Genomic DNA, 111,982 nt, shown 5'->3' on the forward strand with positions numbered 1-111,982 from the left:
GCGCTGGAACCACGAGTCGCCCTCGCTGCTGCCGCCGGAGCGCGCCGAGGAGCTGGAGTCGCACGGCGACACGCTGCGGGCCTCGGCCGACCACATCGCCTCGCTCACCGAGGCCCAGGCCCTGGCGCTGCACCGCAAGCTCTCCGGGACGGGGCTGGGCTCGGTCAGCGACAACGTCGTCCTGTGAGTGCCCTGCGGCGCGGGCCGGTTGAGAACGCGTTATCGTCGGCCCGGACGATCGGAGGGAGGATCGCGCGATGACACCCGGCCCGTCCGGCACACCCGGCGCATCCGGCCGGGGCCGCCTTCTCGCGGTGAGCGATCTGCATGTGGGGGTGGCGGACAACCGTCCCCTCATCGAGTCGCTGCGCCCCTCCTCCGAGGAGGACTGGCTGATCGTCGCCGGGGACGTGGCGGAGGTCGCCCGCGATGTGGAGTGGGGCCTGCGACTGCTCGCGGACCGGTTCGCCCGGGTGATCTGGACGCCGGGGAACCACGAGCTGTGGACACCCCGGCAGGACCCCCACCAACTGCGCGGCACCGCGCGCTACACACACCTGGTTCAGCTGTGCCGCGAGATCGGGGTGGCGACTCCCGAGGACCCGTATCCGGTGTGGCGGGGTCCTGGCGGGCCGGTGGCCATCGCCCCGGTGTTCGTGCTGTACGACTACACCTTCCGGGTGGCCGGCACGGCGACGAAGGAGGAGTCGCTGGCCCGCGCCTACGAGGCGGGGGTCGTGTGCACGGACGAGTATCTGCTGCACCCCGACCCGTACCCCACCATCGACGCCTGGTGCGGGGCGCGGGTGGCCGAGACGCGGCGGCGGCTCGACGAGCATGACCCGCAGGTCCCGCTGGTGCTGGTGAGCCACTGGCCGCTGGTGCGGGAGCCGACCTCGGTGATGTGGTATCCGGAGTTCGCGCAGTGGTGCGGTACGGAGCTGACGGCCGACTGGCACACGCGGTACAACGTGGCGGCCTCGGTCTACGGCCATCTGCACATCCCCCGCACCACCCACTACGACGGCGTCCGCTTCGAGGAGGTCTCGATCGGATACCCGCGGGAGTGGCGAAGGCGGGGCCATCCGCGCGGCCTGCTGCGGCAGATCCTCCCCGAGCCGCCGCAGGAAGCCGAGTCCGCGAAGGCGTAGCGGTGCCGCGCCGCGGGCGGGCCCCCGGGCCTCAGCGCTTCGGCCCGCGCAGTTTTCCGGACAGCCGGTGGGCGGCCAGCAGCACCCCGGCCGGGAGAGCCAGCGCCGACGCGACGGCGTACGCCAGCGCCCCGCCCGACGGCTCCGGCCCGAGGGTGCCGCCCAGCGCGAGCGTCAGGCCGGTGACCGAGACCAGCGCGGGCGCGGTGTACCAGAGCGCGAAGACGAACGCGCTCGGGTCGCCGAAGGGCGTCGAGAGGCCGAGGAACAGCAGCTCGGTGCGCACCGGACCGCGCACCGCCGCGAGGATCGCGGCGGCGGCGAACGTCAGGGCGCACAGCGGCATCAGCGCCAGCGCGCGCGTCCCGCCGTTCAGCGCGAACGGTATGGCCGCGAGCAGCGCGAGCAGCGCCCCCGCCAGCGCCGGTACGAGCGCGTGGTGCAGCATCAGCGTCGCGAAGCGGAAGGGCGACCAGGAGGAGCGCCGCAGGTCGTCGGCCTCCAGCCGGGCCGGTTCCGCCAGCTTGCCGACGGCTAGGTAGCCGAGCAGCAGCGCGGCGGCCAGCAGCACGGTCCGGCCGCCCGCCGAGTGGAGCGAGGCGGCGAGCCCCGCGCCTCCCGCGCCCGCCCCCGTCCACAGCGCGGCGCCGGCGAGCCTGCCGGGCGCCCGCAGGAGGGCCACCGCGTCGCGCCACACCACCACCAGGTGCCGGTGGCGCGGAATCGGCAGCAGCCTGCGCCGTGCCCGGCCCCCGTGCCCGCCCACCGCGTCGGAGACCGCGAGCCGGGCCGCGCGCAGCTCGATCGACCACAGCACGGAGGCGACCGTCGCGGCGGTCGCTGCCCGCACCCTCAACAGCCTGGTCGGAACGCTCGCCGCCACCACATGGGCGTGCCAGAGCGCCGCGAGGGTGCCGGCCACCAGCAGCGCGACCGCCACGGGCCAGGCACCGGCCGCACCGCTCGCCGGGCCGCCCGTCGCGTGCACGACGGGCGCCGCGGCCCAGCCCCAGGGCCCGGACCACAGGAGGAACGCCTCCAGCACGCCCAGGCGCCGTCCGGCGGCGGCCGTCGCCGCCTGCGCGGCGAGCGCCATCAGGAGCAGCACCGCGCAGGGCGTCAGGGCCCGCACCCGGCGTGCCGACGAGGGGTGCCGCTCGACGCGGAGGGCCAGGGCCGCGGCGAGCAGCGGCAGGCAGACCCCGGCGGGCAGGCACAACGCGAGCGCCTCGCCCAGCGGCGTCAGCCCCGCCAGCCACAGCAGCGCGGACCCGACGGCGGCGCAGAGCACACCGGCGGCGAGCGCGAGGGAGGCGGTGAGCCGGAAGGCCGGACGCAGCACCCGGGCCCGGTCGACGGGCTGGCCCAGCAGCCAGGCCACGTCGGGGCGCGGCACGATCACGGGTCCGCGCCACAGCGCGTCGCGCGCGGCGGCCAGCGCGAGGGCGAGGGCGAGCAGCACGAGGGCCGAGGGCAGTGCGCGGCGGAGGGCCTCCGCGGTGTCGCCCTGCGCTGCGGCGTATTCGAGCTGCCGCGCGAAGCGGTATCCGAATGTGCTGCCGTATCCGAGGACGAGCAGGAGCACCGTATAGCCGGCGAGGCCCAGTTCGCGGTTGCGCCTGCTGCGGTGGCCGCGGCGCAGCTCGCGCAGCCGGCGGAGCGTCTCGGGGGTCCGGTCGGACTCGGGGGTCCAGGCCGCGTCGTCCTCGGCCTCGCCCTCGCTTGTCTCGGCGTCGTCCAGCGCCCCCTCCGGTATCTCCCCGGGCGCCTCGGAGGCCGCTTCCGTGGCTCGCTCGGTCACGCGAGGCCGCCGTGGGGGTCGAGGATCGCGGCGGGTTCACCGGCCGCGATGACCTTGCCGTCCTCCAGGACGACGACGTGATCGGCCACAGCGTGGACGAGTTCGGCCTGGTGGGTGGCGAGCAGCACGGCGACGCCGTCGTCCTTCTCGCCGTTCAGCAGCTGGGCGAGGCGTGCGCGCGCGCCGGGGTCGAGGCGCTGTTCGGGCTCGTCGAGGACGAGCAGATCGCGGGGCCGTACGAGCGCGGCGGCGAGCATGAGGGCCTGGGTCTGCCCGGAGGAGAGGGCCGAGGGCAGGTGGTGTGCGTGCCCGGCGAGCCCCCGGTCGGCCAGCACCTGGCCGATCCACGCGTCGGCACCGGCGACGTCGTGGGCCACGGTGATCAGTTCGAGGTGGTCGCGCACGGTCAGGTCCGGGTAGAAGGCGACGGTGTCGCCCGCGACGGCGACGCGGGCCCGCACTTCGGGGTCGTCCTCGTCGACGGGCCTGCCGTCGAACAGCGCCTGCCCGGTGCTCGGCAGGTCCCGGCCGACGGCGATGCGCAGCAGCGTGGACTTGCCGGAGCCGTTGTGTCCGAACAGGGCGGTGCACGTTCCCTCGGCCACGTCCAGGTCCAGCGGGTGCAGTGCCTTCAGCTGTCCGTAGGCCCTGCTGACCCCGCGCAGCCGCAGCAGCGCACCGCTCTCCTCCGCGCCGCCCTGGCGCCGGACGGCGGGGCCGGGGCCGGGCCTAGTCACGGTGGCGGGTGTACACGGTGATGTCCTTGCCGAGGAAGGTGTCCTGGCGGGAGGGGGCGAAGCCGAGGCGTTCGGCGACGCGGGCCGAGCCGGTGTTGGCGGGGGCGATCATCGAGGTGAGGTAGGGGACGTCGAGGTGGGCGAAGCCCCACTCGACGCAGGCGCGGGCCGCCTCGGTGGCGTAGCCGTGCCCCCAGACGGCGGGCCGGAGGGTCCAGCCCGCCTCCACCTCGTCGAACTCCTCCCAGTGGTTGAGCCCGCAGCGGCCCAGGAACTCCCCGGTCTCCTTCAGTTCGACCGCACACAGGCCGTGCCCCCGGGTGGCCCACTGCCGCTCGATCCCCGCGAGCCGCTCGCGCGCCTGCTCGTGGGTGAAGGAGGGCGTGAACCGGTGGACGCGGGGGTCGGCTTGCAGTTCGACCAGAAGGTCCGTGTAGTCCAGGGTCAGTGGCCTCATGATCAGCCGCTCCGTGGTGATCACCGCATCGGGCCGGCTCTCGGGGGAGTTCATGGGCGCCATGCTCTCAAACGGCCCCGGAGCGGCCTCGGGCGGTCGGCAGCGGCCTCGGACCGCCGGTGGAAGGTGCCGTCAGTTGAAGGTGTCGGGGTCGGGGCCGGTGCGCAGGCCCTGGTCGAGCGCGGCGATGGCGTCGATGTCGGCGTCCGTCAGCTCGAAGCCGAAGACGTCGGGGTTTGCCGGATGCGCTCGGGGGTGACCGACTTGGGGATCACGACGTTGCCGGTCTGGAGGTGCCAGCGCAGCACGACCTGGGCGGGGGTGACGCCGTGCCGCGCGGCGATCGAGACGAGCGCCTCGTCCTGGAGCAGATACCCCTGGGCGAGCGGGCTCCAGGCTTCGGTGACGATGCCGCGCGCGGCGTGGAACGCGCGCAGCTGGGCCTGCTGGAGGCCGGGATGCAGCTCGATCTGGTTGACGGCCGGCACGATGCCGGAGTGCTCCAGCAGCCGCCGCAGGTGTTCGGTCTGGAAGTTGGAGACGCCGATGGCCCGGGTGCGGCCGTCGGCGAGCAGCTCCTCGAAGGCGTGCCAGGTGTCGAGGTAGGTGTCGCGGGCGGGCAGGGGCCAGTGGATGAGGTAGAGGTCCACGTGGTCGAGGCCCAGCTTGTCCAAGGAGGCGTCGAAGGCGGCGAGGGTGGCGTCGTAGCCCTGGTCGTCGTTCCACAGCTTGGTGGTGACGAACAGCTCGTCGCGGGCCAGCCCGGAGGCGGCGAGGGCCTGGCCGACGCCGCGTTCGTTGCCGTAGACGGCGGCGGTGTCGATGCTGCGGTAGCCCGCTTCGAGGGCGGTGCTGACGGCGTCGGCGGTCTCGTCGTCGGGCACCTGGAAGACGCCGAAGCCCAGCTGCGGCATCGTCACGCCGTTGTTCAGCGGTACGTCGGGGATCGAGGGCATGGGTGATCCTTTCGGGGCGGATCGTGATTCGTGGCCGGTCGTGAGGCGGGCTCTCCGCCATGCGGCGGCTTCCCCGCACGAGGGTGGGCGGGACGGCGTCGTCCACGCGCGGTGCCGCGCCGGAGCCGGCGGAGGCGCGCCCGGATGCCGTACCCGCACGGACTCCCCGCACGGACTCCCCGAGTCACTTGCACGCGCTGAATACATGCAATCGCACTAAAAGTGCGCGGTCACGACACCGTTCTCGTCACGGCCACGGTGCGATCAGCGCAAGGCCCTCGGCGGCGGCGCGGCCTTGGTACGACGCGCGGGCCGTCGCCGACCGGTGCCCACGCAGACGGTGTTCGCCGCGACGATCACGACGATGGCCAGCGACGACGCCAGGTCGAGACGCTGATCGAGGACCAGCAGGCCGACCAGTGCGGCGAACACCGGATTGACGCTCATGAAGACCCCGAAGAAGTGGGCGGGCACCCGGCGCAGGGCGAGCAGGTCGGCGAGGAACGGCACGGCGGAGGACAGCGCGCCCGCCGCCAGCGCGCACAGCAGGGCACCGGGGGTGGGCCGGTGAAGCCACAGGACGACGATGCCGACGGGCAGGTAGAGCAGACCGGAGACGGCCGCGGCGGCGGCCGAACCCTGCACTCCGGGCAGGCGCTCGTCGACAGCCCGGTTGAGCAGGATGTAGCACCCCCAGCAGAGGGCGGCCAGCAGCGCCAGACCGATGCCGGGGTAGTCGGTGCTGGGGCCGGGACGGGCGAGGACCACCACCGCCACGGCAGCCGAGAGAGCACAGACCAGATCGGTACGGCGGCGGGAGGCCATCAGCGCCACCACGAGCGGGCCGAGGAATTCCAGGGTGACCGCGAGACCGAGCCCGATCCGGTCGATCGCCGCGTACAGCGCCAGGTTCATGGTCGCGAACACCGCGGCCAGCCCCAGCACAAGCCGCCACTGCGCGGCGGTGAAGGAGCGCAGCCTCGGCCGGCCCGCGCCCATCAGCACCACGGCGGCCACCCACTGGCGCACCGCCACCACACCCACCGGCCCGAGGACCGGAAAGGCGAGCGCGGCGATGGACGCGCCAACCTGGTTGGACAGGCCGCTGCCCAGCATCAGCGCCATCCCCGGCCAGCGGGGAGAAGGTGCCTGGGCCTGGGCGGACGCCGTCGGCTCCGCGCGCGTGTCGATCGCCATGGCCCGACCATCCACCACACCGGCGCATACGAAAAATGCATCCGATGCCGTACCTATACGCTGGGCGCATGGATGGTCATCCGGAGCTGGAACTGCGGCACCTGCGCTGCCTGGTCGCGATCGTCGACACCGGCAGCTTCACCGACGCGGCCATCGAGCTGGGCGTCTCCCAGGCGGCGGTCTCCCGCACACTGCTCGCGCTGGAGAGGGTCCTCGACGTGCGGCTGCTGCACCGCACCAGCCGCACCGTCACGCCCACCACCGCCGGCGTGCAGGTCCTCGCCCGCGCCAGACACCTGCTCACCGAGGCGGACAACCTGATACGCGAGGCCACGATCGGCCACACCCGGCTGCACATCGGTCACGCCTGGTCCGCGATGGGCCCGCACACCGCCGAGTTCCAGCGCCGCTGGCACACTCGCCACCCCGACATCGAACTCCGCCTGATCCGCCACAACTCCCCCACGGGCGGCCTCGCCGAGGGGTTGTGCGACCTCGCCGTCGTCCGCACAGCCATCGACACCCGCCGCTACGCCCACGCCCTCGTCGGCCAGGAGCGCCGCTTCGTCGCCCTCGCCTCCGACGACCCGTGGACCAGACGCCGCAGCATCCGGCTGGCGGAGATCCGCGAGCGCACCGTGGCGGCGGACCGCCGCACCGGCACTACCACCTTGGACCTGTGGCCCGAAGGCGACCGCCCCGCGGTGGAGTACACCCACGACGTCGACGACTGGCTCGCCGCCATCGCCACCGGCCGCTGCGTCGGCGTCACCCCGCGGGCCACCGCGACCCAGTACCGCCGTGACGGCATCGCCTACCGCCCCGTGCGCGACGCCGACCCCGTTCCCGTCCACCTCATCTGGCGCCGCCACGACCCCCACCCCGCCACCCACTCCGCCGTCGCGCTGCTCGCCGACCTCTACCGTGAGCACGCCTGACGACAGAGCGGGGGGATCAGGTGCAGGGGCGGGGCTCCTGAGCAAGCGCCGGGCCGAGGCGCCCGGCGCGGCTCAGCCGCCGAGGCGGGTGGTGGCCTCCGTGACGAAGGCGGAGATCAGCTCCTTCGTCTCCCGCCGTCGCCGGTCCAACTCGGCGCGCTCCTCCGTCCTCGGCAGCTCCTCGATGGCGTCGAGGACGCCCGTCGCCCGCGCGCCCAGCGCCCCGTCGCTCAGCATCCGCACGCGGAACAGCGCCTCCTGTGCCTCGCTGCGCAGGTCGTAGGAGCGCGTCCGGGCCTCGCCCGGGTCGGCGGGCGGCGGGTCCTCGTGCTCGCAGAACCAGCGGTGCACCAGCGCGCGGCGGTAGTTGAGGAGGGCGCTGGCGTAGCGGCCGAAGACCTCCAGCCGCTCCTGCCGCAGCCGCTCCCGGCGGGCGAACTCCTCGGTGCGCGCGACGGTGCGCTGCTGGAAGGCGTGGGTCAGGCCCGCTCCGAGGAGTGTTCCGAGAACGGCTACGGCGCTCGCGATGACGGCTTCCACGCGGGCCAGTCGATCACACCTCGCTCAGCCGGTCACCCGGCCGCCCGCACCGGTCCCTCAGCCGGTGAACGAGGCGAGGAGCGCGGCGGCGAGTGCCGAGCGGGTCACCATGCCGGAGACGGTGGCGTGTTCGGAGCGGGCGTGGGCGCCGCCGCCGACGGCGCCGAGGCCGTCGAGCACAGGAGTGCCCGCCGACTGGGCGAAGTTGCCGTCGCTGGCGCCGCCGACCGAGGCCTCGCGCAGGTCGAGCCCCAGGGGCGCGGCGCAGCGGTGGGCCAGGTCGTAGAGGGCGGCGACCTCCGGCGTCCGCTCGAAGACGGGACGGTTCCAGCCGCCCGTCAGCGTCAGGCGCGTGCCCGGCAACGCGGGCTCCAGGGCGGCGAGCGCGTCGGCGATCCGGCGCTGTTCGTCCGCGTGGGCGACCCGTACGTCGAGGTCGGCGACGGCTTCGCCGGCCGTGACGTTGCTGCGCGTCCCGCCGTGCAGGACACCGACGTTGACGCTGGTACCGGCGTCGTGATCGGCGAGCGCGGCGAGCCGCAGGGTCTGGTGCGCCGCCTCGTGGACGGCGCTCGCGCCCGCCGTGGGGTCGAGTCCGGCGTGCGCCTCCTCGCCGTGCACGGTCAGCCGGAAGAGACCGACGCCCTTGCGTGCCGTCTTGAGCGCGCCGCCGTCGGCGCTCGCCTCGAAGACGAGCGCCGCGCGGGAGCGGCGGGCCTCGGCGGCGATCGCCTCGCTGGAGGCCAGGCTGCCCGTCTCCTCGTCGCCGTTCAGTAGCAACGTGCAGGCGGGGCGCGGCAGTCCGAGCGCGTCCAGGGCCCGCAGCGCCCACACCAGCTGCACCAGCCCGCCCTTCATGTCGAAGACGCCGGGCCCGCTCAGCACGTCGCCCTCGCGGGTGAAGGGCCACTCGGCGAGGGTGCCGGCGGGCCAGACGGTGTCGTAGTGGCACAGCAGCAGCAGGGGCGGCTCAACTCCGCGCTCCCCGGGCCCGGTTGCCGCGTACCGGCGCAGGAGGATGTCGCCCGCGCCGTCCCTCGGGAGCAGTTCCTCCTCCTGCGGGGCGCCGAGCGCGTCGTCCAGCCAGCCTCGCAGCCAGGTCAGGCAGGCCTCCAGTGCGGCGGGGTCGTCACTGGGGCTCTCCAGCGCGGTGTAGGCGGCCAGATCGGCGACCATGTCCTCCTGGCGCGCCTCCAGCCAGGTGTGCACCTCGCGGGTCTGCTCCTCGGTGAGGAGGGCGCGTCCGGGGAGGGCCGGAGCCTCCCGCCGGCCGCCCTCTGCGAGCCGGTCGAGCGCGTCGAGCCGGGATTCGGCCATGCGCTCGGGGTGGCCCTCCAACTCCCTTAGTCCGGCTATCACTTCGCGCAGTACGGGGGTCCCGACGCCGGCCTTGGCCGCCTCTTGGAAGACGGTCTCGTAGTGGGTGGTGACCTCGACGGGGCGGTGGCGGACGGCCAGGTCCCGCCAGATGCCGCTGCGGTCCTTGGCCTGGGTGCGCAGCCACGCGGTGAGGCGGCCGGCGGCCTCCTCGCGCTCCCCCCTCCCGGCGCCGGCGCGGAAGGCGAGGGCCTCGAACGCGTCGAAGGGCTCCAGCCGGATACCGAGCGCGTCCGCGACGTCGAAGACCTCGCGGGCCGCCGCGTACATCGCCGGGCGGTGCCGGTCGATCAGGTCGGCCATCGCGTCGTCGGCGAGCGCGGTCACGGCGAGCATCGCGCCGAAGCCCGCCTTGGCCCACAGATAGCCCTCGACGTTGTCGCTGGCCACGGCCCCGGTGCCGGGACGCAGGACCTCGACCAGCTCCCGGACCCGCTCGCCGGCCGGGGCGCCGCCCACCTCGCCGAGCACGAGGGCGCCGGGGCCGCCGTCGCGGATGACGCCGGGGCTCTGGACGTCGGCGAAGATGTTCACGAACGCGGCGACGGTGCGCTCCGCGCCGATGTGCTGGGCGATCAGCGGCTCGTTGAAGCCGTTCTGCACGGACACGACGAAGCCGTCCGCCGCCAGGCGCGGCGCGATCCAGCCGATCGCCTTCTCGGTGGCCTGTGCCTTGACGGCGAGCAGCACCCGCCGCAGCGGCGGCCCGTCGAACTCCTCGGGGGTGCGGGCGTCCACTTCCACCACGTCGCTCCCGCCGTCGGGGCGCAGCACCCGCAGTCCGTGCGCGCGGAGGGCGGCGACGTGGGCCGGGTCGGCGTCGATGAGGGTGACGGGACGCCCGGCGCGGACCAGCGCGTGGGCGAGGGTGCCGCCGATGGCACCACCCCCGACCACGATGATGACGTCGGAGACGTCAGAGGTCTCAGAGGTGTCGGCGGTCATGCGAAGGTCCTTTCTCTGCGCGGGCCGCGGTGCTGCGAGTCGCGGTGCTGCGGGAGTCGTACGAGTGGTGCGAAAACCGTGCGGGCCCCCGCTCGGGGACGAGAGGTGTGCCGTACGCGGAGGGGGCGTACCGACCGGTCGTCGTGCGCGGAGGGCGTACCGACCGGTCGTCATGTGTGGAGGGCGTGCCGACCGGTCGTCGTGCGCGAAGGGGCAGGTCGGCGAGATCAGCCCCGCGCGTGGGTACCGCCGGAGGGCGAGGGGACGGGGTCATCCGCCGCCTTTGGCGGCCACAGCCTCGGCAGGTGGCTCGCGCCGGTGCTGGAGCCGCCGTCGACGCGCAGGACCTCGCCGGTGATCCACGCGGCGTCGGGCCCCGCGATCCAGCGGACGGCGCGCGCGATGTCGGCGGGGGTGCCGGGGCGGCCCAGCGGGTTGGCGGAGACGGCCGCGGCGTATTCCGGCGCGACGGGGTTGACGTCGCTGTCGACGGGGACGAAGCCGGGGCTGACGGCGTTGACGCGGATGCCGTGCGGGCCGAGTTCGAGGGCCGCCGCACGGGTGGCCGTCTCCAGCGCGGCCTTGGTCGCGGCGTACGGCCCGCCGCCGGGGCGGGCCCGCAGCGCGGCACCCGAGGAGATGTTGACGACCGAGGCGCCGCGCCCCGACGCGACGGCCCGGCGGGCGAGTTCGGCCGTGGCGAGCACGGGGGCGCGGGTGTTGAGCGCGAAGAGCCGGTCCCAGCCGTCGGCGGTGACCTCCAGCATGTCGATCGAGGGGTAGGCCCCGGCCGCGTTGACCAGGATGTCGACCGGGCCGTGGGCCTCCCAGGCGCGGGCGACGGCGGTGGCCGGGCCCTCGGCGCCGGCCAGGTCCACGGTGTCGGCGGCGGTGACGACGCCCCCTTCCACCGGGCGGCCCCCTTCCCCCGGGCGGCCCGCCTCCACCGAGCCCGTCTCCCCCAGTTCGCGTGCCGTCCGCGTCAGCCGTTCGCCGTCCAGGTCCACCAGCGACAGCACCCCGCCGCCCGGCCCCTCCTGGGCGAGGGCGCGCGCGAACTCCTCGGCCACGGCCCTGCCGATGCCGCGTGCCGCACCGGTGACCAGGACGTGCGGCGCCCCCGCCGCTGCCCTCTCCTGTCCGGCTGTGTCCTTCGCCGTTCCGGATGGCGCCATCAGTCGAACTCCTTGTCCTTGGTCTCGGGCATCGTCAGATAGACCACGAGCGAGATCAGCGAGGCGACCGAGACGTACAGCCACAGCCAGTCGCGGAGTCCGGCCTCGTTGAGCCAGGTGGTGAGGTAGGGCGCGGTGCCGCCGAAGAGGGCGACGGCCAGCGCGTAGGGCAGGGCGATGCCGGTGGCGCGCACCTCGGGCGGGAACTGCTCGGCCATGATGACCGCGCAGTTCGCTGAGTATCCGAGGATCAGCAGCATGCCGACGAGCTGGACGAGGAAGACGCTGAGGAAGCTGTCGCCCATCAGGTGCAGCAGCGGCCACGACAGCAGGACGAAGCCGCCGGCGAAGACCGCCATGGTCGGCTTGCGCCCCACCCGGTCCGAGAGCCGCCCCGCGAAGGGCAGCAGCACCACGAAGACGATCAGACACAGGGTCTGCGACAGCAGCGCCTGGTTGAGGGGGATGCCGGTGGCGAGGTTGGCGTAGGTGGGCAGGTAGTTGACCCAGATGTAGTAGGTCAGCGTCCCCGCGACGGTGATGCCCGCGACGCGCAGCGCCGCCGCCGGGTGCTCGGTGAACATCGCCTTGAGGGGGTTGGACCGGGACCGGCCCTGGCCGTGCGCCTTGGTGAAGGACTCGGTGTCCTCGACGGAGACCCGCAGCCACAGGCCGAGCAGCCCCAGCAGCCCGCCGACGACGAACGCGGCCCGCCAGCCCCAGGTGTGCAGCGCCTCGTCCCCCAGCAGCGAGGTGACGAGGGTGCCCAGCAGCGAGGCGATGAGCACCCCGCCACCGACCGAGACCTGCTGCCAGGACCCGGCGAAGGCGCGCCCGCCGGGGGCCGCCGACTCCACCAGGAAGGCCGAGGAGGAGCCGAACTCGCCGCCCGCCGAGAAGCCCTGCACCAGCCGGGCCAGCAGCAGGACGACCGGCGCCGCGATGCCGATCGTCTCGTAGCCGGGGGTGAGGGCGATGACGAAGGAGGCGCCCGCCATCAGCGCGATGGTCAGCGTGAGGCCCTTCTTGCGGCCGTGCCGGTCGGCGTAGGCGCCGAGGAAGGCGGCGCCGACCGGGCGCATCACGAAGCCGACGGCGAAGACCGCGAGGGTGGCCAGCAGGGCGACGGCACCCTCGGACTTCGCGAAGAAGACATCCGCGATGATCTTGGCAAAGATCGAGTAGAGCGCCCAGTCGACCCACTCGACGGTGTTGCCGATGGTCCCGGCGACGATCGCCTTGCGCTGGGACTTGGTGAGCTTGGGCGCCGGGCCGGTGGCGGCGGGCACCGCCGAGGGGGTGCCAGGTGTGTCAGGTATGCCGGATTTCATCGTCCGTCCTCCCCCGGGGTGCCGGTGAGCTGTGCGCGTGCGGCCTCCGCGAGCTGTGCGTGGGTGGCCCACCAGACGTCGGGGTGGCCGCCGATGTGGTCCAGCAGCTCCCGCAGGACCACCATCCGGGAGCGGTGCCCGATCACATGCGGGTGCAGGGTGAGCTGGAAGACGCCGCCGGTCCGGTACGCCTCGTCGAATTCGTCGCGCCAGATCTCCAGCACGTCGCGGGGCCGGGTGTGGGGGCGCACGGAGCCGTAACGGTCCATGGTGAAGTACGGCGCGTCGTCGCGGATCCAGTCGACGGGTATCTCGACCAGCCCGGTCCGGCCGCCTTCGGCCAGCACCTCGTAGGGCTCGTCGTCGGCCATCAGCGAGGAGTCGTAGGCGAAGCCGAGGTCGAGGACCGTGCCGAGGGTGGAGTCGGAGAAGTCCCACGAGGGGGTGCGGATCCCGGTGGGCCGGGTGCCGGTGAGGTCGGTGAGGGTGTCCAGGGCGCGGCGTATCAGGTCGCGCTCGTCCTCGGCGGCCAGCAGGGTGTTGCGCTCGTGGATCCAGCCGTGCACCGCGACCTCGTGACCGTCCTCGGCGTAGCCGCGTGCCTCGTCGGGGTGGAGCAGGGCCGAGACCGCCGGCATGAAGAAGGTCGCAGGGACGCCGCGCCGCCGCAGCAGTTCCCGGATCCGTACGGCGCCGACCCGCGCGCCGTACTCGCCCTGCGCGAGCCTGCCGGGGCTGGTCTCCCCGTCGCGCAGCGGGATGGTCTCGTGGTCGGAGTCGAAGGACAGCGCGACGGCGGCACGCGCGCCGCCGGGCCAGCGGGCCGGGGTGAGCGCGCGCCCGGCGCGTACGGCCTCGACGTGCCCGCGCCACACGGACTCGGGCCACTGCCAGGAGGGGGAGGGCGGCGGCGCGGACACGGGGGTACCGGGATCGGATGTCGGCATGGGACCTCTCCGGAGGAAGGAGGGAGGAAGGGGAGAAAGAGGAGGGGAGCGGGGAACGAGGCAGAGCCGAAGGAGGGGACGAAAGGGTCAGACGAACTGGTCCAGGCGCGTCCACGCGCCCTTGAGGGTGACCAGGTGGAGGGTGATGTCGGAGGCGACGAGACCGGGGAGGGCCCCGATGACGTCGTCGGTGTAGCGGAACAGGTCGGTGCGGCGCGGCAGCACCATGTGCCCGACCAGGTTGAAGCGGCCGGTGGCGGCGGCCAGGAACTTCGTCCCCGGATGCTCGGCCAGCTGCCGTCCGGCCGCCTCCAGACGGCCGGGCTCGATCGACAGCCAGAGCATGAACTCCGCCTCGTAGCCCAGCAGCGCCGGCTCGACCAGGGTGCGGAAGTGCAACATGCCCCGCGCGACCATCCGGTCCAGCGCGCGGGCGACACTGGACTCGCCGCGCCCGAGCGTCCTGGCGAGGGTGCTGACGGGCAGCCGTCCGTCCTTGGCGAGTTCGCCGACGACGGCGCTCTCCAGCTCGGTCAGCGGCGTCGGCGCCTGGTCCCAGCCGGCCCGCTCGTAGGGCAGGGTGCGCCCGGGGCGCAGGTCGGCCACGGCCTCCGGCGGGAGCAGGCCGGTGTCCCACAGCGCCGCCGAGGTGAAGGTGCGGATCACCGCGACATGTTCCGTGCTGGTGATCAGGTGCGCGCCCGGCAGATCGGTGTAGAGCAGGCGCAGCAGTTCCTCGTTGTCGTGGGCGACGAAGTCGACGATCAGGTCGGCCGTGCCCGTGACGAGGGCGAGGAAGCGGACCTCCGGGCGCTCGGCCAGCAGCTCCGCCAGCTCCAGGCCCTTGCCGGGCCTGGCCTGCACCCGTACGAGCATGGAGGAGCCCGAGCCCGTACGGTCCAGCTCGACGGCGCCGACCACGTGCAGCAGCCGACGCTCGCGCAGGGAGTTGAACCGGCGCTGTGCCGTCGATTCGCTCGTCCCCGCCCAGCGGGCGATACCGCTCCACGGCGCACGGCCGTTGAGCTGGACCGCCGCGATGATGCGGCGATCCAGCGCATCGATCATCTCGGCACTCGCTCGCGGGATCATGGCCGAGACGGTAGGCAGCGCGTCACACAGCCGTCAATGCCGGAATCCCGCAGATCGAGGTAATGGACTCGTGAAATCCCGCGCGTGAAGGGGATTGGCAGGGGATTTCCCCCATGTCGTGCGCGGGGTCGGCCGGAGTCCGGCCGTGCGGGATCCCGTCGCGGCGGGGTACGGAAAAGACCGGCGGGGTGCGGAGGCGGGAAGACGGGGCGGGGGTGGAGACGGGGCGGGGGTGGAGACGGGGCGGGCCGGGCATCTGGCGGAGCCCGTCGCCAAGAGCACCGGCACCGGCAGCACTCTGAAGAGCTAACGCTCAGCGCGCCTGCCGCCGGGCCGCGGGGCCGCCGGTCGATGCTGCTCGACGTGTCTGTCCGCACCCGCGCGCGAGTCGCGTGAGTGGTGCGGCACCTGCCACGCGTCTCTCCGGAAGGCGGTTCATTGCGATGCGGCTCACCCGTGCGGGAGGACCTGAGCCCCCGCTTGCCGAGTTGCGAGACGCCGTCGAGGAGGGGGTCGAGCGCTGGCTGGCCGCCTCCGGCGACGTGCGGCTGGAGGACGTGCACCGCTGGGCGCTGCTGCCCTCGGGCAAGCTGCTGCGCCCGCTGCTGCTGCTGACGTCCACGGGGGTGGTGGGCGGACGGTACGAGCAGGTGCTGCCGGTCGCCGTGGGGGTCGAACTCGCCCACGTGGCCAGCCTGGTGCACGACGACATCATCGACAACGACGACCTGCGGCGCGGGCGCGCCTCCGTGCGGCACCGCTTCGGCACGGCCCACGCGATCCTGGGCGCCGACTCCCTGTTCTTCGCCCTCTTCCAGCAACTCGGCGAGTGCCGCCGCCGGGGCGTGCCGAACCGGGCCGTCGTGGAGGTCATGGAGCTGCTGGCGCGGGCGGGCCGCGAGGCGGCGTCCGGCGTCGTACTGGAGATGGCCCTCAGCGGCCGGCCCGCCACCCCCACGGCAGCGGACGGGAACGACGGCCAGGCCCCGGGCAGGGGCGACGGCCAGGTCGCGGGCGCGGACGACGGACAGGCCGCGGGCGGGGACGGGGACGGCCAGGTCGCGGCCTATGTGGAGATGGTGCGGCTCAAGAGCGCCTCGCTCCTGCGCGCCGCCTGCCACGCCGGCGCCGTCCTCGGCGGCGCCACCCGGGCGCAGGCCGAGGTGCTGAGCCAGTACGGCCAGGCGCTGGGCATCGCCTTCCAGATCCGCGACGACCTGCTGCCCTACCGGCGCGGCCCGCGGCAGACCGACAAGCCGCCCGAGAGCGACCTGCGCAACCAGCGGCCCGCGCTGCCCCTGCTGCTCGCCCACCGCATGGGCACCCCCGCGGACCGTACGCTGCTGGCCGCGCTGGCGGACGAGTACGACGGGGCGGCGGAGGGCGAGGCGGGCGAAGAGCGCGCGCGGCACGAGCGCGTGCGCAGGCTCGTGGAGGAGACCGGCGCGCTCCAGGAGGCGCACCGCATGGCCCAGGAGCACGTGGACGCGTGCCATCGCGCGCTGGCCGCGCTTCCCTCCGGCCGGGACCGCGACCTGCTGGCCTCGCTCGCCGAACAGCTCGCGGCCGAGGGCGACGCCGGGAGTGACATGGGCTCTTCTCCGGCGGCGCGGACCGGTGTCCGCGCGAAGACCCCGCTGTCATGACGTACGACATGCCCCGGGGCGGGCCCGAAGCTCCTTGGTGGGACCGGAAGTTCGAGACCGGCAGGGCCGAGTACATCGACCGCCCGGACAGCGGCGAGAAGTGCCGCCGGGCGCTGCACGGCCTCGACCGCCTCCAGCGCCTGACGCTGGGCTACCGCACCGTCGCCCGGCACGCGCTCGCGCAGCTCGACGGGGTGAGCGCCCCGCGCGTCCTGGAGCTGGGCGCCGGGTACGGCCGGCTCGCGCAGCGGCTCCTCGCCCGCCACCCGACGGTGCGGATCACGGTGAGCGACGTCAATCCGCGCGTGGTCGAGGAGCTCGGCGCCGGGTCTCTCGGGCGGCACCCCCGGGTGACGACGGCGGTGCTGGACGCGACGGCCCTCGACGCGCCGGACGGCGCCTGGGACCTGGCGGTGTGCTCCACCACGGCGCACCACCTGCCGCCGGCGGGGGTGGCCGCGCTGCTGCGGGAGGGCACCCGGGTCGCCGGACGGCTGCTGATCGTCGACGGCTGGCGCTCTCCCCTGCTGCTCGCCGCCGCACCCCTGATGTTCCTCACCGGCGGCTGGGCCCACGCGCACGACGGCGTCATCAGCCTGCGCAAGGTCTACGGCCCCGCCGCGCTGCACGCGCTGGCCGAACGGTGCGGCGCGCCGGTGCGGCTGTGCACGCGCTTCGTCCCGCCTGGCTACCTCGTCGCCGTGGCGACCCGCCCGGCAGCGCGGCGGCCCGGAGCCGTTGAGCGTCACACGCCGGAAGGGACCCCGCGGGCCGGGCGGCCGACGGGACCACGGACAGGAGCGGAACGATGAGCGGGGCACGGCGCCGGGTGCGCACTCAGGTGGGGATCGTCGGCGCGGGTCCCGCCGGGCTGGTGCTCGCCAACGTCCTGCTGGCCGCCGGGATCGACACCCACCTCGTTGAGGGCCGCTCGCGCGCGGAGGTCGAACAGCGGGCGCGCGCTGGGCTGTTGGAACATCAGGTGGTGGAGTACCTGCGTGCCCAGGGGCTCGCGGACCGCCTCACGGCCGAGGGCACGCGGCACGGCTGGTGCGACTTCCTGTGCCTGGGTGAGCGGCTGCGGCTCGACTACGCGGCGCGCACGGGCGGCGCCCGGCACTGGGTCTACCCGCAGCAGTTCCTCGTACGGGACCTGATCGCGCGGCTGGAGGAGGCCGGGCACCCCCCTTCCTTCGCCCGGCCCGCCACGGCCGTCCACGCCACCCCGGACCGCGCCCGCGCGCGGGTCGAGTGCGCGGAGCTGACCGTCGAGTGCGACTACGTGGTGGGGTGCGACGGCAGGCACGGGATCAGCCGCGCCGCCCTGCCCGGGGGGCTGCGCGGCGAGCTGACCCACCGCTACCCCTACGACTGGCTCACGCTGCTGACCGAGGTCGACCGGCCGGTCGAGGGCGTGCTGTACGCCGTGCACGAGGACGGGTTCGCCGGGGTGGTGCCGCGCACCGGCGGGCTCGCCCGGGTCTACCTCCAGGTCCCGGCCGGTGACGAGGCGGCCAGGTGGCCCGAGGCGCGGGTACGTGAGCGGCTGCGCTCGCGGCTGGCCGGCGCGGCGGACGCGCTGCCGCACATCGGCCGGGTGACCGATTCCGGGGTGCTGCGCATGCGCGGCGCCGTCGGCCGGCACCTCCAGCACGGACGGCTGTTCCTCGCGGGCGACGCGGCGCACCTGCTGACGCCCTCGGGCGCGAAGGGCATGAACCTCGCCGTCGCCGACGCCGCCGACCTCGCCCAGGCGCTCGTCCGCCGCTGCCGCGACGGCGACGCGGCGGAACTGGAGACGTACACGCGGCGGCGGCTGGAGCACGCGTGGCGTATCCAGGAGTTCTCCGACCGGCTGTTGCGGCTGCTGCATCTGTCCGCGTCGGAGGTGAGCGGCGCCCCGTTCACGCTGCGTCTGAAACGGGAGCGGATCCAGCGCCTGGTCGAGCCGGGGCCGGTGGGAGCGGCCTTCGCGCAGGAGTACGTGGGCTCCGGCACCGCGGTCCCGGGCCCGGCGGCATCTGTCTCCCCTTCGTCTGTCTCCCCTTCGTCCCTGGTGGAGGCGGTCCGGTGACGACGGCGGTCGAGCAGGTCAAGGCGCTGTACGGGCTCTCGCGGGGTACGCAGGCCGCGTTGAGCGTGGCCCAGCCGCTGGTCGGGATGCTGCTCGCGGACACCGAGCCCGCGCCGGGGCGGCTGGCGGCGGCCGTGGTGGGGGCCTTCGCGGGCTTCTTCGCTGTCTTCGCGGCCAACGACCTGCTGGACGCGCGCCTGGATCGCCGCCGCCCGGCAAGGGCGGACGGTCCCGGGGCGCCCGACCTGGACGGCGCCGGGGCCCGGCATCCGCTGGCCGAGGAGCGGCTCTCGTTCGCGGTGGCCCTGGCGTGGGTGCTGGGGCTGAGCGCGGTGGCCCTGGTGGTGGCCGCCGCGCTGAGCTGGGTGTGCGTGGTGCTGTTCGTCGCGGCGGCGCTGCTGGAGGCCGTCTACTGCCGGCTGGCGACGGTCACCGCGTACAAGTGCGTGCTGAGCGGGGTGATGGTCGCGGTGGGGGCCTCGGCGGGCTGGTTCGCGTTCACCGACCGCGTCGACCCGCTGCGGCTGGGCCTGTTCGCGCTGTGGCTGGCCGCCTGGGAGGTCGGCGGGCGCAACATTCCCAACGACCTGGCCGACCTCGCCGAGGACGCCCCGATGGGCATCCGGACCGTGCCGGTCGTCCACGGGCCCCGGCGGAGTGCGGTGCTGGCCTTCGCCCTCCTCGTCGTCGCGGCGCTGGCCGGCTACGCGCTGGCCGTGGTCGCGGTCGGGTCCTTCGGCACGCCAGGGCTGGTGGGCACGCTGCTGGCGGGGGCCTTCACCCTTGTCCTGCCGGGGCTGCGCCTGCTGCGCGCCCCGGATTCCGGCCACGCCCTGTCCCTGTTCAACCGGGCCAGCTTCCACCCTGTCTGCGTCCTCGTCGCCTTCACCGCGGCCCTCGCCCTGAGCTGACGTACCGTCACCCCGTCGCGGAGGGCCGCGGCCCGCGTTCCCTCGTCAGGCGCCGAAGCGCTCGACCAGCTTCTTCATGGTGTCGAAGGCGGGCTTGGGAGCGTAGTCATCGGTGGTGAGCCCGAACTGGTGGAACAGGCCCGGCTTCGCGCTGTCGGCGTCCCGCAGCGCGAAGTGCGTGTAACCGCTCAGGTGGAGCTGCTTCGAGTGGGCGGCGATCACCTCTGTCACGGTCTCGACGACGTCGGCCTGCCGCTGCGGGGGCCGGTCGGGTCCGGTGGGCCAGCCGTGCTCGGTGATGTGCAGCGGCAGGTGCCCCAGCCCGGCGGGTGCCAGCACCGAGTCGCGGTGATGGCGCAGCAGTCCCTCGACGGCGGACGCGAGCTCGGACGCGGCGACGGGCTGGAAGACGTCGGGGAAGAAGTCCAGACCCACGTAGTCCAGATCGGCGATGAAGTCCTTCCCGCCGAGTTCGGTCAGGCCGGTGACGAAGGAAGCGGCCGGTCCGAAGAGGGGCGTGGTGTTGAACCCCACCCGCAGGTGGGTGTGCCCGAGTTCGCGTGCGCGCGCCTTGGCGACGGGCACCCCGCGGACGATCGCCTCGCGCACCTGCGGGTAATAGCCGTCCAGCACCGGGTTCGTCGTGAGGTTGGGCTCTTCCGTCACTTGCAGCGTGCTGGTGATCGCGCCGTACTGCTCGACCAGTTCGCGCAGGAAGTCGCAGTAGCCGTCGACGTTCCCGGCGGTCGATTGGTACTGCGCCACCAGGTCCAGGCGGCGCTCCCCTACGGCGTACTGGGCCGCGTCGGCCGGTGTCGCGGTCGCGTGGGGGTCACCGAGGCGGGTGGCGTCGTCGAAGCCTGTGTAGGCGCGCACCAGGAACGGGCGATCCGGCCGGCCCTGGAGGCGGTCGAGCGCGCCCGACACGAGTGCCGGGTCGTCGGGCGGGCCGTCGGTCAGGCCCCCGGCGTCATCACCGGTGATTCCGCCCGGGTAGATCCCGAAGAGCATGCCGTCATGCGCTGTCAGCGTCACGCGTTCGTTTCCTCTCGGTTCGGCGTTCGAGTTGGGTCGGCGTTCGGGTCGGGTCAGCGTTCCGGGGAGTGCGGGGAAGTGGTCGCCGCGTCGGCGGGCCATGTCAGCGAGCCGGTGCGGATGTCGTCGATGACCGAGTCGATCCATGCCGTCTCGGAGCGAGCGAGGCACAGCGCGTACTCGGCTTCGATGACGTGCAGGCGGGGCACGCCGGCCGCCAGGGCGTCCGCGAGGTGTCCCTCATCGGCTGCCGTGCGCTCCTGGAGGCGCCGGGCACGCTCGGTCAGGGCCTCCACCGCGCCGCTCGGCCCGAGGGCGCCGAGATAGGTGACGGCGCCCAGGAACTGTGAGAACTCCCGCTCCGGATTGCGGATCTGGGAATCCAGCCGCCGTACGAGTTCGCCGTGACCCGCCGGGGTGAGGGCGTAGACGGTCCTCTCCGGACGGTTTCCCGAGCGCTGCCGGCCTTGCGAGGCGAGCCATCCCGCTTCGGCCAGAGCGGCAACGGTGTTGTAGAGCGTGCCCCGGGTGATCGCGGCTGCGTGGTTGTCGCTGCGCTTCCGCAGTTCGGCAAGCATCTGGTGCGGGTGCGAGGGCTGTTCCAGCAGGAGGCCCAGCACTGCCAGAACGATCGGGTTGTCGAGAGCGCGACGTGGCATAGTCGAACTCTATCAGTCTAAATAAACTATGAGCTCGGCGCCGGACGGTTCGGCGTGAGGCCGGGGCCGGGGCCGGGGCCGGGGCCGGAGCCGGGGCCGGAGCTCGGGCCGGGCGGGGTGACGCCGCTGGGGCTGACGTACGCCGTAGGGTCTGTCTCCGGCCACGGCCCCGGCATTGAGTACGGTGGCCCCAGATCCGTCACGGGGAGCCCATGCCACCGATGCCACCGACCCGCGCCGGCACGCCCCCCGCCGAGGCTGTGGCGCCCCTGATGCGCGGGCTGAGCGTGCTGCGCCAACTCACCGACGCGCGGGGCACGCTGAGCCCCAGCGAGCTGGAGCGCGCCACCGGCCTGGCCCGCTCCACCGTCGACCGGGTGACCGCCACCCTGGCGCGCATGGGATACGTACGGCACGACGGGCGGACCGTCTCGCTGGCGCCCCGCCTGATGGAGGTGGGCAACGCCTACCTCGCGGCGCTCCGGCTGCCCGCGCTGCTCGGCGAGCGGGCGGACGCGCTGGCCGACACGCTCGATGAATCGGTGTCCCTGGCCGTGCCGGACGGCGACGGCATCCGCTTCGTCCACCAGGCGACCCGGCGCCGGGCCATGTCGCTGAGCTTCCGCATCGGCGACCCGCTGCCCGCCGAACGCACCGCCGCGGGGCTGGTGTTCGCCGCCGGGTGGGACGAGACGGAGTGGCGGCGGTGGCGCGAGCGGCGGGCCGCCGACCCGGAGGACCGGGGCTTCCCCGCCGTACCGCCGCGCGAGCGCCCGGCGGACGGCTCCGCGCGCGAACTGCGCGCGCTGGCCCGCGAGGTGGGCGAGCGGGGCTGGGCGCTGGACGATCAGCGCATCGAGCCGGGTCTGGTCGCGCTGGCCGTCCCGGTGCGCGCGCCGGACGGCGAGGTGACCTGCGCCGTGAGCGTCGTCAGCCACACCAGCCGGCACAGCGCGGCCTCGCTGCGGCGGACCGTACTGCCCCGGCTGCGCAAGGCCGCCGACGCGATGGAGCGGGCGCTGCGCGAGGCTCCGCCCCCCGAGGCGCCGCCCGCCGCTGCCGCCCGGCTGGCGGCGTGGACGGGGGCCTCCAAGCTGGAGCTGGGCCGGGAGTTCGTGGAGTCGCTGGCCCGGGGGCTGACCGTGCTCACCGCTTTCGGCGAGGAGCGTGGCACGCTGTCGCTGAGCGGGGTCGCCGAGGCCACGGGACTGTCCAGGGCGACGGCGCGACGCGCCCTCATCACCCTGGAACACCTCGGCTATCTCACCGCGTCCGAGCGGGCCTTCCGGCTCACCCCGCGCGTGCTCGCTCTCGGCTTTCCCGTGCTGTCGCGGCTGACGCTGCCGCAGATCGCGGCGCCGCACCTGACCTCGCTCGCCGAACGCGTCCACGACTCGGCGTCGATGGCGGTCCTCGCGGGTGACGACGTCCAGTACACGGCGCGCGTGGCCACCGGCCGCGTCATGAGCGTCGACGTCACCCTCGGCACCCGCTTCCCCGCCTACGCCACCTCGCTGGGCCGCGTCATGCTGGCCGGCCTGCCGCCCGGGGAGCGCGAAGGGCGGCTCGCGGACGCGGATCCGCGCGCCCTCACCCCGCACACGGTCACCGCGCCCGCCCGGCTGGCCCGGCTGCTGGACCGGGTGGCGGAGGACGGGTACGCGCTCGTCGACGAGGAGCTGGAAGACGGGCTGCGCTCGCTCGCGGTCCCGGTGCGCGAGCGGGGCGGGCGGGTCGTCGCGGCGGTCAACGTCGCCATGCACACCAGCCGCCGCACCCTGGAGGAGTGCGCCGGCGAGGTGCTCCCCGCGCTACGGGCAGCCGCGACGGCCATCGAGGCCGACCTCCACATCGCGGGCCGCTTCGCGCGCGTCCCGGCGGTCTGAGGTGCCACCGCTTCGCGCTGACCGCCCGGCGCCGGTGAGCCACCGTCAGGAAGGGCCGGTGAGCCAACGTCAGGAAGGGCCGGTGAGCCACCGGGTCAGGAAGGTGAGATAGCCGGGCGCCAACCGGGTGCCGCTGTCCGTCCGGACGCGGTGGTCGGCGCCGGGGAACACCCGCGCGGTCAGCGTCGCGGCGGGATGGCGGCCGGGAGCGCAGGCCGTGGTGGTGAACAGCTGGACGCTCTCGGCGACGGGGACCAGCGGGTCGGCGCCGCCGAACAGCGCCAGGTGCGGACAGCGCAGACGCAGGGTGTCCGGAAGGGGGTCGTGGTCCTGCTTGCGGCCGAGGAACCGCCACATGCGCTCGTCCATCCCGGCCCAGTGGCCGTCCAGTGCGGGAGGCATCCCGGCGGACTCCACGAGCCGGGCCGCCTCGGCGAAACCGGCGCCACGCCGGGCCGCTTCGCAGACGCGGTCGTAGAGGGCGAGGGTCTCGTCCACGACCTGTTCGCTCGCCGCCGCATCCCGCAGGACGGTGGCCAGCGCGTGCCGTTCCTGGAGCGCGGGGGTCGTCCCCGGGCAGCTGTTGGTGACCACCCACGGCAGGTCGTCGCGGGCGGCAGCGGCGCGCAGAACGAGCCAGCCGCCCTCGCTGTGGCCGAACAGCCCCACCGCGTCGGCCCGCACCCCGGGCCGCGTGCGGAGGAAGCCCAGTGCGGCAGCGGCGTCGGCGGCCAGGTCGTCCATCGACGCCTCGCGCCAGTCGCCGGACGACCCGCCGACGCCGCGCTTGTCGTACGACAGCACGGCGAACCCCGCGTCCACCAGGTGGCGGCGGATCGGGGGGAAGTACGCGTCGTTGTGCCGGTCGCTCGGCCCTGACCCCCCGACCATCACCACGCCCGGGACCCCCGGCCCGTCCCGCTCGGGCACCGCCAGCGACCCCGTCAACACCCCGGCGCCGCCCGGGAACGAGACCTCGTACGGTTCCGGATCACTCGGCATCGGCCCAGTCTCGCAAAAGTCCGCCCGCGCGTGTTCGGGCGGGACGGCGGCCGGGGCGTCGGACACGCCCGTGTGCGGAGCCTCCGTCGGCGCCAAGTGCCCGCGCAGGGCGGCGAGTACGTGGCCCGGGCGCTCGACGTTCGCCAGGTGCGCGGCGCCCGGCACCTCGGTGAGCCCGGCGCCGGGGATGCCGTCGGCCAGCTCCCTCGCGTGGGCGACGGGCGTCGCGGGGTCCTCGCGGCCCGCGACGACGAGCGTGGGCACGGTGACGCGCGACAGTTCGGCACGCAGGTCGAAGGCGGCCAGCGCCTCGCACAGCCGGGCGTAGGCCGCCGGGTCGGCGGCGCGCGTGTCGGCGACCAGCGCTCGCGCGGCCTCGTCCACGGCGAAGTCCGGGGTGAACCAGCGGCCCGCCGCGCTGTCGGCCACCGCCCCCGTGCCCTCGGCCCGGACGAGCGCGGCGCGCTCGTGCCAGCCCTCTGGCGGCCCGAAGTGCGCCGAGGTGCACAGCAGCGCGAGGGAGTCGAGCCGCTCCGGGTGGTGGACGGCGAGCCAGGTGCCCACGGCGCCGCCCAGCGAGATGCCCGCGTAGGCGAACCGTTCCAGACCCAGCGCGTCCGCCAGGGCGAGCACGCCCTCGCCCAGCCACGCGACGCTCACCCCGTCCGCCGGCGTCTCGGGGGCCGCTCCCCCATGCCCCGGCAGCTCCCACCGCACCACGCGACGGTCCCGCGCCAGCCCGGCGGCCTGCGGCTCCCACACCCGCGAGGGGGTCCCCAACGAGGGCCCGAGCACCAGGGCGGGTGCCTCCCGGGGTCCCTCGGCGCGATGCCGGGGCAGCCACCGCTTCCTGGCGCTGTCGATCGTCAACGCTCCCCCCGCACAGCTCGCGACCGGCGCAGCGCACGGTCCGTCAGAGCGGGGGCGGCGCCCGTGCAGGCGGCCGGATCGGTCAGCCGGGTCAGCTCGGCGTCGCTCAACACGCCCGCCGACGCGGGTTCTTCGCGCAGGGCCGCGCTCAGCTCCAGGCCCTCCTCCGCTACGCGACGCGAGGCGCGGGTGAGGGCCTCACGGGCTGTGGCGCGGTCCGTGAGCGCGGAGAGGGCGGCGGCCAGGCGTTCGGTGGTGATCAGGCCACCGGTCGCGTCCAGGTTGCGGCGCATACGGGCGGGGTGGACCCGCAGCCCCTCGGCGAGGTCGGCCGCGGTCGCCGCGGCGCCGCCGGACAGGCGCAGCGCCTCGCGCAGCGGCTGCCATTCGGCGTGCCACGCACCGGGCGGGCGTTCGTCCTCGGCGACGAGCGCCCCGTACAGCACCCCGGCGAGCGCCGGGACCTGGCGGGCCGCCGAGGCGATCAGCGTGGCGCGGACGGGGTTGGCCTTGTGCGGCATCGCGGACGAGGGCCCGCCGCCGGACTCGCTCACCTCGCCGGTCTCCGTACGGGAGAGGACGAGCACGTCGGCGGCGAGTTTCCCCAGCGCCCCCGCCGTGAAGGCGAGCGCGCCCGCGAGGTCCGCGACGGGGGTGCGCAGAGTGTGCCAGGGCAACGCCGGCTCGGCGAGCCCGGTCTCGGCGGCGTACGCGGCCGGCAGCCGCAGCTCCGCGCCCCGCCCCGCGGCTCCCGCCCCGCCCGGCCCGGCGAACGCCGCGAACGCAGCCAGCGTTCCGGCCGCGCCGCCCAGTTGGACGGGCAGGGCCGCGCGCGCGGCGTCGAGCCGCTCGGCCGCGTCCAGCACCAGTGCGCGCCAGCCCGCGGCCTTGAGTCCGAAGGTGGTGGGGACGGCGTGCTGGGTCAGCGTCCGGCCCGGCATCGGGGTGTCGCGGTGCGCCGCCGCGAGGCGGGCGAGCGCGTCGGCGGTGCGGTCCAGGTCCGCCAGCACCGGCCGCAGGGCGCGCGAGGCCACCAGCATGGTGGCGGTGTCGAGGATGTCCTGGCTGGTGGCACCCCGGTGAACGAAGGCCGCCGCGTCCTGGTCGCGGGCCGCTACCGCCGCGGTGAGGTCGGCGACCAGCGGAATGACCGGGTTGCCGCCCGCGCGGGCGCGGGCGGCCAGGTCGCGCGCCGGGTACGCCACGTACACAGCCGTGTCGGAGGCGACATCCGCGAGCACCTCGGCGGCGGCGGAGGGGGCGAGTCCGGTCGCGGCCTGGGCGCGGGCCAGCGCCACTTCGGCGTCGAGCAGCGCCCGGACGTACGCGGTGTCCCCCGTCGCCGCCTCGACGGCCGACCCCACTCGCACGGGCGACAGCAGCCCGAGGTCGGCGGCGGGGTCGAGGCCGGCGGCCGGGTCGAGGCCCGGGGCGGGGTCGAGACCGGCGGGGTCCGGAGGTTCAGTCGAAGGCAAGGAAGACCGTCTCCTCGTGCACGCCGTCGTCCTGGAGCCGGATGTCGAAGCGGCGGACGGGCGGACCATGCGGGGCGGGGGCCGCAGCCGGGGTCGTCAGCAGCGTGGCGCGCCGCCTCGGCTCCAGCGAGGCGAGCAGCGGCTCGGTCTCGGGGTCGGTCAGCTCCGGGAGGTAGGCGCGGGTGTGGAGGTGGTGCAGCAGCCCGCGCGCGAAGACGATCAGGGCGAGGTACGGAGCTCCGCCGGGCGGCAGCGTCCGCACGCTGTAGTGGCCGTCGGCGTCGGTGGGGACGCGGCCGAAGCCGGTGAAGCGCACGCTGTCGCGGCCGACGGTCTCGCCCGTGACCGGATTACGGCGCAACGAGCCGGGCGCCCCGGCGCGGGAGCCGTCGGGTCCCGGCTGCCAGACCTCCACGAGCGCGTCGGGGACCGGCTCCCCGGCCCCGTCGGTGACCCGGCCGTGCAGGGTGAACGCCTCGGGGTGTCCGGGCGGCGCGAGGTCGCCGCCGCCGGTGAAGGGGAGCGCGTAGCCGTAGAACGGGCCGACCGTCTGGGAGGGGGTGGGAGACAGCTGCCCGGTCGCCGCGGACGTGGGGTCAACTGTCGGCGCGGGCCTGCTCATCGTCGCTCCTCTTCGGGCATGGGCCGGCTCTCCTCGGTCCAGGTCGCGGACGGGCCGTCGAGGACGATGTCCCAGCGGTATCCGAGCGACCACTCGGGGGTGGACAGGCTGTGGTCGTAGGCCGCCACGAGGCGCTCGCGGCCCGCTCCGTCGGTGACGGACTGGAGGATGGGGTCGTAGGGGAAGAGTGGATCGCCGGGGAAGTACATCTGGGTGATGAGCCGCTGGGCGAAGGCGTTGCCGAACAGCGAGAAGTGGATGTGCGCCGGGCGCCACGCGTTGGTGTGGTTGCGCCAGGGATAGGCGCCGGGCCTGATGGTCGTGAACCGGTAGCTCCCCTGATCATCCGTCAGGCAGCGGCCGGCGCCGGTGAAGTGGGGGTCGAGCGGCGCGGGGTGCTGGTCTCGCTGGTGCGCGTAGCGTCCCGAGGCGTTGGCCTGCCATATCTCCACCAGCTGGCCCCGCACCGGCCGCCCGGCCCGGTCGAGGACCCGGCCCGTGACGGTGATGCGCTCCCCGAGCGGCTCCCCGAGGTGCTGCCGGGTCAAGTCGCTGTCCAGCGCGGTGACATCGGTGACACCGAAGACGGGCCCGGTCAGCTCGACGGCCTCCGGGTCGCCGCCCGCCGGGACCAGGGGCCGCTTGGGGTGGCGCAGCGCGCTGCTGCGGTAGGGGGCGTAGGAGCGGGCGGGGTGGTGGCTCGTGGGGCCGCCGTCCGCGACGGCGCGTGCGTACGCGTCGCGCGCGGCGGCGATCTCGGCGCTGACGCCGTCCTGGGTGAGTGGGGTGGTGGTCATACAGTGCCCGCCTCTCCTGCCTCGCCTGCGCTGTCTGCCTCGCCTGGGCCGCCGGCATCGCGTGCCTGGCCCGAGCCGCCCGTGCCGGTCGGCCGCGCCGCCCCCGTCATCGCCCCGGCGGCAACACTCCGCTGTTCGCCTGGTGAAATTAATTTCACGCGTTCAACGGGAGTCTGTGTCGCGATCCATGACCGTGTCAACGAGTCGCGTCACCGCCACTGCGGCCGGGCTGGACCTGCGCCTCTCGGCGTTCGTCGGGCCGGATCACGTCCGCCAGGTACGAGACGGGCTCGACCAGGTCGGTCTTCGAGCACTCGTGCCACCCGGTCAGATCGCGCAGTTCGCCGCGGTGCCGCTTCGCGGCGCGGGAGGTGAAGTCATGGAACCCCAGCTCGGACGCCCGAGCCTACGGCCCCGTCAGGGCCTGGGCAGCGGCAGGCCTGGCGGCTGCGGGTACCGCGGGTGCGCGTCGGGCACTGCGCACGGGACGAGGAAGCGCAGGTGGAACGCCTCCTTTGTGGCATGCAGCCGCAGCCGTACGGCGGGCTGTTCCCAGTCGGGTCCGTCGCCGGCCGGCCGCGGACGGCCCGGGAGTGAGCAAGCGCAGCGGCTCTCCAGCGCGGTGGCGGAATTCGCGTCGCTCCTGGCTCAGGGCATGAGGGGAAGCTTGCCAATGATCTTGTCGACCCGGTTGCGCGGGCCGACGATGCTGACCGCGCAGTACTCGATGTCTTCGGTCTGGGTCTTGCCCACGACCGCGATGAAGTCGCTGTAGACGCGGGTGCTCTGGGCGGCGGCGGGCACGTCGGCCACGAAGGTGTCGGTGCGGGATGCCGCCTTGGCACGGATGGCACGCAGCGTGGCGGAGTCGGCGACGAGCACCGAGCAGCCCGTCCAGGGCAGGCCCGGGTGCACTACGCCTTCCGCGTCGGCGGCGTTGGTGCCCAGCAGGCCGGGGACCGAGGTCACGGTGGGGGCCGCGGCGCAGACGGCGGCGTTGGCGGCCCGGCCAGGCGGAAGGCCGGAGTCGACGACCACGACCCACTTCAGCCGGGCCTGGCGGGTGGACAGGGAGTAGTCCATTTCCTCGGGCGCGAAGCCGACCGCCGTCGTCTCGGGAGCGTTCACCACAGACATGTGATCCTCTTTGCTCGTTCGTCCAGGTAGGGAAAAGGCTAGGCAGACGTGCGGAACTGCGACGCCGGTTGTGAACTTCGTTCGCCGGATGCGAGAGGTTCGAGGGTTTCGGCGGACGTGATGCGCCTGTCGCGGGAAATCCCCGGCATCCGTGCGGAGCGGAAGAACCGGGGCGGCAGGCAGATGGTGAACATCCCCAGGATCAGCCCGCCCACGACCAGCCGCCAGCCCCCCAGGGCCGTCGGCGTCATGGGGCTGGACGCCAGCACCTGAGCGGGGCCGACCGTGCCCCACAGCACGGCCGCGCCAAGCACCAGCCCCGCACCGAGCAACGGGCCGTTCGTTCGTGTATCCATAGCCAGCGACACTGAGTAAAATCCCAAGCAACGCAGCCAGTAGCCGCACTTCGTACGCCGTAGGGACGATTTCATGGAACTTGATGCGCTGGACCTGGCCCTGCTGCGGGAGCTACAGAACGATGCACGGCAGACCAACCGCGACCTCGCAGCCAAGACCGGGGTCTCCCCTTCCACGTCGCTAGAGCGGGTACGGCTGCTGCGCGAGCGCGGCGTGATCACCGGCTACCACGCCGCCCTGGACCTCGACGCGGCCGGCCGGCCCGTCCAGGCACTCATCTCGGTGCGCATCCGGCCCCCGGCCCGCGCCGTCATCGAGGGGTTCCGGGAATGGGCCGCACGCCTGCCAGAGGTGATCGGCCTGTTCGTCACCTCCGGCACGCACGACTTCCTCCTGCACATCGCCGTCGCCGACGTCGACGGCGTGTACGCCTTCGTCATCGACCGCCTCACCGAACGCAGAGAAGTCGCCGACGTGCAGACCACCATGGCCTACGAGCACGTCCAGTCCCGCCGCATCGAGCCGGCCGGCCCCGATCGACCCCGCTTCTCACGCAGAGCCCGCTGACGCGCCCTCCGGGCCAATGGGACGAATCTGTCACCCCGCAGCTGTCCGCGCACGCGCGCACCCCCGGCTACCACCCCTTCGGCCTGCCGGAGCTGCGCGCCACCGCCGCCGAACGGTTCACCCGGCGGGGCCTGGCCACCGTGCCCGAGCAGATCCTGGTGACCTCCGGCGCGCAGCACACGCTCTCGCTCATCCTGGGGCTGCTGTGCCGCCCCGGCGACCGCGTCATGACCGAGAACCCGTCCTGCCCGACGCGCTGGAGGCCCTGCGCCGTGCGCGGTCGCGCACCGTGTCCGTGCCCGTGACGGACGCCGGCTGGGACATCGGGATCATCGAGTCCACCCTGCGCCGGACGGTGCCTCAACTGGCCTTCCTGATACCCGACTTCCACAACCCGACCGGCTGCCTCATGCCGCAGCGCGAGCGGGCCCGTGTCCGTCCGACATGGGCGGCTCGGTCCTGGACCAGCTCGTGGCCCTCGCCGTGCCCTTCCCGTCCGCCACGCGACGGCCGAACTGGGTGGCCTGAGTGGGCGGTGGTGCGGTTGTTCACCAGCGGTGCGGGTGATTCACTGCCCGTATGAGCGACGCTGCTGCCAAAGAGCTGTACCGCCAGTGGATCGAAGAGGCCTGGAACGGCTCGGCCGACGCCGTGCGCGAGCTGGTGTCCGACGATTTCGTCGGACACTGGCCCGAGCACGACGTCCACGGCCCCGGCGAGCTGGCCGAAATGATCTCCCATACCCATGGGATGTTCACGACGCTGCGCTTCGAGGTGCAGGTCGGCCCCTTCGCGGGCGACGGCTATGTGGCGGGCCGGTGGACAGGGCGCGGCGGGACGGACGACGGCGTGACCACCTTCTTCGGCAACGACATCCTCCAGGTCCGCGACGGCCGCTTCACCGAGTACTGGGTCGCCTCCGTCCAGACCGGCTGAACGGCCTGCCGAACCGAGAAGACCGCAGGCGGGTCAGGAGGCAACGCGCAGGACGAGTTTCCCTCTGGTGCGGCCCGTCGCGCTCCGCCGGTGGGCCTCGGCGGCCTTCTCCAGCGGCAGTACGTCCTCGACCTCGACATGGATCTCGCCGTCGTCGATGAGCCGCGCGAGACGGTCCAGCGCGTGCCCGTCCGGCTCGACCAGGAAGCCGGTGGCGCGCAGCCCGCGCTCCCGCGCCGTGCCCAGCAATTCCTCCGAGACGCCCGAGGGGACGGCGATGAGCAGCCCGTCCCCGCGCAGGGTCTCCAGGGAGCGGGTGCTCGTGTGGTCGATGCCGTCGCCGACGAGATCGATGACGACGTCCACCTCGCTCACCAGGTCCTCGAAGCTCTCCTTGGTGTAGTCGATGAGCTTGTCGGCGCCCAGCTCGTACAGCCAGGCGTGCTTGTCCTGCCGCGCGGTGCCGATGACATGCGCGCCCAGGTGCTCGGCGAGCTGGACGGCGAAGTGGCCCACTCCCCCGGCGGCGGCGTGCACGAGGACCCGTCGGCCCTCCTGGACGCGGGCGGTGTCGACCACCGTCTGCCAGGCGGTGAGCGCCGCCAGCGGCACGCCCGCCGCGCGGTCGTGGTCCAGCGACTCCGGTTTACGGGCGAACTGCCGTGAGGGCGCGGTCACATACTCCGCGTACGCGCCTGCCTCGCGGGGGAACCACGGCATGCCGTAGACCTCGTCCCCGGGCTGGAGGGTGTGGACGCCGAAGCCCACCTCCTCCACCACGCCGGAGACGTCCCAGCCGACGGTGAAGGGGGGATCGCCCAGGACGGCGGCCATGCCGCTGCCGGAGCGGGTCTTGATGTCGACCGGGTTCACCCCGGCCGCCACCACCCGCACCAGCACCTCGGTCGGCAGAGGGCGGGGCTTCGGCTTATCCACCGGCTTCAGCACCTCTGGCCCGCCGAAGGCGTCCTGGCTGATCGCGCGCATCGTGGTCATGCTCTTCCCCGGATCGTGGTCATGCTCTTCCCTGGTGGCTGGGTCCCGGCTCAGTAGTCCGCGGACAGCGCGTCGACGAGTTCGCCGGTGTCCGGGTGGGGGAGGGTGCGGGCGACATCCGCGACGGCCACCATGCCGACGAGTCGGTCCCCGTCGATCACGGGCAGGCGGCGCACCCGGTGCTGGGCCATGGTCGCGAGCACGTCCTCGGGGCTGTCATCGGCGCCGATGGTGACGGCCTCGTGCTGGCCCAGGCTGCCTGCGGAGAACTCGGCGGGGTCCCGGTCGGCGCCGTACACCTTCACCACGAGGTCACGGTCGGTGACCACGCCCTTGAGCTTGTTGTCCTTGCCGCAGATGGGCAGCGCGCCCACATCCAGCTCCTTCATCAGCCGAGCGGCGTCCGCCGCCGTCTGGTCGGTACGCACACAGTCGGCGCCGCTGGTCATGATGTCGCGGACCGTGTTTGCCATCGTGGTCATCGCTGATCCTCCTGCTTCGGTGCTCGCGCTCGTTCACTCGTGTCGGGGCTGCCTCGATGAGGCGGCGTCCCCCGGGTTGCCAGCCGCCCGAGGGCTGAAACGCCAGGGACGGACAGGGAGGGAGGGGGCGGGGGCCGGGAGGGGTGGTCCGGGCGCACTGGCCACCGTCGCGCGGGGGCGTCTAGGCTGGCGGTGCAGCTGGTTCGCCCCGTCCGCCAGACGGGAGGCGTCGTAAGAGGGAACCCGGTGGGAGTCCGGGACTGCCCCGCAGCGGTGAGCGGGAACGACCGCCGTCATGAGCACTGGGTCCGTACGGTCCCGGGAAGCGACGGCCAGTAGGTGCCCGCCGGGAGACCGGCAGGCGCGCCCGCGAGTCCGAAGACCTGCCCGTTGCCCGCACGCGGCCGACCGCGTGCGGTCCCCGGTGACCTCGAGGGCGGGTCGGGGGCGCTCCGGACACCATCCGGGGAGTCGCACAGCAGGGCGGACAGGCGCGCACAGCCGGGCGCACCATCCAGCCGTGCCACCACCCTTCGCGTCCTCGTCCCGCACCGGGACCGCTGGAGACACGCTCGCGAAGGAGAGTTCCGTGACAGCCGAGTCCGCAGCCGCGGCAGCGCACGCCACCGTGTACGGCTACCCGCGCCAGGGCCAGAGCCGGGAGCTGAAGAAGGCCATCGAGGGGTACTGGAAGGGCCGCGTCAGCGCGGACGCCCTCCGGGAGACCGCCGCCGGCCTCCGCCGTGCCACCTGGCGGCAGCTCGCCGACAGCGGCATCCACGAGGTGCCCACCGGGGACTTCTCGTACTACGACCACGTCCTGGACACCACCGTCATGGCCGGCGCGATCCCCGACCGGCACCGCGCGGCCGTCGAGGCCGACGCGCTGGACGGCTATTTCGCGATGGCCCGCGGCACCCAGGAGGTGGCACCGCTGGAGATGACCAAGTGGTTCGACACCAACTACCACTACCTGGTGCCCGAACTGGGCCCCGACACCGTCTTCGCCGCCGACTCCACCAAGCAGGTCGCCGAGCTGAAGGAGGCCCTCGCGCTCGGTCTGACGGCCCGGCCCGTCCTCGTCGGGCCCGTCACCTACCTGCTGCTGGCCAAGCCCGCGCCCGGGGTCGCGCCGGACTTCGAACCGCTGACCCTGCTGGACCGGCTCCTGCCCGTCTACGCGGAGGTCCTCGCCGACCTGCGGGCCGCGGGCGCCGAGTGGGTGCAGCTGGACGAGCCCGCGCTCGTCCAGGACCGCTCCCCCGCCGAGCTGAACGCGGCGGGCCGCGCCTACCGGGAACTCGGCGGACTCACCGACCGGCCCAAGCTCCTGGTCGCCTCCTACTTCGACCGGCTCGGGGACGCCCTGCCCGTGCTGGCCAAGGCGCCGGTCGAGGGCCTCGCGCTGGACTTCACCGGCCCCGCGGCGGCGAACCTGGACGCACTGGCCGCCGTGGGCGGGCTGCCCGGCAAGCGGCTGGTCGCCGGGGTCGTCAACGGGCGCAACATCTGGATCAACGACCTCGAGAAGTCCCTGGCCACCCTCGGCACCCTGCTCGGCCTCGCCGGCCGGGTCGACGTCTCGGCCTCCTGCTCGCTGCTGCACGTCCCGCTGGACGCCACCGCCGAGCACGACATCGACCCCGAGATCGCCCGCTGGCTCGCCTTCGCCCGCCAGAAGACCGGCGAGATCGTCACCCTCGCCCGGGGCCTGGACCGGGGCACCGGCGCCGTCGCCGCCGAACTCGCCGCCAACCGGGCCGATCTGGCCTCGCGCGAGGGCTCCGCGCTCACCCACGACCCCGCCGTGCGCGCCCGCGCCGCCGCCGTGACCGACGCGGACACCCACCGCTCCCCCGCCTACCCTCAGCGGGCCCCCGCGCAGCGCGCCCACCTGGGGCTGCCGCTGCTGCCGACCACCACGATCGGCTCGTTCCCGCAGACGGCCCAACTGCGCACCGCGCGGGCCGACCTGCGCGCCGGCCGTATCGACGCCGCCGCGTACGAGGAGCGCATCAAGGCCGAGATCGGCGAGGTGGTGGCCTTCCAGGAGGAGACCGGCATCGACGTGCTGGTGCACGGCGAGCCCGAACGCAACGACATGGTGCAGTACTTCGCCGAGCAGCTCAGCGGCTATCTGGCCACGCAGCACGGCTGGGTGCAGTCCTACGGCACCCGCTACGTACGCCCGCCGGTGCTGGCCGGGGACATCTCCCGTCCCGACCCGATGACCGTGCGCTGGACGTCGTACGCGCAGTCGCTGACCGAGCGGCCCGTCAAGGGCATGCTGACCGGCCCCGTCACCATGCTGGCCTGGTCCTTCGTGCGTGACGACCAGCCGCTCGGCGACACGGCGCGGCAAGTGGCCCTCGCCCTGCGCGACGAGGTGACCGACCTGGAGGACGCCGGCACGCCGGTCATCCAGGTCGACGAGCCGGCGCTGCGCGAGACCCTGCCGCTGCGCGCCGCCGACCGCGCCGGGTATCTGGCCTGGGCGACCGAGGCGTTCCGTATCACCACCGCCGGGGCGCGTCCGGACACCCAGATCCACACGCACATGTGCTACGCCGAGTTCGGCGACATCGTCCAGGCCATCGACGACCTGGACGCCGATGTCATCAGCCTGGAGGCGGCCCGCTCCCATATGCAGGTGGCCCGCGAACTGGCCTCGCACGGCTACCCGCGCGAGGCAGGCCCCGGCGTCTACGACATCCACTCCCCGCGCGTCCCCGGCGCCGGAGAGGCCGCGGCCCTGCTGCGCAAGGGACTTGAGGCCATCCCCGCCGACCGCCTGTGGGTCAACCCCGACTGCGGCCTGAAGACCCGCGCCTGGCCCGAAACCCGGGAGTCCCTCCGCAATCTGGTGACCGCGGCGCACACGGTCCGCGCGGAACTCCCCACCCCCACGGACTGACCCCTGCGCGGGGCCCGGCCGGGACGCACATGCTGTCCCGGCCGGGTCCCGCGACGGGCAGCAGGGGCCGTAGGGTCGGCCGGGACTGCTGGGTGAGGGGAAGGTGGCGGCACGGTGACGACGGTCAACGGCGCTCAGGCGCTGGTCAGAACGCTGGTGGACGCGGGTGTGACCACGTGTTTCACCAATCCGGGCACATCCGAGATGCACTTCGTGGCCGCCCTGGACGCGGTGCCGGAAATGCGGGCCGTCCTCACCCTGTTCGAGGGGGTCGCCACCGGCGCGGCCGACGGTTACGCGCGCATGGCGGGCGCCCCGGCCGCCACGCTGCTGCACCTTGGGCCCGGACTGGGCAACGGGCTGGCGAACCTCCACAACGCGCGCAAGGGCAACGTCCCCGTCGTCAACATCGTCGGGGACCACGCGACGTACCACGCCCGCCACGACGCCCAGTTGCAGTCGGACATCGAGACGGTGGCCCGCAACGTGTCCGGCTGGCTGCGCACCTCCGCGAGAACGGAGGACCTGCCGCGCGACGCGACGGAGGCGGTCGCCGCCGCTGCCGGGCCGCCGGGACAGGTGGCCACGCTCATCCTGCCCGCCGATGTGTCCTGGGGCGAGGGGAAGCGGGACGGGAACGGGGACCGGGACGGGGCCACGCCCGGAACGCAGGCGGAGCCCGCCCAGGTCACCCCGCCGTCCGGCCAGGTCCCGGAGAGCGCGGACCTCGCTCCCCTGGTGCGGGCACTGCGCTCCGGCGAGCCCGCGGCGCTCCTGCTCGGCGGGTCGGTGTGCGAGGCCGAGTTGGCGGCAGCCGCCAAGGTCGCCGCGGCCACCGGAGCCACGCTGCTGGTGGAGACCTTCCCCACCCGGCTGGAGCGGGGCGCGGGGCTTCCCCCGGTGGAGCGGATGGCGTATCTCGCGGAGATGGCCTCGGCCCAACTGGAGGGCCTCACCCACCTGGTGCTGGCCGGCGCGAAGCCGCCCGTGTCCTTCTTCGCCTACCCCGACAAGCCCAGCGTCCTGGCACCCGAGGGCTGCCGGCTCCACCGGCTGGCGGCGCCGGGCGTGCGGTCGGCACCTCGCCTGGAGGCGCTGGCCGAGGCGCTCGGCGCGGCCGACGCGGCGTATCCGGTGCAGCCGGCCGCCCGGCCCCGGCCGCCCACCGGGGCGCTGACGGCGGAGACGGTCTGCCAGGCCGTCGGAGCCGTACTCCCGGAGGGCGCGATCGTCTCCGACGAGGCGCAGACCTCCGGCATCTTCCTCCCCGGCGCCACCGCCGGAGCTCCCCGGCACGACGTGCTGAGCCTGACCGGCGGCGCGATAGGCCAGGGGCTGCCGGTCGCGGTCGGCGCGGCGCTCGCCTGTCCGGACCGTCCCGTCCTGGCGCTCCAGGGGGACGGAGCCGCGCTCTACACCGTTCAAGCGCTGTGGACGATGGCGCGCGAGCAGCTCGATGTGACGGTCGTCCTGCTCAACAACCGTTCGTACTCGATCCTCACCATGGAGCTGGCCCGCGTGGGTGCCGGTGATCCGGGCCCCCGGGCCAAGGCCCAGCTCGACCTGAGCGGGCCCGGCCTCGACTTCACCGCGCTCGCCACCGGCTTCGGCGTCCCCTCCTCCCGGCCGGACACGGCGGAGGACTTCACCGCAGCCCTCGCACACGCCCTGGCCACCCCGGGCCCCCACCTGATCGAAGCGGTGATCCCCGAGATCTTCTGAACCCTTGGGCCCCGCACCCGTCGCCTCCTTTGCCGAGGCAGGTGATCATGGAGGTGGAAGGCGGGTACGCGGGCGGGACGGAGGAGGTGGAAGCGGATGACCTGGCCCGAGGAGCGGGCGGCCGAAGCGCGTGATCTGGCGGCGCTCGACACGGCGCTGACCGACTGCCGGGCCTGTCCCCGGCTGGTGGAGTGGCGGGAGGAGACCGCGCGAGTGAAGCGGCGCGCGTTCGCGGACTGGGACTACTGGGCGCGGCCCGTGCCCGGGTTCGGGCCGCCGGACGCCCGGATGCTGCTGGTGGGCCTGGCCCCGGCGGCGCACGGCGGCAACCGCACCGGCCGGATGTTCACCGGGGACCGCGCGGGCGACGTGCTCGTCGAGGCCCTCCACTCGCTGGGGCTCGCCGACCGGCCCACCTCCACCCACCGGGGCGACGGGCTGGAGCTGCGCGGCGTGCGCTTCACCGCGCCCGTGCACTGCGCCCCGCCCGAGAACAAGCCCACCCCCGGCGAACGGGACACCTGCCGCCCCTGGCTGGCCCGCGAGCTGGAGCTGCTGCGGCCCACCGTACGCAGCGTCGTGGCGCTGGGGGCCTTCGGCTGGCAGGCGTTGCTGCCGGTGCTGCGCGCAGCGGGCTGGGAGGTTCCGCGCCCCCGCCCGGCCTTCGGCCACGGCGCCCGCGTCGTGCTGCCGCACAGCGGCGACGGCCCCGACCTGGCGCTCTACGGCTGCTACCACGTCAGCCAGCAGAACACCTTCACCGGCAGACTGACCCCCGCCATGCTGCGGGATGTCCTCGGCACGGCGGCCGAGGAGGCCGGTATCCCCGTGGGAGGGGACAGGAGTTGAGCGCTGCCTCAGCGCGATCGGCGTAGACCCGCGATGAGGATCTCGACCAGTCGACGTGCGTCGTAGCGGGGGTTGTTGCCGGCGCCCGCGCAGAGGCCACCGACTCCACGCATGAGCTCGTAGGCATCCATGCCGGAGCGGATCTCGCCCGAACCGGCCGCGGCGTCGAGCAGTTGGGTGCACACGGGCACGAGCCGCTCGAGGAAGTAGGAGTGCAGGGGGTCGAAGCAGGGGTCGTCGGACTGCAACACGGCGGCGAGTCCCTGTTTGGTGACCACGAAATCGACGAAGAGGTCGATCCATCGCCCCAGTGCGGCGTATGGAGTCGCGCTGGTCGCCAGCAGGTCGGGGCCGGCCTCGGCGAGGGCCTCGACCTGGTGCCGGTAGACGGCGACGATGAGATCCGCCCGCGTCGGGAAGTGGCGGTAGATCGTGGCCGTCCCGACGCCGGCCTTGGCCGCGATGTCGCGAATCGGCGCCTCCACGCCTGACGCGACGAAGACCGCGGCGGCCGAGTCGAGCAGTACCTCCTCGTTGCGTCGCGCGTCCGCCCGTTTGGGCCTGGGTGCGCGTCCTGCGCCCCGATCGCTGCCGCTCACCGCACCGTCCCCTTCGCTACCGACTTCACTATCGACTTCACTAAACGGTACACCGTCCCGTATATTCGATCCGGGACAGCGTCCCGTTTCTTGGTACCCACGGGACACGAGCGCCGAAGCGAAGGAAGAACTCTCCATGACCGCATCAGACATGGCGACGACGGACGTGGCCATCACCGCACCCGCGCCTGTCGTCTCGGTGAAGCCGGTGGCGCTGGAAGCACCGGGCCGTGGCGAGGACCTGCGGGTGAGGGTCTCCGCACCGACGACCGGGAGCGAACTGCCCGTCGTCGTCTTCTCGCACGGCTTCGGCTCGTCGCTGAACGGCTACGGCCCCTTGGCCGACTTCTGGGCCGCGCACGGTTTCGTGGTGATCCAGCCCACCCATCTGGACTCCAGGACAGTGGGCCTCCCGCAGGACGATCCCCGCACCCCGCGGCTCTGGCGTTTCCGCGTCGAGGACACGAAGCGGGTCCTCGACCAGCTCGATCTGCTGGAAGCCGCCGTTCCCGGACTCAGGGGCCGCCTCGACCGAAGCCGCATCGCCGCGGCCGGCCACTCCTTCGGCGGCCAGACGGCGGGCAATCTGCTGGGCCTGCGCGTCCTCGATCCGGTGAGCGGGGAGGGAGAGGACCTGTCCGACTCGCGGATCAAGGCAGGCGTGCTGCTCGCCACGGCCGGAAAGGGCGGAGCTGACCTGACACCGTTCGCAGCCGAGCACTTCCCGTTCATGAACCCGGACTTCGCGAACATGACCACGCCGGCCCTCGTGGTCGCCGGGGACAAGGACGACCTCCCGCTGTCCGTCAGGGGACCGGAGTGGCTTGCCGACCCGTACTTCCTGAGCCCGGGGGACAAGAGCCTGCTCACTCTGTTCGGGGCGGAACACTCGCTCGGCGGGATCGCCGGCTACGAGGCCCAGGAGACGACGGACGAGAACCCCCGGCGCGTCGCACTGATCCAGCGGTTCACGTGGGCCTACCTTCGCCATGCACTCGGCATCGACGACGCCGGCTGGACGGCGGCGCAAAAGGCCCTGGCGGAGAGCGCCGCCCCGATGGGCCGGCTCGAATCCAAGTGAAGCCCTGATTCCGTGCGCTACCGAAGCGGCCCGCGCTCGTCCACGTAGACGTCGGACTCCGCCAAGAACGCCCCGGCGCGCACCGGACCATAGGCGATGTTGAACGTGTCCAGCCAGTACGACCAGTCCTGCGTGCCCGCCATACTGCTGAAGCGGTAGTTGAGCTGCCAGCGGGCCCACTGCCCCGGCGCCAGGCGCACAGCCGGCGGCCGGCGCCGGCGGGGCGGCAGGCCGAGAAACGGCTGAACGCGGGGATGGATCCGCAAGCGGCCCTCGGCTTCCCGCAGTTGGACGTCGACGCGCCGCACGTCTTCCTGGCTCTCGCGCGGCACGAAACCGTCCCGCTCGCGCATGCGCACCACGTGCGCGGTGGAGGGCTCCAGCGGCGGTACGGCGAAGCCGACCGGGGTCGCGTTCCGCCGGGCCGCCATCTCGCCTCCCCGGGACGCCTTCGTCCAACTCGTCCGTACCCACTGGACGGTGATCTCCACGGGTTCTCCCCCACTCTGCGGGCGTCGGCCCGACCGTACGCGCTTTCAACCGGCCGCCCCGGGCCCGTCGTTCGCCGTTCGGCGTTCGGCGTTCGGCGTTCGGCGTTCGGCGTTCGGCGGGAGGTGGCGAGGACGCCCCTCCCCCACGGTCACGCGGAACGCCTCGTCGTGCGAGGCCATCGCGGCCCGCATGACCGTGCCCGCCCCGCCTCATCGCGGCTCCCGTGCCCTGCGCCGGTGGGCCTTCTGCCGGCAGGCGGCCCCGCAGAACCGGGCGGGGCGGCCGGTTCTGGCGGCGGGGACGGGAGCGCCGCACAGCTCGCAGGATTGTGTTTCGTTACGGTGCCCGTCGCCGCCACTCCGGGTTTCGTTATCCATTTTCGTTACGGCCCGCTCCGCACGCAGCCCGTCGCACACGACAGCCGTCAGCACCCCGGCCCCGGCGCCGCCCCCGCCTCCCTCGCTCCCGTCCTCCGCCTCGCTCCCGTCGCCCCCCTTGCGTCGCTGTTCCATCGCCGCACACCCCACCAGCAGCGCCTGCACCTCGGCGGCCGTGACATCGGATCTGACCGCACCGGCCGCCTGGGCCCGGTCCAGCAGCGTGGCCAGGATCCGGCCGAACTCGCGCCGGGCGTCCGGCATGGCCTCCGGCGCGCGGCCGTCCGGGGCCTCGCGGGCGAAGGCCTCACACAGAGCACGGTTGAGGGAGGCGCGCTCCACCACCCGCGTGACGAAACCGAAGAACACCGCCCCCGCGTCCGCCCCCTGCGGCGCCGCACGCCCACCGCCCCCAACGTCCCCACGACTCCCGGCGTCCCCGGCGCCCCCACCGCACCCGGCCGCGATCAGCTCCCGGCCCTCGGCGACGAATTCCTCGACGCTCTCGGCGATGACCGCCTCGAACAGCTCCCTCTTGGAGGGAAAATGCCGGTACACCGTTCCGGGGCCCACCCCCGCGCGCCGGGCGATCTCGCCGAGGGGCGCCATCCGGCCCTCGGCCGCGAACGACGCCCTGGCCGCCGCCAGCACCCGTGCCCTGTTCCGCCGGCCGTCGGCCCGCCCCGCCTGGGCCGGCGGCGAAGCCGCCTCCTGCGTCATGCCCTGTTCCCTCCACCGATCCGGCCCGGTTCGCTCCACCGGGCCGCACTGCTCCACCGGACCGCACTCGGCCTTACTTGACAACCGGGTCGCGCATTCCGCTACGTTAACCGGGTTGCTCGTTCCGATTGTATCCCGGAGGATCTCATGTCCACGGCCAGGAGCACCATCCTCGTCACCGGCGCGACCGGCCAGCAGGGCGGCGCCACCGCGGCGTGCCTGCTCGCCGGCGGCTGGCACGTCCGCGCACTCACCCGTAACGCTTCGGGGGCAGCCGCGCGCGCTCTCGCCGGGGCGGGCGCCGAGGTTCTGGTGGGCGACTTGGACGACCCCGCCTCCCTCCGCGCCGCCGCTGAGGGAGCCCACGGTGTCTTCAGCGTCCAGCCCACCCCCGGCATGCCCGGTCTCCCCGAGGACTACGGCCCCCCGGACGAGGTGCGCCGGGGCCGTGAGGTGGCGGACGCCGCACTCGCGGCGGGCGTCGGCCACCTCGTCTACGCCTCGGCCTTCGGCGCCGATCAGTCCAGCGGGCTGAGCACACTGGAGAGCAAGCGCGAGGTCGAAGAGCACATCGGCTCCCTCGGCATCTCCTCGACGGTGCTGCGCCCGTCCTCCTTCATGGAGAACCTGCTCCACCCCGTGTGGGGCCTGCGGGACGGTGCGCTGGCGACGCCCTACGAGCCGGACACCCGCCAGCAGTTCATCGCCCTCGCGGACATCGCGGCCTTCGCGGCCCTCGCGTTCGCGGCCCCCGCGCGCTTCCGCGGACGCGCGCTCGACCTCGCGGGCGACACCCTCACCCCGCCCGAGACGGCCGCGGCGATCAGCCGCGCCACCGGGCAGACCGTCCCCTACATCCAGATCCCCATCGAGGCCGTCCGCGCACAGAGCGAGGAGGCGGCGCGGGGCATCCAGTCGCTCAACGACGGCCTGTACTCGCTGGTCGACACCGAGGCGCTGCACGAACTCCACCCCGGCCTGCTGACCTTCGACGCCTGGCTGGAGCGCACCGGCGCCGCCGCCCTCACCACCGTGCTCGCGCCCGCATCCCGCTGACCGGAAGGAGCTGACGGGAGAGGCCGGCGGGGAGGGGGAAGATACGGGTGGCCCGCTGCCGGGCGTCCTGCTTGGATGCCGGGCATGCGCAGAGACTTGCCGGAGGGCTACGAGATCTCGACCGACCCCGCCCGCCTCGACACCGACCTGATCCACCAATGGCTGTCGCAGGACGCCTACTGGTCGCGCGGACGCACCCGGGACAAGCAGCTCGCGGCCATCGAGGGGTCACTCAACTTCGGGATCTACGACGGTGCGTCCGGCGCCCAGGTCGGCTATGCCCGCGTGATCACCGACCGGGCGGTCTTCGCGTATCTGTGTGACGTCTACATCGCCCCCGACAGCCGGGGCAAGGGGCTGGGTACGGCGCTGGCGACCGCCGTACGGGACCACCTCGCCCCCTACCGCCTCGGCCGCGTCATGCTGGCCACCGCGGATGCCCACACCCTCTACGCCAAGCTGGGCTTCGCTCCCCTGGAAGATCCCTCGCTCTGGATGGTGCTGGGTGACCAGTGACCGGATGGTGCCGGGTGAGCGGTGAGCGGAGCGCAGCCGCACGGCGGCGGACGCGTCCCCTCCTTCGCTGACGGGGCGCCCCGAACGCCGTCGCCTCACGCCTCCCCCTCCAGCTCCTCCAGACGGCGGTCCAGTGCCGCACGTTCGCGGACGGCGTGGAGGCGGTCCTCGTGGGAGGCGTCGATGATGTCGAGGAAGATCTGGTCGAGGCCGGGACACTCCTCGCTCAGCCCGCGTTTGATGCGGACGAGCGCGATCTCGACGGCTTCGCTGTCCAGGTCCGGAACGAGGTCGACGCGTGCGGCGAGCATCACCGAGTCGGGCCCCAGGTGCATGGTGAGGGCCGCGGTGACGGTGTCGATCTCGGGCTGTGCGTCAAGGTAGTCGCGGACGCGGCGCTGCATGGCCGGATCCGCCGCCTCGCCGATCAGCTGAGCCTTGGCGCTCCGGCCGAGGGCGTACGCGATGTAGACCAGCAGCGTCCCGATGAGCAGCGAGGCGACCGCCTCGTAGACGACCTCGCCGGTGACCATGTGGAGCCCCACCCCGACGAGCGCGAGCACCACACCGAGGCAGGCGGTGCCGTCCTCGGCGAGGACCGTGCGCAGCGCCGGGTCGTTGCTGCGCCGCACCTCGGTCGCCATGTCCCGGCCCGCCGCACGGGCCTGCGCGCGCACTTGGAGCAGGGCCCGCACCAGCGAGGCGCCCTCCGCCAGCAGCGCGACGAACAGCACCACCAGCCCGACGGCATAGCCGGTCATCGTCTCGGAGCTGCCCGAGCTGAGGGCCTCGAAGCCCTGGAAGAAGGAGAAGCAGCCTCCTGTGACGAAGATCCCGACGGCCGCGATCAGCGACCAGAAGAACCTCTCCTTGCCGTAGCCGAACGGGTGCCCGGCGTCGGCGGGCCGCTTGCTGCGCTTGAGCGAGGCGAGAAGGAAGACCTCGTTGAGGCTGTCGGCGACCGAGTGCGCCGCCTCCGACAGCAGCGCCGGGGAGCCCGAGAGCAGACCACCGGCCAGCTTGGCCACGGCGATCAGCAGATTGGCTCCCAGTGCCACCCAGACGGTGACCTTTGTCTCGCCGTCCCTGCCCGTGTCCGCCCGCGCGTCCTGCCCGCTCATCGGCTCCCTCTCGGCGTCGTCGTCGCTCACCGAGGCCAGGTACCCCCGAGGCGGGGGCCGAGACGGGGAAGTCCGGGGGCGCGGGACCCGCTCACGGGGTCACGCGGGGATTGTTCGAGTCCCGGGCGCTCAGGCTTCCGGATACCTGGGACGTCTCAGGGCTTCATGGGCCCCGGGGTGCCGCACGGGCCTCAGACACTCCCCTGGGACGTGTCGGGCCCGTGCTGCCCGCCGCCGTCGGTGCCGGCGCCCGCACCGACGCCGGCGCTGATCTTCCGCAGGTCGTCGGACTGTGCCCGCACCCCTTCGGCGGCCTCACGAGCCGCGGCCAGCACGTCGCCCTGTTCTTCGATGAGGCTGTCGTAGATCGGCGCCCCGGGTTGGTGATCGGTCGGCATGGCGGCCGGTCCTCCCTGATACGTATGGATGTTCCATGGCCGTCGCGTAGACGACCGGTAGAGGACCATACGCGCCTCCGGCCGGGACCGGGCCCTCGGGGGAGCGGGAGGCGGCACGGCAGGATAGCGTGCACCGGTCAACATCGCGTTGATCTTCATCAGTCGGCACGCCCACGGGGGATAGAGCCATGTCCGCACCACCGCCGTACCACAACCAGCAGCCGCAGCAGCCGTACGGCTACCCGCAGCAGGGACACCCGCAGCAGTACGGACAGCAGCCCTACGGGCAACAGCCGTACGGCCAGCAGCCCTACGGGCAGCAGCCTCCGCCGCCGCGCGGGCCGCAGCGTCCGCAGCAGGCGAGCCCGCTGCGCGGGCTGATCGCGGCCGTCATCGTCCTGGCGATCTTCGGGGGCGGCGGCTGGTACGTGTGGAAGTACAACACCGACCCCAACGGCGGAAAGGCCAAGGCCGAGGCGTCACAGTCGGCCAAGGCCGAGGAGGACAAGAAGTACCAGCCGAACAAGGGCGACTGCGTCAAGATCAAGGACCCGCAGGGCGACCCGGTGGCGGAGATCGTCGACTGCGGCTCTTCCGAGGCCGAGTACAAGACGGGCGAGAAGCTGTTCGGCCCCGGCAAGGAGTGCCAGGCCCCCTACGACTACGGCATCCAGTACTCGGGCCGCCGCACCACCGACTTCACGCAGTGCTTCACCAAGATCTGAGCCGGCCCGGCCCGATCCGCGACGGGCGCTACCGTCCCGGACGCGGCCGGGCCGCCGTCCCGGCCTGCTGCTCGCGGCGGGGCCGCGGCAAAAGCGCGGCCCAACTGCGGTAGGCACACGACCAGCCGTCCGGTCTCCGTCCCGGGCAGGCCGGGGCACCCGGCCGGGGCCGCGCAGGACCAGCGGGGCGGGGAAGCCGTGGAGCGGCCCCCGCCCACGGGACGCGGTGGCCGATACCCGCCCGCCCCCGCCGAGGTGGATCACCGGCGCCTCGCAGCGGCCCCCGGCTGCCCGCTCTGCCGTCCACGCCGTCGACCAGCGCACAACCGACGCCGTTCCGGAGCGGCGTCTCGCCCGGTTCTTCGCCGGCCACGACCACATGGTCGCGGCACCGGAGGAGTGGGCGCGCGTCGCTCTCCGGCCTGTCCGGCGGATCCTTCTGTTGCCCTCTCTCTGGGTGCTGAGCAGGGGGTGCCCCTGCCTGCACTGTGCAGAGTGCGAGTGGGTGGGGGCTGGTCGCGCCCACGCGGCGAAGCCGCATGTATGACACAGCACCCCGCCCCCTCGGGACTCGCACCCGCGCCGGGCACGCATGATCCGCCGGACACGCCTAGCCGTTCACCAGCGCGGCCACCAAGCGCTCCATGAGGGGCCGTGGGTCAGTCGTGCCCGGCCAGCTCGTCATCAGGAGGTGGTGGGCGGTGCCGACGACGGCGAGGGCCGCGGTGTGCGGGTCGGCGGTCTCCGCGATCCGACCGAGCCTCTGTTCGACCTTCAGGTAGTCGGTGACGGCTTCCTGGATCGCGGTGAAGCCGGGCGCCCCGCCTTCAAGAGCCTCGCGGATGCGCAGCGTGGCGGCGGGGCGGGTCATGGCGAGGCCCGACACCGCCGGGCCGCCGGAGTCGAACAGCGCGAGGACGACGGCGTCGAGGTTCCGCGCCACGGTGCCCTGCCCGGCGAGTCCCGACAGCGCCCGTGCCTTCACAGCCGTCCGGGCGAACCGGTCCAGGCACAGCTCGGCGACGAACTCGTCGAGCCCCGCGAAGTGCGCGTGCAGCAACCCCTTGGCGCAGCCCGCCTCGGTGGTGACGGCCCGGCTGGTGAGCGCGCCGGGCCCGTCCCTCTCCACGACGCGCTCGGCCGCCGCGAACAGCCGCTCGCGTACGTCCGGTGTCGCCACTCCACGCGGTGACATGGGCCTCTCTTCCGTCCTGCTTCTCTCGCCCTCAAGGGGCACAGCTCGTGGATGGTAGCGGGGATTGCCAGTTTGGGCACACGCCCATACTGTTTGGGCGCACGCCCATTCTCCGTCATCCACCGCAGGAGGCACCCGTGCCGGACGTCGTCAACATCGAGCAGGCACAGGCATGGAACGGCCCCGAAGGCACCCACTGGGCCCGTAACCAGGACCGCTGGAACGCCGTGAACGAGGGCTTCAACGAGCCACTGCTCGACGCCGCCGGGATCACCGGGGACCACCGGGTCCTCGACCTGGGCTGCGGCTCCGGACAGACCACGCGCCTCGCCGCGCTCAGAGCGCCCCGAGGGCACGCGCTGGGCCTCGACCTGTCCGGCCCGATGCTGGCCGAGGCGCGGGCCCACGCGGAGCGGGAGGGCATCACCAACGCCTCTTTCACACAGGGCGACGCGCAGGTGTACCCCTTCGAAGCGGGCGCGTTCGACGCGGCGATGAGCCGCTACGGGGTGATGTTCTTCGCCGACCCCGTAGCGGCCTTCGGCAACGTCGGCCGGACCCTGCGGCCCGGCGGGCGCCTCGCGTTCGTCTGCCCGGCCGATGCCGCGCTCAACGGCTGGGTGGCGGCGATGGCGACGTTGCACGACTTCCTGCCGGCCGGCGACTTCGGCCGGCCGGGGCTGCCCGGCATGTTCTCCCTGGCGGCCCCGGACCATATCCGCGCGGTCCTCGCCGCGGCCGGATTCACCAGCGTCACCGTCGACCAGGCACAGGCGTACGGGACATGGGGACACGGAGCCGAGGACGCGGCGGAGTTCCTGCTGGGAACAGGCCCCGGGCGCCACTTGATGGAGCAGGCCGACGCGACCGCACGAGTCCGCGCCCGCCGCACCCTGACGGAACACCTGCGCGCCCACGAGGCGGCGGACGGCACGGTCCGACTGCGCAGCACATCGTGGCTGGTCACAGCGGACCGCCCGGCCGGCCCTGCCGGACAGAGCGGCTGAGGCGTGTCCGGCGGATCTTTCAGTTGCCCTCTTTCCTGGTGCTGAGCAGGGGGTGCCCCTGCCTGCACTGTGCAGAGTGCGAGTGGGTGGGGGCTGGTCGCGCCCACGCGGCGAAGCCCCATGTATGACACAGCACCGCGCCCCTTCGGGGCTCGCCCCGGCGCCGGGCACGCATGATCCGCCGGACAGGCCGTAGGGATGTGGCCGCACGCCGCGCGGCCGGGGTGCGGACGCCGCCGTCCGCCTCGGCGACGGCCACCAGATCGGGGCTCCCGGCGCGGACGTCGCGGTCGAGAAACGACTCGGCCCGCACCGATCCGGCTCCCGCCGGGTCGTAGCCGCCCGGCGAGAAGGCCGTACCCACGCCGAAGCCGAACACGGCGAGCGCGGCGAACATGGCGAGCAGCGGCGCGAGCACGGCCGATCGCCGAGCAGCCGGCGCGGTCTGCCGTACGCGTAGGCGGCGCACCGGGCGAGCGGGCCGGAATTCTCCGCCTCTCCCGTGTCCCTACTCTTATGCCCTTCACGGGAGAGGCGACGGGATCGGGAACGGAATACTTATTGCGGCCGGAGAGATGCGGGCCGTTCGGCCTCTTTTCTCTCGCGCATTGCGGGCCGAACGGGCGAACGGGCGACGCTTCCCCGGGGCTGTGGTTTTCGGCCGCGCGGGGACCGTGGCCCAGGGTGCACCGGATATCGCACCTCCGTCACACGTCAGTGTGAGAATTTCCCCCCGGGCCGCACCGATAGTTTTTCTCGCCGATATGGACAGTACTGTCATCGGCCGAGGGCGAGCGAGCATGCGGTGTCGCGGCGAAACCAATTCCCTCGCGCATTCGTCAGGTCCCTGAAACACGCACATCATGAGGTTCCATGCTGTGGCCCACGCATTTCCTCCTGGGCGAGAAGGATCTCGTCTTCCGGCGGTCCGGGGAGATCATGAAGCCGGTCTCGCTGTTCGTCTCCCCCGCGACGAGGATGCTGCTGAGCAGCGAGGGGCTCACCACCACGCTCCTGGGCGCCTTGGTGGGCAGCCGGGTGCGGGTACGGCACGCGGAGTGCCGGCGGGTGCCGGGCAGCGCGGCACCCGCCGGGGCCGCCACGCTGCTGGGCGCCGGTGACAAGAGCCAACTGCTCGTCAGGTGCTCGCAGTTGAGCACGGACGTGGACGGGAACGGGAGCGGGAACGGGGACGGGAACGGGGACGGGGACGGGCCCACCGTGTCGATGAACCTGGTGGTGGCCCGGCTGGAGAAGTGCGCGGGGCTCGAACGCTGCCTCACCGACGCCACGGTTCCGCTGGGCGAGGCACTGCACGGCGTGGGCACGGGTCATCGGCGCACGGTCCTGGATGTGGGTTGCCGCCCGTGGCCGGAGGCCGCCGGCCGGCTCGCGGCCTTCAAGACGTACGTCCTGTGGCACCGCGACGATCCGGTGCTGGCGATCAACGAGCTGTTCAACCCGGATCTCGTCCCGGCGGCGGTACGCGGCGCGGGGCATTCGCGGTGAGCGCGACCGCCACAAGGCGCCGTGAGTACGGCGGGCCTCCTACGGGCCTGCCGGAGTGGCGGGCACGGCGCTCGCCTGCTGGTTCACCCTGCCGGCTCCCGCGCTGCGGCTGCCGCGGGAGCCCTCCTCTCAGCAGGCGAGCACCTGTTCAACCGGCCTTCCATCCAGCCCGTTCTCGTCCTCACCTCCTTCGCGTGCCCGCTTGTCCTGCCACCCCGAACCGTCCGCCCGCGCTCGCGGGTTCAGCTCAACCGGCGGACTTTCCGGATGACTTGGGGTGGGTCAGGTCGTAGAAGACGGCGTCGCCGACGGTGACCTTCTTGTAGTGCTTCTGCACCCACGAGCTGATGCTGGAGGAAGTACCCGATCCGCCGGGGCCGCCGCCGCTGCCGCCGCCCGAGCTGCCGACGAAGTAGTGGATCTTCCCTTCCCGCACGTACTTCTTGAAGCCCGCGAGCGTCGGATACGGGTCGCTGCCGTTGAAGCCACCGAGCGCCATGACCGGCTTGCCGGTGGCGAGTTGGTAGCTGGCGGCGTTCTGGGAGCCGACCGCCGCCGCGGCCCAGATGTAGTCCCCCGCGTTCTTCTCCAGCAGCTTCTCGGCCTTGGAGTTGACCTGGCTCCCGTTGAGGAGACCGCCCATGCCGCCACCGCCGCGCATGCCGCCACCGCCGCCGGGGCGCGCGCCTCGCGCGTTGGACTTCCCCTTGCCCTGGCCCTGTGCCTTGCCCTTGCTCTGTCCCTGGTTGCCCTGGCCGCCCTGGGGAAAGCCGCCCTGGCCGGGGGTGCCGCCGGGCATGCCGCCGTTGCCCTGAGCCGGGGGCCGGCCCTGGCCGTTCTGCTGGTTCTTGCCGGTGTTGCCGTTGGCTGTGTTGTTGGGGTTGTTGCCGTTGTTGCCGTTGCCGCCCGGGGCGCCCTGCGGGGGCTGGAAACCGCCGCCCCGGCCCGGGCCGCCTGGACCACCGGGGCCGCCGGGGCCGCCGCGCGCGACGGCGGGGCCCGCCGTCACGATGGAGCCGGTGTGCGGGGTGGCGACGGTGTTCAACGTGTAGGCCACCGGCCCCGCGGCCATCGCCACGAGGCCCAGCGCCGCCACGAGCCAGGACACGCGCCGGGGCGCGGCCGTCCGACGCGACACCCGCGTCTCCGCGAGCAGCGCCACCGCCGCGACGAGGCCCACGGCGAGCACCGTCCAGCGCAGCCACGGCAGCCAGCCGCCGGCGCGGCCGAGCAGCACGGCGGACCAGACCGCCGTACCGGCGACCGTCACCGCCAGGGTCGCCGAAGCGGCCGGGTGGGCGCGGCGGCGCCACAGGGTGACCGCGCCCATCGCGACGAGGGCGCAAATGTAGGGCGCCAGCGCGATGTTGTAGTACTCGTGGAAGATCCCGGACATGAAGCTGAAGGTGGCCGCCGTCATCAGCAAAGAGCCGCCCCAGGCCAGGAACGCCGCGCGCTCCCCGTCCGTACGCGCGGCGCGGCGCGTCACGACCAGGCCCGCGGCCAGCAGGACCAGCGCGGCGGGCAGCAGCCAGGCGATCTGGCCGCCCATGGAGTCGTTGAAGAGCCGGCCCAGGCCCGTCTCGCCCCAGCCGCCGCCTCCGCCACCGCCGGGTCCACCGCCACCGGGACCGCCGCCGCCCTTGGGGCCGCCGCCGACGCTGCCCGTCTCCTCACCGGTGAGGCGGCCGAGGCCGTTGTAGCCGAGGGTCAGCTCCAGAAAGCTGTTGTGCTGCGAGCCGCCCATGTACGGGCGGGAGGCGGCGGGCCACAGTTCGGCCAGCGCGACGTACCAGCCGCAGCTCACCACCATGGCCAGCCCGCCGAGCAGGAGTTGACCCGTGCGGCGCAGCGGGCGGCCGGGGGCACACACCAGGTACACGATCGCCAGCGGCGGGAGGATCAGCCACGCCTGGAGCGTCTTGGTCAAGAAAGCGAGGCCGAAGCAGATTCCGGCCAGCACCAGCCACTTGGTGCGGGCCTGTTCCAGCGCGCGCAGGACGCAGGCGATCGCCGAGACCATCAGCAGGCACAGCAGCGCGTCCGGGTTGTTGAAGCGGAACATCAGCGCCGCGACCGGCGTCAGGGCCAGCAGCGCCCCCGCCAGCAGGCCGGCGCCGGGTCCGAAGCGCCGCCGTACCGCCGCGTACAGCACCGCGACCGTGCCCACGCCCAGCAGGGCCTGCGGCACGAGGATCTGCCAGGAGCCGAGCCCGAAGAGGCGTACCGACAGCGCCATCGGCCACAGCGCCGCCGGGGGTTTGTCGACGGTGATGGCGTTGCCCGCGTCGAGCGAGCCGAAAAGCATCGCCTTCCAGCTGGCGCCGCCCGCCTGGGCGGCGGCCGAGTAGAAGGAGTTGGCGTATCCGGAGGCGCCGAGGCCCCAGAGGAACAACGCGGCGGTGGCCGCCAGCAGGGCCCAGTAGGCGGCCCGGTCCCGGCGCGAGAGCGGCGCTGTACGGGGGTGCGCGTCGTCCGGGACGGCCTGGTCCGGCGGGTGAGGGTGCGCGGAGGCGAGGGTGGTCATGCGCGGGTCCGTTCGTCGTGTTCAGCCGGGACGGGGGCGTCAGCCGGGACGGGGGCGGGGGTGGGGGTGGGAGCCGACGCTGGTCCGGGCGAGGGAGCGGCTGCCCGCGGCGGCGCGGGCTGGAAGACCCAGGTACGGAAGAGGAGGAAGCGCACCACGGTCGCCGCGAGGTTGGCGACGACGAGGACGGCGAGCTCGCTGCCGTGCGAGGCAGCCGCGTCGGCGGCGTCCAGCGCGGCCAGCGAGCCGCTGGTCAGCGCGAGCCCGACGGCGAACACCACGAGGCCCTGCGCCTGGTGCCGCACCGCGCGGTCTCTGCCCCGTACGCCGAAGGTGAGCCGGCGGTTGGCGGCGGTGTTGGCGAGGGCCGACAGCAGCAGCGCCAGCGCGTTCGCCACCTGGGCCGCCGCCGCGGTGCGCAGCAGCGAGTACAGCGCGAGGTAGAGCAGCGTGCTCACCACACCGACGGCGCAGAAGCCCAGGAGCTGGCGGGCGAGTCCGCCGGGCACACCGGGCAGTTCGCGGTCACGGGGGTCGTCGCCGAAGGGACGGCGCAGCCGCGCCAGGGGCAGCGCCCCAGTGGCCAGCGCGCGCCCGACGCGCCATACACCCTTGAGGTCCGCGACGGCGGTGGAGACGAGGTCGACACGGCTGTCGGGGTCGTCCACCCAGTCCACCGGGACCTCGTGGATGCGCAGCCCGGCGCGCTGGGCGAGAACCAGCAGCTCGGTGTCGAAGAACCAGCCGGTGTCTTCCACCAGCGGCAGCAGCCGCGCGGCGACCTCGCCCCTGATGGCCTTGAAGCCGCACTGCGCGTCGGAGAAGCGGGCGGCCAGCGAGCCGCGCAGGATCAGGTTGTAGGCCCGCGAGATGACCTCCCGCTTGGCTCCCCTGACGACCCGGGAGCCGCCCGCCAGGCGGGTGCCGATGGCCAGGTCGGAGTGGCCGGAGATGAGCGGGGCCACCAGCGGCAGCAGCGCGTTGAGGTCGGTGGACAGGTCGACGTCCATGTAGGCGCGCACCGGCGCGTCCGAGGCGCCCCATACGGCGCGCAGCGCCCTGCCCCGGCCCTTTTCCTCCAGCCGTACCGCCCGCACCTCCGCGTACGCCTCCTCGAGCGCAGCCGCCACCTCGGGAGTGCGGTCCACGCTGGCGTTGTCGGCGATGGTGATGCGGAAGCCGTAGGGGAAGTTGCCGGTGAGGAAGGAGTGCAGGCGCCGGACGCAGGCTTCGAGTCCGGCCTCCTCGTTGTAGACGGGGACGACCACGTCGAGCACCGTCTGTGTGGGAGGGAGCGCCGGGAGGTGGCGGCGGGCGGGAAGGGCTTCCCCCGCGGGCGCGGCCTTCCCGGCGAGCGGGGTCTTTCCTGCGAACGCGGCCTTTCCGGCGGGCAGCGCCCGCCCGGTGGGCTCCGCCACGGTGCCCGGGGGCCCGCCGGCGCTCCCGGTGGTGAGGGTGATGTCGGTTTGCATGACACCGACGCTCGCGAGCCGCGCTGTCAGTCCCTTGTGCTGAAGCTGTGCTCCGCCTGTGAGTTCCCCTCGGACGGGGACGAGTCCGCCCCGGACGCGGGCAGGCGTCCCTCGGGCGCGGGCAGGTGTCCCTCCGATGCGGGCGAGGGCCCCTCTGGCGCTGGTGGGTTCCCCTCGGGCGCGGGCAGGTGGACGGTGCAGACGGTGCGGCCGGGCGCGCTCGTCACCGACACCTCTCCCCCGTGTGCCGTGACGACGGCCCGCACGATGGCCAGGCCGAGGCCGGTGCTGCCGTGCGCGCGGGAGCGCGAGGGGTCGCCGCGCGCGAAGCGTTCGAAGATGTGCGGCAGGGTCTGCGGCGGGATGCCGGGCCCGTCGTCCTCGATCCGCACCACCACGCCGCCCTCCCCCGCCTGGCGGACCCGCGCCGTCACCACCGTGCCTTCGGGGGTGTGGGTGCGGGCGTTGGCCAGCAGGTTCACCAGTACCTGCTGGAGCCGGGGCGCGTCACCGCGCACCAGTGCCGCCTCCTCGGGCAGGTCCAGCCCCCACCGGTGCCCGGGTCCCGCCGCGCTGGCGTCGCTCACCGCGTCCACGACCAGCGGCGACAGGTCGAGCGTGAGGGTGCTCAGCGGACGTCCGGTATCCAGCCGGGCGAGCAGCAACAGGTCCTCGACCAGGCCCGTCATGCGCGTCGACTCCGACTCGATGCGGGAGAGCGCGTGCCGGGTGTCGGGGCCGACGGGTTCGCGGCCCCGGTGGGTGAGTTCGGCGTAGCCGCGGATCGAGGCCAGCGGGGTGCGCAGTTCGTGGCTGGCGTCGGCGACGAAGCGGCGTACTCGCAGCTCGCTCTCGTACCGCGCGGCCAGCGCTGAACCGACGTGGCCCAGCATTCTGTTGAGCGCGGCGCCCACCTGGCCGATCTCGGTGCGCGGGTCGGTGTCCCGCTCCGGGACCCGTTCGTGGAGCACCACCTCGCCCTGGTGCAGCGGGAGTTCGGAGACGCGTGTGGCGGTCTGGGCCATGCGGCGCAGCGGGCGCAGGGCCATCCGTACGCTGGCGGCGCCCGCGATCCCCGCGGCTACCAGCCCGGCCGCCGAGACGCAGACCTCGACCACCACCAGCGTGCTGAGGGTGTCCTCGACCTGGGCGGTCGGCAGCCCGACGAGCAGGGTGCCGCCCTCGACCGGCTGGGACGTCATCCGGTAGCCGCCCGCGTGGGGGACGTCCACGCTGTGTGTCGCGCCGTCGAGGGGGACCTGTTCGAGCGCGTTGGTCTGCTCCCGGCTGAGCTGCTCGGCGGCGACCCGGGGCTCGGAGGTCTCGCTCTGCACGCTGATGCCGCCGCGCTCGACGCTGTCGCCGTCCCCTCCCCCATCCCCGTCGTGGTCGGGGATGAGTGCGCCGATCGTGCCCACAGGCTGCCCACCCATGACGAGAAACCGCAGGTCGACAGGGTGCGGGGGCCTGTCCCTGCCGGGCGGCGGTCCTGCGGCACGCCGGGCGACGTCGGAGAGCTGGGTGTCGAGCTGGCTGCCGAGGTACGAGTGCAGGGCGATCGTCGTCACCATGCTGATGACCGCGGCGACCACCGCGATCAGCGCGACGGACGAGACGACCAGCCGGGTCCGCAGCGAGCGGGGCTTGCTCATGGGAGGAGGTCAGCCTTCCGGTGTCGCCGGTGTCGCGGCCTTGATGACGTACCCGGCGCCGCGCCGGGTGTGGATCATCGGGGTCCGCCCGGCGTCGATCTTGCGGCGCAGGTAGGAGATGTACAGCTCGACGACGTTGGCCTGGCCGCCGAAGTCGTAGTTCCAGACCCGGTCCAGGATCTGGGCCTTGCTGAGCACCCTGCGCGGGTTGCGCATCAGATAGCGCAGCAGCTCGAACTCGGTGGCGGTCAGCTGTACGTCGTCGCCGCCGCGGGTGACCTCGTGACTCTCCTCGTCCAGCACCAGGTCGCCGACGACGAGCAGCGAGGCGTTCCGCGCGGTGGCGGCGCCCGCCCGGCGCAGCAGTCCGCGCAGCCGGGCGACGACCTCCTCCAGGCTGAAGGGCTTGGTGACGTAGTCGTCGCCGCCGGCCGTCAGCCCGGCGATCCGGTCCTCGACCGCGTCCTTGGCGGTGAGGAAGAGCACCGGCACCTGTGGGACCTCCCGCCGCAGCTTGCTGAGCACGGTGAGCCCGTCCATGTCGGGCAGCATCACATCCAGCACCACCGTGTCGGGGCCCCAGGCGCGGGCCGTACGCAGCGCGGAGGCGCCGTCCCCCTCCGCCCTGACCTCCCAGCCCTCGTAGCGCAGTGCCATCGACAGCAGCTCGCTCAGCGAGGGCTCGTCGTCCACCACGAGCACCCGCACCGGTCCGCCGTCCTGCCGCCGCAGCCCCGTGCGCACGGGCGCGGGCGTGGCGGGGTTGGTGGGTGCGGGGGCGTGCGGGGGCGCGGGCGGGGAGACGGCGGAGGGATCGCTCATAGGTCCAGGCTGCCGCCCGTCGCTGAGAGCCGGCTGTGCGCTGCCTGTGAATCAGCTGAGAAGCCGGACGGGCCCCTCGCGGGGTCGGGCACAGGACCCCGTGCGGGAGCGGAAACGGCCGGGCGCCGTACGCTGTCGGGACCGGGGCCCCGGCGGCACAACGGCCGGGCCCGGAGGGACCTTTGTACGAGATGCGCGTGCTGTCCGGCTGCGAGACCGAGGGCTCCCCCGGGGTCGGATAGGGGTCTGTTACAGGTTACTTAAAGGTATGTCGTGACTTGACATGCAAGAAACAGTAGAACCCGTTCCCACTCCATCTGAGAGTGAGGAACCACCATGAAAGAGCCCCTCATGCACCGTGCCATCCCCCGAGGCGTCTCCCGCCGCGGCCTCATCACTGGAACCGGTTCTCTTCTGGGAGCCGCAGCACTCGGCGGGCGCGCCCTCGCCGTCGGCGCCCAGGCCGCTCCCGGCGCCGCGCCCCGGGCCACCGCGATCGCCGACGGCGCCCAGGTGTCGGCACTGGTGATCGGCAGCGGCTACGGCGGCTGTGTCGCCGCGCTGCGGCTGGCGGAGGCGGGCGTCGACGTCCACATGGTCGAGATGGGCATGGCCTGGGACACCCCGGGCGCCGACGGCAAGATCTTCGCCAACACCACCGACCCGGACAAGCGCTCCTACTGGCTGCGCACCAGAACCAAGCAGCCCCTCAGCAACTTCCTCGGCTTCCCCATCGACCGGGACATCCCCCGCTACACCGGAATCCTGGACGCCGAGGACTTCAGCGGTATCACGGTCTACCAGGGCCGGGGCGTGGGCGGCGGCTCCCTCGTGAACGGGGGCATGGCGGTCACGCCCCGGCGGGAGAACTTCGGCACCATCCTCCCGTCGGTGAACACCGGGGAGATGTACGACACTTACTACCCGCGCGCCAACGCCGCGCTCGGGGTCAGCACCATCGACCCGGACTGGTTCGAGACCACCGAGGGCTACCAGTACTCGCGGGTCGGCCGTAAGCAGGCCGAGCGCTCCGGCTTCCCCTTCGTCTTCGTCCCCGACGTGTACGACTGGGACTACATGAAGCAGGAGGCCGCGGGGACCGCCCCCAAGTCGGCGCTGGCCGGGGAGATCCTCTACGGCAACAACCACGGCAAGAAGTCGCTCCAGAAGACCTATCTCCCCCGGATCAGAGCCACCGGCAAGGTCACCGTCTCGCCCCTGCACAGGGTCACGACGGTCCGCCCCGCGTCCGGCGGCGGCTACACCGTCACCCTCGAACAGCTCGACACCGGCGGCGGGACCACGGCCACCAAGTCCGTCACGGCGGACCGGGTGTTCTTCGCGGCGGGCAGCGTCGGCACCAGCAAACTGCTGGTCTCCCAGCGGGCCTCCGGCGCCCTGCCGCGCCTCAACGGGGAGGTCGGCAAGGGCTGGGGCGACAACGGCAACGTGATGTGCGGCCGTGCGAACCACCTGTGGGACCCGACCGGGGCGCTCCAGTCGAGCATCCCCACGGCGGGCATCGACAACTGGGCAGCGGGCGGCGCCTTCGCCGAGGTGGCGCCGCTGCCCACCGGCATCGAGACCTACGCCTCGTTCTATCTGTCGATCACCAAGAACCCGCACCGCGCGGAGTTCTCCTGGAACGCCGGAGCGGGCCGGGTCGAGCTGAACTGGCAGACCTCCTGGAAGCAGGAGTCCATCGACATGGCCAAATCGATCTTCGACAAGATCAACGCGAAGGAGGGGACGATCTACCGGACCGACCTGTTCGGGACGTACAAGATCTGGGGCGACCACCTCACCTACCACCCGCTCGGCGGCGCCGTCCTCGGCAAGGCGACGGACAACTACGGCCGCCTGCACGGCCATCCGGGCCTGTACGTCATCGACGGTGCGCTGGTCCCCGGCAACACCAGCGTCAATCCGTTCGTCACCATCACGGCGCTCGCCGAACGGAACATCGAGAAGATCATCGCCACCGACCTGTGAGGGACGCGCCCGGGTGCCGCCTCAGTGACCGGGCAGCGCACACACCGTGTCGAGGCCCAGCACGTGGTTGAGCCGGCCGAACGCCAGCCACGAGCCGATGCTCATGCTCAGCTCGACGATCTGGGTCTGGCTGTAGTGCGCTGTCATCCGGGCCCAGAACGCGTCGTCCAGGCCATGGTGATCCAGGGCGTACCGCTCGGCGTACTCGGCGGCCAGCCGGGTGCGTGCGTCGAACGCCTCGGTGGTACGCCACTGGGTCACCGCCTCGGCGAACCCCTCCTCGACCTTGTGCCCGTCCCGCTCGGTGCGCCAGTCGAGGCAGAAGGCACAGCCGTTGATCTGCGCGACGCGCAGCCGCGCCGACTCGAACTCGCGCAGGCCGAGGGTGGTGTGGGCGTACACCGCCAGCGAGAACTCCGCAGCCGCGGGCCCGATGCCGGGCACCATCTCGCCCCACACGTACCCGATCGGGTCCTTGCCTTCGGGGATGTCGATGTTCATGACCGCTTCCTTCCTGGTTCGCCGGGTCGGCCGAGTCCGCCGGCTGCGGGCCGCAGCGGCACATCCAGCGCGTCGTAGAGGCCGGGCTCCGCGTCCACGAGCCAGTCGATGGCGCCCACCAGGCGGGCGGCGGCGGTCGCGTTGCCTCCGGCGGAGCGGTTGCCGTCCTCGTCCATGGCCTCGACGGTGACCTCGATGCGGGGCGCGCCCTCGATGACGACCCGGTGCGCGCCGACCCCGTCGGGCGGCGTGGGCCAGTCGGGCGCGCAGGACGGGTGGACGCGGGTGACGTGCTCGACGACGAGGCGGGGTTCACCGCCCACGATCCCCTGCACCTCGAACCGGACGGCGCCCTGGGTGCCCGCCTCGAACGCGCCCATCGTCCGCGTGCGCACGGTCTCCTGGAGGGGGCGCCGCTCCAACGTCTCGCGGATCTCCTCCAGTTCGAGGCCCAGCGCCCTGGCCATCAGCCGTAGCTGCCCGCCCCACACCATGGCCGGGACCGTGGGCGCGATCATCGGCGGCTCGTAGTCCATCGGCTGGCCCATGCCGACCAGATACCGGACCGCGTCGGGCTGGTCGTAGGTGGAGTAGTCGAAGATCTCCTGGCAGCGGATCACGTCCACGGTGGTGCCGAGCCCGCTGATCAGCAGCGGCAGTACGTCGTTGCCCCAGCCGGGGTCGACGCCCGAGACGAACAGCGAGCCACCGCCCTCCGCGACGGCTGCCAGCACCGGCTCGCGCAGCTCGGGCGGGGCGCTCTCGGGGTCGTAGAGCGCGTAGAGGGAGGGGGTGACGACCACGGCCCCGGCGCGGACAGCGCGCAGGATGTCGGCCAGGGCCTCCTCGGGCCGGATGTCCCCGGAGGCGGCGTAGACCACCGCGCGGGGTCCCTCGGCCAGGACCGCCTCGACGTCGTCGCGCGCCGCGACTCCCACGTCACGGCCGAGCCCGCCGAGGTCGCCCGCGTCACGGCCGGTCTTCTCCGGGCTGTGGACGAGGACGGACGCCAGGTTCAGCGCCGGATGGGCCGCCACGGCACGGATCGCCGCGCGCCCGACATTGCCGGTACCCCAGACAACCGTGGAAATCATGCGCGGAGGGTAGCGAGAGGGCGTATCGGTTCATAGTGCCGTGCCCCGAAAAAGTCACCGCCGGATCCGGGCCGGGGCGGTCCGGGGCCCGGCTGTTCACCCGGGGACGTCGGCGTCGCCGAGGAAGACCCGCTCTTCGGTGAGGTAGAACTCGCTGCGGCTCATGTCGATGAAGCCCTGTTCGTCGGGGCGGATCGTCTCGCGGTACTCCGTCGACCGGATCAGCCCCTGGATGTCGTCCGGGCTGTCGAACCACTGCCGTACGACGGCCTCGAACCGCGTCTCCGCGACCCCGGGAAAACCCAGGGGCTTCGGATACTCGGCGGTGTAGCGCCGCACATACCTCCGGGCGGCGGCGGTCGAGGCGACCATCGGCGCGTGGCGCTCACGGTGATGCTTGAGGAACTCCTCCCTCGACAGCTCCGGTAAACGGCACAGCAGGCTCACGAGGATGACCATGCGCCAAGGCTAGCCCGCGCCCAGGCCGGCTCGAAGCGCTTGCCTGGAGCCGATATTCACGACGGCAGGCGCCGAACCCTCACCGGTGACGACTTGCCCAAGGTGCCGTGCTCAGCGGTCCGCCGCGGCCTGCGTCGCCGGCGAGATCCGGCTGGGAATCGGCGCCGACGGCCGGCGGTGGATACGCGCCGCCTCCGTACTGGGAAGGGGAACCGTACCGGGACACCCCGTCGCGGGGAGAAAACAGTGCTAGAAAATCGTCATGAAGGTTCCATTTGCACCAAAGAGGCGCGATTCATTCCATCTCTCCGGTGGCCCCGCGCGTGATCAAGGTGAGTCCGCGGGTTCGGGGCCGCGCACTCTGCTGAGTCCGCGCAGTGCCGCCGGGCAGGTGTTCGTTTTGCAGATCGTGATCGTGGTGCTGTTGATCGCGGCCTCGGTGACGGCCCTGGTCCTCCAGGCGGGGCGCGACAGCAGGCGGGGGGCCGAGCGTCAGTCGCTGACCGCCGCGGAGACGTTCGCGAACGCCCCGGGCACGGCCCGGGCGTTGAAGAGCGGGCATCCGACGGCCGTGCTACAGCCGCGTGCGGAAGCAACGCGGAAGAAGGCAGGCCTGACCTTCATCGTTGTCACGGACACCAACGGAATCCGCTATACGCACCCCGACCCGAAGCGGATCGGGAAGAAGTTCATCGGCACCATCAAACCGTCACAGAAGGGCCGCACGACCGTCGAGCAGGCCCCCGGGCTGTCCCTGCCCGCGGGCAGCGGACCGGTCATCCAGGCGGTGGTCCCGGTGACCGATGACCGCGGCTCGGTCATCGGTCTGGTGTCCGCCGGGATCAAGGTCCGCCACGTGATAAGCCTGTCCGACCGGCAACTGCCGATCATCTTCGGCACCGGGGCGGTCGCGCTCGCCTTGTCCACCCTCGGGACGGCACTGGTGGCCAGACGGCTGCGTCGGCAGACGCACGGTCTTGGGCCGGCGGAGATGACGCGGATGTACGAGCACCATGACGCGGTGCTGCACGCGGTCCGGGAGGGAGTGCTGATCATCGGCGCCGACGGGCGGCTGCTGCTGGCCAACGATGAGGGGCGGCGGCTGCTGGAACTGCCGGCGGACGCAGAGCAGCGCCAGGTGGGGGAGCTGGAGCTGAACGCGGACATGGCGAGACTGCTGGCATCGGGTGAGCCGGCCACGGATGAGGTGCATCTCGTAGGGGATCGGTTGCTGGCGGTCAACATCCGGTCCACTGCCCCGTACGGCGGTCAAGCAGGCTGGGTGGTGACGTTGCGAGACACCACAGAGCTGTCGGCGGTCACCGGACGGGCTGAGGTGGCGCGGGAGCGGCTGACGCTCCTGTACGACGCCGGAGTGCGGATCGGCACCACGCTGGATGTGGTGCGTACCGCGCAGGAGTTCGCAGAGGTGGCGACCCCGCGGTTTGCCGATATCGTCACCGTCGATCTGCTGGAGCAGGTGGAACGGGGCGGGGAGCCGACCAGGACGGCGGACATGCGCCGTACGGCGATCAGCGGCGGGCACCAGGAACGGGAGGCGCTCCACCCGGTCGGAGAACTGATCACCTTGTCGCCGGCGGCGCCGCAGGCGCGAGCCCTGGAAGCAGGGCGGGCAGCGCTGGAGCAAGACCTGAGACAGGCGCGGGGGTGGCGCGATCAGGACCCCGACCGGGCCCGCAGGGCACTGGAGTTCGGGATGCATTCGCTGGTGACGGTGCCGCTCCGGGCGCGCGGTGAGGTGCTGGGGATGACGGATTTCTGGCGCACGGGGGATTCGCCGCCGTTCAAGGAAGAAGACCTTTCCTTCGCGGAGGAGCTGGCGGCGAGGGCGGCGGTGGCCATCGACAACGCCCGCCGCTTCACCCGTGAGCACATGATGGCGGTGACCCTACAGCGCAGCTTGCTGCCGCAGGGGGTACCGGAACAGAACGCGCTGGAGGTGGCCTGGCGGTATCTGCCGGCCGAAGCCGGGGTGGGCGGGGACTGGTTCGACGTCATCCCGCTGTCGGGCGCCCGGGTGGCGCTGGTGGTCGGTGACGTGGTCGGCCACGGATTGCACGCCGCGGCGACGATGGGACGGCTGCGCACCGCGGTACACAACTTCTCCGCCCTGGACCTGCCCCCGGACGAGCTGCTCGGGCACCTGGACGAACTGGTCGCTCGCATCGACAGCGACGAGATCGTGGGCGACCATCCGCAGGGCCACGCCGAAGCGGTCACGGGAGCGACCTGTCTGTACGCGATCTACGACCCGGTCACGGGAGTGTGCACGGCGGCGCGAGCGGGACATCCGCCGCCGGCGATCGTGCATCCGGACGGGAGCGTCTCCTATCCGGAAGTGCCCGCTTCGCCTCCTCTCGGCCTGGGCAGCAACCCCTTTGAAACCACCGAGCTGCGCCTGTCCGAGGGCTCACGACTTGTGCTGTACACCGACGGGCTGATCGAGAACCGCAATCGGGACATCGACACCGGGCTGGGTCTGCTGCGCGAGGCGCTGGAAGGGGCGGAGCGTACGCCGGAGGAGACATGTCAGGCGGCGATCGAGGCGATGTTGCCGGCGCACCCATCCGATGACATCGCGCTGCTGGTGGCGCGCACACAGTTGCTCGACCCCTCCAGAGTGGCGCATTGGGAGGTGCCGCCGGATCCGGCGGCGGTGGCCCCGGTCCGTGCGGAGTGCGTGGCGCAACTGCAGGCGTGGGGGCTGACGGACATCGGGTACACCACGGAACTCATCCTCAGCGAGCTGATCACCAACGCGATCCGATACGGATCGCCTCCGGTCAGGGTGCGGCTGCTGCACTGCCGCAAGCTGATCTGCGAGGTGTCGGACGGGTCCAGCACCTCGCCACATGTGCGAAGGGCAGCCACCACGGAGGAGGGCGGACGTGGGCTGTTCTTGGTCGCGCAGCTCGCCCAGCGGTGGGGTACGCGGTACTTGCCGGGTGGCAAAGTCATCTGGACCCAACAACCGCTGAACAACGGTGCCGGTGCCGGTGCCGGTGCCGCAACGAGCGACGCGCTCACCGAAGCCCTCCTCGACCAGTTCGACGATCCCGCCCTCTGACCCACGGGAACGCAGCGGTGCGTCAGCACGCCGGCGCCCTGACGTGCGCATGGACCGGTGCCGTACGGCCGCTCAAGCAGCGCTGGGGCTGCTTTACGGGGGGGCAGATCCAGTGGATGCGCGACCCGTCGGTGGGCATCGCCGCGATTGCCGAGACGTTCGCGCGGGTGCTCGCCCCCGGCAGGCTCCGATTCCGCTGGAAAGACAGACCGTACGGGCGGTGGAGGACCGTCCCCGGTTCAAAGCCGGCTCCGATCTCCGCGCGCGCGGCGCCGGGCGCCGGCGTCGGGCGCCCGGTCAGTCCGACACCATCTGGAGAAGCGCCGTGCCGTCCTTCCCGGTCGCCACCTGGATCACCACGGCGTCGGGCTCGGCGCTCGGCCGGGCGGTCCCCACCCGGCCGCACGAATTGCCGCCGCCGTTGCTGCGGACAACGGTGATGCAGCCCTGTCCCGGGCCGCCGGCCCCGCCCTCGGACCGGCCGTTGCCCGACTTCACCGTGTACTCGACCTTGTTCGGGCCGACCTCGGTCACGGACAGCGTCGCCCGGCCGCCCGGACCCTTGAAACGGATCTTTACCCGTTCGGACACCGCGATCTCGCAGTTGCCGTCCGCGCAGGCTCCGGTGTCCCGCCCGTCCGCCGCCGACACCGAGGGTTTCGCCGAGGCGGCGCGATCGCCGGACGGGCTCCCCGAGGACGCGGAGCGGGACTTCGACCCGCCACCGGCGCCCGAGGACTCCCCGTCGGCCTGGTCGGACCCTCCACAGCCGACCACCGTCAGCGCGGTCAGCAATGTCAGCGCAAGGGCTGCCCCCGGCTGATACGTACGCGCACTTCGCGCACTGTGTGCTCTGTGCGCAGAGCGCTCCGAAGTCGTCGCGGCGCCAGCCGAAGTCGTCCCGGCCATGATGCTCCCCCGTGTTCTGCGTGCCTCGGCTCAAATGTTCGGTTGCCAGTCTTCCCCCGCGCCTTCGCCCCCACTCCTTCCGACTCCGCTCGTGCGCGCGGCTCAGCGGGCCATTGTCAGCGGTGGCCGGTCGCCGAACGAAACAAATAGCACCTCCGGCCGCCTCCCCGCACCCGTCCGTCTCCTCTCGCAGGTCCCCGTCCGTCTCCTCGCACAGGTCACGGCCTAAGCTGCCCGCCATGACGGCTCCCGACGACCACCACCCCGACGACCGGGAGGGCTTCGCCCTCCGGTGGCAGACCTCGACCCCGAGTGAACGGCGCACACTGATGCGTCAGGGCCGGGAGTCGCCCGAGACGGCCCGGCAGGCCTCCATGCTGGCGGGCGTGCTCTTCGCGGCCGGTGGGATCGCCGCGACGGCCAAGGCCGTCAACCGGCATGAATCGCCCCTGGTGATCGGGGGCTGTGTGGCGGCGGTCGTCCTGTGCGCGGCGATGGCGGAGCTGAGCCGCCGGGGCCGTACGCGGGTCGGCATGACACTGATGGTCGTCGGCCTCATCACGCTGAGCCTCGTCGAAACGCTGTGAGGGTGGGCGGCTTGTGAGGGTGGGCGGCTGACGCCGCCGAACGCCCCCTCCGCGTCCCGGTGTCCGGCAGCACGCGGCCCCTCCGGAGTTGTGCGTGAGTGAGCGGCGAACCCGGGAAGGATGCGTCCGTTCACGCCCTGCGGGCCCACCGCGGGCAACCACCGGAGGGAGACAGCGTGCGTGTCATCGTCATCGGAACCGGGGTCGTCGGCGCGGCGGCAGGCTACGAGCTGGCCCGTTCCGGCGTGGACACCGTCCTGGTCGACGCCGTGCGGGAGGGCGGGGCCACCTCGGCGGGCGCCGGGATCATCTGCCCCTGGTCGAGCCGGATGACCGACCCCGACTACTACCGGATGGCGGTGGCCGGAGCCGAGCACTACCCCGGCCTGCTGGAGACCCTCGCGGAGGACGGCGAGACGGAGGTCGGCCATCGCCGGGTCGGCGCGCTGCGGCTGCTCTTCCCCGAGGAGGCGGAGAGCGTCCACTCCTCGGTGACCGCGCGCGCCGCCGCCTCCGCGCCGGCCGGGGAGGTCTCCCTGATCGACGGGGCCGAGGCCGCCGCGCTCTTCCCGCCGCTGCGCCACGAGGGGCCGGTCCTCCATGTCACGGGCGGCGCGCGCCTGGACGGACGGCTGCTGCGCGAGGCCCTGCGGCGGGGCGCCGTACGCCACGGAGCCCGCCTCGTCGAGGCCGAGGCCCGCATCGAGGCCGGGGGCGAGCGTGTACGCGCGGTGCACGCGGACGGGGAGCGCCTGGCGGCGGACGCGGTGATCGACGCGGCGGGCGCGTGGTCGGCCGGACTCCTCGAACCCCTGGGCGTACGGCTGCCGGTGGCGCCGCAGCGCGGGCAGCTCGTCCACCTGCGGCTGCCCGGGACCGACACGTCGCGGTGGCCGGTGCTGCTGCCCCCGACCAGCCACTACCTGCTGGCCTTCGACGACTCGCGGGTCGTGGTGGGCGCGACCCGCGAGGAGGGCAGCGGGTTCGACCACCGCGTGACGGCCGCCGGGCTCGCCGAGGTCCTCAACGAGGCCCTGGCGGTGGCCCCCGGACTGGCCGGGGCCACCCACCTGGAGACCCGCGTCGGCTTCCGCCCGACGGGCCCCGACCCCCTTCCGCTGCTCGGCACGGTGCCGGGGCTGCGCGGCCTCGTCATCGCCAACGGACTGGGCTCCTCGGGGCTGACGATGGGGCCGTACGCCGGATCGCTGGCGGCCCGGCTCGCGCTCGGGGCCGAGCCCGGTATGGACCTGAGGGCGTACGACCCGCTGCGCTGAGCCGGCCGCTCCCACCCCCGGACCGTCAGGCGGCGGGCCTGCGCCCGGCGCGGCCCTCGTGCTCGACCCGTCGGCGCACGTCCTGGCAGGTGCGGGAGAGGAGACGGGAGACATGCATCTGGGAGATGCCCAGCTCCGCACCGATGCTGGATTGCGTCATGTCGCGGAAGAACCGCAGGTACAACACCTTGCGCTGGCGCTCGGGCAGCGCGCGCAGGCAGGGCTTGACGGCCTCCCGGGCGACGACGGCGTCGAATCCGGGCTCGGTGCTGCCGAGGGCGTCGGCGAGCGAGAGGTCGTCGTCGGCGCCGCTGGGCGAGGCGTCCAGGGACAGGGAGCTGAAGCTCTCCAGCGCCTCCAGGCCCGTCTTGACGTCCTCCTCGGACAGCCCGCTGTGCTCCGCTATCCGCTCCACGCTCGGCGAACGGCCGTCGATGCCGGTGTTCAGCTCCTTGACGGAGGCGCGGACCTTGTTGCGCAACTCCTGGATACGGCGCGGGACGTGGACGTCCCAGGTGTGGTCGCGGAAGTGACGCCGGATCTCCCCCACGATGGTCGGGACGGCGAACGGCACGAACGGCGTGCCGTGCGCGGGGTCGTAGCGGTCGACGGCCTTGACCAGACCCAACGCCGCGACCTGCTCCAGATCCTCCAGCGTCTCACCACGGCTGCGGTACTTCGCCGCCAGCCGGTGTGCCATAGGCAGCCATGCCTCCACCAGGCGCTCACTCAGGGCCTGCCGCTCGTGGCCCTCGGGCAATGCGGCCAGCCGCCTGAAGTCCTCGCCGGTGTCAGGGGCGTCGTCGTGGCTGTGGCGCGCTCTCTGGGGGCGATACCGTACGGCGCACATCGGATCGTGCTCCTCCCGGTGTTGTTGCGGTTGGGACCGTCGCGGGAGGGATGGCGCAGAGCACACCCGGGGCGACCCATGCGGCCGACTCCCGCGGATGTGCCTGCGCTCTCAAGCACTGGGTCCCCTTGTGTCCGCCTCCGCAAGGGCCAAACGGTCCCAACTCCATTTCTTTTCCTGAACCCGCCGGGGCGCCGGGGCGGGCCTCAACCGAGGTGCGCACGGCCATAGTCGGGGGGGACGGGGGCGGGGCGGCGCCGTCCGCGAACGCGCGGACCCGCCGGCCGACAGCCGGCGGGTCCGCCTCGAATGTGGGGGGGGGAAGGGCCCCGCGCCGTCAGTCCGTGGCCAGCAGCCCCTGCCGCAGTCCGCCGATGATGCGGCGCAGCACGCGGGAGACCTGCATCTGGGAGACGCCGATGTGCTCGCCGATCTCTTCCTGGGTGCGCTCTTCCACGAAGCGCAGGTGCAGCACCAGGCGGTCGCGGTCATCGAGCTGTTCGATCAGCGGGGCGAGGGTCTGGAAGTCCTCGACGAGTTCCAGCGCGTGGTCGTCCTCACCGAGCACCTCGTACAGGCTGCCGTCCTCGCCGGGGCCCTGCGCGTCGGCGGGGCTGAGGAGGGAGTCGAGGGAGGAGGAGTGGTATCCGTTGGCCGCCTTGCGCGCCTCGGTGACCTCCTCCTCGGTGAGGCACATCAGCTCCGCGAGTTCGCCGTCGGTGGGCCGGCGCCCGAGCCGCGAGCTCAGCTCCTCGCCCGCGCGGGCCAGCTGGATCCGGGCCTCCTGGAGGCGCCGGGGCACGTGGACGGACCACTTGGTGTCACGGAAGAAGCGCTTGATCTCCCCGACGATGTAGGGCACGGCGAAGGAGGTGAACTCCACTTCCCTGTCGACCTCGAACCTGTCGATCGCCTTGATCAGCCCGATCGTGCCGACCTGGACGACGTCCTCGCGCTCCTCACCGCTGCCCCGGAACCGGGATGCCGCGTAGCGCACGAGGGAGAGGTTCATCTCGATGAGGGTGTGGCGGACGTACTGGTACTCGCGCGTCCCCTCCTCCAGTTCGGACAGGCGCGCCAGAAACTGGCGCGAGAGCTCCCTCGCGTCCATGGGCGCCACGGCGCTCGGCTCCTCGACGAACGGGAGCGAGGGGGCAACCGGAAGACTGCGGTCACAGCTCTCGTCGGCGTCTGTCGCGGGCGTCGCCGTCATGGATGCCATATCGCTCATCCCCACAAGTGCAGATCGTTTTTCGGACGTGCTGCGGTTCCCCGTGGTACCGCCTCTGCCCGAGAACTCTGCACGCATGCTTGCCATGAGGCAATAATTTTCCGCGGCCTCGGTCCAGTGATGACGCGGGGGCGTGCGAAGGCTCGGGAGGCATCTGAAGGTTGGGGCCCGAGATCCGAGGACGGCGACGTCAGCGCGAAGGCGGCATCAGCGCGAGTCCGGCATCAACGCGGGGGCGACGTCAGCGCGACGGTGACCGAGATGCGCTTGCCCCGCTCCCCCAGGTCGGTCACCGTGATGTCCCGCGCGAGCTTCGTGATCATGCGCCAGCCGTGCCCGCCGACGTGGAGGCGCCCCGAGGGAGTGGTCGCCGGGAGCAGTTCGGGCACCTGCCTGCTGCCGTCGCTCATGTGCAGGGATACGGCTCTGTCCGTCAGTTCGGCCTCGAAGACCGTGATGCCCCCGGCGTGCAGCATCGCGTTGGAAGCCAGTTCGGACGCCACCAGCAGCGCGTCGCCCACCACGTCCTCGCGGCCCGCCAGGGACCACTCGCGCAGCAGGTGTTCCACCTCCCGACGCACCTCGGCCGGGCTGCCCACCTCCTTGGGCCCGATGCTGACGGAGGCGCTTCCCCGCTCATGTGCCATCTCTCGCCTCGCTGTTCCACCCCGCTGTTCCTCAGCACCTCTCCCCGGCTGCGACGGACCTCTACGAGCCCGCCTCGCGGCTGGCCTGCGGCGGCGCCTGGCCTGCGGAGTGCGTAGGAATTCTCTGCCGTCCGCATGACCGGGAATATTCACCGTAAACGGCCTCGGCACACGATTACGCGACGCGACCTCCGCACGATCGCGCGGTGCGGGGCAGCCGGCCGAGCGGTCCGGTGCCGCGGAGACGCTCGGGTCGGGCGCTTCGGCTGATCTTCGGCGCCTCGCCGCATAAGCTCGCGGGGTCCGCCCGCTGACCGGTGCACATCAGCCGGCGTTCCAGCGTGGGCAGGTTTTGCGCGGCAAGCAGGAAGGGCACTCGTGGGGCTGCCGGAAAAGGACCGGAGGGGCGCAGGCGTCGGGGCCACGGAGGTGGCGGGCGGAGTGAGAAACGGCGAGGACTCGCCCGAGGACACCGCCGGCGGGACGGGCGTGAGGCCCTCACCGCCGGGCGGGCTGATGGACGTGCTCGCGGTCGGGGCCGTGGTGCTGGACAGCCGGGGCCGAATAGTGCTGTGGAGCCCACAGGCCGAACAATTGTTCGGTTACAGTCCGCAGGAAGCCCTGGGCCAGTACGCCGCCCGCCTGCTCGTGCCTCCGCAGAACGTCGAGCTGGTGCTGCACCTGTTCGACCAGGTCATGCGTGAGGGCAAGGAGTGGGCCGGGGTCTTCCCCGTGCGCTGCAAGGACGGCAGCACCCGGCCCCTGGAATTCCGGAACATGCGGCTGCGCGACGAGCAGGGCGCCGCCTACGCGCTCGCTCTGGCCACCGACCGGGCCACCTTGCGCGTGGTCGAGCGCAACCTGGCTCTCGCGGCCCGCGTCGTGGACCAGTCCCCGCTGGGCGTCGCGATCCTGGACACCGATCTGCGGTACGTCTCGGTCAACCCGACAATCGCCCGCTTCGACGGCTTCAGCCCCGAGGAGCACCTGGGCCGGACCGTCCGCGAGATCCTGCCCCCGCGGCACGCGGACGACGCCGAGGGTGTGCTGCGCCACGTGCTGGAGACGGGCGAGTCGGTCATCGACCTCGAAGTGCTGGGCGGGGCGACCCCGAACGGTGCGGGCCAGGCCTGGTCGGTCTCGGTCTACCGGCTGGAGGACACGGCGGGGCTGCCGCTGGGGCTGTCCGTCTCGGTCACCGACATCACCGCGCGCCACCGCGCGGCGCAGCAGGTCGAACACGCACGCAGCCGCCTCGCGCAGGTCGCGGAGGCGTCGGTGCGCATAGGCACGACGCTCGACCTGGAGCAGACCGCCCGGGAGCTGGCGGAGGTCGCCGTGCCCGAACTGGCCGACATCGCCGCCGTGGACGTGCTCGACGTCGCCGTGCAGGACCGGCCCGTGCGGATACCGGCCGAGGAGACCGCCGCCTTCCGGGCCCTGGCGCTGGTCCCCGCGTATCCGACGATCGCCACGAACGCGGCCGACGAGCCGGGGACGGTGGCCCACTACGGCGCCGACCGGCTGGTCACCCGCTGTGTCGCCACCGCCGAGCCGGTGCGGGTGCCGGTCGTGAGCAAGGCGGACCTGCGCGGGATCGCCCGCGACGAGGAGGCCGCCGCGATGCTGTCCGAGGCCGGGGTGCACTCCTATCTCGCGGTGCCCCTGATCGCCCGGGGAGAGGTGCTCGGCGCGCTCGACCTCAAGCGGGCCCGCAACTCCAGACCCTTCAGCGAGGACGACGTCGTCCTGGCGTGCGAGCTGGCCGCCAGAGCCGCCGTCTGCATCGACAACGCCCGCCTCTACCGCCAGCAGCACGACATCGCGCTCACCCTCCAGCGCAGCATGCTCCCCACCCCGCCCAGCGAGCCCAAGGGGCTGCGTGTGGCCTCCCGCTACCAGCCGGCCGGGGCGCTCAGCGAGGTCGGCGGCGACTGGTTCGACGTACTCGACCTGAGCGAGGACCGCACCGCACTGGTGGTCGGCGACGTCATGGGCAGCGGCATCAACGCCGCCGCCACCATGGGCCGGCTGCGGACGGCCACCCAGACCCTCTCCCGGCTGGCGCTGCGCCCGGCCGACGTGCTCGGGCACCTGGACGAGATCACCACCGGCCTCGACCCCTACTTCGCCACCTGCCTGTACGCCGTGTACGACCCGCACCGCCGCCGCTGCCACATCGCCACGGCCGGGCACCTGCCGCCCGTCCTCGTCCCCGCGCGCGGGGAGCCCCGGCTGCTCGACCTGCACACCGGGGCGCCGCTGGGCACCGGCGCCGCGGAGTACCACACGCTCACCGTGGACCTGGAGGTCGACGACCGGCTCGTGCTCTACACGGACGGGCTCATCGAGACCCGCAGGGACGACATCGACGAGCGGCTGGAGGTGCTGTTGGACCTGCTGCGCGGTCCGTCCGTCTCCCTGGAGGAGACCTGCGACCACCTCCTGACCTCGCTGCGCCAGCCGGACAACCACGACGACGTCGCGCTGCTCATCACCAGCCCCCGCGACTGACCGGCCGCACCCGGGGCCCTGCGGGGCCCGGGCAGGACCTGAACGGGAGCCGTGCGACACCCGTGCGAGGCTTCAGCCCCAGAGGGCCTCGGCCAGGGCCGTGCCGGTGAACGCGGCGCCCAGGCCCGCCACCACGCTGGCGAGGACGTTGGCGGCGGCGTAGAAGCGCGCTCCCCTCTCGGCCAGGCGCAGGGTCTCGTAGGAGAAGGTCGAGTAGGTGGTGAGGGCCCCGCACAGCCCGGTGCCCACCAGCAGCTCCGTCCGCGCACCGGCGGCGCCCGCGAGGAGCGCACCGGTGACCAGTCCGAGGACGAGACAGCCGAAGATGTTGACGAGGAAGGTCCCCCAGGGGAAGACGCTGTCGTGCCTGCTTTGCACCATCCGGTCGAGCAGATAGCGCGCGGGGGCTCCCACCATGCCGCCCAGGACGACGAGCGCCCAGTTCACCGGGCCTCCTGGTGGCGGGCGACGCGGCGGACGACGCGGCGGGTGACGCTCGCCGTCGCCCATACCGAGACCAGCGCGATGACCAGGGTGAGAGCCAGATAGCCGAGCGCCGCCTCGGCCGCGCCCTGGTCGGCCAGCCGCTGGATGTCCACGGCGTAGGCCGAGAAGGTGGTGAAGCCGCCGAGCACGCCCGTGCCGAAGAAGGGCCGGACCAGCGGGTGTGCGGCCCACACCTCCGTGCTCACCACCATGAAGACGCCGATGACGGCGCATCCGGCGGCGTTGACCAGCAAGGTCGTCCAGGGGAAGGCGCCCCCCGCGGTGGGCCAGGCCAGCGCGGCGGCGTAGCGGGCCGCCGCACCCAGGCCCCCGCCCGCCGCGACAGCCGCGACGACAGGGAGCTGGCCGCGCCACAGTGGCGTCCGCTGGGCGGGAGCGTGGAGGTCGACATCGGGGTCGATGGGTTCTTCGGTCCTCGACGGGGCCTTCGCCACGGCTCTCTCCTACTCGCCTGCCTCGGGCGCGAACACGGCGCGCCGTCCACGAGTAGGGACCGTTGGCGGCCGGTGTGCCGCGGTTGGGTGCGGCGGGCCCCACCGCCGCGCGAATCCGCACGGACCCGCACCCGACAGTTTACGTGCCCCCTGCCCCACCCCGCTCCCGGACCACTTCCGCACGCCGGCGCCGCACGGCGCACTCCCGCTTGTCGGCCGCTGCCACACCTGTTTGACTGCACATCGTCAGTCTCACTCTCGGTGGGGAGGGCCCCGTGGAGATCACCCGAAGACGCGTCCTGTCCCTCCTGTCCGCCACCGGACTGGCGGCGGTGCTCCCCGCCCACGCGGCGACGGCCGAGGCCGCCCCGCTGCCCACGGGGCCGGCCGCCGGGCCCGAGCGGCTGCTGACCAACGCCGTGGGCATGGCCGCCGGTACGTCCGCCTCCAACTCACGCGCCGAGACCGCCGCCAAGCTCGCCGCCGTCACCGAGGCCGCCGTCTCGCATCTGGCCGCCATGGAGGCGGCGGGCGAGGACGAGCTGTTCTCCGGGCTGCCGCTCGGCACCGACGACGCGAACCTCAACACCACCTTCCGGCGGCTCTACGAGATCGCGCTCGCCACCCGGACCCCCGGCCTCGGGCCGCTCCCCGGCCATCCGGACCCGGCCGCCGTCCAGCGCCGCGTCATCGACGCGCTCGTGCGGCTCCACGAGCGCTACTACGGCGACCAGGACAAGGGCTATTACGGCAACTGGTTCAACTGGGAGATCGGCATCTCCACCAGCGCCACCGCCACCCTCGTCCTCCTCGCCGATCAACTCGCCGACCAGCGGCCGGAGTTGACGCGCACCTACCTCGCCACCATGGACGCGTACCTGCGCAACGGCAAGGACGGTGACGTCGACCTCGACTCCCGCTTCCACACCGGCGCCAACCTCGCCGACATCACCACCAACCGGCTCCTCCAAGGCGCCCTGACCGGCGGATCCGCCGGCGAGGCACGTATCCGCAAGGCGCTGGAGGACCAGCTCACCGTCTACGCCACCGTCGATCCCTACGCCCTCAAGCACGGGGTCACGGACGGCTATTACGCGGACGGCTCGTTCATCCAGCACCACTCGGTCGCCTACACCGGCTCCTACGGCAAGGGGCTGCTGACCCGCGTCGTGCAGACCCTGAAGCTCCTCGACGGCACGGGCTACGCGGACACCTCCGCCCTCGTCCCCGTCATCCACCGCTGGGTGGCCGACGGCTTCGCGCCCGTGATCTTCGAGGGCTGGATGATGGAGATCGTCAAGGGCCGCGCGGTGTCGCGTACGGGCACCGGTTACTCGGACACGGCGGCGGTCGCCGAGGCCGTCACCGATCTGTCCGCGTACGCGGCGGGCGAGCGTGCCACGGCGCTCAAGAGCTATGTGAAGCACCTGCACACGGCCTCGCGTCCGGCGCCGGACCCGGCGCGCTTCGTCTCCCCGCTCACCGTCGTGCGCTACGCCGACCTGCTGGCGGACGACTCCGTCCCGGCCGCCGACCTCAACCCGGCGGCGCGCCATACGGCGTTCAACGCCATGGACAAGACGGTGCACCGCCGCCCCGGCTACGCCTTCGCGCTCTCCCGCAGCTCGGAGCGGATCAGCAAGTACGAGTACATGAGCGGTGAGAACCTGATGCCCTGGTTCCAGGGCGACGGGGCCCACTACCTCTACCTGGCGGGCCAGGACCAGACCCAGGCGTACGGCGTCGACCACTTCACCACGGTCTCGCCGTACGGGCTCGCCGGTGTCACCGCGCCCGTGGAGCGGCGCCGCACGGTGCCCGAGCTGTACGGCACGCCGTACTACGACAACCCGGACCACCCCCTCCACTTCACCGCGTCCTCGGAGTCGCAGAACACGTACGTGTACTTTCCGCGCGGCACCAGCCGGCACTCGGGCGGGGCCGTGCTCGACGCGTACGGCGCGGCCGGAATGGTGCAGTCCGACGACTTCGCGTACGCGGATCGCGCGCGGCTCCCGGACGACTTCACCGTCTACCGCAACGCGACGGCGACCAAGTCGTGGTTCCTGCTGGACGAGGAGATCGTCGTGCTCGCGGCGGGCGTCGGTGACCGCGCGGGCCGCGCGGTCACCACCACGGTCGACGCGCGCATCGCCGCACCGGACGACCGCGTCACCGTCACCGGAGCCCGCCCGGACGGCACCCGCTGGTCCCCCGGCGGCGGCAGCGGTCCGGACACCGGGCGGCTGCGCTGGCTGCGGTACGCGAACCACACCCGGGGCACCTCCGTCGGCTATCTCTTCCTCGGCACCGGGCACCCGGTCACCGTCGCGCTGGAGTCCGTGACCCGCAGCCGCCGCGTCGTCCGCACGGCGAATCCCGACACGGCCGTCACCCGCCAGGTCTTCGGCGCCTCCTTCCGGCAGGCCCCGCACGCGGGCCAGGTCGCGCTGGCCTACGCGCTCCTCCCGCACGCCACCGAGTCCGCGCTGCGGGCGTACGGACAGGAGGGGAAGGAGGGTGAGGAAGGCGGGGACGGCCCGCTCGCCGTCCTCGCCAACACCCCGCGCCTCCAGGCCGTCCGTCACACGGGCCTCGGTCTGGTCGCCGCCAACTCCTTCACCACCGGCCACCACTCCGTCGCGGGCCTGCGGCTCGACGGGCCCGCCTCGGTGCTCGTCCGCCACGAGCGCGCCAAGGGCCGGCACCGGGGCCGGATCACGGTGGCCGCGTCCGACCCCACGATGCGCCGCCCGCACCTGAGCGTCCTCCTCCGAGGCCGCCGGCTGACCGCCGTCACCGCCGACCCCGGGGTGAAGACCCGCCCCGTCCCGGGCGGCACGCTCCTCCGCTTCCCCACCCACCACGCCTACGGCCGCACCTTCACGGTCACCTTGCGGGAGCGCTGACCCGCCGCGGGCCCCTCGGGGTGATGTCAGCAGGAGACGCTCTCGGCACAGTCCCGGAGGGCGTCGCGTACCTCCCGGCTCCAGCCCGGCCCGCGCTTTTGCCGTCGCTCCAGCGGGCCGGCCTCCGGCCGGGGGTTCCTCCGTTGCGGCGGCACCTGTCCCGCGGCCGGATCGCTCCCCGTCCCGGCCGGACCCTTGTCGATGATCTTCCCGATGGCCTGCGGGAGGCCCCGGTCCGGGAGGGGGAGGTCCAGGTCCTCGTCGACGAAGCCCACCATCACCGGCACGTACTCGATGAGCACCCGCAGCGGGTCGGGCAGGGACCGGCGGCGGCGCAGCCCGGCCAGGAGGCGCAGCGCCGTCGCGATCTCCAGCTCGGTCGACTCCGGGCTCAGCGTGGCGGGGGTGAGGGCGGTGTGATCCCGCCACAGGCCGGCCTCGCTCTCCTCCCCCAGGGAGCGGTGGTGGAGGTAGAGGCAGTAGGAGGAGACGGTGTCGGAGGCGCCTGCCGCGTACTGCCACCAAAAGCGCGCGCTGTCCTCGCAGTTGGCCAGGTAGAGGATGCCGCCCAGGACACGTGCTCCCGGGGGCTCCGGCAGGGCGCTGGTGAGGAACTCGCGCAGCGGTTCGAGAGCGCCGGGGCTCATGAGGAAGGTCTCACAGAGGGTTCGCAGGTGGCGTGCGGCCGGGTCGCGAGCGGCGTCGCGCCCCGTCTGCCCCGCCCCGACCGTGGTGGCCGAGCCGGGCACCTCACGGTCCGGCGCCGCACAGCCGGGCACCTCGAGGTCCGGCCCATCGTGTCCGGGCACCTCACGTCCCGCGAACCGTGCGGCGATGCGCTCCTCGGCGGCTTCGATCTCCGCCAGGGTGTACGGAGCCGTGGGCACCAGCCGCGCGCGCGACAGCAGGCGGTTTATGTCAGTGGTCATCAGCATGCCCTTCTTCCTGCCGCATGTAGCCGCTGTATATCTCGCTCAGATGGCGCTTCGCGTAGCGCTCGGTGGACCGCACTCCCGCCTCGGAGATGCCCAGCAGATCCGCCGTCTCGGCAGGGCTGTAGCCCTCGCAGTAGCGCAGCCGGATGACCTCACGCTGGCGCGGGGCCAGGGACTGGATGGCGGAGAAGAGCCGCATGTTCTCCTCCAGTTGGCCGTACGGATCCTCGGCGGTCCGCAGCGCGACCGTCCCGAAGACGGCGTCCTGTAGCTCCGAGAGCCGACGGCCCCGCTTGCGCGCGAAGTCCCTGATGGTGTTGCGCAGCACCGTCCAGGCGTAGGCGGCGGGATTCTCCGACTGCAACACCTTCGTCCACTTGTGAAGGAGCTTCTCGAACGCCTCGTCCACGGCTTCTTCGGCGTCGGCCCGGCACCGCAGATCGCGCTCCGCGCGACGGACGTAGGCGGGACGGTGCATCCGGTGGAAGGCGGAGAAGTCGAGCGGCAGACGCTCGGAGGCCGGCAGCCGGCCCGCGCGGCGGAGGGACGACTCTTCCTGCGTCATCGCCCCTCCCCGTCTCCCGGGGCCCCGCGGTGCAACTCCGTCACTCCGACGCGCACTCCAGCAGCCACCACGCGTCGCAGCAGGGCCACGGCGGGAGGGCCGAACACACGCAGGGCGAGCGCCGCCGTCACCAGATCGCGGGCCAACTCCTGTAGCTGGTTGTTCACGGACCTGTCAGACCTCTCCGGTCGTCGATCGAGGCACAACCCCCGCGCGCCCCGGAAGGTGAGGCTTTCACCTTCTGATGCTGGCGACGTTCCGGAGTGGCGCTTTCGTGCACGCGCCCGTCCGCATAGTTTCGGAGTCTGTCGCTCCCCTTCCGAGTTGGACCTCCTCCTGGCAGCTCTTTCACCGAGCACACGGGGGAGACAGCGCTTGCCGCGCATATGTCGAATGAGTGTGCCAATCTCGCCCGCTTCAACGGATGGAGCTCGGCTCCTCGTGGACAGGAAAGAGCCGTGACGCGTCATGGGAGCCGTGACGCGTCACGGGAGCCGGGCGACCAGCCTCAAGGACACCAAAACACCCACCGGCCAGGGGGCGGCGCCGGGCGCTCCCGATCTGCCGACGTTTCCCCCGCTCCGAGCGGGCTACCCGACGAGTTCCGCCGCCTGACCGGCGACGGTCCCCGGCATCCGCTCCGGACCTCGTCCGGATTCCGGCCGGGGAATGACACAGGCACGACAAGGAGGCACCGTGTTCAAGGCCATCGCAGACGTGCTCCGCTCCATCGGCGGCGCAGTGGCCACCGTCGTCACGCTCCCGTTCCGGGCGGTCGCCCGGCTCTTCGGCGGCGTGTCGGACAGCGCCCACGGCCGCCACTGACCCGGGAGCGGCGCGGGGGCGCCGGGGCCTGGGCACGTATCTCGCACGCGCCCGGGTCGCCGTGCTCGCGCCGCCGCCCACGATGCGGCCATGGACGCCACCCTCGCCCCGCCTTCCCCTCCCCTCCCGGGGAACCCCGTTGAAGGCCACGTCGCGCGGGCGCGAGGATGGGCGGGACATCGCGAGGCTGGACGGACATGGGGATCCGGGACATGGAGACCGTCGAAGAGCCGACGGACGGACTCGCCTCGCCATCGGCAGGGGGCGCCCCATGAAGGCCGTGTCGGAGGCGGTGCGCGGCGCCGTGTCCGCAGCCCTGGAGTCGCTGACCGACCGTGATCCGGCACGGCGGGACGTCGCAGCCGCTGAGCTGGGAGACCTGCTCCGCGGCTCGGCGCTCGACGCGGAGACCGCTCGCGTCGTGGCCGCCCGCCTGGTCGGCCTCACTCTCCGCGAACCCGTGACCCATGTACGCGAGTCCGCCCTGAACGCACTCGGCGAGGCGTTCAGCCGCCACGCCCTGCCCCTGTCCGTCGTCGAGCCGCTGGCCACCGCCTTGGAGTCCATGGCGGCGGAGCCCGAACTCCTGACCCACACCCTCTATCTCCTCGGCGCTCCCCGGAACCCGCGAGCCCGCCCCCTGATAGAGCCCTACCTCAGCCATCCCGATCCCCGCGTCCGCGAGGAAGCGGGCCTCGCTCTCGCCGAGTTCTCCGGGCCGAGGCGTCACGCGAGGGACGACGACGCGGTGGACGATGGGGACCGATGAGTCAGTACTACGACCTGGACAACCGCACCCTCGGGCCTTGAGGTGAACGAGAATCCGGTCGGCGGGCGGGCCCAGGAGCTGGCCCGCTCCATGCCACGCTGACGGCGCCTCGCGGGCCCCGGCACCGGGCGTACCTCGTACGGCTGGAGCCGACCTTCGGCCTCACCCCGCCCCGGACATCGGCGAAGGGCGGTGTACGGACGGCCTCGGCAGGGGGTGGCGGAGGGCGCCGGCTCGGCCGTGGGGTCGCAGGTTCGAGGTGTGTGCCGCAGGTCAGGACGCTGGCGGCCGGGTGGGGGAAATCCCCCGCGCCCGCTCGGAGGTCCGCGCGGTACCCTCACGCATGGCCAAGATCATTATTCGTCCCGCAGAGCCTGTCGAGGCCGACCTGCTCACCGCGCTGACCCACCGCTCGAAGAGTCACTGGGGCTATGCCGAGGAAGTCCTGGAACACATGCGGGACATGCTCACCGTCAGCCCGCAGACGATCCGGGACGGGCAGGTCGTGGTCGCGGAACGGAACGGCGTCGTGGCCGGTTACTACCAGCTCGACGGCGAGGCTCCGCACGGCGTGCTGGCCGACATGTTCCTCGACCCGGACGTGATCGGCACCGGCCTGGGCCGCATCCTGTGGCAGCACGCCACGGAGTCGGCCCGCGCCTCCGGTTTCCACACCCTGACCTGGGAGTCCGACCCCCACGCCGAGCCCTTCTACCTGCACATGGGAGCCGAGCGCATCGACAGCCGCGAAGTCGCCCCGGGCCGCGTGCTCCCCGTCATGAGGGCGACCCTCCACCCGGCGTGACCGCGGGCCACAGGAGGGCGCGGCGGGAGCCGGGGCATTGAAGGCCCCGGCCCCGCTCTTGAACTCCGCTGCGTTCCAGCAATGCCAGCAATGCGTATACCGCGGTCCCGCACCGGTCCGGTCCGGTGTGGAGCCTCAGCGCACGAAGACGTGGAAGGACCTGGACGGCACGCCGCCCGCGATGGTCCGCAGTTCGTTGTTGCCCTTGAGAGCGAGCCGCACGCGCATGGTGTACGTGCCGTTGTGGTTCACGGGGACCCGGATCCGCAGAGTTGCCCACTTGCCACGCTGCTTCTGCTGAAGGAACGCGACGCTCTTCCGCGGAATTCCGGTGGCCTTGCCATAGACGCGGAATTCCTCCCACTTCCGGACGACCTTCTTGTTCGCGTGCGCCTCGTTCCTCTTGTGGTGCCCCTCGCCCCACCAGGGCGGCCCGTCGCCCCGGGGGTCGCCGGGAGCCATCTGCTGCTGCGCCGGCCTGGTCTGCTGTACCGGCCTGGTCTGCTGCCGGTCGGGGTCCGGGGCCGCCGCCTCGTCGCCGTACACGCCGGCGGCGGGGTCCTGCTGGGCGGGTGCGCCCTGGTGACCCCGCGACGGCATCGGCGAGTGGTCGGAGGCCACACCGGAGGACGCCCCCGCGCCGAGCACGCTCAGCGCGAGAATTCCGGTGGCCACCGGCCGAAAAAGGCTACGTCTCATGTGTTTCCTCATTCCGTCGAAGTGCGAGATCGCGAAGTGCGGATACCGCAGGTCTACGAATAGCAAATCCGGCAATCCGGAGAGGCTGCCGACTCACGTGGCCACGCGATTCGCTGTGCGGCCGGCGGAGAATCCCTCCACTGACCGACCGTCACCCTCTCCGTGGCCCCGTTCGCCGTAACCCTGAGCGCCCTCGCCCGTGCTCTACGCCCTCGGCTTGGTTCCCCAGATCCGGACTCCGCTGCCGATCCGCAGCGTCTTCCAGAGGCGTCGGGCGTCGGCGTAGCGGAGATTGACACAGCCGTAGGAGCCGGGCGGGCTGTAGATGTTCTTGTACGTGCCGTGAATGGCCTGGCCCCCGCTGAAGTACTGGGCGAAGGGCATCGGCTGGTGGTAGAGCCGTGACCACTCGTTACGGACACGGCGCTGCACGGCGAAATTGCCCCTACGGGTCGCGTAGCCCCGCATTCCGGTGCGCATGGGCACCGCGGGGAAGACGACCTTGCCCCTCTCCCGCACCCACATGATCTGGCGGGTCAGATCCAGGCAGGCCACCCGCCGTCTCGACGACGGGCAGTGCCGGTCCGCGAGCAGCCGTCCGGGGTGGTGCGCCGCGAATTTCGCGTACGCCGCCCGGTAGGTGACCGGCCCCGCGAATCCGTTCGAGGGCGCGATGTTCTCCTTCTGCTGGAACTTCTGGATGGCGTCACAGTCCGCGGGCGACTGCTTGCCGTCCACCGGCAGGCGCAGATACTCCTCCACTTTCGCCTGGTCCCGCCCCGTGCTGTTCGAGCACACCGGCCGCCGGCCCGTCTTCCCCTTCCGCACCTGCTCCCCCCGAGGCACGTACTCCACCCCGGGGCCGGAGTCCACGTGCTCGGCACCTGGATTCCGCTTCACGACGCCGCTCTCGCTGCGCTCCGCCTCGCTCAGCGGGGGGAACGCACCCTGGTCGGGGGTGTCCCGGCTGTAGGCGTTGCCGGGCGGGACGGGAATGCCCGGGACGAGGGACTCGTACGGAACCGGACGGGTGTCCGAGGCCGGTGAGGGGGGCGCGACGGCGCCCGCGGGAGCGGCCTCGAGGAGACCGAGCAGCAACAGCATCGCGGCAGCCGGCACACGGACGGCACGCGCGGAAAGGATGAACGGTGTGACAGGCATGCACGGCCTTTCCCCGCGAAACACACGGCCCAGCGCCGCATTCCCCGGATTCACCTGAGCGCCGCACGCCCTCTCTCTTTCGCGACCCGTGCGGAACAGACAGCGCGCGTGTCATCCGGGCGGGGTCCTCGGGAGCCTGGTAGTCGGCGGGGGCGCGGCCGGGGGATGGCGCTCAGGCGGCCTCCGCCGCGCCGACGCGGCGGGGGTCGGCGCAGGCTCGGATCGTGCGGGTGGCGGGATCGAGGGTGAGGGCTTCGAAGTTGCCGGTGAGCGCGTTCCAGGGGTTGACGAGGCGGGTCCACAGGCGCTCGCGGTCCGCCCAGCCCCGCACCTCGCGCAGGACCTCGGGCGCGAAGCCCGCCTCCAGCAGGTTGCCCGGCTGCCAGCCCCGTTCGGGTGTGTGCGGGCGGGCGCCGAAGCGGGGGGCCTGTACGGACTCCTCGACGCTCATGCCGAAGTCGATCAGGTTCACCAGGTTCTGGAGGATGTTGGCGACCAGGGAGACCGAGGGCGAGCCGGAGACGATGACGGGCTGCCCGTCCCGCAGCACGATGTTCGGTGCCAGATAGACGGATGCCCGCTCCCCCGGGCCCGGCATCACGCGCTGGAAGAAGGAGCCGCCGCCCGAGAGCTGGAAGCCCTCGCAGAACAGCCCGTTGACGAAGCCCGAGGCCATGTGCGAGTGGGTGAGCGAGACCGCGTCCCCGGCGGCGTCCACCACCGAGACGTGGATGGTGCCGGGCGAGGGCGGGGCGGCGCCGGGCGGCGGCGCCGTCTCCAGAAGCGTCATCCGGGTCCGGGCGTACTCCTTGGACAGCAGCGTCTCCAGCCGCTCGGGGTCCTCCGTGAGGTCGCGCCGCAAGGGCGGCGCGTAGTAGACGGTGTTGTGGGCCTGGATGAGGAGGCGCAGCGTCTCGGGTGCGGCGGTGGACGGTCCCAGCCGGGCCAGGTCCACGGTCTCCAGCATGTTCAGCGCCCCGATCAGCTGGACGCCGCCGTCGTCCGGCGGCGGGGACGCCACGATCTCCGCGCCCCGGTAGGTGCCGCGTACCGGCTCCTGCACGCGGACGCGGTACTCCTCGAAGTCCCGCTCGGTGATGACGCCGCCGTCCGCGCGCACGGTCTGGGTGAAGGCGTGTGCGAATTCGCCGAGGTAGTAGTCCATGCCCTCGTCGCGCAGCCGCAGGAGGGTGCGCGCGGCGCGCGGCTGCCGGATCGTCTGACCCGGCACGGCGAGGTGGCCCTCGGGGAAGAAGACCTCGCGCATCTGTGCGGACGCGCCGAGGCGGGCCTGCTCGCCGTAGGCGATGCCGTAGAGGAACGGGTTGACCTCGAAGCCGTCCGTCGCGGCGGCGAGGGCCGGGGCCAGGAGGCGCCCCGTACTCAGCGTGCCGAACCGGCGCCGGGCCTGGTCGAACGCGGGCCACCAGCCGGGCACGGGCACCCCGCGCCCGCGCGTCAGGTCGGCGCCGGTGAAGTCGGGCAGCGGGGCCAGCGGGGCGTTGACGTTCCCGTTGAGGTAGGTGGCGGCGCCGGTGCGCGCGTCGCGGTGGAGCAGGCTGAGCCCGCCCGTCAGCGACGTCATGTGCGGCTCGACGACGAGTTGGGCCGCCGCGGCGGCGAGGGCCGCGTCGGCCGCGTTGCCGCCTTCGCGGAGCACGTCGCGCGCGGCGCGGGTCGCCAGCGGATGCGAGGTGACGGCCACCCCGTGCTCCCCGGCGACGAGCGGCTTCGGACCGTAGCGGGCGGGCGCGACGGGGTCGTTCCCCACGGAGGACGACGCGCTCACGGCTGAGGGACCTCCTTGACCTGATGACCGGCCTCCGGCCCGGATGAACCGGGCGCGGCGGGATCCGGAGCGGTGGCGCTTCCCGGGGCGGGGGTCCCTCCCGGAGCGGGGGCAGCCTCCGGCGCAGCCGGTTCGCGGAGGGCGTCGATCGCCTTCGGCAGGGCGAACGCGGCGACCAGCGCCGAGCCGAGGCAGATGGCGGCCATGTACCAGCCGAAGGAGACCTCGGTACCGGTGGTTCCCACCAGCCAGGACGCCAGCAGCGGCGCTGTGCCGCCCAGCAGGGTGGTGCCCAGGTTGTAGTTGAGGGCCGCGGCCGTGCCGCGTACGTGGGCGGGGAAGCTCATCACGTAGGCGGTGGTCAGCGGCCCGCCGATGACGTTGTTGATGACCGTGAAGACGACGACGGCGACGAAGGCGAGTGCGAAGGAGCCCGATTCGATGGCGAGGAACGTCGGCACGGTGAACAGCACGAAGACGCCGTAGCCGAACACCAGCAGCCGCTTGCCGCCGTGCTTGTCGGCGATCCAGCCGCCCCAGATCGCGGCGGGCGCCCCGACGACGTACGTCAGGATCGCCGCGAGCAGCGCCTGGTCCTCGCCGAAGCCGTTTTGCACCAGCGCGGTGACGAAGTAGCTCTGGATCATGAACGAGCCGACACGCTGCCCGGCGCCGAGTCCGATGGCGCGCAGCATGTCCCGCCAGTGGCCGCGCACGGCCTCGCGGAACGGCGTCTGCTCGACCTGGTTGTTCTTGGCCTCCTCGAGGACCCGCTGGTATTCGGGCGCCTCCGTGGTGTGCCGCCGGATGTAGAGCGTGACCAGCGACAGCGGCGCGGCGAGCAGGAACAGCAGGCGCCAGCCCCAGGAGTTGAAGGCACCGGAGGGCAGCGTCACGATCAGGATGTAGGCGAGGACGGAGGCGATCAGCGGCCCGAGCGAGGTGGAGCCGACCGCCCACCCCGACAGGTAGTTGCGCTTCTTGCGGGGCCCGTGCTCCAGCAGGAAGTTGGTGGCCACGGTGTACTCCGCGCTCGCGCCGAGCCCCTGCACCAGCCGGCAGAGCGCCAGCAGTACGGGTGCCGCGACGCCGATGACCGAGTAGGCGGGGAGCACGCCGATGGCGACGGTGCCGATGGACATCAAGACGATGGTCACCGTGAGGACGTACCGGTGGCCCTTCACGTCGGCCAGCCGCCCCATGAGCGTCCCGCCGACGGGGCGTATCGCGTAGGAGAGGATCAGGCCGAGGTACGTCGAGATCAGCGCGACGGCCGGGTCTCCCCCGGGGAAGAACGTCCGCGACATGACGACGGCGAGGATGCCGTAGAGGGCGTTGTCGTACCACTCGACGGCGTTGCCGAGCATCGCGGCCCAGAGCACCTTGCGCCAGGGCGAGCCGGAGCGCTGCTCTGCCTGCTCCGCGGCCGGGGGCGCGGGCAGGGGTGCGGGCGTGGGTGTCTCCTCCGCCGGGGAGGAACTGGCGGGTGGTGCGGGGGTGTTCGTCATCGGACACCTCCTAGCTCTGTCCAGGGGCCTGGTGGCCAGGGGTCAGGGGCGAGCTGCGTCTTCGTCGGACGCCTTCGTCGTGACGGAGCCCTCTCGGCTGTCCCGCGCGGCTTCTTCCGGGTCCCGTTCGGCCGGGTCGCCGTAGCCGCCCGCGCCCGCCGTGATGACGCTGACGCGGTCGCCGGGCTGGAGCACGGTGCAGCCGCCGGTGACCGGCTGCGCCCCGTCGCTGAGTTCGACGGCGGCCGGCCTGCCGGACAGCCCGCCCGCCAGGCCCCAGGGCCGGGAGAGCCGGCGGCTGGTGTCGAGCTGGAAGCGCACGTCGTGCTCCTCCACCCGGAGGGTGCGCCGGATGCCCATGCCGCCGCGCGTCCGCCCGGCGCCGCCGGAGTCGGGCACCAGCTCGTACGCCTCGACGACCAGCGGGTATTCGGTCTCCAGCGCCTCGACGGGCAGGTTGGAGGTGTTGGTGACGTGGACCTGCACCCCGTCGAGGCCGTCCTTGGCCGCGCGAGCGCCGGAGCCGCCGCCGATGGTCTCCAGGTAGACGAAGTACCGGCCCGTCCTGCTGTCGAGGCCGGAGAAGTGCACGCCGGTGTTGGCGCCGTTGGAGGCGGCGGTGACCCGCTCGGGCACAGCGGTGGCGAGGGCGCCGTGGATGAGGTCGACCACGCGCTGACAGGTCTCGGTGCGGCCGTTGACGGCCGCCGGTTCCACACAGTTGACGATCGAGCCGAGGGGCGCGTCGATCCGGATGGGCCTGTGCAGCCCGGCGTTCGAGGGGATGTCGGGGTCGACCAGGGTCTTCACCGCGTAGTACACGGTGGCGTACAGCGCCGTCCAGACCATGTTGACCGAGGCGCGCACCTGTGGCGGGTTGTCCGCGAAGTCGAAGCGCAGCTCGTCGCCCTCGACGGTCACCCGCAGCCGTAGCTCCAGCTCCTCCTCGCCCAGCTCGGGGCAGTCGAAGCGGTCGGTGAAGGTGTAGGTGCCGTCGGGCACCTCGGCGATGGCGGCGCGCGTGCGGCGCTCGGTGTAGTCGAGCAGCGCGGCGGCTGTGGCGGTCATGGTGGTGCGGCCGTAGCGGGCCGTCAGTTCGCCGTACCGGTTCACGGCCAGCCGGTTCGCGGCCAGCTGCGCCCGGAAGTCGGCCTTCCGCTCGGTGGGCACCTGGCAGTTGGTGAGGACGAGCTGGAAGACGTCCTCGACGATGGTGCCCTCGCGGGCGAAGCGCACCGGCGGGATGCGGATGCCCTCCTGGAAGATGTGCGCGTGTCCCCGGTCGCCGAAGTCGGCGTGGTGGGCGAGGTTGGCGGCCCAGGCGGTCAGCTTCCCCTCGGCGAAGACGGGGGTGACCAGCACCATGTCCGGCAGGTGCGAGCCGCCGCCGGAGTAGGGGTCGTTGCTGAGGAACGTGTCTCCGGGGCGTATCTCCTCGGCCGGGAAGCGCTCCAGCACGGCGGCGACGACGCCGATGAGGGAGCCGAGGTGGATGGGGGAGGCCAGCTCGGCCTGGGCCAGCATGTGCCCGTCGGCGTCGAACAGGCTCGCCGTGCAGTCCCTTCGTTCCTTGATGTTGCTGGAGTAGGCGGCGCGGACCAGGGTCTCGCCCATCTCCTCGACGATGGAGGCCAGGGCCGAGCCCATGACTTCCACCAGCACGGGGTCGACGGCCCCTGCGGCGGTGCGGTGCGCGTGCGCTTTCATTGGGATTCCTGTTCGGTACGGCTACCGCTGCGGGGCGGCGGAGTCGGCGGCGTGGGTCGCGTGAGCGGCGTCGGGTACCTCGATGACGAGGTTGGAGTGCGCGTCGACGGTGAGCACGTCGCCGGGCAGCAGCACGGTGGTGGTGTCCATCTGCTCGATCACGGCGGGGCCTTCGACGCGGTTGCCGGGCCGCATCAGCGCACGGTCGTGGACGGGCACCGGGGTGAAGCCGCCCAGCTCGGGCAGGTGCACGTCGCGGGCGCCGGTGAGCGAGGCGGTGGCATCCGCTCCCTGGGCCTCCTCGCGCGGCAGCTGCGCCCGGGGGACGGAGCCCACGGCGCGCACCCGGAGCGTGACGGCCTCGACGGGCTCCCCGGGCGAGTCGTATCCGTACAGGCGGCGGTGTTCGGCGCTGAAGGACTCCAGCACGGTGCGGACCGCCTCGCCGTCGAGGGCGCCGTCGGGGACCTGGACGGGGATCTCGTAGTTCTGGCCCGCGTAGCGCAGTTCGGCGGTGCGCTCCACGCTCCGGTCCCCGGGCGCGATCTCCTCGGCCTCGAACCAGTCCCGCGCCTCGGTGGCGAGCTCCCCGTACAGCGTGCCGAGGCGGCCGGCCGAGGAGGAGTCGAAGGGCTGGATGCGGGTGCGGGAGAAATCCGCGCGGACATCCGTCATCAGCAGCCCGAGGGCCGATTGCGCGCCGGGGGTGGGCGGGACGAGCACGGTGCGCATGCCGAGTTCGCGGGCGAGCCGCGAGGCGTGCAGGGGCCCGGCGCCGCCGAAGGGCACGAGGGTGTAGTCGCGGGGGTCGTAGCCGCGCTGGACGGAGATGACGCGGATGGCGCGGGCCATGTTCGCGGTGACGACACGCAAGATGCCCTGCGCCGTCTCCTCGGTGCCGAGGCCCGCGCGGTGGGCCAGGCGTCCGACGGCGGCGCGGGCCGCGCCCTCGTCGACGGACATCCGGCCGCCCAGGAGCTGGGTGGGGTTGAGCGTGTGCAGCAGGACGTTGGCGTCGGTCACCGAGGCTTCGGTGCCCTTGCCGTAGCAGGCGGGGCCCGGGTCGGCGCCCGCGCTGGCCGGGCCGACCTTGAGGTGGCCGCCCGCGTCGACCCGGGCGAGCGAGCCGCCGCCCGCGCCGACGGTGTGGATGTCGAGCATGGGCGTACGGATGGGCCGCCCGTCCAGCTCCATGCCGGTGGTCACCTTCGGTACGCCGCCGCGCACGAGGGAGACGTCGGAGGAGGTCCCGCCCATGTCGAAGGTGATGAAGTCGGGGTGCCCGGCCGCCGCGCAGATCCCGGCGGCGCCGACCACCCCGGTGCTGGGGCCGGACAGGACCATGCGGACGGGGAACTCCTCGGCGGCCTCGAACGGGATGATGCCGCCGTTGGACTGCGTCACGTGCGGCACGGCGCTCAGACCGCGCGCGGCCAGCCGCTCGCGGAGCCGGGCGAGATACGCGGAGACGACGGGCCCGACGTAGGCGTTGGTGACGACGGTGGAAAGGCGCTCGTACTCGCGGAATTCGGGCAGCACCCGGCTGGAGAGGGAGATGTGGGCACCGGGCAGTTCCTCGGCCAGGATCTCGCCGACGCGCTCCTCGTGTTCCGGGCGCAGGAAGCTGTAGAGGAGGCAGACGGCGACCGCCTCCACGCCCGCTTCGCGCAGCGTCTTGGCGGCGGTGCGCACGTCCTGCTCGTCCAGCGGCGTCTCGACGCGGCCGTCGTGGCGCACCCGTTCGGTCACCTCGAGGCGCAGGTCACGCGGGGCGAAGGGGGTGGGCTTGTCGGCCTGGAGGTCGTACAGCCGCGGGCGGCGGCCCCGGCCCAGCTCCAGCAGGTCGCGGAAGCCGCGGGTGGTGAGCACGCCGGTGCGCGCCCCGCGCCGGGTGAGCAGGGCGTTGGTGCCGACGGTGGTGCCGTGTGCGAAGTACGCGACCTCGGCCATGGTGCGCGTGGCACGGCCTTGAGCCGCGCCGCCATCGTCCGCGCCGTGCCGAGCCGCGCCGTGCTGAGCCGCGCCGTGCCGAGCGGCGCCGCCACCGTCCGCGCCGCCTGGGTCCGTTCCGGCCGTTCCGCCCATCTGGTGCAGGACCTGCTGGACGCCGTCCACGATGGCGAGGCCCGGGTCCTCCGGGGTGCTGGAGACCTTGCGCACGTGGATCGTGCCGGTCTCCTCGTCGAACGCGACGACGTCGGTGAAGGTGCCTCCGGTGTCGACACCGATGCGCAAGGTCATGGGGTTCCTGCCTGGACTCGTGGTGGGACCGGGGTGGGGCCGGCCAGCGGCGCGCCGTGGCCGAAGCCGCCGTGTGCCGTGCACGCGCGGGCAGCGGCTTCCGCGGCGTCCGCGAGCCCGGCTTCGGGGTCGCCGCCCGCGGCGAGGGTGACGAGGAGGGTGCCGATGAAGGCGTCCCCCGCTCCGAGGGTGTCCACGGCCTCGGTACGGGCCGCGGAGCGGTGCCAGAAGGTGGTGCCGTCGGTGAGTACGGCTCCCTCGGCGCCGCGGGTGGCGAGGGCCCAGCGGGTGCCCTGGTGCGTCGCGTCGCGGAGCAGTCTCGCCGATTCGGCGTCGCTGAGCTGTGACGTGGAGAACGCCGCGAGATACAGATGTGGCAACAGCCGCTCGGCCCAGGGCTCCCGCCAGTGGTACGAGAAGTCGAACGACACCCTCGTGCGGGCGGCCATGTCCGGCACCTGCGGGACGAGCGAGCCGCTGTAGGCGGTGTGCACGAGGTCGTAGGTGCCCAGCGCTTCGAGGCCGGCGGCGCCGAGGGAGAAGACGGAGACCCCGTCGTCGGACCCCTTGAAGACCCGGTCGCCGCCGGTGAGCCCGACCTCGGCCCAGGCGTTGGTGCCGTGCGCGGTGCGGACGCGGGAGAGGTCCACCCCCTCGGCGCGCAGTCCCGCGCGGACGACCTCGCCCGCCGGATCGTCGCCCGTCACGCCCCAGTACGCCGCCTCGGCACCGGCTCTGGCCGCGTACACCGCGACGTTGACGGCGTTGCCGCCGGGGAACATCGTGCCGTCGGAGGCGGGGGCCGGGCCGCCCGCGTCGGGATCGGGATCCACGCCGTCGGCGTCGGGGCCCTGCGGGGAGGCGAGTCCCGCGTAGCGGTCGACGACGTTGTCGCCGATCCCCAGCAGGCGTACCCGCCGCATCAGTACGCGACCCGGTACATGTACCGGCGCTGCGCCGTGTTGTGGCCGCGCTCGGCGGCGCAGTGGTCCAGCAGCCGCCGGGAGGTGGAGGCGATCGCGAGCGGGCTGATCAGCCCGCGCTGCTCCTCGGGGACGCCGGGCAGGGTGAAGGTGCGGGAGTCCAGGACGGCGTAGGTGTCGTAGTAGCGCTCGGCGAAGGCGACGGCGCGCTGCCCCATCGGACGGGTGGCGTCCTCGCCGTTGAGGATGAGCACCGGGTGCTGCCCGACGATCTCGAACGGTCCGTGGAAGAAGTCACCGGCACTGACGGCGGACGCGTGCAGCCAGTTCATCTCCTGGAGGTAGCAGGCCGCCAGCGCGTTGGCGGCGCCCGAGTTGGGCCCCGCGCCCAGCACATAGACCAGGTCGGCGTCCCGCCACTGGGCGCCCACCTCGGCGCCGAGCGGGGCGACCTCCCGCTTGGCCGAGGTCAGCGCCTCGGGGATCGCCGCGACCGCGCGCCACGCGGCCTCCGGGTCCGGAAGCGCTCCGGCCGCCTCCAGCACGGCGAGGGCGAGCTGCGTGAAGTGGATGGCCTTGGGCTCGGTGACGGTGACATCGCTCGGGTAGTCGAAGAGCACGTCGGCCTCGTCGGCCAGCGCCGAGTCACCGGCCCGCGCGATCCCGGCGACGGTGGCCCCCGCCTTCTTGGCGAGCTGGACCGCCTCCAGGGTCTCGGGCGTGGCACCCGAGTGCGAGGAGGCGACGACCAGCGCGGAGCCGTCGAGCCCGGCCAGCGGCCGGTGGATCATCTCGGCCGCCGTCATCCGGTGCGAGACGGGCGCGACGGTATGGCTCTCCATCAGGTCCTGGGCCGGGAACGTCGAGTAGTACGAGCCGCCGCAGCCGACGAAGTAGACGGTGCGCAGCCGGTCCGCGAGGCGCGCGGCCAGCTCCCGCGCGGTGGCCGCCTGCGCGACGGTGTGCTCCAGGGTCGGGGTGAGGTCGGTGGCGAGCGGTACGGGGTCGACGGCGACAGGCGACGGCATCGGGGGGATCTCTCCTTGAACGGGTGGGTGCGGCCGTCACCGAGAGGGACTGAGAAGGTTCTCAGTGGCGGTTGGTGAGAACCTTCTCAGTACCCGTAAACTGTCGTCAATAGGTCCGGCGAAGAGACTTTCGAGGCGGTGTCCGTGCCGTGGGGACGGGTCCGTCGGGTGCGTCGCCGGCCTGGGAGCCGGGTTCGTCGCCGGTGTCGAAGCCGGGTTCGTTGTCCGTGTCGGAGAGGGGCGAGGTGCCGCACAAGGAAAGAGGCTCGGGCCCGCCGAGCATCGTCGAGGTCGCCCGCGAGGCGGGGGTCTCCACCGCCACGGCGGGCCGGGTGCTCGGCGGCTACGGCCAGGCCAGCGCCGCCTCGCGCGCCAAGGTCGAGGACGCGGCCCGGCGGCTGTCGTACCGGCCCAACGGCCTTGCCCGCAGCCTCATCCACGGCTCGACGGAGACGGTCGGCGTCATCGTCACCGACGTCGGCAACTCCTTCTTCGCCGGCGCCGTCCGCGCCATCGCCGACGTCGTCCGCGCGGCGGGCTACGAGATGCTGCTCGCCAACACCGACGCCGACCCCGAGGCCGAGCGGCGCGCGATCCAGGTCATGTGGGAAAAGCGCGTCGACGGACTGATCATCGCGCCGCAGTCCCCCGACAGCGCGGAGCGGCTGCGCCCGGTGGCGGACGGCGGCCTCCCCCTCGTCCTGCTCGACCGGCCGCTGCCCGCGCTCCCGCAGGTCGATCAGGTCATCGTCAACAACACCGCGTGCGCGCGCAGCGCCGTCAACCACCTCGTACGGCTGGGCCACCGCCGTATCGCCGTACTCAGCGAGGCGGCCGAGGACTTCCCGCGCCTGCGCGACGCGGCTCCCGCCGAGGGTGACGCGGAACGGCCCAGCGCGGCGCGGCTCGTGGGCCATCTCGCGGCGCTGCGCCGCGCGGGCATCGACCCCGACCCCGGGCTGATCGTCCACTCCCCCTACGACCGGGACGCCGCCGCCCGCGCCGTACTGCGCCTGCTGCGCCGTGACCCGGGCGTCACGGCTCTGTTCTGCACCGACAACGTGCTCGCCTCGGGCGCGGTCGCCGCACTCCAGCGCAGCGGACGCGGCTGCCCGGACGAGGTGTCGCTGGTCGGCTTCGACGACCAGGAGTGGACCACCCTGGTCCGACCCCGCCTCACGGTCGTACGCCAGCCGACCCGCGAGCTCGGCACTACGGCGGCCCGGCGCCTGCTCGAACGGGTCGCGGAGCGGCAGGGCGGGGGCGGCGGGGAGGCCGCGGGCACCGGCCCGGGTGCGGGCCGAACGGAGGCCCCCGCAGGGAGCGCCGGGCAACGGCTGGTGCTGCGCGGCAGGTTGGTCGAACGGGACTCCACGGGGCCGCCCCCCGGCGGGGCGGGCTGAGACACCGGCGGGGCCGCCGGAAGCCGACAGCTCCCGGCGGCCGGCGGACCCCCGAGGCCAGTGGATCCCCGGACGGCACTGGGGGCGGAGGACCGGAGAAGCGGGGACCGAGGGAACACGATCGAGGGAGGTACATGGAACCGCGGCGGATCGTCATCATCGGGGCCGGAGCGCTGGGAGCGACACTGGCCCACCGGCTGACCGAGAGCGCCACCACGGCCGGGTCCGGCACGTCCGGGTCCGGCACGCGTGTCGAGGTCGTCCTGCTGGACCGGGAGCGGCCGGCGCGTGGCACCAGTCGGTGGAGCCTGGCCTGGCTCAACTCCAACGGCAAGACGCCGCGCGCCTACCACGACCTCAGCGTCGACAGCATGGCCGCGTGGGAGCGGCTGGCCGCGCGTACGGACGGGGAGGCGTGGTACCGGCCCGTCGGGAATCTCCGCTGGGCGGACGACGAGGAGGGCACACGGCGGCTGGCCGAGCGCGTCGAACAGGCGTCCGCGTGGGGGTACGCGGCCGAGTTCGTCGACCGGCAGCGGGTCGCCGACCTCGAACCCGCGCTCGACCTGCCGCCGGACATCCCCCGCGTCGCCTGGTTCCCCAGCGAGGGCTACGTGCTCACCGAACCCCTGATCGCCTCCCTGGTACGGCGCGCACAAGACCGCGGCGCCGACGTCCGTACGGGCCCGGCCGGGCAGGTCACAGCGGTGGAGGGCGGGGGCACGGGCGTGCGTGTGGTGCGTACGGCGGACGGCGGGACGCTGGAGGCCGACACCGTGGTGTGCTGCGCGGGGCGCTGGACACCCGAGGTGACGCGGCTGGCGGGAGCGCCCGGGGCCGGGGTCCCGATCGTCGACCCGGACCGGCCGGGCTCCCCCGCTCCGGCTCTGGTCGTACGGGTCGGCCCGGTACGCGGCGCGCCCACGCGCGTCCTGCACACCCCGCTCGTCCATCTGCGCGCCCACGGCGGCGACGGCCCGCACGGCCGGCAGGGGCGCCACGGACAGCACGGGCAGCACGTGCATCTGGAGGCCGGGGACGTGACCGTCGACCTCCACACTCCGGACGCCGAACTCGACGCCTGGGCCGGCACCCTGCTGGAGCGCGCCCGCCGCCTCCTGCCGGCGCTCGCGGATGCGGAGGTGCTCGAACGGAAGGTGTGCGTACGCCCCTTGCCGCTCGACGGCCTGCCCGTGGTCGGGCCGACGGCGGGCGAAGGCAGCCCCTACGTGGTGGTGACCCACAGCGGCGTCACCCTCGCCGCGGGCCTCGCGGAACACGTCGCCGAGGAACTCCTCACCGGCGCCCGGCGCCCGGCCCTCGCCCCGTTCAGGCCGGACCGCTTCACACCGCCGTCCCCGGCCCCCGCCGACGGCCGGCAGGGCTGACGCCTCGGGGTCCCGGACCTCCCCCAGGGTTCCCGGGACCCCGAGGGTTCCCGGGACCCCGAGGACGCGCTTCGGGGAGGGCGGGGCTTGAGGGTGCTCGCACCAGGCCCGTAGTCTCTTCTGGTTAGTCAGAAACCGTAGGTGAGTATCCTCTGACGTGGAAGAACGCAACTCTTCAGCGAGGGAGCAACCCCGTGGGGACCAAGCAGGTCGGCCATGTGTCCGAGAACGTGGGGACGGACGGGGAGGTGGACAGGGACGCGAACGGGGATGTGACCCGCGCGGACTCCCTGGCCCGCGAGATCTTCGCCGGGGTGGCCAACAAGTGGGCGCTCTTGATCATCAACGTCCTGGAAGACCGGACGCTGCGGTTCTCCGAGCTGCGGACCGCGGTGGACGGCATCAGCCACAAGATGCTCACCCAGACCCTGCGCTGCCTCGAACGCGACGGCGTGGTGCACCGGACGGTGTATCCCACCGTGCCGCCCCGCGTCGAGTACCGCCTCACCGAGGCAGGCCAGGCGCTGCTGGAGACGGTCAACGGCATGTGCGCCTGGACCCGCCGCTACCTCGACCAGATCGAGGCCGCGCGCCGGCGCTACGACGCCAAGAGCTGAGAGCCGAGAAGCGAGAACTGAGAGCCGAGAGCCGAGAGCTGAGGGCTGACGCCGCCGCGCGCCATCTCGCGCACCTGCCCCTTCTGACGGCGCCACTCCTGACGGCGCCACACATCCACAATCCTGGTGGGCGTGGAGTACTGGGAAGGGCTTCACTGGGGGTACAAACACTGCACAGCGACGCATCAGCATCCGGGAACGTCGCGTCCCAGCATCCTCACTCTCCCCCCATGCAGGAGGTCTCCCTTGACCGTGTACGTGTGCTCTCTCATCACAACCGCCCCACAGACCATCCCTGGTAACGGTGGCTATCACGTCGTGCACTTCCCCTTCGGGGGCGGCGAGTCGTACGACATGCACGGCATGCACCAGGTCCAGCAGCCCGACGGAGCCACGGTGGGCGACTGGAAGCGCGATGACCGTTCCGGTCTGATATGGCCGCACGTGGATGGATGGGGTTCGCTGACCGCCGTCGTGCAGTGGGAGGACGGGAGTTACTCCGAGCTGCGGGACCGCTTCGTCAGAGATCCGCTCGGCCTGTCCACGGGTGCGGACTCCACCGCGACCGACCACCGCGCGCCCTCGCCGGGCATGCAGTGCTTCACCAAGCACCACGAGATCTTCGTGCACCCGAGCACGCCGATCGCCTTTCTGGTCGGTCACGGCGGCAGCACGTCCCGGCGCATCACGCACGCGCAGTTCAAGCTCGCCATCCACGTGTGAGCGTGCCCGTGCCCTTGCCCGTCCCCTTGCCCGGCCCTGGAGGCACCACCCGGGGCCGGGTCCTGGCACCAACCCCCGGGGCCGGGCCCTGGTCACCAACCCCGGTGATCCGGAGGGGTGTCGGGGGCGTCAGAATGCGCGCATGGAACTCGACGCGGCACTCAGCGCGGCACTCGACGAGCTTCGCGCCCTGTGCGAGGAGCACCTGGGCGAACATGTCGGGGCGCAACTGGCGGCGCTGAGCAGACCCGCGGTCGGCCTCGTGCCCGCTGCGGCCGGTGCGCGGAGGGCCGGGCGCTCCCGGGTCGGCGGGCCGGCGCTGCTCGACCCCGGTACGGCGTGGCCCGAGTGTGAGGGCCACCCGCTCAGCCTGCTCGCCGTCATCGACACGGCACAGCTCGGCCCCTGGGCCGGGGCCCAGCTGCCGGTGCGCCCCGGGCTGCTCAACTTCTTCTTCCTGGAGGTCGCCGATCCGGACGCTCCCGGCATGGAGCGGTACCGGAAAGTGCTTCCCGGGCTGATGAATCCCCTGGCCTGCCGGGTCGTTCCGGCGGACCCGGCACACGCCGGGGAGGTGCGGGCGCCCGCGCTGGCCACGACGTTCTCCACCGTCCCCCTGGACACCGCGCCCGGCCTCACCCTCCCGGACTTCACGGACGACCCGGCACTCGACCGCCTCCTGGGTGCCCGTGCCGAAGCGGGCGCGTACGGGGCGATGCCGAGTCTGTTCATCGAGGAGAGGTTCGGCGCGGCATGGGCGGACCACTCCGCCAGGTACCCGCTGTCCGCTGATCACGCCCACCAAGCCCTCGGCTGGCCGGAGTTGGGCGGTGGCTCCTGCTTGCAGACCAGCGTCCGGCCCAAGGAGGAGGTCACCCACCTGCTCCAGCTCGGCAGCACCGCCGAATTCCAGTGGGGCGACGGAGGGTCACTGCACTTCGTCAGCCCTTCCCGCGCTCTCCACGAAGGCGACTTCAGCCAGGTGGTGACCGACTCGTCCAGCTGGTAGGGCTCGCTCGTGCCCCAGCCCCTGGGCGACCGGCTTCGCCTGACCGCCAACCGCTTCCGCGCGCTCGCCGACGCCCACGACTCCGCCGCCCAGTTCGCCGAGGAGGCCATCGCATGAACCAGCAGCACGAGGACGAACGCTCCCGCATCCGCACGGCCATGGACCGCTTCCTCGCCGGCCAGCCCACCTGCTCCAACAGCAGCCTCACGGTGGTCGCGCTCGCCGCAGAGGCCGGTGTTCACCGCATGGCTCTGCACAAGCGCCACGCCGACCTCAAGGAGGAGTTCTACGCGCGGGTGCGTACGGAAACGCCCCAGACGCCGGAAGTCGGAAGGCGGCTCCGTAAAGAGGTTGTCCGCCTGAAGGAAGCTCTCAAGGACTCCCGGGCTGCCGAGGCCGAGTCCCGGCATCGAGCGGAGCAGATGGCCCTCGCCGCAGCGGTCCTGATCCTCCGGCGACCCGACAACCAGGACCAGCCTGCCCATGGCAACGTCATCCCGCTCCGCCCGTCCGGCGATTGAAGAGCGCAGGCTGTCACGCGGCGATGCCGAGTTCCTTGCGGTGCGGTGGATGAACTCGCGAAAGCAGTCCTTGGCCCGGCTCGACTGGACGCGGGCAAGGATGTCGACGGACCGGTTGCCGAGATCGAGGTCGCGGGCTTGGTGGTGGGCGGTTCCGACGATGGCGAGCCGTATGCCGACGGAGCGGGTGAACACCCCGGTCGGCATGGCGGCGGCCTGCTGATTCTGGGCCAAGGCCATCTTGGGGTTCTTGAGATCTCGGCGGCGTCCGAGGAGAGGCGGGCGTGGTGATAGAAGTCGATGCGCCTCGCTCCACCACGGTCAAGACGCTTGGCCGGCGAACGATCGGCTGAACTGCTGTCCGGACTGCACGGAACGCCGGACACTGCTCAGCCGTGTCCGTTCGTACTGCGCCAGGGCCGGTGCCATGACCTGCTGATCGAGTCCGGCCGCGACGGCTCCGGCGACGGCATCGGCGTCCGCGGCGGCCATGCTGAATCCGGAGCCGGTCATCGGGGTCGGTACATGCGCGGCGTCGCCGACGAGAGCCAGGCGGCCGTTGACGAGCCGGTCGGGGACGTATTCGGCGATCGGGGTCCCTAAGACGGCGCGTCGGCGGATGCAGTCGGCGATGACATCGCGCCAGGGCTGGGGCCACAAATCGTCTGCTTCGGCGGCGAGTTCGCGCAACGTTGCGCCAGGAACATGGGTGGCGACGAGGGTGTGGCGGACGATGTCACCGACGACACAGCCCTTCTCGCGCAGGAGATCGTTGCGGCCCGCGTCGTACCAGGCGAAACCCATCTGCCGGGAACCAAGGGAGGAAGAGCGTTCGGGGCTGGGCAGGGGGTAGCCGATGAGGCAGTCGTCGCCGCGGTAGAGGATGTCGACGTCGCGCGGGAAGCGGCGGCCGGGACCGAGCGCGGATTCGTGGGTCAGTCCGAGCCAGATGACGTACCCGGCGAACGTGGCGTGCGGGTGCTCGGGCGCCACGGCGTGGCGTACGACGCTGCGGTGCCCGTCTGCTCCGATGACGACGTCGGCGGTGTGGGTGTCGCCGCTGTCGGTGGTGGCCCAGGCGTGCTTGTCATCTTGGCCGACACTTCGGACGCGTGTCGTGTGGTGGAGGGTGATGTGTGCGGCGTCGTCCACGGCCGCGCGCAGGTGTTCGTGGAGGGAGGTCCAGGTGACGGGATCGGTGGCGTGTCGCGCTGGGTGCCTGCGGCCGGTGATGCGCTGCAGCAGCTGATCGCTGACTCCGCCGATGGCGGCTCCGGTGCGGGGGAAGGATGTCGCGCGCTCCAGCACCGTGACGTGGATGCCGGCTCGCGCCAGGGCCAGGCTGGTCATCAGGCCGGCGAGTGACGCGCCGACGACCACGGCGCTGCCCTCGCGCTCCTGCCTGCGGGCGGCCGCGTCTGCTGGTCGCGGCTTCGTGCTCATGGTGATACTCCCTTGTACGGTGCTCCACGCGTGCGACGTGGTCCTCATCGACCTGGCCATCGAATGACCCAGGACTGATCTGCTCGGTGCGCTCGCCCACGGCCGCGGTGCGGCATCGGCCGGGACTCGCAGACCAGGGCAGTCGATGAGCACATCAGCTGGGGCCCGGGGGCGGGAGTCCGTGCTGTGAGGGGTAATGACAGGGACCCCCAGAGACCGCGCCGTCTCCCTAGGCTGGCCGCATGGACAATCGGGCCGAAGTCAGCGCATTCCTTAAGTCCCGCCGCGCCAAGATCACCCCTCAGCAGGCGGGGCTGCCGGTGTACGGGCACCGTCGGGTGCCAGGGCTGCGCCGGGGCGAGGTCGCGATGCTCGCCGGTGTGAGCGTGGAGTACTACACGCGTATGGAGCGCGGCGATCTCAGCGGGGTCTCCGAGAGTGTCCTGGACGCCCTCGCTCAGGCGCTGCGCCTGGACGACACCGAGCGGGATCACCTGTACGCCCTGGCCCGTGCGGCGAGCGCGACCCCGGCCCGGGCCCGGCGCCGTACGAAGAAGGCCACCGTACGGCCCAGCGTGCTGCGCATCATCGAAGGCCTGCACGAGCAGCCGGCGTATGTACGCAACAACCGCATGGACATCCTGGCGGCCAATCCGCTCGCCCGCGCTCTGCTCAGCGAGGTGTTCGAGCAGGAGCCCGCCAACACCTGCCGGTTCGTCTTCCTCGACCCCCGCGCCACCCGGCTCTACCCCGACTGGGAACGCGTGGCCCGCGACGGCGTCGGAGTGCTGCGGGTCGAGGTCGCCAAAAACCCCTACGACCGTCAGCTGTCGAACCTGATCGGGGAGCTGTCCACCCGCAGCGACGCCTTCCGCAGGATGTGGGGCGCCCACGACGTACACGTCTTCACCGAGGGAACCAAGCGGTTCCACCACCGGGCGGTGGGCGAGATGGAGCTGGTCCACGAAAGTCTTGACCTGCCCGGTGAGCAGGGGCTCTCCATCACCGTGTACAGCGCTGATCCCGGCACCCCGGCTGCGGACGCCTTGAAGCTCCTCGCCAGCTGGGAAGCGAGCCAGAACCAGGACGCTGCCGCCTCTCAGGCCGACACCGAGCACTGACCCCAGCCGGCGCTCCTCCAGGCCCCCGCCCCAGCGCCGCCCTCAGCCGTCTTTTTTCGCCCCTTGCGCCTCCCCACCACCCCCGGTCTCACCTCAGCTCCGGCTTCGCACCGTCCCGCCCTGTGCCGCGGCCGTTTACCCCCATTTGCCGTGTACGAACGCGCGCACATGGCATGAGGGGATCCCTGCTGTTACCCCTCACAGGTGAGACTCCCTGCGCCGCTCACCGGCTGGTTTCGTGGATTGCGGCGGAGCCCGAACGGCTTCGCCCGCACAACCATCGGCGCGCACGCCGCTTTGCCGGACCGCCTTCGGATGACCGGGGCCCGCGCCACCTCATTTGAAAGGATCGTCAGTGAGTTCCCCCTCGTCCACGAAGCCGGGTACGTCGGCGTCCGCACCGCTCACGGGTGACAGCACGGCCGTTGCGGCCGGGAAGGTCAAGCTGCCGTCTGTGGTGTGGCTGATGGGTGGCATCACCTTCATCATGGGCACCAGCGAGTTCATCGTCTCTGGCCTGCTGCCGGAGATCTCCGGCGCCCTGAACATCAGCGTCTCCAGCGCCGGCATGCTCATCACCGCCTTCGCCATCGGCATGATGATCGGCGCTCCCCTGATGGCGATCGCGACCCAGCGCCTGCCGCGCCGCTCCACCCTGATCGCCGCGCTGCTGGTCTTCGCCGCAGGTCACATCGTCAGCGCGCTCAGCTCCAACCTGGCCCTCGCGGTCGTCGGCCGACTCGCCGCCGCGCTGGGCAACGGCACCTTCTGGGCCGTGGGCGCCGTCATCGCCACCGCCGCAGCCGGCCCTGCCGCCAGCACCCGCGCCACGGGCGTGATGGTCGGCGGCATCACCCTGGCCAACATCGCCGGTGTCCCGCTGGGGACGGCAGCAGGCCAGCTGGGCGGCTGGCAGACCCCGTTCTGGGTTCTCGCCGCGCTCTCCGCAGCCGCCGTCGTGGTGATCGCCCGCCGCATCCCGGCCGACACCACGCGCGGCGACAGCTCCCTGCGCGACGAGGTGGCCGCGCTCAAGCACCCCCGCCTGTGGCTGGTCTACCTGGCCATCGCACTGATCCAGGCCGGCATCATGGGCGCCTACAGCTACGTCGCTCCGCTGCTGACCGACCGCGCCCACCTCGCAAGCTCCGTGGTGCCACTGGCGATGCTCGGCTTCGGTATCGGCGCCCTGGCCGGCACCACCACCGGCGGACGCCTCGGCGACCGACGCCCCTACACCACGCTGATCCCGACCGCCGCTCTGACCACCGCAGTACTCGGCGCCATCACGCTGTGGGCGACCAACAGCGTCGTAGCCGTGGCCCTGGTCGTGCTGCTCGGCGCCGCCGGCTTCGCGGGCAACCCCATCGTGGTCGGCCAGGTCGTCAGCATCGCCGGAGCCGGCCGCTCCCTGCCCATGTCCCTGGCCACCTCCGCGTTCCAGGTCGGTATCGCCACCGGCTCCTGGCTCGGCGGCGTCGCCCTCACCTCCGGCCTGGGCCTGAAGGGCCCCTCCCTGACCGGCTTCGCCTTCGCCCTGGCAGCCCTCATCCCCCTGGGCCTGCTCGCCGCCTCCCACCGCGAGGCGGCATCGGCGCAGAGCTGACCTCGTGCACGGGGAGGCCAGGCCGGAGGACAGCCGGTTCGCCTCCGCCGACATGGCGGTCTCGAAGGACCTCGTCTACAGCGATGCCGCCCTGGAAGCGGTCCAGCGCCTCGTCCCGATCGCCGAGGAGACCGGGATGAGCATGCCCACCCTGGCTCTGGCCTGGGTGTTGCGCCGCGGCGAGGTTGCCTCCGCGATCACCGGCGCCTCCCGGCCCGAGCAGGTCCACGCCAACGCCGCCGCCTCCGGCGTGCAGTTGTCGGACGACGTGCTGGCGGCCGTCGATCAGGCCCTTGGTGACGTTCCGGTCACGAAGCCCACCCTCGCCACGTCCGCCCTACCCGGATTCAAGCACCGCTGAACAGGCGGTTGCTGACTGCCGACGCCCCCAACCACCAGAAAGTGAAGGTTCCAGCCATGACCGTCAAGGTCCCGCAGGTCACCCTCAACGACGGCGTGCAGATGCCGATCCTCGGCTTCGGCGTCTTCCAGATCCTCGAAGACCAGACTCAGCAGGCGGTGGAGGCCGCCCTCGAAGCCGGCTACCGCCTGCTCGACACCGCCTCCGGCTACGAGAACGAGCGCGCCGTGGGCCGGGCCATCGCCGCCAGCGGCATTCCCCGCGAGGAACTGTTCGTCACCACCAAGCTGTGGGTCCAGGACTACGGCCAGGACAGCGCCAAGGCCGCCTTCGACCGATCGCTGGAGCGCCTCGGACTCGAATACCTCGACCTGTACCTGCTTCACCAGCCCTTCGGTGACTACTACGGATCGTGGCGCGCCTTGGAGGAACTCAACCGGGACGGCCGCAGCCGGGCGATCGGGGTCAGCAACTTCTACCCCGACCGGCTCGCCGACCTCGTCACCCACAACGAGATCGTCCCCGCCGTCAACCAGATCGAGACGCACGTCTTCTTCCAGCGCACCGCCGACCAGGACCTGATGCGCCAGTACGGCGTCCAGCACGAGTCCTGGGGCCCGCTCGCCGAGGGCGGCCAGGGCTTCTTCGACAATCCGGTGCTCGTCGAGATCGCCCGCGCCCACGACAAGTCCGTCGCCCAGATCGCCCTGCGCTGGCTCGTCCAGCGCGAGATCGTCGTGATCCCGAAGTCGGTGCGGCCCGAGCGCATGACCGAGAACCTCGATGTCTTCGACTTCGAGCTCACCGCCGACGAGATGGCGCGCATCGCCGGCCTGGACACCGGCCGCAGCGAGATCTTCGACCACCACGACCCGGAAAAGGTCGTCTGGCTCGGCGGCGTGCGGTTCGACACCTGATGCCGCTCCGCTGCGCACTCACCTGATCCACACCCACAGTCAGTTCCCCGGCCGCCAGACGGCCGGCCGGGGCCTTCACCCGGCATGGAGACGCAGGGCACCGCTGTGTCGTCCTCCAGCCGCTTCCACGGAAAGCAACACCATGCGCATTCGCTTCGCCCGCGCCGCGGCCATCCCCGCTCTGGCGGCTGTTCTCGTCACCACCCCGTCCGCCTCCGCCACCACTGGAAAGGAAGGGACGCAGCCAGTCATCACCCAGGTGAAGACCGCGGCCTCGTTCGATTTCGCCGCCGGTGACTCGCCCGAGAACATCAACGTCAACCCGGACCGCTCCCTGACCGTGTCCATGCTGGGCGTGCCCGCGAACAAGCCCCCGAAGCTGGTGCGGATCACCGCCTCCGGGCAGCGCACCACTCTCGTAACCGGACACCTTGGCGATCAGATCACCGGCAACACCCGCGGCAGCGACGGCACCGTCTACTACAACGTGGACTCCGACGACGCCTCCCGCAACGGCACCTGGAAGCTGCCTCCGCACGGCCACCCCCAGCGTCTTGCCGCCCTGCCCGACGGCCTGCCCAACGGCCTGGCGATCGATACGGCCGGCCGCACCCTCTACTCCGCCGACAGCTACAACGGCACGGTGTGGGCCGTGCCCACCTCCGGCGGACCGGCGAAGACCTGGCAGAGCGGCCCGGCGCTCGCAGCCGACCCCGACGGCTCCCTGCCGCTGGGCGTCAACGGCGTCCGCTTCCACAAGGGCGCCGTATGGGTGAGCAACTACAGCCAGGGCACCCTGCTCAGGATCCCGGTCACCGCCCACGGCAACCCCGGCCGCGTCCACACCGTCGCCGACGACATCCCCGACTTCGACGACTTCGCCTTCCTCAACAACCGCTCCGACATCGTCTTCGCCGCGCAGAACGACCCGACCGACCGGGTCACCGTCGTACGCCCGAACGGGACCACCCAGACCGCCCTCACCGCCGACGACGGCCTTGCCTCCCCCACCACCACCGCCGTGAGCGGCAACCAGCTGTACATCGCCGATGCCGGGTTCGAGGCACCCCACGACGCGAAGCTGCAGAGCGGAACCATCAGCCTCAAGGCCCTCAACGGGCACCCCCACCACTGAGCGGTCCGCAAAGTCCCGAGGTCCGTCGAGGACCCACGTCGGCACGCACGCGGAGACGGTGACGTCCGGCTAGTTCGGGGGGCGGTGCCCCCGCCCCCCGAACCGCACCAGCCACACACCGTCTCCCGCCGGCACCGCGAGCCGCCAGGTCGTCCCAAGCCCGCCGCGGACCTTCCCCCTCCGCGGCGCGAGCCGCACAACGACAAGGAGCACCATGGAGTACCGCAAGCTCGGCAACACCGGAACAGCCGTCTCCCGCATCGCGTTGGGCACGATGTACTTCGGCGTCCAAACCCCGGAGGACGAGGCGTTCGCGCTGCTGGACGCATTCGTGGACGCCGGCGGCAACCTGGTCGACACCTCCAACGTCTACGGCGGCGGACGCAGCGAAGAGATCATCGGCCGCTGGTTCGCCAGCCGCCCCAGCGACGTCACCGACCGCGTCGTCCTGGCCACCAAGGGCCGCTACGGCACCGGCACCGACGTCAACAGCCTCGGCTCCACCCGCCGACAGCTGCGCCGCTCACTGGACGCCTCCCTGCGCCGCCTCGGACGCGACCACGTCGACCTGTACCAGATCCACGCCTGGGACCCCCTGACACCGATCGAGGAGACGCTGTCGTTCCTCGACGACGCCGTCCACGCCGGGAAGATCAACTACGTGGGGCTGTCCAACTTCACCGGCTGGCAGCTCCAGCTCACCCTCTCCACAGCACAGCAGATGGGTACCCACGCTCCCGTGTCCCTCCAGCAGCAGTACAGTCTGCTGTCCCGGGAGAGCGAGTACGAGGTCATCCCCGCCGCATTGCACAACCAGGTCTCCCTGCTGCCCTGGTCCCCCCTCGCCGGCGGCTTCCTCACCGGCAAGTACAAGCGCGGCGCCACCCCCGATCCCGACACCCGCGCCGGTTCTGACGACGAGCTGTACCAGTGGGTCTGCGCCGAGTACGCCGCCTCCGACCGCAACTGGCACACCATCGACACGGTCGTCCGCATCGCCCGCGAGATCGGCGCCACGCCCGGCCAGGTCGCCCTGGCCTGGGCAGCCGACCAGCCTTCCGTTGCCGCCCCCATCGTCGGCGCCCGCACCCTCACCCACCTCACCGAAAACCTCGGCGCGGCCGAACTGCACCTCAACGCCGACACCACCGCGGCCCTCGACACCGTCAGCGCACCCCAGCACGGCGGCTACCCCTACGGCGGCTTCGGCACAGCACAACGCTCCCGCGACTTCACAGGCAGCAAGGCCCAAGCCAATCTCATCGCCGGCGGAAGCGACGCACCACTCGGTCACGCATAACCGGTCCCGGCCAGCGTCCCGCCCTCACCGTCAGGAGGGCGCCAACTCTCGGGCCGGAGTCCGCAGCGGGACCTGTCCGACCAGGATGACGGAGAACTCTGCGAGAGCCTTGCGGCAGTCCAAATCAGTCCAGGGATGCTCATTCAGGGCGACTTCAGAACGGCGCGGGCTACTTCGTAGGGGCATTCGAGCCGTCGACAGACGAGAAGATGGCGGACGACCACATCCCAGAACAATTGAGAATTGCGCGCGGCTTGGAAGAATCTCGGAAAGTGGAAACATCGGGATCTCAGGGAAGAACTGAGACCCACTCGCATCGGGAACATGCTCGGCGACGGCGAATCTCACCAATTTTCATCTAAGCGGCCTACATCGAGCCGGTGGACGAGGCGCGGTCGACCTGACAGGAGCTGCTCGTTCGAACCGTTGGGTGGCCGTCCCACTCCTTCGACGGCCACACCACCGCACGCCACCACACAGCGGAGGCGCAAGACGTGAACACATCGACTTGACAGGGAACTGTGCGGTTGGCGCCAGTACAGGTAGGAGGCGTTCCCCAGCTCTGCTTCAACGTCCGGCCACCGTGCGGTCGTGAGTGGCCCGGACGGTTGAAACCGTCCGGGCCACTCACGACGTCACAGCGGCAGCGGACTATCTGGCGAGGTCTGCCGGTTCATCCAGCCGTGTCAGCTTCTGTGGGTTTCGGACCACGAAGATTCGGGTGACCCGCCCGTTCTCCACCACGACGCTCACCGCAGCCGGCTCGCCGTCGATCTCGATCCGGCCCGCAGGGGCGCCGTTGAGCCACACGGGCCTCGTCTCGAACGTGGCCACCACCCGGTTCGCGCGCGCGAGCAACGTCGCCACCAGTTCGGCACCGTGGAGCGGGACCCGGGCGGCGGCCACGATCCCGCCGCCGTCGGCCACCAGGATCACGTCCGGCGCCATGACCTCCATCAGCTCCTGCAACTGCCCGGTTCGCAACGCGGCCAGGAACCGCTCCACCACGGCCTGCTGCTCCGACCGGCTCACCCGCACCCGTGGCCGCCGGGCCGCCACATGCTCGCGTGCCCGCCGCGCGATCTGCCGCACCGTGGCCGAGGACTTCCCGATGGCCTCGGCGATCTCGCCGTACGGCATCTCGAAGACCTCGCGGAGCACGAACACCGCCCGTTCCGTGGGCCCGAGCGTTTCCAGCACGGTCAGCATCGCGATCGAGACGCTCTCCGCGAGTTCGACGTCCTCGGCGACATCGGGGCTGGTCAGCAGCGGTTCCGGCAGCCACTCGCCGACGTATTCCTCGCGGCTGCGCGACAGCGTTCGCAGGCGGTTGAGCGCTTGCCGGGTGACGGTCCGGATGAGGTACGCCCGCGGGTCACGCACCTTCGAGCGGTCGATGTCGGCCCACCGCAGCCAGGACTCCTGTAGCACGTCCTCCGCGTCGGCCGCCGACCCGAGCATCTCGTAGGCGACCGTGAACAGCAGGCTGCGATGGGCGACGAACGGGTCCTCGGTCATGCCGTCGACGCCACGCCGGACTTCTCAGGACGCGTGGCCAGCGGAATCTCGCACGCGGCGGAGAAGCCCTGCGACTCGATCCCGAGGGCCGTGTTGCTCCTGGTCGCGAAGTTGGCAAAGGCGATGAACGCGGTGAGCTCGACCATCGCCGCCGGGCCGAGCCGGTTGAGCAGACGCGCCGACAGCTCGTCGGTGACGGTCAGCGGCAGGTTCGTCATGGCCTCGGCGTACTCCATCACGTCCCGCTCCAGCGGGGTGAACACCTCCGACTCCCGCCAGCGCGGCACCTGGCTCGCCTTGGTCATGTCCAGGTTCTGGTTCTGTGCCTGGAAGTAGCCGACGTCGAGGCACCAGCCGCAACCGACCTGTGCCGCGACGGCCATGTGCGCGAACGACTTGAGGCTCTCATCGGCCGCGTCCCACTCGCCCGCCTTGCCTCCGAACTCCATGGATGCCTCGGCGACCTTGGGGTTGTGCCACAGCACCTCGGCGGGTTCGGGCACGGCACCGAACTGCTTGATCATGTTCTCGCTGAGCCCGGTGGCGAGCTCCGCCTTGGGAACGCGTGGCGCCATGGTGTCCTCCTTGGACGTTTGCCGGCCGCTTGCCGGTCTGCCATGAAGACACCGCCGAGCCCGCGAATGTGACACCCACCATCGCCACCGCGCGTAGAAGGCCCTGTTCTTGTACGGCTACGGCGAAGTTCTTGTACGGCTACGGCGAACGGACATGTCGCGCGGCGTGACCGCTGTGGTCGTCGTTCCCTCTCGCTGGCGCATCTCGTTGAGCTGACCGACCGACGACTGAGTCACTTTCCACTCATCTGCCACGCAGGGCAGTCGACGGAGCCGGCGGGGTGTACCGGCGGTGCGCGGAGGCGGTGCGCAGAGGCGGACGCAGAGGCGGACGCGGAGTCGGAGTCGGAAGCGGAGGCCGCCGGGGCCGCCACAGCTCCCGGCGAGACGGTCTCCCGGCAGGGGGCTCTTCCCGGTCCCGCCTCAGCGCTCCGGGACCGGCCGCCGGGACCTGAGCGCCCGCTCCCCTCACTCCCCGTCGAAGTCGGTGCCCCGGCTGACCGCCTCCCAGGCGGTTGCCTCCTCGCCGGCGGACTTCAGCTGGGCGGCGATGGCGTCGGCGGCGTCGTTGCCGAGGGCCAGTCGCAGCGGGGTCTCCTCGGCGGCCAGCGCGGTCAGGATCGCGGCGGCGGCCTTCTCGGGGTCCCCCGGCTGCTTGCCGTCGCTGTCCGGGAGCCCGGCACGGACCGGGCCGACCGTCTCCTCGTACGCGTCCAGGGGCGCCGACTGCTGTAGCGCACCGCCGCCGGCGAACCCGGTCCGGAACGCCCCCGGCTCCACGACCAGCACCTTGATCCCGTGCGGGGCGACTTCCAGGGCCAACGCCTCGGACAGCCCCTCCAGGGCGAACTTGGTGGCCGAGTAGGGGCCGACGCCGGGGAAGGAGAACCGGCCGCCCATGCTGCTCATCTGCACGACGGCGCCCGAGCCCTGGCGGCGCATGTGCGGGAGTACGGCGCGGGTGAGCGCGGCGGGGCCGAAGAAGTGCAGGTCCATCAGGTCGCGGAGTTCGCGGTCGGTGGTCTCCTCGACGGCGCCTACCTGTCCCCGGCCGGCGTTGTTGACCAGTACGTCGATCCGCCCGTACCAGAGGATCACCTCGGCGACGACGGCGGTGATGCGGGCCGGGTCGGTGACGTCGAGGGCGACGGGGACGACGCGGCCGGGGTGCGCGGCGGCGAGTCCGTCGAGGGACCCGGGGCGGCGGACGGCGGCCACCACGGTGTCACCGGCGGCGAGGGCCGCCCGCGTGATCGCCTGCCCGAAACCGGAGTTGGCGCCGGTGATCAGCCAGACCTTGCCGGTCGCGGAGCGGGTGGGGGTGGCGGCGGGGGCAGCAGCGGTGCGGGCGTCGTCGCTCATGGGGATCTCCAGGGTGGTTCCGGAAGCCGACCGGGCGCCGGCCGGCGAACACGGCCGAGGCGGTGTCCCGGCGTGCGTCTCCATTAAGGCCGCCGCACGGCCCCGCCGTCCAAGACAAAGATCAAACACTTCCATAAAGAGCGATTATCGCCGCTGGTTATGCTCTCCCCATGGAGCTACGGCAGTTGAACTATCTCGTGGCGATCGCCGAGGAGGGGAACCTCGGCCGGGCGGCGGCGCGACTGTACGTGAGCCAGCCGGCCCTGTCGTACGCGCTGCGGAAGCTGGAGGCGGAACTCGGCGTCCCCCTCTTCGAGCGGCACCCCGGCGGCGTGACCCAGACCCCCGCCGGACACGATGTGGTGGCCGAAGCGCGCCGGACCGTACGCCAGGCGGACCGTGTCCTCGCCGCGGCGGAACGCCACCGGTGCCAGGAGAAGGCGGTACTTCGGGTCGGCTTCGAGGCAAGCGGCGCGGGCGAGTTGACCACCCGGGCCCGAGCCGAGTTCGCCCGCCGCAATCCAGGCGTCCGGGTGGAACCGAAGCGCTTCGACTGGGGTCAGGAATCGGCCGCCCTGCGCGACGGCCGGGTGGACGTCGCCTTCGTCTGGCTGCCCGCCGACCTCACCGACCTGCACGCCGAGGTGGTCCACACCGAACCCCGGGTCGTCGGCCTGCCCGTCGGGCACCCGCTGGCGGCGCGGACGGGCGTCGGCATCCTGGACGTCAAGGACGAGCCGCTGCTGTGGACGGAGCGGGCACCGCGCGACTGGGTCGACTGGTGGGCGGTGAACCCCAGACCGGACGGCTCGGCACCGCACTGGGGTCCGAAGAACGACAACGTCGAGGAGATGCTGGAGCAGGTCGCCGAAGGCACCGCGGTCTGCTTCGCCCCGGCGAGCATGGCCCTGTACTACGCCCGCCCCGACCTGTCCTGGGTCCCGCTCACCGACGTCGAGCCTCTGAGGGTCGCCCTGGCCTGGTACGAGGGCACGAGCAGCACCCTCGTACGGGGTTTCGCCGAGGTGGTACGCGAACTCGCCGCCGCTTTGGAGGGGGCGCGGCAATAACGGCCGCGAAAGCGACTGATATCGCCGGCCTGGGGCGATGTCGCTCGGAGCGCGGTGTCGTCCGGGCTCTCCTCCGCCCGGCGGCAGGACAGCCGTGCGCGGCCGGTCACCGCGCAGGTGTCCAGGGTCGGGGTCCGGGCGGCGCCCGATCCGGTCGTGGGGTCGGCCTCGATCCACCCCTGGGCCCGCCACCGGCCGATCGCCTCGCGCACGATGGACGCTTCACCGTTGACCCAGCCGCCGGCTCACGCCGTCGTCTCGGTTCGGTGACGGGGCGGGACCGGCTCGGTGAGGGGCCGTACGTTGATCGGCATGAGACCCCGTATCGCCGTGATCGGCAGCGGCCCCGCCGGCCTTACGTTCGCCCGAGTCCTGCACCGTCATGGTCACCCTGTCACCGTCCTCGAACGCGATCCCGCCCGCGACGCCCGTCCCGCGGGCGGCACGCTGGACCTGCACGAGGGGCTGGGCCAGCTGGCGCTGGAGAAGGCGGGGGTGCTGGCGGAGTTCCAGGCGCTGTCCCGTCCCGAGGGGCAGGCCATGCGCATCCTGGACACGGACGGGACCGTCCTCCGCGACTGGCAACCTCGTCCGGGTGAGCGGGCCAACCCCGAGATCGACCGCGGGCAACTCCGTGACCTGTTGCTCGGGCCTTTGGACGTTCAGTGGGGGCGGGTCGTGACGGAGGTGGTGCCGGAGAGCCGGGATGGCGTGCTGGTCCATTTCGCGGACGGGCGGCAGGAGACGTTCGACCTCGTGATCGGCGCCGACGGTGCCTGGTCCCGGGTCCGCCGGGCGGTCTCGTCCGTGACGCCGCAGTACACCGGTGTCACCTTGGTCGAGACCTCCCTGGACGACGTCGATACCCGCCACCCCGACCTCGCCCGGCTGGTCGGCGACGGTTCCGTGGCTGTGTACGGCGTGAACCGCGCGCTCGTCGCCCAGCGCAACAGCGGCGGCCACGTCAAGGTGTACGCCCAGTTCCGCGCGCCGCTGGACTGGCACACGCACCTGGACCTGGCCGACGTCGAGGCCGTGCGATCGAGCCTGCTGGCTCTGTTCGACGGCTGGGCCGCTCCCGTCCTCGAACTCCTCCGCCACGGCACCGCTTTCGTCCACCGCCCCCTCTACGTCCTGCCCGTGTCCCACACCTGGACCCACGTCTGGGGGGTGACGCTGCTGGGCGACGCCGCCCACCTGATGCCCCCGTTGGGGGCGGGCGCGAACCTCGCGATGCTGGAAGGCGCCGAACTCGCCGAGTCCATCGCCGCCGCCCCCGGCCATGGAGATCTGGACGAGGCCGTCCGCGCCTTCGAGGAACAGATGTGGGCACGGGCCGGCAGGTGGGCGAACATCACGACGGCCGGTCTGGAACGCCTCGTGAGCCCGGACCCCTCCGAAGCCCTCGCCCTCTTCGACGAGGTCCAGCCTTCCTGACTGCCGAGCGCGGACCCGGCCCTGGGGTGCCTCCGTGATGAGCGACCTGGCCGAGGCCGGTCCCAAGAACACCGGCAGCGGCTGCCGGCCGTCGGCCGCTCCCTGACCGTCGGCCGCTCCCTCCGACGTGGCCTGTCGGGAGGCTGTCGGCGGTGTGTCGGCGGGGGGTGCGAGCTTGGGGGCGGGACGGCGCCGACGGCCGGCGGCCCGCCCCACCTCGCTCTGCCCCTTCTCCGGTTGCTTCCGGCCCCTGCTTTGAGGAGTCACCGTGCCCGCTGTATCCGCGTCCCGGCCCTGGAGCGTGCACCGGCTGCCGCGTGCCGACGGCAAGAACTTCCTGGTCACCGGCGGCAACGCGGGCATCGGCTACTTCGTCGCCGAGCAGCTCGCGCAGACGGGCGCGACCGTCGTCCTGGGCAGCCGGAACGCGGCGAAGGCCGAAGCGGCGCTGGTCTCCCTGCGCTCCCGCGTCCCGGGCGCCCAGGTGCGTCATCTCCCGCTGGACCTGGCCGACCTGGGGTCCCTCAAGTCCTCGGCGGACGCGCTGGCCGCGCTGGGGCCGGCGCGCCTCGACGCCGTCGTGCACAACGCCGGAGTGGCGCTCGACGATCCGCCGCGCCAGGAGACCAAGGACGGCCACGAGCTGATGTTCGGCACCAACCACCTCGGTCATGTCGCGCTGACCAGGTGGCTGGCGCCGCTGCTGTCGGCCGCACCGGCCGCCCGTATCGTCACGGTCGGCAGCTTCGCGGCGAAGTCCGAGCGGCTGGACCTCAACGATCCGCAGTCCGCCGGGGATTACCGCCCCAAGCGCACCTACGGTCGCTCGAAGCTGGCGCAGATGTACTTCGGCCTCGAACTCGACCGCCGTCTGCGTGCCGTCGGCAGCACGGTGCTCAGCGTGGTGGCCCACCCCGGCGGCGCGCTGGACTCGCTCACCCCCGCACGGCCGCCGGTGCACGAGCGCGGCTTCGGGCAGACACTGGGCGGGCTGCCCGCCGGTCTCCTCGTCCAGGGCAAGGACGCCGGAGCGTGGCCCGCCGTCCGGGCCGTCCTCGACCCGGAGGTGACGGGCGGCGGGCTGTGGGGGCCACGGGTGTTCGGGCTGCGCGGCAGGCCGCGGGCCGAGCCGGTCTGGGAACTGCTGAAGGACGCCGCCCTCGCGGAACGCCTGTGGGAGATCAGCTGCGACCTGGCCGACATCGACGCGGACCTGGGCCTCGGCCTGGGCCCCGGCCCTCTGTAGCGAACGCTCGGCTGTGGCGCGCTGCCACTGGCCGCCGGAGAGTTCCTGGCCGCGCCCTGGCGCATCAAGCAGTCTGATCGCGACTGCCTGGCGTGTCGGCGGAGCCGCTCACGGGGTGCGGGGAGACGCGCGGTGCGGCAGCGGTCCAGGAGGCGAGAAGGCGCAGTCCGTCGTGGGAGGAAGTGCCGGGTGCGGCGGTCAGGGCGATGAGTTGCTGGTCCGGGTCGGCCGCGTCGGTCAACGTGGACCACTCCAAGGCGAGCTCGCCGACGACCGGGTGGCGCATGGCCTTGGTGCCCGCGGTCCGCATGGCCACGCGGTGATCGCCCCACCACCCCCGGAAATCGGCGTCCCGCACCGACAGTTCCCCTACCAGCGCTGTCAGCCGTGGATTCGCCGGGTCATGGGCGGCCTCCATGCGCAGCTGCGCCACACAGGCCCGCGCCATGTAGTTCCAGTCGGCATACAGGGCCCGCACCGCCGGCTCGCAGAACACCAGGCGTACGAAGTTGCGCTGCTCGGCCGGAAGAAGCGCGAAGTCGGTGAACAGCGCGGTGGCCGGCGGATTCCAGGCCAGGATGTCGGTGCACCGGCCCAGGACGAGGGCCGGGGTGTTCGTGAGATCGTCGAGCAGTTGCCGCAACTGCGGCCGGACCCGCTGTGCGGGCCGCCGACGCGGCCGGCCGGCGTCCTTGCCCGAGAGACCGAAGAGATACGCACGTTCGTCCTCGCTGAGCCGCAGCACGCGTGCCAGGGCTTCCAGCACCGGCTCGGAGGCCCGTCGGCGCCCCTGCTCCAAGCGCGCGTAATAGTCGGGGCTGACCGATGCCAGCAGGGCGACTTCCTCCCGGCGCAGCCCCGAAACCCGTCGCCGTCCGTCGTCGGGGAGGCCGGCCGCCGCGGGACTCAGCTCCCTGCGCCGGGCCTTGAGGAAATCGCCCAGTTCGCTGCTCATGCGATCAAGTCTGACACCGAGGGCCGGGCCTGTGAGGGGGCCAGTCCTGTCCCCTTATCCCGGCGCGCGATACCCACGAGGCTTGAGGCCATGAAGACAGACGTCACCTTCCACAGCGGCGACCTCACGCTCGCCGGCATCCTCTTCCTGCCCGACACACCCGCCGTCGGCCGGCTCCCGGCTGTCGTCGTCTCCCACCCGGGCGGCGGCGTGAAAGAGCAGACGGCGAGCGTCTACGCCGAGCGCCTGGCCCGCGAGGGCTTCGCCGCTCTGGTCTTCGACCCGGCCTGCCAGGGCGAGAGCGAGGGCGAGCCACGCGGTCTGGAGAACCCCTTCCAACGCGCCGAGGACATCAAATCCGCCGTCAGCTTTCTGACCACCCGCGAGGAGATCGATCCGGAGCGGATCGGCGCCCTGGGCATCTGCGCCTCCGGCGGCTATGTCCCTTACGCCGCTCAGACCGACCTGCGCGTCAAGGCCGTCGCCACGGTCAGTTCCGGAGACATAGGCACGGTGATGCGCGACGGTCTGGGCCGCACCCAGACCCCGGAGACCCTGCGCTCGATGCTCGAACTCGCCGGGGCCGCACGCACGGCCGAGGCCCGCGGCGAGGCCATTCCCCGGCAGGAATGGATCACCGAGGGAGTGGACGAAGAGACCTACGAGTACTACCGCACGCCGCGCGGCTACCACCCTCGCGCGGTCCAGCCCTGGCCCGTCCGCAACCTGGATCAGATGATCCAGTACGACTCCTATGCCCTGATCCACCTCATCTCGCCCCGCCCGCTCCTCATGATCATCGGATCCGAGGCGAACACCGCCTACATCAGTCGCGAAGCCATCGAGAAGGCGGCCGAGCCCAAGGAACTCTTCGTCATCGACGGCGCCACCCACGTCTCCCTTTACGACAAGGACGAACATGTCACCCCGGCCGTCGCCAGACTCACCACCTTCTTCACCACTCACCTCGCCGCGGCCTGAAGCATGGCAAGCACTTCGCCCCACGTCGTGGCGGGTGGCGGTTCTCGATCGTCACGACCGTCTCGGCGCCGTGGGCTGTCATACGTTCGCCGACCTCGTCCGGGTTGTCGACCTCGATCTCCAGCAGAACAGCGGAGCCGCCCAGATCATCTGGTGAGATCCACCCCCACGCCGAAACAGCGGGTGAGACCCGGAAGGAGGAACCACCCAGGCGGTGCTCCACGACGGTAGGCCGCCCGTCGTCGCCCGGCGCACGGAACACCTCCTCGGCGCCGAGGAAGTCCTGGCAGTACGCCGACGCACGGTCGGGGTCGGACACGATCAGGCGAGGCTAGGTCCGGCGGCCGGGCCAGCTTCCGTGGTCGATGAGGTGGAGCACGAGCGCGCCGATGTTCCAGGCGTCGTCCGCGCCGTTGTGGTGGCGTCCTTCGAGGGGAAGGCCGACCCGGCGGAGAGCTCGGGCCATGCCCGGCCTGCTCTTCAGCCCGTG

Annotated in this window: 103 protein-coding genes, 1 pseudogene and 1 riboswitch (2 of these 105 cut by a window edge); of the genes and pseudogenes, 45 read left to right on the top strand and 59 right to left on the bottom strand. The window is 72.6% G+C overall.

The window, feature by feature from the left end; all coding sequences use genetic code 11:
- Together dgt and OHB04_RS07060 are read left to right on the top strand one after the other, a co-directional pair.
- A protein-coding gene (gene dgt, locus OHB04_RS07055; RefSeq protein WP_326686831.1) for a dGTP triphosphohydrolase crosses the window boundary here: on the top strand, positions 1–187 show its end. 1,136 nt of this gene lie to the left of the window's left edge; only the last 187 of its 1,323 coding nucleotides appear in the window; the start codon falls outside the window, past its left edge; it ends in the stop codon at positions 185–187.
- Between the two features lie 70 nt (positions 188–257).
- The gene (locus OHB04_RS07060) at positions 258–1,151 is read left to right on the top strand and encodes a metallophosphoesterase family protein (protein ID WP_326807048.1); all 894 of its coding nucleotides are present in this window, start codon (positions 258–260) and stop codon (positions 1,149–1,151) included.
- Between the two features lie 31 nt (positions 1,152–1,182).
- Here OHB04_RS07060 and OHB04_RS07065 read toward each other — a convergent pair whose 3' ends face one another.
- The 5 genes and pseudogenes from OHB04_RS07065 to OHB04_RS07085 form a co-directional block, all read right to left on the bottom strand.
- Positions 1,183–2,952, bottom strand: a complete 1,770-nt coding sequence (locus OHB04_RS07065; RefSeq protein WP_326807049.1) for a hypothetical protein — start codon at positions 2,950–2,952, stop codon at positions 1,183–1,185.
- Positions 2,949–3,626, bottom strand: coding sequence for an ABC transporter ATP-binding protein (locus OHB04_RS07070; protein ID WP_326809409.1), 678 nt, complete (start codon positions 3,624–3,626; stop codon positions 2,949–2,951). The genes OHB04_RS07065 and OHB04_RS07070 overlap by 4 nt, the downstream gene beginning before the upstream one ends.
- 55 nt (positions 3,627–3,681) lie before the next feature.
- Positions 3,682–4,200: a GNAT family N-acetyltransferase gene (locus OHB04_RS07075; RefSeq protein ID WP_326686834.1), complete on the bottom strand. Its 519-nt coding sequence runs from the start codon at positions 4,198–4,200 to the stop codon at positions 3,682–3,684.
- Positions 4,201–4,278: 78 nt separating this feature from the next.
- Positions 4,279–5,102, bottom strand: a pseudogene (locus OHB04_RS07080) (aldo/keto reductase).
- 264 nt (positions 5,103–5,366) lie between these two features.
- Complete coding sequence (locus OHB04_RS07085) at positions 5,367–6,299, bottom strand: EamA family transporter (RefSeq protein ID WP_326807050.1); 933 nt, start codon at positions 6,297–6,299, stop codon at positions 5,367–5,369.
- A 68-nt stretch (positions 6,300–6,367) separates the two neighbouring features.
- Between OHB04_RS07085 and OHB04_RS07090 the strand changes: the two genes are divergently transcribed.
- A complete protein-coding gene (locus OHB04_RS07090) occupies positions 6,368–7,237 on the top strand; it encodes a LysR family transcriptional regulator (RefSeq protein WP_326807051.1) in 870 nt (289 codons plus the stop codon).
- 72 nt (positions 7,238–7,309) lie between these two features.
- Here OHB04_RS07090 and OHB04_RS07095 read toward each other — a convergent pair whose 3' ends face one another.
- The 6 genes from OHB04_RS07095 to OHB04_RS07120 all read right to left on the bottom strand — a co-directional run bounded on the left by OHB04_RS07095 (position 7,310) and on the right by OHB04_RS07120 (position 14,620).
- Positions 7,310–7,777: a hypothetical protein gene (locus OHB04_RS07095; RefSeq protein ID WP_326807052.1), complete on the bottom strand. Its 468-nt coding sequence runs from the start codon at positions 7,775–7,777 to the stop codon at positions 7,310–7,312.
- A 57-nt stretch (positions 7,778–7,834) separates the two neighbouring features.
- On the bottom strand, positions 7,835–10,099 hold the full coding sequence (locus tag OHB04_RS07100) for a 2-dehydropantoate 2-reductase (RefSeq protein ID WP_326807053.1): 2,265 nt from the start codon (positions 10,097–10,099) through the stop codon (positions 7,835–7,837).
- A 227-nt stretch (positions 10,100–10,326) separates the two neighbouring features.
- Complete coding sequence (locus OHB04_RS07105) at positions 10,327–11,274, bottom strand: SDR family NAD(P)-dependent oxidoreductase (protein WP_326807054.1); 948 nt, start codon at positions 11,272–11,274, stop codon at positions 10,327–10,329.
- The gene (locus OHB04_RS07110) at positions 11,274–12,605 is read right to left on the bottom strand and encodes an MFS transporter (protein WP_326686841.1); all 1,332 of its coding nucleotides are present in this window, start codon (positions 12,603–12,605) and stop codon (positions 11,274–11,276) included. Before OHB04_RS07110 ends, OHB04_RS07105 begins: the two co-directional genes overlap by 1 nt.
- Positions 12,602–13,552 carry a polysaccharide deacetylase family protein gene (locus OHB04_RS07115; protein WP_326807055.1) on the bottom strand — a complete coding sequence of 317 codons (951 nt, stop codon included), beginning with the start codon at positions 13,550–13,552 and terminating at the stop codon, positions 12,602–12,604. Before OHB04_RS07115 ends, OHB04_RS07110 begins: the two co-directional genes overlap by 4 nt.
- An 87-nt stretch (positions 13,553–13,639) precedes the next feature.
- Positions 13,640–14,620: an Lrp/AsnC family transcriptional regulator gene (locus tag OHB04_RS07120; RefSeq protein ID WP_326809410.1), complete on the bottom strand. Its 981-nt coding sequence runs from the start codon at positions 14,618–14,620 to the stop codon at positions 13,640–13,642.
- Positions 14,621–15,087: 467 nt separating this feature from the next.
- Between OHB04_RS07120 and OHB04_RS07125 the strand changes: the two genes are divergently transcribed.
- The 4 genes from OHB04_RS07125 to OHB04_RS07140 are packed head-to-tail and all read left to right on the top strand — an operon-like array spanning position 15,088 to position 19,275.
- Positions 15,088–16,290 carry a polyprenyl synthetase family protein gene (locus OHB04_RS07125; RefSeq protein ID WP_326686843.1) on the top strand — a complete coding sequence of 401 codons (1,203 nt, stop codon included), beginning with the start codon at positions 15,088–15,090 and terminating at the stop codon, positions 16,288–16,290.
- Positions 16,287–17,102: a methyltransferase domain-containing protein gene (locus OHB04_RS07130; RefSeq protein WP_326807056.1), complete on the top strand. Its 816-nt coding sequence runs from the start codon at positions 16,287–16,289 to the stop codon at positions 17,100–17,102. Before OHB04_RS07125 ends, OHB04_RS07130 begins: the two co-directional genes overlap by 4 nt.
- A complete protein-coding gene (locus tag OHB04_RS07135; RefSeq protein WP_326686845.1) occupies positions 17,099–18,364 on the top strand; it encodes a 4-hydroxybenzoate 3-monooxygenase in 1,266 nt (421 codons plus the stop codon). The genes OHB04_RS07130 and OHB04_RS07135 overlap by 4 nt, the downstream gene beginning before the upstream one ends.
- Positions 18,361–19,275 (top strand): UbiA family prenyltransferase, encoded by a 915-nt coding sequence (locus OHB04_RS07140; RefSeq protein WP_326686846.1) that lies wholly within the window; start codon positions 18,361–18,363, stop codon positions 19,273–19,275. The genes OHB04_RS07135 and OHB04_RS07140 overlap by 4 nt, the downstream gene beginning before the upstream one ends.
- Positions 19,276–19,320: 45 nt before the next feature.
- On the opposite strand, the gene OHB04_RS07145 is transcribed toward OHB04_RS07140, so the two are convergent.
- Positions 19,321–20,286 carry a hypothetical protein gene (locus tag OHB04_RS07145; protein ID WP_326692623.1) on the bottom strand — a complete coding sequence of 322 codons (966 nt, stop codon included), beginning with the start codon at positions 20,284–20,286 and terminating at the stop codon, positions 19,321–19,323.
- Between the two features lie 77 nt (positions 20,287–20,363).
- The gene (locus OHB04_RS07150) at positions 20,364–20,969 is read right to left on the bottom strand and encodes a PadR family transcriptional regulator (RefSeq protein WP_326686847.1); all 606 of its coding nucleotides are present in this window, start codon (positions 20,967–20,969) and stop codon (positions 20,364–20,366) included.
- Between the two features lie 212 nt (positions 20,970–21,181).
- On the opposite strand from OHB04_RS07150, the gene OHB04_RS07155 reads away from it, so the two are divergent.
- Positions 21,182–22,855 (top strand): IclR family transcriptional regulator domain-containing protein, encoded by a 1,674-nt coding sequence (locus OHB04_RS07155; protein ID WP_442814787.1) that lies wholly within the window; start codon positions 21,182–21,184, stop codon positions 22,853–22,855.
- A gap of 69 nt (positions 22,856–22,924) precedes the next feature.
- Here OHB04_RS07155 and OHB04_RS07160 read toward each other — a convergent pair whose 3' ends face one another.
- The 6 genes from OHB04_RS07160 to OHB04_RS07185 all read right to left on the bottom strand — a co-directional run bounded on the left by OHB04_RS07160 (position 22,925) and on the right by OHB04_RS07185 (position 29,114).
- Positions 22,925–24,727, bottom strand: coding sequence for an alpha/beta fold hydrolase (locus OHB04_RS07160; protein ID WP_326807058.1), 1,803 nt, complete (start codon positions 24,725–24,727; stop codon positions 22,925–22,927).
- On the bottom strand, positions 24,724–26,202 hold the full coding sequence (gene pcaB, locus OHB04_RS07165) for a 3-carboxy-cis,cis-muconate cycloisomerase (RefSeq protein ID WP_442814788.1): 1,479 nt from the start codon (positions 26,200–26,202) through the stop codon (positions 24,724–24,726). Before pcaB ends, OHB04_RS07160 begins: the two co-directional genes overlap by 4 nt.
- The gene (gene pcaG / locus OHB04_RS07170; protein ID WP_326686851.1) at positions 26,189–26,824 is read right to left on the bottom strand and encodes a protocatechuate 3,4-dioxygenase subunit alpha; all 636 of its coding nucleotides are present in this window, start codon (positions 26,822–26,824) and stop codon (positions 26,189–26,191) included. Before pcaG ends, pcaB begins: the two co-directional genes overlap by 14 nt.
- Positions 26,821–27,621 carry a protocatechuate 3,4-dioxygenase subunit beta gene (pcaH, locus tag OHB04_RS07175; RefSeq protein ID WP_326686852.1) on the bottom strand — a complete coding sequence of 267 codons (801 nt, stop codon included), beginning with the start codon at positions 27,619–27,621 and terminating at the stop codon, positions 26,821–26,823. The genes pcaG and pcaH overlap by 4 nt, the downstream gene beginning before the upstream one ends.
- A gap of 648 nt (positions 27,622–28,269) precedes the next feature.
- Complete coding sequence (locus OHB04_RS07180) at positions 28,270–28,758, bottom strand: DUF2000 domain-containing protein (RefSeq protein ID WP_326807059.1); 489 nt, start codon at positions 28,756–28,758, stop codon at positions 28,270–28,272.
- 38 nt (positions 28,759–28,796) lie between these two features.
- Entirely contained in the window at positions 28,797–29,114 is a 318-nt protein-coding gene (locus tag OHB04_RS07185; protein WP_326686854.1) for an EamA family transporter, read from the bottom strand.
- Positions 29,115–29,187: 73 nt separating this feature from the next.
- Between OHB04_RS07185 and OHB04_RS07190 the strand changes: the two genes are divergently transcribed.
- Both OHB04_RS07190 and OHB04_RS07195 read left to right on the top strand, forming a co-directional pair.
- Positions 29,188–29,682 (top strand): Lrp/AsnC family transcriptional regulator, encoded by a 495-nt coding sequence (locus tag OHB04_RS07190; RefSeq protein WP_326686855.1) that lies wholly within the window; start codon positions 29,188–29,190, stop codon positions 29,680–29,682.
- 579 nt (positions 29,683–30,261) lie between these two features.
- On the top strand, positions 30,262–30,618 hold the full coding sequence (locus tag OHB04_RS07195; protein ID WP_326686856.1) for an ester cyclase: 357 nt from the start codon (positions 30,262–30,264) through the stop codon (positions 30,616–30,618).
- A 33-nt stretch (positions 30,619–30,651) separates the two neighbouring features.
- On the opposite strand, the gene OHB04_RS07200 is transcribed toward OHB04_RS07195, so the two are convergent.
- Together OHB04_RS07200 and OHB04_RS07205 are read right to left on the bottom strand one after the other, a co-directional pair.
- A complete protein-coding gene (locus tag OHB04_RS07200) occupies positions 30,652–31,614 on the bottom strand; it encodes an NADP-dependent oxidoreductase (RefSeq protein WP_326686857.1) in 963 nt (320 codons plus the stop codon).
- A 50-nt stretch (positions 31,615–31,664) separates the two neighbouring features.
- Positions 31,665–32,087 carry a CBS domain-containing protein gene (locus tag OHB04_RS07205; protein ID WP_326692625.1) on the bottom strand — a complete coding sequence of 141 codons (423 nt, stop codon included), beginning with the start codon at positions 32,085–32,087 and terminating at the stop codon, positions 31,665–31,667.
- A gap of 191 nt (positions 32,088–32,278) precedes the next feature.
- A riboswitch (cobalamin riboswitch) is annotated at positions 32,279–32,501 on the top strand.
- 184 nt (positions 32,502–32,685) lie between these two features.
- Between OHB04_RS07205 and metE the strand changes: the two genes are divergently transcribed.
- The 3 genes from metE to OHB04_RS07220 all read left to right on the top strand — a co-directional run bounded on the left by metE (position 32,686) and on the right by OHB04_RS07220 (position 37,581).
- Positions 32,686–35,010, top strand: a complete 2,325-nt coding sequence (gene metE, locus OHB04_RS07210; protein WP_326807060.1) for a 5-methyltetrahydropteroyltriglutamate--homocysteine S-methyltransferase — start codon at positions 32,686–32,688, stop codon at positions 35,008–35,010.
- Positions 35,011–35,124: 114 nt separating this feature from the next.
- Positions 35,125–36,732, top strand: a complete 1,608-nt coding sequence (locus OHB04_RS07215) for an acetolactate synthase large subunit (protein WP_326686859.1) — start codon at positions 35,125–35,127, stop codon at positions 36,730–36,732.
- Between the two features lie 96 nt (positions 36,733–36,828).
- Positions 36,829–37,581: a uracil-DNA glycosylase gene (locus OHB04_RS07220; protein ID WP_326807061.1), complete on the top strand. Its 753-nt coding sequence runs from the start codon at positions 36,829–36,831 to the stop codon at positions 37,579–37,581.
- A gap of 8 nt (positions 37,582–37,589) precedes the next feature.
- On the opposite strand, the gene OHB04_RS07225 is transcribed toward OHB04_RS07220, so the two are convergent.
- Positions 37,590–38,180, bottom strand: coding sequence for a TetR/AcrR family transcriptional regulator (locus OHB04_RS07225; RefSeq protein ID WP_326686861.1), 591 nt, complete (start codon positions 38,178–38,180; stop codon positions 37,590–37,592).
- Positions 38,181–38,316: 136 nt separating this feature from the next.
- On the opposite strand from OHB04_RS07225, the gene OHB04_RS07230 reads away from it, so the two are divergent.
- Positions 38,317–39,261 (top strand): alpha/beta hydrolase family protein, encoded by a 945-nt coding sequence (locus OHB04_RS07230; protein WP_326807062.1) that lies wholly within the window; start codon positions 38,317–38,319, stop codon positions 39,259–39,261.
- Between the two features lie 17 nt (positions 39,262–39,278).
- Here OHB04_RS07230 and OHB04_RS07235 read toward each other — a convergent pair whose 3' ends face one another.
- Both OHB04_RS07235 and OHB04_RS07240 read right to left on the bottom strand, forming a co-directional pair.
- Complete coding sequence (locus tag OHB04_RS07235) at positions 39,279–39,752, bottom strand: hypothetical protein (protein WP_326807063.1); 474 nt, start codon at positions 39,750–39,752, stop codon at positions 39,279–39,281.
- A gap of 210 nt (positions 39,753–39,962) precedes the next feature.
- The gene (locus tag OHB04_RS07240; RefSeq protein WP_326807064.1) at positions 39,963–40,850 is read right to left on the bottom strand and encodes a helix-turn-helix domain-containing protein; all 888 of its coding nucleotides are present in this window, start codon (positions 40,848–40,850) and stop codon (positions 39,963–39,965) included.
- A gap of 147 nt (positions 40,851–40,997) precedes the next feature.
- Between OHB04_RS07240 and OHB04_RS07245 the strand changes: the two genes are divergently transcribed.
- Positions 40,998–41,906 carry an NmrA family NAD(P)-binding protein gene (locus OHB04_RS07245; RefSeq protein ID WP_326807065.1) on the top strand — a complete coding sequence of 303 codons (909 nt, stop codon included), beginning with the start codon at positions 40,998–41,000 and terminating at the stop codon, positions 41,904–41,906.
- 84 nt (positions 41,907–41,990) lie between these two features.
- Positions 41,991–42,422: a GNAT family N-acetyltransferase gene (locus OHB04_RS07250; protein WP_326686866.1), complete on the top strand. Its 432-nt coding sequence runs from the start codon at positions 41,991–41,993 to the stop codon at positions 42,420–42,422.
- Positions 42,423–42,517: 95 nt separating this feature from the next.
- On the opposite strand, the gene OHB04_RS07255 is transcribed toward OHB04_RS07250, so the two are convergent.
- Both OHB04_RS07255 and OHB04_RS07260 read right to left on the bottom strand, forming a co-directional pair.
- Positions 42,518–43,573: a cation diffusion facilitator family transporter gene (locus OHB04_RS07255; RefSeq protein WP_405806348.1), complete on the bottom strand. Its 1,056-nt coding sequence runs from the start codon at positions 43,571–43,573 to the stop codon at positions 42,518–42,520.
- Positions 43,574–43,734: 161 nt separating this feature from the next.
- Positions 43,735–43,941: a hypothetical protein gene (locus tag OHB04_RS07260; RefSeq protein WP_326686867.1), complete on the bottom strand. Its 207-nt coding sequence runs from the start codon at positions 43,939–43,941 to the stop codon at positions 43,735–43,737.
- 188 nt (positions 43,942–44,129) lie between these two features.
- Between OHB04_RS07260 and OHB04_RS07265 the strand changes: the two genes are divergently transcribed.
- Complete coding sequence (locus OHB04_RS07265) at positions 44,130–44,666, top strand: LppU/SCO3897 family protein (RefSeq protein WP_326807066.1); 537 nt, start codon at positions 44,130–44,132, stop codon at positions 44,664–44,666.
- Positions 44,667–45,276: 610 nt separating this feature from the next.
- Here the strand turns inward: OHB04_RS07265 and OHB04_RS07270 are convergent.
- Positions 45,277–45,861: a TetR/AcrR family transcriptional regulator gene (locus tag OHB04_RS07270; RefSeq protein ID WP_326686869.1), complete on the bottom strand. Its 585-nt coding sequence runs from the start codon at positions 45,859–45,861 to the stop codon at positions 45,277–45,279.
- Positions 45,862–45,998: 137 nt separating this feature from the next.
- On the opposite strand from OHB04_RS07270, the gene OHB04_RS07275 reads away from it, so the two are divergent.
- The gene (locus tag OHB04_RS07275; protein ID WP_326807067.1) at positions 45,999–46,868 is read left to right on the top strand and encodes a class I SAM-dependent methyltransferase; all 870 of its coding nucleotides are present in this window, start codon (positions 45,999–46,001) and stop codon (positions 46,866–46,868) included.
- A gap of 19 nt (positions 46,869–46,887) precedes the next feature.
- Here OHB04_RS07275 and OHB04_RS07280 read toward each other — a convergent pair whose 3' ends face one another.
- Positions 46,888–47,337, bottom strand: coding sequence for a hypothetical protein (locus OHB04_RS07280; RefSeq protein ID WP_326807068.1), 450 nt, complete (start codon positions 47,335–47,337; stop codon positions 46,888–46,890).
- Positions 47,338–47,741: 404 nt separating this feature from the next.
- Between OHB04_RS07280 and OHB04_RS07285 the strand changes: the two genes are divergently transcribed.
- Positions 47,742–48,377, top strand: a complete 636-nt coding sequence (locus OHB04_RS07285; protein WP_326807069.1) for a hypothetical protein — start codon at positions 47,742–47,744, stop codon at positions 48,375–48,377.
- Positions 48,378–48,624: 247 nt separating this feature from the next.
- On the opposite strand, the gene OHB04_RS07290 is transcribed toward OHB04_RS07285, so the two are convergent.
- Genes OHB04_RS07290 through OHB04_RS07305 form a run of 4 tightly spaced genes read right to left on the bottom strand, consistent with a single transcriptional unit; the run spans position 48,625 to position 54,850 of the window.
- On the bottom strand, positions 48,625–50,904 hold the full coding sequence (locus tag OHB04_RS07290) for an ArnT family glycosyltransferase (protein ID WP_326807070.1): 2,280 nt from the start codon (positions 50,902–50,904) through the stop codon (positions 48,625–48,627).
- Positions 50,901–52,376, bottom strand: coding sequence for a glycosyltransferase (locus OHB04_RS07295; RefSeq protein WP_326807071.1), 1,476 nt, complete (start codon positions 52,374–52,376; stop codon positions 50,901–50,903). Before OHB04_RS07295 ends, OHB04_RS07290 begins: the two co-directional genes overlap by 4 nt.
- A 26-nt stretch (positions 52,377–52,402) precedes the next feature.
- Complete coding sequence (locus tag OHB04_RS07300; RefSeq protein WP_326807072.1) at positions 52,403–54,028, bottom strand: HAMP domain-containing sensor histidine kinase; 1,626 nt, start codon at positions 54,026–54,028, stop codon at positions 52,403–52,405.
- A gap of 9 nt (positions 54,029–54,037) precedes the next feature.
- Positions 54,038–54,850 carry a response regulator transcription factor gene (locus tag OHB04_RS07305; RefSeq protein ID WP_326686876.1) on the bottom strand — a complete coding sequence of 271 codons (813 nt, stop codon included), beginning with the start codon at positions 54,848–54,850 and terminating at the stop codon, positions 54,038–54,040.
- Positions 54,851–55,186: 336 nt separating this feature from the next.
- Between OHB04_RS07305 and OHB04_RS07310 the strand changes: the two genes are divergently transcribed.
- Positions 55,187–56,842: a GMC oxidoreductase gene (locus OHB04_RS07310; RefSeq protein ID WP_326807073.1), complete on the top strand. Its 1,656-nt coding sequence runs from the start codon at positions 55,187–55,189 to the stop codon at positions 56,840–56,842.
- 21 nt (positions 56,843–56,863) lie between these two features.
- Here the strand turns inward: OHB04_RS07310 and OHB04_RS07315 are convergent, their stop codons facing one another.
- The 3 genes from OHB04_RS07315 to OHB04_RS07325 all read right to left on the bottom strand — a co-directional run bounded on the left by OHB04_RS07315 (position 56,864) and on the right by OHB04_RS07325 (position 58,896).
- A complete protein-coding gene (locus tag OHB04_RS07315) occupies positions 56,864–57,343 on the bottom strand; it encodes a carboxymuconolactone decarboxylase family protein (RefSeq protein WP_326686878.1) in 480 nt (159 codons plus the stop codon).
- Positions 57,340–58,437, bottom strand: coding sequence for an NAD(P)H-dependent amine dehydrogenase family protein (locus OHB04_RS07320; protein WP_326807074.1), 1,098 nt, complete (start codon positions 58,435–58,437; stop codon positions 57,340–57,342). Before OHB04_RS07320 ends, OHB04_RS07315 begins: the two co-directional genes overlap by 4 nt.
- 96 nt (positions 58,438–58,533) lie before the next feature.
- Positions 58,534–58,896 carry an EthD domain-containing protein gene (locus OHB04_RS07325; RefSeq protein ID WP_326807075.1) on the bottom strand — a complete coding sequence of 121 codons (363 nt, stop codon included), beginning with the start codon at positions 58,894–58,896 and terminating at the stop codon, positions 58,534–58,536.
- 262 nt (positions 58,897–59,158) lie between these two features.
- Here OHB04_RS07325 and OHB04_RS07330 point away from each other — a divergent pair, with 262 nt between their 5' ends.
- On the top strand, positions 59,159–61,984 hold the full coding sequence (locus OHB04_RS07330; protein WP_442814789.1) for a SpoIIE family protein phosphatase: 2,826 nt from the start codon (positions 59,159–59,161) through the stop codon (positions 61,982–61,984).
- 297 nt (positions 61,985–62,281) lie between these two features.
- Here the strand turns inward: OHB04_RS07330 and OHB04_RS07335 are convergent, their stop codons facing one another.
- The gene (locus OHB04_RS07335) at positions 62,282–62,779 is read right to left on the bottom strand and encodes a hypothetical protein (RefSeq protein WP_326686882.1); all 498 of its coding nucleotides are present in this window, start codon (positions 62,777–62,779) and stop codon (positions 62,282–62,284) included.
- A 353-nt stretch (positions 62,780–63,132) separates the two neighbouring features.
- Here OHB04_RS07335 and OHB04_RS07340 point away from each other — a divergent pair, with 353 nt between their 5' ends.
- On the top strand, positions 63,133–63,480 hold the full coding sequence (locus tag OHB04_RS07340; RefSeq protein ID WP_326807077.1) for a hypothetical protein: 348 nt from the start codon (positions 63,133–63,135) through the stop codon (positions 63,478–63,480).
- A 176-nt stretch (positions 63,481–63,656) separates the two neighbouring features.
- On the top strand, positions 63,657–64,757 hold the full coding sequence (locus OHB04_RS07345) for an NAD(P)/FAD-dependent oxidoreductase (protein WP_326807078.1): 1,101 nt from the start codon (positions 63,657–63,659) through the stop codon (positions 64,755–64,757).
- 25 nt (positions 64,758–64,782) lie between these two features.
- On the opposite strand, the gene OHB04_RS07350 is transcribed toward OHB04_RS07345, so the two are convergent.
- The 3 genes from OHB04_RS07350 to OHB04_RS07360 form a co-directional block, all read right to left on the bottom strand.
- Positions 64,783–65,607 (bottom strand): SigB/SigF/SigG family RNA polymerase sigma factor, encoded by an 825-nt coding sequence (locus OHB04_RS07350; RefSeq protein WP_326807079.1) that lies wholly within the window; start codon positions 65,605–65,607, stop codon positions 64,783–64,785.
- A 337-nt stretch (positions 65,608–65,944) separates the two neighbouring features.
- Positions 65,945–66,820, bottom strand: coding sequence for a SigB/SigF/SigG family RNA polymerase sigma factor (locus OHB04_RS07355; RefSeq protein ID WP_405807592.1), 876 nt, complete (start codon positions 66,818–66,820; stop codon positions 65,945–65,947).
- 242 nt (positions 66,821–67,062) lie between these two features.
- Positions 67,063–67,485: an ATP-binding protein gene (locus OHB04_RS07360; protein ID WP_326686886.1), complete on the bottom strand. Its 423-nt coding sequence runs from the start codon at positions 67,483–67,485 to the stop codon at positions 67,063–67,065.
- A gap of 441 nt (positions 67,486–67,926) precedes the next feature.
- Here OHB04_RS07360 and OHB04_RS07365 point away from each other — a divergent pair, with 441 nt between their 5' ends.
- Positions 67,927–69,999 (top strand): SpoIIE family protein phosphatase, encoded by a 2,073-nt coding sequence (locus OHB04_RS07365; protein WP_405806332.1) that lies wholly within the window; start codon positions 67,927–67,929, stop codon positions 69,997–69,999.
- A 72-nt stretch (positions 70,000–70,071) separates the two neighbouring features.
- Here the strand turns inward: OHB04_RS07365 and crcB are convergent, their stop codons facing one another.
- Both crcB and OHB04_RS07375 read right to left on the bottom strand, forming a co-directional pair.
- Entirely contained in the window at positions 70,072–70,446 is a 375-nt protein-coding gene (gene crcB, locus OHB04_RS07370; RefSeq protein ID WP_326686887.1) for a fluoride efflux transporter CrcB, read from the bottom strand.
- Entirely contained in the window at positions 70,443–70,940 is a 498-nt protein-coding gene (locus OHB04_RS07375; protein ID WP_326686888.1) for a fluoride efflux transporter FluC, read from the bottom strand. The genes crcB and OHB04_RS07375 overlap by 4 nt, the downstream gene beginning before the upstream one ends.
- 275 nt (positions 70,941–71,215) lie before the next feature.
- On the opposite strand from OHB04_RS07375, the gene OHB04_RS07380 reads away from it, so the two are divergent.
- Positions 71,216–73,849 carry a polysaccharide lyase family 8 super-sandwich domain-containing protein gene (locus OHB04_RS07380; protein ID WP_326686889.1) on the top strand — a complete coding sequence of 878 codons (2,634 nt, stop codon included), beginning with the start codon at positions 71,216–71,218 and terminating at the stop codon, positions 73,847–73,849.
- A 26-nt stretch (positions 73,850–73,875) separates the two neighbouring features.
- Here OHB04_RS07380 and OHB04_RS07385 read toward each other — a convergent pair whose 3' ends face one another.
- Genes OHB04_RS07385 through OHB04_RS07395 form a run of 3 tightly spaced genes read right to left on the bottom strand, consistent with a single transcriptional unit; the run spans position 73,876 to position 75,516 of the window.
- Positions 73,876–74,778 carry a hypothetical protein gene (locus OHB04_RS07385; protein ID WP_326686890.1) on the bottom strand — a complete coding sequence of 301 codons (903 nt, stop codon included), beginning with the start codon at positions 74,776–74,778 and terminating at the stop codon, positions 73,876–73,878.
- Positions 74,768–75,349: a sigma-70 family RNA polymerase sigma factor gene (locus tag OHB04_RS07390; RefSeq protein WP_326686891.1), complete on the bottom strand. Its 582-nt coding sequence runs from the start codon at positions 75,347–75,349 to the stop codon at positions 74,768–74,770. The genes OHB04_RS07385 and OHB04_RS07390 overlap by 11 nt, the downstream gene beginning before the upstream one ends.
- The gene (locus tag OHB04_RS07395) at positions 75,346–75,516 is read right to left on the bottom strand and encodes a hypothetical protein (RefSeq protein WP_326686892.1); all 171 of its coding nucleotides are present in this window, start codon (positions 75,514–75,516) and stop codon (positions 75,346–75,348) included. Before OHB04_RS07395 ends, OHB04_RS07390 begins: the two co-directional genes overlap by 4 nt.
- Positions 75,517–76,045: 529 nt before the next feature.
- Between OHB04_RS07395 and OHB04_RS07400 the strand changes: the two genes are divergently transcribed.
- The 3 genes from OHB04_RS07400 (at position 76,046) to OHB04_RS07410 (ending at position 77,748) form a co-directional block, all read left to right on the top strand.
- The gene (locus OHB04_RS07400) at positions 76,046–76,174 is read left to right on the top strand and encodes an LPFR motif small protein (protein WP_326686893.1); all 129 of its coding nucleotides are present in this window, start codon (positions 76,046–76,048) and stop codon (positions 76,172–76,174) included.
- Positions 76,175–76,445: 271 nt separating this feature from the next.
- Positions 76,446–76,943, top strand: coding sequence for a HEAT repeat domain-containing protein (locus tag OHB04_RS07405; protein ID WP_326686894.1), 498 nt, complete (start codon positions 76,446–76,448; stop codon positions 76,941–76,943).
- A gap of 343 nt (positions 76,944–77,286) precedes the next feature.
- Positions 77,287–77,748, top strand: coding sequence for a GNAT family N-acetyltransferase (locus tag OHB04_RS07410; protein WP_326686895.1), 462 nt, complete (start codon positions 77,287–77,289; stop codon positions 77,746–77,748).
- Between the two features lie 135 nt (positions 77,749–77,883).
- Here the strand turns inward: OHB04_RS07410 and OHB04_RS07415 are convergent, their stop codons facing one another.
- The 8 genes from OHB04_RS07415 to OHB04_RS07450 all read right to left on the bottom strand — a co-directional run bounded on the left by OHB04_RS07415 (position 77,884) and on the right by OHB04_RS07450 (position 88,804).
- Complete coding sequence (locus OHB04_RS07415) at positions 77,884–78,447, bottom strand: hypothetical protein (protein ID WP_326686896.1); 564 nt, start codon at positions 78,445–78,447, stop codon at positions 77,884–77,886.
- A gap of 204 nt (positions 78,448–78,651) precedes the next feature.
- Positions 78,652–79,608 (bottom strand): L,D-transpeptidase family protein, encoded by a 957-nt coding sequence (locus tag OHB04_RS07420; protein ID WP_326686897.1) that lies wholly within the window; start codon positions 79,606–79,608, stop codon positions 78,652–78,654.
- A gap of 172 nt (positions 79,609–79,780) precedes the next feature.
- A complete protein-coding gene (locus OHB04_RS07425) occupies positions 79,781–81,397 on the bottom strand; it encodes a gamma-glutamyltransferase (protein WP_326807080.1) in 1,617 nt (538 codons plus the stop codon).
- The gene (locus OHB04_RS07430) at positions 81,394–82,905 is read right to left on the bottom strand and encodes an MFS transporter (RefSeq protein WP_326807081.1); all 1,512 of its coding nucleotides are present in this window, start codon (positions 82,903–82,905) and stop codon (positions 81,394–81,396) included. The genes OHB04_RS07425 and OHB04_RS07430 overlap by 4 nt, the downstream gene beginning before the upstream one ends.
- Positions 82,906–82,947: 42 nt before the next feature.
- On the bottom strand, positions 82,948–84,612 hold the full coding sequence (locus tag OHB04_RS07435; protein WP_326807082.1) for a hydantoinase B/oxoprolinase family protein: 1,665 nt from the start codon (positions 84,610–84,612) through the stop codon (positions 82,948–82,950).
- 21 nt (positions 84,613–84,633) lie between these two features.
- Positions 84,634–86,853: a hydantoinase/oxoprolinase family protein gene (locus OHB04_RS07440; protein WP_326807083.1), complete on the bottom strand. Its 2,220-nt coding sequence runs from the start codon at positions 86,851–86,853 to the stop codon at positions 84,634–84,636.
- Complete coding sequence (locus OHB04_RS07445; protein ID WP_326807084.1) at positions 86,850–87,776, bottom strand: PfkB family carbohydrate kinase; 927 nt, start codon at positions 87,774–87,776, stop codon at positions 86,850–86,852. Before OHB04_RS07445 ends, OHB04_RS07440 begins: the two co-directional genes overlap by 4 nt.
- Positions 87,776–88,804, bottom strand: coding sequence for an SIS domain-containing protein (locus OHB04_RS07450; protein ID WP_326807085.1), 1,029 nt, complete (start codon positions 88,802–88,804; stop codon positions 87,776–87,778). The genes OHB04_RS07445 and OHB04_RS07450 overlap by 1 nt, the downstream gene beginning before the upstream one ends.
- A gap of 227 nt (positions 88,805–89,031) precedes the next feature.
- On the opposite strand from OHB04_RS07450, the gene OHB04_RS07455 reads away from it, so the two are divergent.
- The 7 genes from OHB04_RS07455 (at position 89,032) to OHB04_RS07485 (ending at position 94,756) form a co-directional block, all read left to right on the top strand.
- Positions 89,032–90,207, top strand: a complete 1,176-nt coding sequence (locus tag OHB04_RS07455) for a LacI family DNA-binding transcriptional regulator (RefSeq protein WP_326807086.1) — start codon at positions 89,032–89,034, stop codon at positions 90,205–90,207.
- Positions 90,208–90,341: 134 nt separating this feature from the next.
- Positions 90,342–91,595 (top strand): NAD(P)/FAD-dependent oxidoreductase, encoded by a 1,254-nt coding sequence (locus tag OHB04_RS07460; RefSeq protein ID WP_326807087.1) that lies wholly within the window; start codon positions 90,342–90,344, stop codon positions 91,593–91,595.
- Between the two features lie 230 nt (positions 91,596–91,825).
- Positions 91,826–92,212 carry a winged helix-turn-helix transcriptional regulator gene (locus OHB04_RS07465; RefSeq protein WP_326692629.1) on the top strand — a complete coding sequence of 129 codons (387 nt, stop codon included), beginning with the start codon at positions 91,826–91,828 and terminating at the stop codon, positions 92,210–92,212.
- Between the two features lie 246 nt (positions 92,213–92,458).
- A complete protein-coding gene (locus tag OHB04_RS07470) occupies positions 92,459–92,935 on the top strand; it encodes a hypothetical protein (RefSeq protein WP_326807088.1) in 477 nt (158 codons plus the stop codon).
- 142 nt (positions 92,936–93,077) lie between these two features.
- Positions 93,078–93,944, top strand: coding sequence for a DUF1963 domain-containing protein (locus tag OHB04_RS07475; RefSeq protein ID WP_326807089.1), 867 nt, complete (start codon positions 93,078–93,080; stop codon positions 93,942–93,944).
- Positions 93,945–94,057: 113 nt separating this feature from the next.
- Positions 94,058–94,465: a hypothetical protein gene (locus OHB04_RS07480; RefSeq protein ID WP_326686908.1), complete on the top strand. Its 408-nt coding sequence runs from the start codon at positions 94,058–94,060 to the stop codon at positions 94,463–94,465.
- 45 nt (positions 94,466–94,510) lie between these two features.
- Complete coding sequence (locus OHB04_RS07485) at positions 94,511–94,756, top strand: hypothetical protein (protein WP_326686909.1); 246 nt, start codon at positions 94,511–94,513, stop codon at positions 94,754–94,756.
- A gap of 30 nt (positions 94,757–94,786) precedes the next feature.
- Here the strand turns inward: OHB04_RS07485 and OHB04_RS07490 are convergent, their stop codons facing one another.
- Positions 94,787–95,908, bottom strand: a complete 1,122-nt coding sequence (locus OHB04_RS07490) for an FAD-dependent monooxygenase (protein ID WP_326807090.1) — start codon at positions 95,906–95,908, stop codon at positions 94,787–94,789.
- Positions 95,909–96,150: 242 nt separating this feature from the next.
- On the opposite strand from OHB04_RS07490, the gene OHB04_RS07495 reads away from it, so the two are divergent.
- The 6 genes from OHB04_RS07495 (at position 96,151) to OHB04_RS07520 (ending at position 102,348) form a co-directional block, all read left to right on the top strand.
- A complete protein-coding gene (locus OHB04_RS07495; RefSeq protein WP_326686911.1) occupies positions 96,151–97,029 on the top strand; it encodes a helix-turn-helix transcriptional regulator in 879 nt (292 codons plus the stop codon).
- A 355-nt stretch (positions 97,030–97,384) separates the two neighbouring features.
- Positions 97,385–98,635, top strand: a complete 1,251-nt coding sequence (locus OHB04_RS07500; RefSeq protein WP_326807091.1) for an MFS transporter — start codon at positions 97,385–97,387, stop codon at positions 98,633–98,635.
- Positions 98,636–98,639: 4 nt separating this feature from the next.
- On the top strand, positions 98,640–98,996 hold the full coding sequence (locus tag OHB04_RS07505; RefSeq protein ID WP_326686913.1) for an aldo/keto reductase: 357 nt from the start codon (positions 98,640–98,642) through the stop codon (positions 98,994–98,996).
- Positions 98,997–99,052: 56 nt separating this feature from the next.
- Positions 99,053–99,913 (top strand): aldo/keto reductase, encoded by an 861-nt coding sequence (locus OHB04_RS07510; protein WP_326686914.1) that lies wholly within the window; start codon positions 99,053–99,055, stop codon positions 99,911–99,913.
- Positions 99,914–100,055: 142 nt separating this feature from the next.
- Positions 100,056–101,048: a hypothetical protein gene (locus tag OHB04_RS07515; protein ID WP_326807092.1), complete on the top strand. Its 993-nt coding sequence runs from the start codon at positions 100,056–100,058 to the stop codon at positions 101,046–101,048.
- A 214-nt stretch (positions 101,049–101,262) separates the two neighbouring features.
- Entirely contained in the window at positions 101,263–102,348 is a 1,086-nt protein-coding gene (locus OHB04_RS07520) for an aldo/keto reductase (RefSeq protein ID WP_326807093.1), read from the top strand.
- A 651-nt stretch (positions 102,349–102,999) separates the two neighbouring features.
- On the opposite strand, the gene OHB04_RS07525 is transcribed toward OHB04_RS07520, so the two are convergent.
- The 3 genes from OHB04_RS07525 to OHB04_RS07535 form a co-directional block, all read right to left on the bottom strand.
- Positions 103,000–103,866 carry an RNA polymerase sigma-70 factor gene (locus OHB04_RS07525; protein WP_326686917.1) on the bottom strand — a complete coding sequence of 289 codons (867 nt, stop codon included), beginning with the start codon at positions 103,864–103,866 and terminating at the stop codon, positions 103,000–103,002.
- Positions 103,863–104,441: a carboxymuconolactone decarboxylase family protein gene (locus OHB04_RS07530; protein ID WP_326686918.1), complete on the bottom strand. Its 579-nt coding sequence runs from the start codon at positions 104,439–104,441 to the stop codon at positions 103,863–103,865. The genes OHB04_RS07525 and OHB04_RS07530 overlap by 4 nt, the downstream gene beginning before the upstream one ends.
- A 468-nt stretch (positions 104,442–104,909) precedes the next feature.
- A complete protein-coding gene (locus OHB04_RS07535) occupies positions 104,910–105,803 on the bottom strand; it encodes an oxidoreductase (protein WP_326686919.1) in 894 nt (297 codons plus the stop codon).
- A 170-nt stretch (positions 105,804–105,973) separates the two neighbouring features.
- Between OHB04_RS07535 and OHB04_RS07540 the strand changes: the two genes are divergently transcribed.
- The 3 genes from OHB04_RS07540 to OHB04_RS07550 all read left to right on the top strand — a co-directional run bounded on the left by OHB04_RS07540 (position 105,974) and on the right by OHB04_RS07550 (position 109,556).
- Positions 105,974–106,873 (top strand): LysR family transcriptional regulator, encoded by a 900-nt coding sequence (locus tag OHB04_RS07540; RefSeq protein WP_326686920.1) that lies wholly within the window; start codon positions 105,974–105,976, stop codon positions 106,871–106,873.
- 312 nt (positions 106,874–107,185) lie between these two features.
- Entirely contained in the window at positions 107,186–108,310 is a 1,125-nt protein-coding gene (locus OHB04_RS07545; protein WP_326686921.1) for an FAD-dependent oxidoreductase, read from the top strand.
- Positions 108,311–108,578: 268 nt separating this feature from the next.
- Positions 108,579–109,556, top strand: a complete 978-nt coding sequence (locus tag OHB04_RS07550; RefSeq protein ID WP_326686922.1) for an SDR family NAD(P)-dependent oxidoreductase — start codon at positions 108,579–108,581, stop codon at positions 109,554–109,556.
- A gap of 64 nt (positions 109,557–109,620) precedes the next feature.
- Here the strand turns inward: OHB04_RS07550 and OHB04_RS07555 are convergent, their stop codons facing one another.
- Positions 109,621–110,511, bottom strand: coding sequence for a helix-turn-helix domain-containing protein (locus OHB04_RS07555; RefSeq protein WP_326807094.1), 891 nt, complete (start codon positions 110,509–110,511; stop codon positions 109,621–109,623).
- A gap of 90 nt (positions 110,512–110,601) precedes the next feature.
- On the opposite strand from OHB04_RS07555, the gene OHB04_RS07560 reads away from it, so the two are divergent.
- A complete protein-coding gene (locus OHB04_RS07560) occupies positions 110,602–111,492 on the top strand; it encodes an alpha/beta hydrolase (protein WP_326807095.1) in 891 nt (296 codons plus the stop codon).
- Here OHB04_RS07560 and OHB04_RS07565 read toward each other — a convergent pair.
- On the bottom strand, positions 111,467–111,811 hold the full coding sequence (locus OHB04_RS07565) for a VOC family protein (RefSeq protein ID WP_326807096.1): 345 nt from the start codon (positions 111,809–111,811) through the stop codon (positions 111,467–111,469). The genes OHB04_RS07560 and OHB04_RS07565 overlap by 26 nt on opposite strands.
- Positions 111,812–111,823: 12 nt before the next feature.
- Positions 111,824–111,982: the final stretch of a 3'-5' exonuclease gene (locus OHB04_RS07570; protein ID WP_326807097.1), read on the bottom strand. 414 nt of this gene lie beyond the right edge of the window; 159 of the gene's 573 nt are visible here — the last part of the coding sequence; the start codon falls outside the window, past its right edge; its stop codon occupies positions 111,824–111,826.

Source organism: Streptomyces sp. NBC_01775 (genome assembly GCF_035917675.1).
Taxonomy (GTDB): Bacteria; Actinomycetota; Actinomycetes; order Streptomycetales; family Streptomycetaceae; genus Streptomyces.

Coding starts and splice junctions, on each gene's coding strand:
- pcaH (WP_326686852.1), bottom strand. CDS start 27,621: ATGACCACCACCCCACTCACCCAGGACGGCGTCAGCGCCGAGATCGCC.
- OHB04_RS07350 (WP_326807079.1), bottom strand. CDS start 65,607: ATGTGCGCCGTACGGTATCGCCCCCAGAGAGCGCGCCACAGCCACGAC.
- OHB04_RS07270 (WP_326686869.1), bottom strand. CDS start 45,861: ATGTCACCGCGTGGAGTGGCGACACCGGACGTACGCGAGCGGCTGTTC.
- OHB04_RS07305 (WP_326686876.1), bottom strand. CDS start 54,850: ATGAGCGATCCCTCCGCCGTCTCCCCGCCCGCGCCCCCGCACGCCCCC.
- OHB04_RS07260 (WP_326686867.1), bottom strand. CDS start 43,941: ATGCCGACCGATCACCAACCCGGGGCGCCGATCTACGACAGCCTCATC.
- OHB04_RS07545 (WP_326686921.1), top strand. CDS start 107,186: ATGAGACCCCGTATCGCCGTGATCGGCAGCGGCCCCGCCGGCCTTACG.
- OHB04_RS07200 (WP_326686857.1), bottom strand. CDS start 31,614: ATGACCACGATGCGCGCGATCAGCCAGGACGCCTTCGGCGGGCCAGAG.
- OHB04_RS07510 (WP_326686914.1), top strand. CDS start 99,053: ATGACCGTCAAGGTCCCGCAGGTCACCCTCAACGACGGCGTGCAGATG.
- OHB04_RS07245 (WP_326807065.1), top strand. CDS start 40,998: ATGTCCACGGCCAGGAGCACCATCCTCGTCACCGGCGCGACCGGCCAG.
- OHB04_RS07525 (WP_326686917.1), bottom strand. CDS start 103,866: ATGACCGAGGACCCGTTCGTCGCCCATCGCAGCCTGCTGTTCACGGTC.
- OHB04_RS07145 (WP_326692623.1), bottom strand. CDS start 20,286: ATGCTCTTCGGGATCTACCCGGGCGGAATCACCGGTGATGACGCCGGG.
- OHB04_RS07355 (WP_405807592.1), bottom strand. CDS start 66,820: ATGACGGCGACGCCCGCGACAGACGCCGACGAGAGCTGTGACCGCAGT.
- OHB04_RS07190 (WP_326686855.1), top strand. CDS start 29,188: ATGGAACTTGATGCGCTGGACCTGGCCCTGCTGCGGGAGCTACAGAAC.
- OHB04_RS07430 (WP_326807081.1), bottom strand. CDS start 82,905: ATGACGAACACCCCCGCACCACCCGCCAGTTCCTCCCCGGCGGAGGAG.
- OHB04_RS07480 (WP_326686908.1), top strand. CDS start 94,058: ATGAACCAGCAGCACGAGGACGAACGCTCCCGCATCCGCACGGCCATG.
- OHB04_RS07495 (WP_326686911.1), top strand. CDS start 96,151: ATGGACAATCGGGCCGAAGTCAGCGCATTCCTTAAGTCCCGCCGCGCC.
- OHB04_RS07460 (WP_326807087.1), top strand. CDS start 90,342: ATGGAACCGCGGCGGATCGTCATCATCGGGGCCGGAGCGCTGGGAGCG.
- OHB04_RS07100 (WP_326807053.1), bottom strand. CDS start 10,099: ATGACCGCCGACACCTCTGAGACCTCTGACGTCTCCGACGTCATCATC.
- OHB04_RS07520 (WP_326807093.1), top strand. CDS start 101,263: ATGGAGTACCGCAAGCTCGGCAACACCGGAACAGCCGTCTCCCGCATC.
- OHB04_RS07150 (WP_326686847.1), bottom strand. CDS start 20,969: ATGCCACGTCGCGCTCTCGACAACCCGATCGTTCTGGCAGTGCTGGGC.
- OHB04_RS07390 (WP_326686891.1), bottom strand. CDS start 75,349: ATGACGCAGGAAGAGTCGTCCCTCCGCCGCGCGGGCCGGCTGCCGGCC.
- pcaG (WP_326686851.1), bottom strand. CDS start 26,824: ATGAGCAGGCCCGCGCCGACAGTTGACCCCACGTCCGCGGCGACCGGG.
- OHB04_RS07415 (WP_326686896.1), bottom strand. CDS start 78,447: ATGAGACGTAGCCTTTTTCGGCCGGTGGCCACCGGAATTCTCGCGCTG.
- OHB04_RS07295 (WP_326807071.1), bottom strand. CDS start 52,376: ATGCAAACCGACATCACCCTCACCACCGGGAGCGCCGGCGGGCCCCCG.
- OHB04_RS07250 (WP_326686866.1), top strand. CDS start 41,991: ATGCGCAGAGACTTGCCGGAGGGCTACGAGATCTCGACCGACCCCGCC.
- OHB04_RS07440 (WP_326807083.1), bottom strand. CDS start 86,853: ATGACCTTGCGCATCGGTGTCGACACCGGAGGCACCTTCACCGACGTC.
- OHB04_RS07180 (WP_326807059.1), bottom strand. CDS start 28,758: ATGTCTGTGGTGAACGCTCCCGAGACGACGGCGGTCGGCTTCGCGCCC.
- OHB04_RS07220 (WP_326807061.1), top strand. CDS start 36,829: ATGACCTGGCCCGAGGAGCGGGCGGCCGAAGCGCGTGATCTGGCGGCG.
- OHB04_RS07125 (WP_326686843.1), top strand. CDS start 15,088: ATGCGGCTCACCCGTGCGGGAGGACCTGAGCCCCCGCTTGCCGAGTTG.
- OHB04_RS07110 (WP_326686841.1), bottom strand. CDS start 12,605: ATGAAATCCGGCATACCTGACACACCTGGCACCCCCTCGGCGGTGCCC.
- OHB04_RS07090 (WP_326807051.1), top strand. CDS start 6,368: ATGGATGGTCATCCGGAGCTGGAACTGCGGCACCTGCGCTGCCTGGTC.
- OHB04_RS07300 (WP_326807072.1), bottom strand. CDS start 54,028: ATGAGCAAGCCCCGCTCGCTGCGGACCCGGCTGGTCGTCTCGTCCGTC.
- OHB04_RS07310 (WP_326807073.1), top strand. CDS start 55,187: ATGAAAGAGCCCCTCATGCACCGTGCCATCCCCCGAGGCGTCTCCCGC.
- OHB04_RS07105 (WP_326807054.1), bottom strand. CDS start 11,274: ATGGCGCCATCCGGAACGGCGAAGGACACAGCCGGACAGGAGAGGGCA.
- OHB04_RS07360 (WP_326686886.1), bottom strand. CDS start 67,485: ATGGCACATGAGCGGGGAAGCGCCTCCGTCAGCATCGGGCCCAAGGAG.
- OHB04_RS07265 (WP_326807066.1), top strand. CDS start 44,130: ATGTCCGCACCACCGCCGTACCACAACCAGCAGCCGCAGCAGCCGTAC.
- OHB04_RS07540 (WP_326686920.1), top strand. CDS start 105,974: ATGGAGCTACGGCAGTTGAACTATCTCGTGGCGATCGCCGAGGAGGGG.
- OHB04_RS07060 (WP_326807048.1), top strand. CDS start 258: ATGACACCCGGCCCGTCCGGCACACCCGGCGCATCCGGCCGGGGCCGC.
- OHB04_RS07560 (WP_326807095.1), top strand. CDS start 110,602: ATGAAGACAGACGTCACCTTCCACAGCGGCGACCTCACGCTCGCCGGC.
- OHB04_RS07530 (WP_326686918.1), bottom strand. CDS start 104,441: ATGGCGCCACGCGTTCCCAAGGCGGAGCTCGCCACCGGGCTCAGCGAG.
- OHB04_RS07120 (WP_326809410.1), bottom strand. CDS start 14,620: ATGATCGATGCGCTGGATCGCCGCATCATCGCGGCGGTCCAGCTCAAC.
- OHB04_RS07155 (WP_442814787.1), top strand. CDS start 21,182: ATGCCACCGATGCCACCGACCCGCGCCGGCACGCCCCCCGCCGAGGCT.
- OHB04_RS07205 (WP_326692625.1), bottom strand. CDS start 32,087: ATGGCAAACACGGTCCGCGACATCATGACCAGCGGCGCCGACTGTGTG.
- OHB04_RS07490 (WP_326807090.1), bottom strand. CDS start 95,908: ATGAGCACGAAGCCGCGACCAGCAGACGCGGCCGCCCGCAGGCAGGAG.
- OHB04_RS07240 (WP_326807064.1), bottom strand. CDS start 40,850: ATGACGCAGGAGGCGGCTTCGCCGCCGGCCCAGGCGGGGCGGGCCGAC.
- OHB04_RS07075 (WP_326686834.1), bottom strand. CDS start 4,200: ATGAACTCCCCCGAGAGCCGGCCCGATGCGGTGATCACCACGGAGCGG.
- OHB04_RS07130 (WP_326807056.1), top strand. CDS start 16,287: ATGACGTACGACATGCCCCGGGGCGGGCCCGAAGCTCCTTGGTGGGAC.
- OHB04_RS07285 (WP_326807069.1), top strand. CDS start 47,742: ATGCTGTGGCCCACGCATTTCCTCCTGGGCGAGAAGGATCTCGTCTTC.
- OHB04_RS07115 (WP_326807055.1), bottom strand. CDS start 13,552: ATGCCGACATCCGATCCCGGTACCCCCGTGTCCGCGCCGCCGCCCTCC.
- OHB04_RS07195 (WP_326686856.1), top strand. CDS start 30,262: ATGAGCGACGCTGCTGCCAAAGAGCTGTACCGCCAGTGGATCGAAGAG.
- OHB04_RS07315 (WP_326686878.1), bottom strand. CDS start 57,343: ATGAACATCGACATCCCCGAAGGCAAGGACCCGATCGGGTACGTGTGG.
- OHB04_RS07445 (WP_326807084.1), bottom strand. CDS start 87,776: ATGCGGCGGGTACGCCTGCTGGGGATCGGCGACAACGTCGTCGACCGC.
- OHB04_RS07450 (WP_326807085.1), bottom strand. CDS start 88,804: ATGCCGTCGCCTGTCGCCGTCGACCCCGTACCGCTCGCCACCGACCTC.
- OHB04_RS07320 (WP_326807074.1), bottom strand. CDS start 58,437: ATGATTTCCACGGTTGTCTGGGGTACCGGCAATGTCGGGCGCGCGGCG.
- OHB04_RS07290 (WP_326807070.1), bottom strand. CDS start 50,904: ATGACCACCCTCGCCTCCGCGCACCCTCACCCGCCGGACCAGGCCGTC.
- OHB04_RS07555 (WP_326807094.1), bottom strand. CDS start 110,511: ATGAGCAGCGAACTGGGCGATTTCCTCAAGGCCCGGCGCAGGGAGCTG.
- OHB04_RS07085 (WP_326807050.1), bottom strand. CDS start 6,299: ATGGCGATCGACACGCGCGCGGAGCCGACGGCGTCCGCCCAGGCCCAG.
- OHB04_RS07385 (WP_326686890.1), bottom strand. CDS start 74,778: ATGACCACTGACATAAACCGCCTGCTGTCGCGCGCGCGGCTGGTGCCC.
- OHB04_RS07515 (WP_326807092.1), top strand. CDS start 100,056: ATGCGCATTCGCTTCGCCCGCGCCGCGGCCATCCCCGCTCTGGCGGCT.
- OHB04_RS07535 (WP_326686919.1), bottom strand. CDS start 105,803: ATGAGCGACGACGCCCGCACCGCTGCTGCCCCCGCCGCCACCCCCACC.
- OHB04_RS07405 (WP_326686894.1), top strand. CDS start 76,446: ATGAAGGCCGTGTCGGAGGCGGTGCGCGGCGCCGTGTCCGCAGCCCTG.
- OHB04_RS07475 (WP_326807089.1), top strand. CDS start 93,078: ATGGAACTCGACGCGGCACTCAGCGCGGCACTCGACGAGCTTCGCGCC.
- OHB04_RS07330 (WP_442814789.1), top strand. CDS start 59,159: ATGAAGGTTCCATTTGCACCAAAGAGGCGCGATTCATTCCATCTCTCC.
- OHB04_RS07325 (WP_326807075.1), bottom strand. CDS start 58,896: ATGGTCATCCTCGTGAGCCTGCTGTGCCGTTTACCGGAGCTGTCGAGG.
- OHB04_RS07410 (WP_326686895.1), top strand. CDS start 77,287: ATGGCCAAGATCATTATTCGTCCCGCAGAGCCTGTCGAGGCCGACCTG.
- OHB04_RS07435 (WP_326807082.1), bottom strand. CDS start 84,612: ATGAAAGCGCACGCGCACCGCACCGCCGCAGGGGCCGTCGACCCCGTG.
- OHB04_RS07135 (WP_326686845.1), top strand. CDS start 17,099: ATGAGCGGGGCACGGCGCCGGGTGCGCACTCAGGTGGGGATCGTCGGC.
- OHB04_RS07420 (WP_326686897.1), bottom strand. CDS start 79,608: ATGCCTGTCACACCGTTCATCCTTTCCGCGCGTGCCGTCCGTGTGCCG.
- OHB04_RS07185 (WP_326686854.1), bottom strand. CDS start 29,114: ATGGATACACGAACGAACGGCCCGTTGCTCGGTGCGGGGCTGGTGCTT.
- OHB04_RS07340 (WP_326807077.1), top strand. CDS start 63,133: ATGACGGCTCCCGACGACCACCACCCCGACGACCGGGAGGGCTTCGCC.
- OHB04_RS07230 (WP_326807062.1), top strand. CDS start 38,317: ATGACCGCATCAGACATGGCGACGACGGACGTGGCCATCACCGCACCC.